This window comes from Actinoplanes sp. NPDC049548 (assembly GCF_040676695.1).
In the GTDB taxonomy this organism is placed as follows: Bacteria; Actinomycetota; Actinomycetes; order Mycobacteriales; family Micromonosporaceae; genus Actinoplanes.
In genome coordinates this window covers 287,656-402,191 of record NZ_JBFAPM010000004.1, presented here as the reverse complement: position 1 = coordinate 402,191, position 114,536 = coordinate 287,656, and the positions used below count along the sequence as shown (strand labels likewise).

The following is a 114,536-nucleotide window of genomic DNA, read 5'->3' as shown; positions in this document are numbered from 1 at the left end:
GACGGTCGCTGCGGCGCTGCTCGGATCGATCACCGGATTCGGCGTCTACCTGCTGCTGCGGGTGTTCCTCGAACGCCGGGACGAGATGAGACTGCTGTGGCTGCCGACCGACGTGCTGCCGTCTCCGGTGTCCGTCGCGGTCATCCTGCTGGCCGTGCCCGTGATCGCCGGGCTGATCGGCACGCTACTGCTGCGCCGGGTCGTGATCAGCCCGCTCGGCGTGGTCCGGCGCCTGCGGACCCGCGGGCCGCGGCCCTGGCCGGGAGTGCTGATCGTCGCCGGCCTGCTGCTCTTCGCGACGCCCCGGTGGCTGGGCCCGATCAGCGGCACCGCCTTCGCGACGTTCCTGTCGGCGGGTGTGGCGCTCACCATGATCGGCGTCGTGCTCGGCACCGGCTGGATCGCCCACACCACCGGCCGCCTGCTGCACCGCTTCGGGAACCGTCCGGCGATGCTGCTCGCCGGGCGGCGGCTCATGGGCGACCCGTGGAGTGGCAGCCGTACCCTCGCCGCCCTGCTGGCCAGTGTGGTCGCCGGTGCGATCGCGCTGGGCTACCGCGCCCAGTTCCAGACCGAGTTCCGGGCCATCGACCTTTACAACACGATGCTCGGCGGCGACTCGGGGCAGGGTCTCGGCGCCGACGAGGACTTCTACGTCGGCGCCGTCGACCTGATCATGCTGGGAGTCGGCATCGGCGTGGCCGTCGCGGCCGCCGGTGTCCTCGTGACCCTCGCCGAGAGCATCGTGGCGCGGCGCCGCGCGTACGCCGCGATGACCGCGGTGGGCGTGCCGCGCCGGACGCTCTCCGAGGCGGTGCTGTGGCAGACGCTCACGCCCCTCGTCCCGGCCCTGCTGCTCGCGCTCACGTCAGGGCTCGGCCTGGCCCGGCTGATGGGCACCAAGGCCTCGGCGGGTGGCGAGAGCGGCTACCTCTGCGACGCCGCGTGCCAGGCGGGCACCGCCGATCCGGTCGAGGTGCTCACGCCGTGGGCGCCCGTGACCGTGGCTGTGCCCGTACCCGTGGACATGCTGGCCCTGCTCGGCGGCGGAGCCTTCCTCGCCATGCTGGTCGCCGCCGGCATCGGCCTGCTCGTCCTGCGGTCCAGCACCGACCTCGAGGAGCTGCGGGCCGGATGATCAGGCCAGGCCGACCGTGCCCAGGATCCAGGCGGTCACGAACGCCTCCTCCTTCCAGGCGTCGTAGCGCCCGCTCGGGCCGCCGTGCCCGGCGCCCATCTCGGTCTTGAGCAGGTAGGTGCCGTCCGGCGCCGTCGCCCGCAGGCGGGCGATCCACTTGGCCGGCTCGTGGTACAGCACGCGGGTGTCATTCAAGCTGGTCACGGCCAGGATCGCGGGATACTTCAGCTTCGCGACATTCTCGTACGGGCTGTAGGCCTTCATGTACGCGTAGACGTCCGCATTCTCGAGCGGATTGCCCCACTCCTCCCACTCCGTGACCGTCAACGGCAGCGACGGGTCCAGGATGGACGTCAGCGGGTCCACGAACGGCACCTGGGCGACGATGCCGGCGAACGCCTCCGGGGCCAGGTTGGCGATCGCGCCCATCAGCAGGCCACCCGCCGAGCCGCCGCGTGCCACGATCCGGTCGTGGCTGGTCCACTGCGCGCGCACCAGGGTCCGGGCGCACGCCACGAAGTCGGTGAAGGTGTTCCGCTTGGACAGCATCTTGCCGTCCTCGTACCAGCGGCGGCCCATCTCGCCGCCGCCGCGGACGTGCGCGATCGCGTAGACCACGCCGCGGTCCAGCAGCGAGAGGCGGGCGATGGAGAAGTACGGGTCCATGCTGATCTCGTACGAGCCGTAGCCGTACAGCAGCAGCGGAGCCGTACCGTTGCGCGGGGTGCCCTTGCGCGCCACGATCGAGACCGGCACCCGCGTGCCGTCGTCCGCCACCGCCCACTCCCGGAACTGCTCGTACGCGTCCGGGTCGAAGTCGCCGAGCACCGCCTTGCGCTTGCGCAGCACCATCGCGCGGCTGATGAGATCCACGTCGTACACCGAGTCCGGGGTGACCATCGACGTGTACGTGATCCGGACGAGGTTCGTGTCGTACTCCGGGTTGCCGGACAGCCCGACGCTGTAGAGCGGCTCGGGAAACTCCATGTCGTACGAGTCGGTGCTGCCGTCGGCGATCACCCGCAGCCCGGTCAGCCCGTTGCGCCGCAACGACACCACCAGGTGCCGCTGGAACGCGTCCACCGACTCCAGCCGCGTCCCCGGCGTGTGCGGAATCAGCTCGACCCAGTCGCCCGGGTTGTCCACCGACGTGTACGCGAGCGCGAAGTCCTCGGCGTTCTCGTTGTGCAGGATCAGGAACCGGTGCCCGTGGTGCTCGACCGAGTACTCGACGCCCTGCACGCGCTCCCGGATCACGGCCGGCTCCGCCGTGGGGTTGTCGGCGGCGATCACCCGTACCTCGGAAGTGACCTTGCTGTTGGCGTCGATGACGATGAACTTCTCGCTGCGGCAGAGGTCCACACCGACCCAGAACCGCTCGTCCGCCTCCTCGTAGACGACGACGTCGTCCGACGCCGGCTGCCCGACGGTGTGCCGCCACACCCGGTGCGGCCGCCAGGCGTCGTCGACCGTGATGTAGAACAGCGTCGACCCGTCCGCCGACCACGCGCTGCCGTAGAACGTGTCCGGCACCTCGTCGGCCAGCGTCTCCCCGGTCCGCAGATCCTTGACCTTGAGCACGAACCGCTCGTCACCGTCGAAGTCCACGGAGTACGCCAGCCGCGAGCCGTCCGGCGTGACGTCGAAGGTGCCCAGCGCGAAGAACTTCTTCCCCTCGGCCAGCTCGTTGCCGTCGAGCAGCACCTCCTCGCCGGGCAGCGGCGCACCGTCACCCGTGGCGGGCGGATCCACCTCGTCCGGCCCGGCCGCGACCCGGCACTGGATGCCGTACTGCTTGCCCTGCACCGTGCGCGTGTAATACCAGTAGCCGCCCTTGCGCTGCGGCACCGACAGGTCCGTCTCCTGGGTGCGGCCCTTGATCTCCTCGAAGATCGTGTCCTGCAGCGCCTCCAGGTGTGCGGTCGCCTTCCGCGTCCAGGCGTTCTCCGCCTCCAGGTACGCGATCGTGTCCGGATTCTCCTTCTCGGCGAGCCAGGAGAACTCGTCCGTCACGGTGTCGCCGTGGAAGGTGCGCTCGGTGGGCACCTGGCGGACCGCCGGCGGGGTCGTGGGCATGTCGGTCGTCACGCCTGACCACGTTACCGGGCAGTTGGGAGGCGTCCAGGACGGACCGCCACTTCGGAAGGGCCGCATCGCCGACCGCGACTGAACTCACCGAGACCGACGCCTCCCGCGTGTTGCCGCAGCCGGTTGATCGATGTTTCGGCAGTCACCTCCTGATCAGCGGCTTGGAGGGCCCGTTCACCCCCTCCGTGGGCCGAAGGGGCCGAGTTCTCGCCTGCGGCGTAGGGTTGTGGGGTATCTGCCGTATCCGGTGGGATGCCAGCAGCTTGTGGCGCTGGGTCCGAATGCGGGCGAAACGCCTCGGGGCAGGGTCGGAGGGTCCCGTCATGGTGGACCGCTGCTCGAGTTTATCCGGGGCCGGCCGTGATCAAGGTGGATGATCCCGACCGTCAGGTTCGGGTACAGCAGTTGATGGCCGCGCATGGCCCGGATATGGAAGCCCTGTGCAATGCCTGCCTGCCCGGTCTCGCGGGGATCGGGGGCGGGGGTGTGACGGTGATGACGCCGGACACGTCTCAGGTCCGTTATGCCAGCGACGCGGTCAGTGCCCGGGTGGAGCAGTTGCAGTTCCTGCTCGGTGAGGGGCCGTGCCGCGACGCCTACGCCCGGACCGGTCCGGTGCTGGCCGAGGATCTGCGGGCGCCGGTGTGGCAGCAGCAGTGGCCGGCGTTCGCCCCGGCGGCGGTGCAGGCGGGAGCCGGGGCGGTGTTCGCGCTGCCGCTGCGCGTGGAGGGGGCGCGGATCGGGGTGTTGGACCTGTATCGCGACACCGCGGGCGCTTTGACCGAGCAGACCCTGGCGGATGCGCTGATCATGGCGGACGCGGTCACCGAACTTCTGCTCGCCGAGACGTTGGCCGACGGCGACGACGGCGATCCGCTGCTCGCCGACGGCCGCGGTGAACATCTGCTGCAACGCGCGGCGGTGCACCAGGCGACCGGGATGATCAGTGTGCAGCTGGCGGTGCCGGTCGAGGACGCGTTGGCGCGGCTGCGTGCCCACGCGTTCGCGGCCGGGCGTGAACTGGATGAGGTGGCTGCTGACGTGCTGGCGCGGCGGGTGCGGTTCAACGACCTGGACGACGATGGGGACAGGGCAGGTGAGTTCCGATGAGCGCAGCTGACGATCCGGCGATGATCGACTTGCTGGTGGAGGTGTCCGACGCGCTGGTCGCCGACCTCGACACCGACGGGTTGCTGCAGTGGGTGAGCGAGCGCGGTGTGCAACTGCTGGCCGGGCAGGCGACGGGGATCATGCTGGCCGACGCCCGGGGGGTGCTGAGGCTGCTGGCGGCGGCACCCGAGTACACGCCGCAGGCCAGGCTGTTCGAGGCCCCGTCCGCACCGCCGCACTGGTGTTTCGCCACCGGGCAGACGCTGGTCGACACCGACCTCGACGATCCGGACCCGCGATGGCTCCGGTTCGCCGAGCAGGCCCGCGCCGACGGGTTCCGGTCGGTCGCGGCCGTGCCGATGCGGATCCGCGACGAGATCATCGGAACGTTCAGCGTGCTGCGCCACCCGGCCGGCCCGTTCTCCAACGAAGAGCTGCGCCTGACGCAGGCGCTGGCCAACCTGGCCACCGTCGGCCTGCTGGTCAAACGCGACACCGGCTACCGCAGGGTGCTGGCCGGCCGGTCCCAGCAGATCCTCGTCGGGCGGGTGGCCGTCGAACGCGCCCGCGGCATCCTGGCCGAACTGCTCGACACCGACACCGACGCTGCCCTGCAGGAGCTGCGCCGCCACGCCGTGCGCACCGACCGGACTCTGCAGGCCACCGCTAGCGAGGTGGTCCGGTACCTGCCTACGGCCGGCGCGCGCACCAGCACCGCACCGGCACTGCTGGTGCGCTCCTTCACCGTGGCGTCGCCGCAGTCCGCACTGCGTGCGTTGGTCCGGCAGCGGCTGAGCGCCGCGGGACTGTCCGGCTCGGCCCTCGACAGCTTCCTGCTCGCCATCCACGAGGCCGCCACCAACGCCCAAGAACACGCCGGGGGTGGCCGGCTGTGGCTGTGGGTGCATCACGGCAGCGTGTGGTGCGAGATCAGCGATGACGGTCCCGGTCTGCCTGCGGGCTTCGATATTCAGACCGAGTTACCAGACATCCGCCGCCGGCATGCGGGTCTGTGGCTGGTCCGGCGTATATGCCCCGACCTGGAGATCACCAGCGGTGCCGGGGGCACGCGGTTGCTGCTGCGTCGGCCGTTGCCCGCTCAGCCCAGCGCGTCGCCGTCCGCCGTCGATTCGGGGGCAGCGGGATAGCTGAACAACGCCGTCGTCTCGGTGAGCAGCATCAGGGTGCGCACGGCGTCCGAGGCCGCGACCATCCGCATCTGCCGGCCGTCCCTGGCGGCCCGTTGCCACAGATCCAGCAGCAGCCGCAATCCTGCGACATCGCAGAACCGCAGCCCGGACAGATCCCACTCGACCACCAGTGCCAGCTCGTGAAGCACCTCGGCCAGCCGCCCGGCGACCGCGGGATCCACCGGCCTGGTCAGCTCGCCGCTGACGGCAACCGACACCACGTCGCCGACGAGTGGACCCACCGTCATCCGCACGCTGGTGCCGGGATCCGGCCCCAACTCGTCGATCACCCGCAGCGCGGTCGTGGACAGCGACTCGCCCGCAGCAGCGGCACGGGCCCGCAACATCCGCTGCGCCTGCGCGGCATCGCACCCGGCATCGGCCATCAGCATCCCGACCGCCCGCTGGATCGTCACCCGAAGCTGCAACGCCAAACCGAGCCCGTTGAGCAACTGCCGCGTACCGGCGCTTTCATCCGCGCCGAAGCCACCCGCCGGTATCCGCTCCGCGGCGAAGACCTCGTGTACCCCGGCGATCAACGCGATCAGGCTTGACGACTCCCGGGTGTACAGATTCAACACCGCCACCGGACTGCCACCACCGGCGAACAACGGCACCGACACCGACGCCCGCAACCCCAGCTCGGCAGCCTGCTCGAAGAACCACGGCCACGACATCGTCGAGGCCGTAAGGTCGGGCACCCCCACCGGCGCAGCCGACTGCTCCGCCTGCACACACGGGCCGGCAGCATCGGCATGCTGAGCATCGTCCACCGCCCGGGCAAGGTCGCTGCTCGCTGCCACTGTCGTGTATCCGCCACCGCGCCACGCGGTGATCGACGCATAGTCCACACCGGCGATCACCTCGGCAGCCGTCGCCGCGATCCTCGTCAGGAACGCGTCCACGACAGGATCTGCGTCATCCGACACCTCCGCCAACGACACCACATCGTCGGCCAACGGCCCCCACGGCGTACGGCGCGACGAACCCGGAACTCCACCAGGCCGGGTCATCCCATCGACCGCCCACCAGCGCCCATACCGCAACCCTACGACGTTCCCTGCAAAGCGCACGACGACCACACCACACCGAAGATCGCACGTCATGCGAGGTGAATGCCCGGCTGATGGTCCGCAGATTCGCCGGCCTGATCGGGTTGCCGGTTACCGGGCGTAGGTCGGTGTGCCGCTGCCGGACAGCCCGCGCCAGCTGGGCGGTGCCGGCACTCACCCGGGGCCGGCCCGCCGATGCGCAGACGCGCCACGCGATGAGGGTTCGCTGAGTCGGGTCGGCGGTCAAGGGTCACCCGCCAGCCTCGGGCGGCCACGGCGAGGCGGCGTACGACATCTCTCATGATCAAACCTTCAACTACGGAATCATTGCTCACCAACGTGCTCAGTCACAGCGCCGATGGGGTGGTCGCCCTTGGGGCCTCCCCGCCCGATTAGAACATGTGTACGATGTGCCAGAGTGGACGATCTCCGGGGTGATCAACGGCGGGGGAGGGCGCGATGGGGACGGGTCTTCCCGCACGTGAGCCGCTGCTCCGGGCACTGATCGACATCTGCGGTCCCGACTTCGCCCGCCCGGCCGGCCCGGCCGACACGGTGGCCGGCCGCCTCGCCAGCTTCGCCGCCGCCCCGGCGACCACCCACGCCGTCGCCGACACGATGAGACTGGCGGCCCAGCGCGGCCTGGCGGTCATCCCGCGCGGCTCCGGGTCCAAACTCGACTGGGGCACGCCACCGCCCGGCGTCGACCTGCTGCTGGACACCCGCCGCCTGGACGGCATCTGGCACCACGACCCCGCCGCGATGACGGCGGAGATCGGCGCCGGCACCCCGGTCAAGGCCATCCAGGCGGCACTGGCCCTGCGCGGCCAACGCCTCGCCGCCGACCCCCCGTCCCCGACGGCCACCCTCGGCGGCATGCTCGCCCTCAACGAGACCGGCCCCCTGCGCCACCGCTTCGGCACGGCGGCCGACCAGGTCAATTACGTTTCGTACGTCACCAGAGACGGCGACGCGGACACCTCGGACGGCGAGAACGGCAGCCCCGGCATAGCGGAGATCGACGGGGTGATCCTGTCGGCCCACGTCCGCCTCGAGCCCCTCCCGGCCGCCCGCCGCTGGGTCACAGCACCCGTCACCACCCCGCGCGACATCAATGACCTCGTCCACGAGACGGTCACCCGCCGACTGACCCCGAGCGCCATCGAGGTGGATCTCTCAGCGGCCCCGCCGATCGGAGTGCTCGCGGTCCTGCTCGAAGGAGACCCGGAAGAGGTGGCGGCCCGAGCAGCCACCCTCCAGCACGCCTTCGGCAACGACGCCACCGTATCCCCGCTCGCACCACCCTGGTGGGGCCGCTACCCCTTCACCCCGGACGACGTGGCGCTGCGGATCGCGGTGCCGACGGCCGACCTGCAGGCGGCGGTGTTCGCGCTGCGGGACGTGGCGGGCATGCCGGTGCCGGTGCGCGGGTCCGCCGGGCGGGGAGTCGTGCACGCGGTCCTTCCGGGGACCCTCGGGCTGGAGCGGGTGGAAGGCATCCTCGACGGGGTCCGGGGCGTCCTGCTGGCGCGAGGCGGAAGATGCGTGGTGATCGCGGCGCCGCGAGCGATCAGCGAGGAGCTGGACATGGCTGACCGCCGCGACTTGTTCTAGCCGGGCGGATGGCGCCCGCCCGCTACGATGCCGCGCGTGGGGCATCCGGGCCAGGCCGCCATCGTCGAGAACGGCGAGCTGACGCTCCACCGCATCTCTAACCTGTACCTGCCGCTCGGGCTGTTCGCCGGCCCTGCCCCCGCAGTACGCGCCATCCGAGCCTGCGAGCCGGCAACCATCTGGCAGTACGCCGAGGGTGGTGTCGTGATCGACTTATCCGCCCGTCACCTGCTGTCGTACGGCGCCGATGGGCCGCCGTACGAGTGGCGTGCCGCGGCGGCCCGGGTGCTGACGCAGAGCTGGCCGGTGGCGTGTCGAGTGGGCCTTCGGCGGGGTGCCGGAGCTGGCCCGGCGGGTCGGGACGGCCGCGCCCCCCGTGTCGTGGGCTTCCCCCTCGGGCCCGCCGCCCGCCGCCGACGGGCCCCCGCTCTGCCTGGTGACGGTCGGCCACTCCGACGACCGGGTCACCGCGCATGCTGTCGACTGGGAACCCCTCGAGGTCTTCTCGTACGGACCGGATCTGGTGCCGGCCCTGCCCGCCGCACTGACCGCGGACGACCTGCCAGCACCGATCCCCCGCGGCGGTGTGCACCTGGAGCTCCCGGCCCGGACGGTCGGGGTCTGGGGCGGTGATGCGCCCGACGGCACCACCGCCCAATGGTCCGGCTGGTCGGTCCGGTTCTGGACTGACGACTGTACGGAGCAGCTGCGCCGGGCGTCCGGCACACCGCTGTTCGTGCCGCAGGTCGACTGGGCGTACGAGGCCATGCGTCAGTCCTTGACCGCCCGGCACGACGACCCGGCGCCCTTCCTGCACGAGTGGTACGGAGCCTATTTCCGAGCACCGGTCTGGGACCTCTCACCGTCGCAGGTCGAGGCGGCGCTGACAGCCGTGGCCACCGCCGCCCGCAGCGGCTAGTTCAACCTCGGGTGGTTCGGGGCTACGGAGCCGGCCGTGGTCATCGCCGCCCGCAGCGTCTAGGTCGACCTCAGGTGGTCCGGGGCGACGGAGCCGGCGCTACGGCGGCGCCGTGCCTGTTCCGCGAGGTGACCAGGGCGGCCATGAGCAGGACCGCGCCGACGGCAGCCCCGGGGCGGGCGAAGATGACACCGAAGCCCAGCCACGGTGGGGCTGCCGAGGCGTCGGTGTCGGCCTGGACCGTGGCGATCACGTTGATGGTGGTGGCGGGCAGCACGGCGAGAATCCCGCCTGTGGCGAGCAGGCGAGCCCGGACCCGGCGAGCGAAGCTCTGGCGGCGCTGACGTGCCACGGCCGCGGCGGCGACCAGCCAGGCACCGACGGCTCCGACGACGATGCCGACTGTTGCGGCGGTGTAGGCGGCCGTGGGCGGGGCCGGATACACCTGCACCACCACGTCGCTCGTACCGAAGTCCCTCCCGGCGGCGAGCAAAGTGAGCCGGACATCGTCTCTCTCGGCGACGAGGCCGCCACGGGCCGAGTGGGTGTGCCAGCCGGCGACGTGAAGCAGCGACGGAGCCGCGGCGACGCCCCGCGCGGCGGCGGACGAGGTGACGTAGTGCAACGTCACGCCGCCCGGATGCCACTCCGGGTCGCCGAGCAGCGGAATGAGCAGCCGGTCGACGCCGTCGGTGGAGCCACCCAAGGCATCGTCGAAACGTGTGACGCTGACCGGCGCGCCTGCCGGCAGAACGGGCGCAGCCATCGCCTGTGCCTGAGCCTGCGTCGGCCACGGCTTGCTTGTGACCTCCCAGGCGGCCCGGCCGGCCAGCCCTGCGGCCAGACCGGCGCCGGCAACGGCACACAGCATCGCGAAGACGAGGGCCGCCCAGCCGCCGACCCGGAACCGGCAGCGGATGCCGTCGGCGATCAGGGTGAGGCCGGCCCGGGGCCCGCCGCGGCCGTCGGCCGCCTCGTCCATCAGCGTCGTCAACATGTCGGCGGCGTGCAGGTCACGGTGCCATCGCGGGTACGCCAGCAGCAGTCGCCGATAGCGTGCGACGAGGCGGCCGCCGGAGGGTGTGGACACGAATGTCTCCTCGAGGTCGTCGGTCGAGGTCACGCGGGATGGGCGGTGGCACCGGTCGCCGGCCCGTTCCGCAGGCGCCGCAACGCAAGCAATGCGAGCTGCCGCCGCTTCTCGGCCTCGATGCGCAGCGCATCGCCCCCGGCCGGGGTCAGGTCGTAATAGCGGCGTAGTTGGCCACCGGGCGAGTGCTCCTCACGCGACACCCGCACGAGTCCTTCGAGGGTCAGGCGGTCGAGAGCGGCATAGAGCGTTCCCGGCCGCAGGGTGACGGCTCCTCGGGAGGTCCCCTCCACGGCGCGCATGATGCCGTAACCGTGCTGCTCACCGTCGGCGAGCACGGTCAGAATGACGAACGTCGGCTCCTGCACCCCCGGAACTATACCGGTGATCTGACTACCTGTGCGACCCGAACCATATCGATGATCTGAATAGCAACCGCTGGTGTGGGTGGATTACGCTGCCCGCGACGAGCTGGGCCGGTCGCGCTGAAATGCCGGAGGTTGCCATGTACGCACGGATCGAAGCGATCGAGTTCCCCGACCTGGACGGCAACTGGCCATCGGACACCCGGCATGTCCGCCAGGCGGTGACCATCGTCGCCGGCGCTTCCGACGACTCCAACCAGGAGACGTTCGAGCTCCAGGTCTGTACGCCCTCCAAGCTCGCCGAGATCCTGGAGGGCGGAGAGTCGTTCCTCGTCGGCCGCCACTGGTTGTTCGTCCAGGAGTTCGACCCTGCTGAGGTGGAGCGGTACCTGCGCCACAGGGTCGGGTCGATCACCGGCTATAGCTGGAACGACGTCGCGGAGCAGATCGGACGCATCGGCCAGTGGGAGTTCGCGTCCCGGTAGCGGACGATCCAACGGCACAGCCCGTCATCTCGACGTCGCCCCGTCTGCCCCCTGGGCAGCAGGCGGCCGGGGTCGTGTCCCTGCGGTCGGTTGTGGCCCTTCAGCCCGGAAGGCCGGCGGGTTCGGAGGGGCTGGGGGAGCGGTGCAGCACGTCGGCGGCCAGGTGGCGGCCGAGGTCGGCCAGCACTCCCACCGCGTAGGTGAGGTAGGCGAACTGGCCCATCTGCGCCACGTTCGTCAGCGCCAGCTGACGCGAGGTCAGGTGCCGGGGCAGGAGCGGAGTGCCGGCGCCGAGGATGGCCGGGGCGACCGCCAGGATGATCTCGTCGAGCAGCCCCGCGTCGGCGAACTCGGCCACGAGGTCACCGCCGCCGGCCAGCCAGACGTTGCGGCCCTGGGCGGCCACGGTCATCGCCTGATGCACCCGGCGGACGTCGCCGCTGACCATGAAGATGTTGGCGTCGGGGACCAGGGGCAGCTCGCGGTGGGTGAAGACCCAGCAGGGCACGTTGCCGTACATCTCGTGCCAGTTCTCGGGCTCCTCCACGACGTTGTCGTTCTGCAGCACCCACTCGTACGTCGTGGCACCCATCGCGAAGGCGCCGACGTTCGAGAAGAACGCGCCGAAGGGGTTGTCCGTGCCCTCGTCGACCTCGAAGAGCCACTCGAGCGATTTGTCCAGATCGGCGGTGAAGCCGTCGATGCTGGTCGCGGTGTAGTACTGAGTCTTCGCCACGACAAACACCATGCCATGACGCAGCCGACAAATAGGTCGGATCGACCAGGACCGACGAACGACTCAGACCGGCCCAAGGCCCGGCCGACGGGCTGCGCCGTCGGAACGGGACGGATGTCGGCTGTTTGGTCCCGCTGAGCACGGAGTGCAGACACGGCGGGGAGTCCGGCGTGGCGGTGGTCCGGGCCTGCGGTGGTCCGGCGTAGCGGGGCCGAGCGCAGTGTTGGCCAGGAGCGATGGAGGCCAGGTCCGCTTTCTGACCCGTCCCGGTGGTGACCGGTCCCGGTGGTGTGGTGGCCGAGTCCGCTGTGGTCTGGCTCGGTCGTGGCCTGGTTGGGCCTGGCCCGTGGCTCCGGCCTGGCTCGACCTGGTCAGGCTCCAGCCTGGCCCGCTCCCGTCATGGCGGCCCGAAGGCGGTCTGGCCTCGCCCGAAGGCGGTCTGGCCTCGGCCCGGCGGTCCCGGCGGTGGCTCGGCCACGGCCCCGACCGGCGGCGCGCCGGCCCCGGTCTGGCGGACCCTGGCGGCGGCCCGGCTCCGGCCAAGCCGTGCCTGGCGGTCAGCGCCGAATCAGGTCGGCTTGCCCACCTCATACGTCAAATAAGCGAACTGCCCCCGCTGCTCCACACCCCCCAACCGCAACCGCGACGACCCCATCCGCCGAGGCAACAACGCCGCGCCGCCGTTCAGCGTGACCGGTGCGACCCCGAGGATGATCTCGTCCAGGAGGCCGGCGTCGGCGAAGGCTCCGGCCAGTTCACCGCCGCCCACCACCCAGATGTTCTTGCCGGCCGCCGCCGTCGTCATGGCCGCGTGGACCGGGCGGACGTCGCCCTGGACGAAGGTCAGGTCGGCGCCGGGGATGCGGGGCAGGTCGCGGTGGGTGAAGACCCAGGCCGGGGTGTCGCCGTAGTAGTCCGCCCATTTGATCGGCTGGTCGAGCAGGGCGTCGTGCTCGAGCACCCATTCGTACGTCGTGGCGCCCATGACGAAGGCGCCGACCTTGTCGAAGAAGGCGCTGAACGGGTTGTCCGCGTCCTCCACCTCGAACAGCCAGTCGAGGGAGTTGTCTTTGTCGGCGATGAAGCCGTCGATGCTGGTCGCCGTGTAGTACTGCGTCTTGGCCACGCGGTCAGCGTGCCATGGGGGTACGACAGGTTCAGGCGTCGTTGCGCAGGACCAGGATGGCGATGTCGTCGCGGGGTTCCTCGACGGAGAAGTTGATCGTCGTGGAGCGGAGCCGGGCCGCCATGACGTCGGCCGGGTAGCCCGCGAGGGGGGTTGCCGCTTCTCGGAGGCGGGTGGTGCCGAAGAGCTCCCGGCCGCGCCGGCGTTCGGTCACGCCGTCGGTGTAGAAGATGAGGGAGTCGCCCGGGTGGAGGGTCACCTCGCAGTCCGGGGAGGTGATGCTTTCGAGGAGGCCGAGGGCTGTGCCGCCTTCGCCCACGAAGGTCGTGGCGCCGTCGGCTCGGACGAGGACCGCGCGGTCGTGGCCGGCCAGGTGGAGGCAGACCGCCAGGTCGTCGCCGCGGCGCTGGACGGATGCCATGGCGAGGGTGCAGTAGCGGCCGCCGCCTCGCTGGACGAGGGTCCGGTTGACGCGGTAGAGGACCTCGGTCATGGGTTTGCCGTCGTCGACGAGGATGCGGATGACGTCGCGGACGAGGCCGGTGACCGTCGCCGCCTGGACGCCTTTGCCGGAGACGTCGCCGACGACCACGATCCAGCCTTCGCTTGCCGGGACCACGTCGTAGAAGTCGCCGCCGACCTCAGAGCCGGTGGGGACGTACTCGGCGGCGAAGCCGACGCCGTCGACGTGGGGGAGGGCCGGGGGGAGCAGGGAGGCCTGCAGGGTGCGGGCGACTTTGCGGCGTTCTTCGTGGATGCGGGCGTTGTCGATGGCCAGTGCGGCGCGGCGGGCCACGTCCTCGAGCACCGCCACCTCGTCGACGTCGTGGCGGTGGCGGAGGTGGCGGCCGATCGCGAGGGTGCCGAGGCGCTGGCCGCGGGCGACGAGCGGCACCGCGAAGCCCTCGGACGGCGAGCCGAACATGACCTGCTGGCCGAGCCGGGACGCCTCTTCGAGCCGGGTCAGGATCGAGTCGGGTCCGGTCTCGGAGAGGGTGCCGTAGAGCTGGGACACCGCCGCCTCGTCGGCGTGGGTGGCGGCGGCGAGCTGCAGGCGGCCCCAGGCGTCGGTGGTGTGGACCGCGCACCACTGTCCGAGCCGGGGCACGACGAGCTGGGGGATCAGGGCCATGGTGAGGTTGACGTCGAGGGACTGGGCCAGCAGCTCGCTCGCCTCGGCCAGGAAGGTCAGCCAGGTCTGCCGGCGCAGGTCGGTGCGGCGCAGCCGGTCGTTCTCCAGGTGCAGGGAGAGGCGTTCGGCGACGATCGTGGCGAGCGGGAACGCGTAGCCGTCCGGGGAGGCGTCCAGCTCGAGCTCACCCGCGTACGGTCGCTGCACCGCCAGCGGCACCCGGATGGTGGCGGCGTTGTCGCGGGGTGCCCGGCCGTGCCGGGCCAGCAGTTGCAGGCCGCCGCTGTCGCCCCGGTCGAGCCGGACCACGCCGCCGGTCGCGCCGGTGAGCCGGGCCAGCCGTACGAGCAGCTCGGTGGCGAAATCCGTGAGCGCCTCGTCGCCGGACCGCTCGGGGTCGGTCTGCAGGAGCGCGGTCAGCTCGCCGACGCTGGGGCCGGCTTCGCCCTCGGCGACCGGGAGTCCCGGGGCCGTCTCGGGGCCGGGCTTGCTCTCGAGACGAAACCACACGCCCTTGCCGGTGCCCTCGTGCACCGTGCCCCAGCGGCTCGCGAAGTGGTCGACGAGCAGGAGTCCTCGACCACGCTCCGCTACCTCGCCGATGTCGGACTTGTCGTTGCGGGGGCCGACGGCGAGCTCCTCGACCGGGCCCGGTGCGAAGTCGGTCACCGTCACGGTGAGGCCGCCCGGGTCGGCGGAGACCTCGATGTCGAGCTCCGTGCCGGCGTGCACGACGGCGTTGGTGGACAGCTCCGTGGTCAGCAGCAGGGCCTCGTTGACCAGCGCTTCGAGCCCTGTCTCCTCGAGCACCGAGCGGACCAGGGCGCGGGCGGCGGCCGGCGTACGGCGGTCGTTGGGCAGCCGGACGCGCCGGACCAGGGCGCCCGTCGTCTGGCCTGCCTCCACCGACACGCATGCATCCTCTCCTGTCGGCGCCCGTCTGCACAAAGCCACATCTCGCAATGACCCGGCCGGGCGAGGGATGATGGGACGCCCCGGGCGTTGGACAGCGAGTGAGGAACAGCATGACTGCGGCGAAAGAGGTCGGCGTCGGCGTGACCGACGAGACCGCCCTGCTCGGCGAGCTGGCCGACGCTCTGCGTCGGGTCCGCCGCGGCGATCTCAAGGTGCGGCTGGCGCGGCGCGGCGGCGCGTTCGGCGAGCTCGTGGAGGCGTTCAACGAGGTCGTGTCGCTGCAGGAGCGGCAGAACCTGGACGTGCGGCGGATCAGCCGGACGGTCGGGCGGGAGGGCCGGCTGACCGATCGCCTCGACGAGGAGGGGCTCGACGGGGCCTGGGCCGACAGTGTGCGCTCGGTCAACTCGTTGATCGACGACCTGGCCCGGCCCACGACGGAGATCTCCCGGGTGATCGTCGCCGTGGCCGAGGGCGACCTGTCGCAGCACATGGCTTTGGAGATGGACGGACGACCCCTGCGGGGTGAATTCCTCCGCATCGGCCGCACGGTCAACACCATGGTCGACCAGTTGTCGTCGTTCGCCAGCGAGGTCACCCGGGTGGCGCGCGAGGTCGGTACGCAGGGCGAGCTCGGCGGCCAGGCCGACGTCCGGGGCGTCGCCGGCACGTGGAAGGACCTGACCGACTCCGTCAACACCATGGCGTCGAACCTCACCCACCAGGTGCGGTCGATCTCGCAGGTGGCGACGGCGATGGCGCGCGGCGACCTGTCGCAGAAGATCACCGTGTCGGCGCGCGGTGAGGTGGCCGAGCTGGCCGACACCATGAACGGCGTGACCGACACGTTGCGGCTCTTCGCCGAGCAGGTCACCCGGGTGGCGCGCGAGGTGGGCACGGAAGGCAAGCTCGGCGGTCAGGCGGACGTGCCGAATGTGGCCGGCACCTGGAAAGACCTCACCGACTCGGTGAACTCGATGGCGTCCAACCTGACGAGCCAGGTGCGCAACATCGCCCAGGTCTCGACGGCGGTGGCGAAGGGCGACCTGTCGCAGAAGATCACGGTGGCGGCCCAGGGCGAGATCCTGGAGCTCAAGGACACGGTCAACACCATGGTGGACCAGTTGTCGTCGTTCGCCGACGAGGTGACCCGGGTGGCGCGCGAGGTCGGCACCGAGGGCCGGCTGGGCGGTCAGGCGCAGGTGCGGGGCGTGTCCGGCACCTGGCGGGATCTCACCGAGAACGTCAACCAGCTCGCCGCCAACCTGACCGACCAGGTCCGCAACATCTCGCAGGTCTCGACGGCGGTGGCGAAGGGCGACCTGTCGCAGAAGATCACGGTGGACGCCCGCGGTGAGATCGCGCAACTGAAGAACACCATGAACACGATGGTGGATCAGCTGTCGTCGTTCGCCGACGAGGTGACCCGGGTGGCGCGCGAGGTCGGTTCCGAGGGCAAGCTGGGCGGGCAGGCCCAGGTCAAGGGCGTTTCCGGTACGTGGCGGGACCTGACCGACAACGTGAACTACATGGCGTCCAACCTGACGAGCCAGGTCCGCAACATCGCCTCCGTCACGACGGCGGTGGCGAAGGGTGACCTGTCGCAGAAGATCACGGTCGACGCCCGCGGCGAGATCCTCGAGCTGAAGTCGACCGTGAACACGATGGTCGACCAGCTGTCGTCGTTCGCCGACGAGGTCACCCGCGTCGCCCGCGAGGTCGGCACCGAGGGCAAGCTCGGCGGCCAGGCGCAGGTGCGCGGGGTGGCAGGCACGTGGCGTGACCTGACCGACAACGTCAACTCGATGGCGTCCAACCTGACGGCCCAGGTGCGCAACATCGCCCAGGTCTCCACCGCCGTGGCCCGGGGCGACCTGTCGCAGAAGATCACGGTCGACGCGCAGGGCGAGATCCTCGAGCTGAAGTCGACCGTGAACACGATGGTCGACCAGCTGTCGTCGTTCGCCGATGAGGTCACCCGCGTCGCCCGCGAGGTCGGTTCCGAGGGCAAGCTCGGCGGCCAGGCGCAGGTGCGGGGCGTGGCAGGCACGTGGCGTGACCTGACCGACAACGTCAACTACATGGCGTCCAACCTGACGGCCCAGGTCCGCAACATCGCGTCGGTCACCACCGCGGTGGCGAAGGGTGACCTGTCGCAGAAGATCACGGTCGACGCCCGCGGCGAGATCCTGGAGCTCAAGGACACCGTCAACACGATGGTCGACCAGCTGTCCTCGTTCGCCAACGAGGTCACCCGGGTCGGCCGGGAGGTCGGCATCGAGGGCAAGCTGGGCGGTCAGGCCCAGGTCAAGGGCGTTTCGGGTACGTGGCGAGACCTGACCGACAACGTCAACCAGCTCGCCTCCACGCTGACCACGCAGCTGCGGGCCATCGCGGAGGTCTCCACGGCGGTGACCCGTGGTGACCTGACGCAGCGGGTCGCGGTCGAGGCGCAGGGCGAGGTCGCGGAGCTCAAGGACAACATCAACCAGATGATCGTGACCCTGCGCGAGACCACGAAGGCGAACGCGGAGCAGGGCTGGCTGGACTCCAACCTCGCCCGGATCGGCGGCCTGCTGCAGGGCCAGCGCGACCTCGGGGAGGTCTGCCGCATGATCATGACCGAGGTGACGCCGCTGGTCGACGCCCAGCTCGGCGCGTTTTTCCTGGTCGACAACGAGGAAGCGGTGATGCGCCTGCGGCTGGCGGCCGCGTACGGCTACGTCGCCCGCAACCACGAGGTCACCTTCGGCCCCGGCGAAGGGCTGGTCGGTCAGGCGGCAGTGTCGCGGCGGACCATCCGCGTACGCGCCACCCACGACGGCGTGCTCACCATGCGGTCGGGCCTGATGTCCATGCCGCCGAGCGACCTCGTCGTGCTGCCGGTGCTCTTCGAGGGCGAGATGCTGGGCGTCATCGAGTTCGCGTCGGTCGCCGCGTTCAGCGGGCTGCACCTGACCTTCCTCGAGCGCCTGGTCGCGACGATCGGCATCGCGCTGAACACCATCCAGGCCAACCGGCGTACGGAGGAACTGCTCGCCCAGTCGCAGCGGCTGGCCCGCGAGATGCAGGACCAGTCGGCGGAGCTGCAGCGCACGAACGCCGAGCTGGAGGACAAGGCGCAGCTGCTGAGCGAGCAGAAGGGCAACATCGAGACGAAGAACCGGGAGATCGAGCTGGCCCGGCTCGGCCTGGAGGAGAAGGCGCAGCAGCTGTCGCGGGCCTCGGCGTACAAGACGGAGTTCCTGGCGAACATGAGCCACGAGCTGCGCACGCCGCTGAACTCGCTGTTGCTGCTGGCCCGCCTGCTCGCCGAGAATTCCGACAAGAACCTGACGGAGAAGCAGATCGAGTTCGCCCGGACGATCCACAGCGCCGGCTCCGACCTGCTGTCGCTGATCGACGACATCCTCGACCTCAGCAAGATCGAGGCGGGCCGGATGGACGTCGAGCCGGACCAGGTCGACTTCGACCACATCCGCAGCTATGTCGAGCAGGCGTTCCGGCCGCAGGCCGACGACAAGGGCCTGGAGTTCCGGGTGGAGGTCTCGCCCGACCTGCCGGACTCGATCGTCACGGATGCCCAGCGCCTCCAGCAGATCCTGCGGAACCTGCTCTCCAACGCGGTCAAGTTCACCGACTCCGGGTCCGTCACCTTGAGCATCTTCCCGGCGCAGCCGGACACCGAGTTCGACATCCCGTCGCTGTCGGCGGCGGAGCAGGTGGTGGCGTTCGCTGTCACCGACACCGGCATCGGCATCTCCGACGAGAAGCTCAGCCTGATCTTCGAGGCGTTCCAGCAGGCGGACGGCACGACGAGCCGCAAGTACGGCGGCACGGGCCTGGGCCTGTCCATCAGCCGCGAGTTCGCCGCGCTGCTCGGCGGCACGATCGTGGTCTCCTCGGCGCCCGGGGCGGGGTCGACCTTCACCCTGTACATGCCGGACGCCCTGGTGCCGGACACGGTGCCGGTGCCCGTACCGCAGCTGCCGCTGGAGGTGGCCGTGCCGGCGCGGGCCGGAAGCCTGTCGTCGCTGGACCTGCCGCTGATCACACCGCAGCCGGAGCCGGAGGCGCACACGGTGAGCCCGGCGAGCCGGCAGCTCGACGGTGCCACGGTGCTGATCGTCGACGACGACGTGCGCAACGTCTTCGCCCTGACCAGCGCCCTCGAGATGCACGGGCTCAACGTCCTGTACTCGGACAACGGTGTCGACGGGGTGCGGCTGCTGGCCGAGCACCCCGAGGTCGACATCGTGCTGATGGACGCGATGATGCCGGATCAGGATGGGTACGAAACGACCCGTGGCATTCGCCGGAACCAGCGCTTCCGCGACCTACCGGTAGTGTTCCTGACGGCGAAGGCGATGCCCGGCGACCGAGAGTCGGCGCTGGCGGCGGGTGCCAGTGACTACATCACGAAGCCCGTCGACCTGGACCAGCTCATCGAGCTCATGGCCCGGTGGGTGAACGCGTCCGACAGTGCCCAGGACGGAGAGTGAGCGTGGCTGACCGCGCGAAAGCCCTGCTGGTCGACGACCGGCGCGACAACCTGCTCGCGCTCGAGGCGATCCTGCAGGGCCTGCCCGTGCAGGCGGTGGCGGTCGAGAGCGGCGAGGCGGCGCTCAAGCAGCTCCTCGTCGACGACTTCGCGGTGATTCTGCTCGACGCCCAGATGCCCAACATGGACGGTTTCGAGACGGCGAGCCACATCAAGCGCCGGGAACGCACCCGGCACGTGCCGATCCTGTTCCTCACCGCCGCCGACCGCGACGCCCAGCTGGCGCTGCGCGGGTATGCGGTCGGCGCGGTGGACTACCTCACCAAGCCGTTCGATCCGTGGGTGCTGCGCGCCAAGGTGTCGATCTTCGTCGAGCTGTGGACCAAGACCCAGCAGCTGAAGGCGCAGGCGGAGGCGGCGCGCGAGCGTGACGCCCAGTGGCAGCGGCTGACCGACCTGGTCGACGAGGCGGCGCAGAAGCTGCGGGCCGGCAGCCCCAGCGCCTCCGCCGAGGCTTTGGAGCTGCTCGAGAAGGCCCGCTGGGGCACCTGAGTCAGCCGAACACCAGCCGCCGCACCGGCGGGACGGCCTGGAAGAACCGCAGCGCCGCCTTGCTCGCCGCGAAGGCGAGCGGGTTGACGATCACGCCCTGCTTCTGTGCCGCGACGGACGCCTTGACCGCTGCGAAGCCGTAGCGGCGCATCTGTCGCTCGTAGTCGGCCACGGCCGCGACGGGCTCCATGCCACTGACGAGGTTGCGGCATAGCAGCTCGGCATCGCGCAGTGCGGTGTTCGCTCCGATGCCCCGTGACGGCGGCATGCTGTGGATGGCGTCGCCGAGCACCGTCACGCGGCTCGCCGGCCAGTCCCGCACCGGCCTCGCCGTGCGGATGGTGAACGAGGAGAAGTCCCGGGTCAGCTCCATGATGTGCCGCAGGTCCGGGTGCCAGCCCTCCGAAAGCTCCAAGGCATCGGTACGCAGAGAGCCGCCGCGAGGGCCCGCCGAGCGCCGGACACTCAGCCCCCACACGAGCATGTCGTCGTGTACGGCGGCGAAGACGTTCCGGCCACCCGGGGCGAGGATGAGCCCCGGGCCGTCGAGGAGCTGCGCGGGCAGGAGGGCGCGAACCTCTGTGTCCAGCGCCAGCCGCCCGGCGATGCAGTCGACCCCGGTGTCGGCGCGCTCGGCGTGCGGCAGGAGCTGCGCCCGGGTCGGTGAGTGCGTGCCCTCCGCGCCGACGAGCAGGTCGCCGGTGGCCCGGGTGCCGTCCGCGAAGTGGGCCGTGACCTCGCCGTTCTGGTCGTAGCGGACGAGCTCGGCGCCGAACTGGACCCGGCCGGCGAGGCCCTCGAGGAGGGTCTGCCGGAGCCGGTAGCGGTTCACCGCGCGGTGCTGCCCGATCGGGTCGGGCTTCTGGCCCGGCGCCACCACGTCGACGGTGAGGAGCTCGCGCAGCCGGTGGTCGAGGAAGGCGAAGGTGCGCGGTGGTGGCCCGCAGGCGGCGACGAACTCGGCGAACCGCGCCGGCGGCAGGCATGAGTGCAGGGCGCGGCTGCCGTCCGGGTCGATGTGGATGCGGTAGCCGGCGGGGAACGCCTCCGGCGAGGGGCACCGCTCGAAGACGTGGACGTCGATGCCGGCGCGGTGCAGTCCTTGGGCGAGGCAGAGGCCGCCGATGCCGGCACCGGCGATGAGAACGCGCATGATGAGATCCTTCCCGTCGAAGTTTCGCTAAAAGATTTAGCTAAACTCTTTAGGAGTGTCAAGGCGTGAGCCGGCAAGACGACCTCGGCCGCCAGCTCGGCGGCCGCTTCAGCACCGCGGTGGTGCAGTTCCACACGGCGGTGGCCGAACGCATCGGCCTGAACGTGTCCGACTACAAGTGCGCCGAGGTCGTGCGCCGGCTCGGCCCCACGTACCCCGGACGGATAGCGGACGCGACCGGGATGTCGACCGCGGCGACCGCCCAGGTGCTCAACCGCCTGGAGAAAGCCGGGCTGATCCGCCGCGAGGCCGACCCCGCCGACGGCCGGCGCACCCTCGTGCACCCCGTCGCCGATGGACCGGCGCAGCAAGTGCTGGGAGAGGTCTTCGCCGGCTTCGCCGAGCGGGTGTCATCGATCGTGGACGGCTACGACGACGCTCAGCTGCGTACCGTGCTGGATTTCGTCACCCGGACCATCGAGGTGCTGGAAGCCGAGGCGATCAGCCTGCGCCGGGGATGACCTGGAACGGTCAGGCGGTCGAGGAGATCATCAGGGCCGAGCGCAGCCCCGTGATGTCGAGGACCCGCATGAGGAAGTCGCCGACGTTCGCCAGCGCCAGCACCGCGCGGGCGTGCTGGGCCTTGCGGCTGAGGACGACCAGCGTGCCGAGCCCCTGGGAGTCGCAGAACGTGACGCCGGCCATGTCGAGCACGATGCGGGCGGGCAGCTCGGGCTCCTGGAGAACCTCGTTCACCATCGCGGACAGCCGCGTCACGGTCAGCACGTCGATCTCCCCGGCGAGGTGGAACACGACCTCGTCGGGGGCGCGCTGAACCGCGATGGACAGCTCCGGTCGCTCCACCCCGTCACCCTATCGCGGGTGACCGGATCCGGCCTGCCGGACGCGGTTGCGGGCGGCCCCCCGGCCGGGTGCAGGGTGATGTGAACAACCCTCGCCCGGGGCTGGGCGGACGCCACCCCGCAAGCGCTGACAGAATGGGAACCGCCGTGACCACCTCATACCGCGCCGCCGGCACTCCGTACCCGGAGGATGCCCCGGCTTCCCAGGCCCTGTTCGACCGCGCCAAGGCCATCGTGCCCGGCGGGGTCAATTCACCCGTGCGTGCGTTCCGGGCCGTCGGCGGTGTGCCGCGGTTCATGGCGCACGGCGAAGGTCCGTGGCTGGTCGACGCCGACGGGCGCCGCTATGTCGACCTGGTCTGCTCCTGGGGTCCGTTGATCCACGGGCAGGCGCATCCGGCGATCATCGCCGCGGTCCAGGCCGCGGCCGCCCACGGCACCAGCTTCGGTACGCCCACCGCGGGCGAGGTCGAGCTGGCCGCCGAGATCGTCCGGCGTACCCCGGTCGAGCAGGTGCGCCTGGTCAACTCGGGCACCGAGGCCACGATGTCGGCGATCCGGCTGGCCCGCGGCTTCACCGGCCGCTCGAAGATCGTGAAGTTCGCCGGCTGCTACCACGGCCACGTGGACGCGCTGCTCGCCGCGGCCGGCTCCGGGGTCGCCACGCTGGGCCTGCCCGACTCGCCCGGGGTCACCGGCGCGGCGGCGAGCGAGACGATCGTCCTGCCGTACAACGACGCGGCGGCGGTCGAGGCCGTCTTCGCCGAGCAGGACGACATCGCCGCGGTCATCACCGAGGCCGCGGCCGGCAACATGGGCGTGATCGCCCCGCGCGACGGCTTCAACCAGCGGCTGGCCGAGATCGCCCACGCCCACGGCGCGCTGCTCATCGTCGACGAGGTGATGACCGGCTTCCGTGTCTCCGCGGGTGGCTGGGCCGGGCTCGAGCCCGTCGACGCCGACCTCTTCACGTACGGGAAGGTCATGGGTGGGGGCCTGCCCGCCGCGGCGTTCGGTGGCCGGGCGGAGATCATGTCGCGGCTCGCGCCCGCCGGCCCGGTCTACCAGGCCGGCACGCTGTCGGGGAACCCGCTGGCCTGTGCGGCGGGGCTGACCAGCCTGCGCCTCGCCGACGACGCCGTCTACAAGCGGCTCGACGAGGTGGCCGGGACCGTGGGCGCGCTCGCCTCCGAGGCGCTCGCCGCCGCCGGCGTCCCGCACCGGCTCTCGTCCGCCGGCAACATGTTCTCGATCTTCTTCACCGACGCCGAGGTGGTCGACTACGACTCGGCCAGGAACCAGGACGTGGCGGCGTTCAAGGCGTTCTTCCACGCGATGCTCAGCCGCGGCGTCTACCTGCCGCCGAGCGCGTACGAGTCATGGTTCGTGTCGACCGCGCTGGACGACGCCGCCCTGGAGACCATCGAAGCGGCGCTGCCGGCGGCGGCACGCGCGGCCGCCGCAGCGGGGAGCAGCACATGAGCGAGCCGACCAGGACCACCGTGCACGTGCTGCGGCACGGCGAGGTGCACAACCCCGCCAAGATCCTGTACGGCCGCCTGCCCGATTTCCACCTCTCCGAGCTGGGCCGGCAGATGGCGAAGACCGCCGCGGAGGCTCTCGCCGACCGCGACGTCACGTACGTCGTGGCGAGCCCGCTGGAACGCGCGCAGGAGACCGCCGAGCCGTTCGCCGAGCAGTTCAAGCTGGAGACGGCGACGGACACCCGGCTCATCGAGAGCGCCAACTTCTTCGAGGGCCAGAAGGTCTCGGTCGGCGACGGCGCGTTCAGCAACCCGCGCAACTGGTGGGTGCTGCGCGACCCGATCACGCCCAGCTGGGGCGAGGCGTACCTGGTGATCGCGCACCGGATGTTCGCCGCGGTCCAGGCCGCCCGGGTCGCCGCCGAGGGGCACGAGGCCGTGTGCGTGTCGCATCAGCTCCCGATCTGGACGCTGCGCCGGTACGTGGAGAAGAAGCGCCTGTGGCACGACCCGCGCCGCCGCCAGTGCGGGCTCGCGAGCCTGACCTCGTTCCGGTTCGAGGGTTCCAAGGTGGTCGGCATCGACTACTCCGAGCCGGCCGCCGCGCTCGTGGCGATGTCGCCGGGCGCCAGGACCGCCAAGGGGGCATGATGCGCCGGCTCGCCGCTGTCGTCCTCACCGCCGCCGTCGCGGCCGGTGTCCTGGCCGGGTGTGGCGAGGAGAGCTGGGAGAAGAAGTGCACGACCAACGCGGACAAGGTCATCGAGTGCACGCCTGAGCAGCGCCCGGAGGCCCGGGAGGTGACCGGGGAGCTGCTCGCCGGCGGCACGTACGACGTGGCGCAGGATCGCGGCAAGGTCGTGGTCGTCAACTTCTGGGGATCGTGGTGCAACCCGTGCCGGGCCGAGGCGGACGACCTCGAGAGGACGTTCCAGGCGACCAAGGCGAAGAACGTCACGTTCGTGGGCGTCAACTCGCGCGACGACCGGGACGCGGCCGAGGCGTTCGAGCGCGGCCGGGTCACGTACCCGAGCATCTACGACCGTGACGGCAGCGTGGCGCTGAAGTTCGACGTCACGCAGGTGTCGACGCCCGCGACGTTGATCCTCGACCGGCAGGGCCGGATCGCCGCCGCCATCCGCGGCGCTACCGTGCAGAGCATCCTCCAGCCGGTGGTGGAGCGCATCGCCGCCGAGGGGAACGGCTGATGGGCAGTTCCTTCGCCGACACGGCCACGAGTGGTCCGCTGCTGCTGGCCATTGCGGCCTCGGCGGTTGCCGGGCTGGTCAGCTTCCTCTCGCCCTGCGTCCTGCCGCTGATCCCGGGCTATCTGTCCTATGTGACGGGTCTGGCCGGGTCCGACCTGAACGCGGAGGAGGCGGATTCCCGGACCCGCGGTCGGATCCTCGCCGGGACCAGCCTGTTCGTGCTCGGCTTCGCCGTGGTGTTCGCGCTGATGGCATCGCTGGTGGCCAACATCGGCAAGACGTTGCTGACCCACCGCGACGTCGTGAACATCGTGCTCGGCATCCTGGTCATCGTGCTGGGCCTCGCCTTCCTCGGCCTGGTCCCCGGCATGCAACGCGAGCTGCGCATCCACAAGCTCCCGAACGCCGGGCTGATCGGCGCGCCGGTCTTCGGGGCGCTGTTCGCGGTCTCCTGGATCCCGTGCGTCGGGCCCACCCTCGGTGCCGTGCTGGGTCTCGCCACCACCGCCGGCCAGACCGACCGGGCGATCACCCTGGCGCTCGCGTACAGCCTGGGCCTCGGCATCCCGTTCGTGCTGTTCGGGCTCTTCTTCCGGCGGCTGCTCGGGGTGTTCCGCGCGGTCCGCCGCAACAGCCGGTGGGTGACCCGCATCGGCGGCGCGCTCCTCATCATCGTCGGCATCACTCTGGTCACCGGCGGCTGGGACAGCTTCCTGATCTGGCTGCAGACCACCTTCACCTTCGACCGGACGCTGCTGTGACCGTCGTCGAGGAACGGCCGGCTCCGGCCGCCGAGCCGCCACCACGCCGGCCTTACCGGCTGTGGGCGCTGCTGCGTAACTCGTGGCGGCAGCTCACGAGCATGCGTACGGCACTGGTCCTGCTGTTCCTGCTCGCCGTCGCCGCGATCCCCGGCTCGGTGCTGCCGCAGCGCGCCCTCAACGCCGAGGAGGTCGCCGCCTACTACCGCACCCACCCCGATCTCGCGCCGGTGCTGAACAGGCTCGGCGGCTTCGAGGTGTACGCGTCGCCCTGGTTCGCCGCCATCTACCTGCTGCTGTTCACCTCGCTGATCGGCTGCGTGGTGCCGCGGCTCCTGGACCACTTCCGGGCGCTGCGCACCGTACCCCCGGATGCTCCTCGCCGGCTGGAGCGCCTGCCGCAGTTCGCGGCGCAGGAAGAGCGACCCGACGATCCGGCGACCGCGGCGAAGGCCGCAGCCGCGGCCCTGCGCAAGCGACGCTTCCGCACGGTGGTCCGCGAAGGCGAGGGTGGCACCTGGACGGTCGCGGCCGAGAAGGGCTACCTCAAAGAGACCGGCAACCTGCTCTTTCACCTGGCGTTGCTCGCGGTGCTGGTCGGGGTCGGCTTCGGACATTGGTACGGGTGGCACGGCAACCGTCTCCTCGTCCAGGGCACCGACCAGGGCTTCTGCAACTCGGTGACCCAGTACGACGAGTCCACGCTCGGTCCCCGCGTCGACGCCGCCGACCTGCCGTTCTTCTGCCTGCGGCTGACCGGCTTCGAGGCCGAGTTCCAGCCCACCGGCCAGCCGAAGACCTTCGAGGCGACCGTCGACGTGCAGGACCGCCAGGACGGACCGTGGCGGCACGACCGCTTCACGGTGAACGACCCGCTGCGCCTGCCCCAGGCCAACGTCCACCTGCTCGGTCACGGCTACGCGGTCGTCCTGCGCTACACCGACCGGTACGGCGACAAGCAGGAGAGGGTCGTGCCGTTCCTGCCGCGCGACGGCATGTTCACCAGCGAGGGCGTCGCCCAGTTCCCGGACGTCAACATCGACCCGAGGACGAACAAGCGCGACGAGGACCTGCAGGTCGGCTTCGAGGGCGTCTACCTGCCGACGGTCGACCCGCAGGGCGGCACCACCTCGGTGTTCCCGGCCGAGAACGACCCGGCGCTGTTCCTCACGGCGTACCGGGGAAACCTCGGCGTCGACGCCGGCCTGCCCGGCTCGGTCTACGCCCTGGACCGCTCGCAGATCATGACCGGCAAGCTCAAGAAGGTCAGCGGCGACCGGCCGGAACGGCTGAAGCCCGGCCAGACGTGGACCCTCGACGACGGCACGAAGCTGGAGTTCGTCGGCACCCGGCCGTTCGCGACGCTGGCGGTCCGCTACGACCCCACGCAGCCGCTGGTGCTCGGCGGCGCCGTCCTCGGCCTGCTCGGTCTCATGCTCTCGCTCGCCGGCCACCGGCGCCGGCTGTGGTTCCGGATCGTCCCCCGCGACGGATCCGGTAGTTTGATGGAGGCCGGTGGCCTGCCCCGCACCGACTACCCGGGCTTCGACGAGGAGTTCGGCCAGGTCGTGGGCGCTGCCCGCGGCACGCAGGAAGGGACGCCGTGATGGCGGAGTTGTCCAACCAGTTGATGGCCGTCACGGTGCTGGCCTACCTCGCCGCGATGATCTGCTACGCGGCCGAGTACGCGTTCGGCGACAAGAGCCACATCGGCCGCGCCGCCACCCGTCAGCTGGTCGGCGCGGGCGCTCCCGCCGTCGAGGTGCCTCCGGCTGACGTGGAACCGTCCGAACGCGACCGCGGTGTCCTGCTGGGACGCATCGGTGTGGGACTCAACTGGCTCGCCTTCGCCCTGCACCTCGGCACGGTGGTCACCCGCGGCATCGCGGCCCACCGCATGCCCTGGGGCAACATGTACGAGTTCATCCTCGCCGTGACCCTGGTCGGCTCCGCGGTGTGGCTGGGCGTGCTGACCCGCAAGCCGGCCGTCCGCCACCTCGGCCTGTTCGTCGCGCTGACCCTCGTCGTCCTGCTCGGCGCGGCGGGGCTGATCGCGTACACACCGGTAGGCCCGCTGGTCCCGGCCCTGCAGTCGTACTGGTTCTTCATCCACGTCTCGACGATCATCCTGTCCAGCGGCATCTTCCTGGTCGGCGCGGTGCCGGCGGCGATGTTCCTCATCCGCAGCGGCCACGACCAGGGCAAGCGCAGCTTCCCGTACACCCTCGGCGCCAAGGTCCCGCCGGCGGCGACGCTGGAGCGGCTGACGTTCCGCATGCACGCGTTCGCCTTCCCGCTCTTCACCTTCGGCGCCCTGATCGCGGGCCCGCTGTGGGCCGAGGCGTCCTGGGGGCGTTACTGGGGCTGGGACCCCAAGGAGGTCTGGGCCTTCATCTCCTGGATCGTGTACGCCTGCTACCTGCACGCCCGCGCGACGCCCAGCGTCAAGCGCACGACGGCGACGTGGATCGCGCTGATCGGGTTCGCGACGATGCTGATGAACCTGTTCGGCGTGAACCTGTTCTTCGAGGGACTGCACTCGTACGCCAACGCCGGCGACAACTGACGCGACGGACCGCGCCCCGGAGGAGTGAGCCGCGGCCTGGATGGCAGATGAGGGCCCGCGCCGTCCCGCAGGACCGTCCTTGTAACAAGTTTCAGAGCCGCGTACGTGTGCTCGCCTTCGATAGGTTCCGGAACCAGGATTCGTTGACATCAATGATTGAAACCTGTTTCCCTCGTGTTACATGTGAGCCCGTCGAAGGAGCTGGTCGTGACCGCACTCGTCCCCGCCCGCCGGACCTTGTCGCGGATGGCGGCCGTCGCGGCCACCGCTCTCCTGAGTGTCGCGGGCGTCATCGTGACCGGCGGTGAGGCTTCGGCCGCCACCTCGGTGCAGGTGTACTGGAGTTCGGAGTCGCGGACTGCGGGCTTCGAGCCGGTGAACGGGAACTGGTACACCGACCCGGCGACAGGTCTGGCCGGTACGCCGTACAAGTTGGCGCAACAAGCCGACGTCCCGGTCGTGGCGGCGAGCGGTACGGCGACGATCACGGCGAACGTCGGTAGCCGCCACCAGAGCGTCTTGGGGTTCGGTTCCTCGCTGGAGGAGTCCACCATCTACAACCTGTCCCGGATGAGTGCCACCGCCCGGGAAAGGACGCTGCGCCTGCTGCTCGACCCGAACACCGGCGCCCGGTTCAACGTCGCCCGCATCGCCTTCGGAACCAGCGACTTCACGAGCCGCACGTTCTACACCTACGACGACGGTCCGGCCGACCCGACGCTGTCGCGGTTCTCGATCCAGAAAGACATCGACTACAACATCGTCAACGTGCTGAAGCAGGCCCGCGCGATCAACCCCGACCTGCTCATCTTCGCCAGTGTGTGGAGCCCGCCCGCCTGGATGAAATCCAACAACAGCCTGATCGGCGGCAACCTGCTCGACCAGCACGTTCCTACGCTGGCCGCCTACTACCGCAAGGCCGTACAGGCCTATACGGCGCAGGGGTTGCCGATCCACGCCGTGACGCTGCAGAACGAGCCGCTGTACGAACCGCCGGACTATCCGGGCACGCTGATCTCCGCCGACCAGGAGCGACGTCTCGCGGCCGCCATGCGCGCCGAATTCACCAGCAACGGCGTGGGCGGCACGAAGATCTGGGCGTTCGACCACAACTTCGCCGAAGGTCCCTCGTACGTCGCCGGCGTTCTGGGCAGCCCCGGCAGTCCCAGCGACGCGTTCAACGCGGTCGACGGGCTCGCGTTCCACGACTACTCCGGCGAGCCGTCGGTGATGGGTCAGATCAAGGCGAACTATCCGAGCAAGGACGTCGCGATGACCGAGCGGGCCGTCTGGGGTACGACCGGCGCCAACCGCATCGTCGACTACCTGCGCAACCACTCGATCATGTACCAGAACTGGGTGACCATGCTGGACAAGAATCGGCAGCCGGAGAAGTGGTCCGGCGCGCCCGATCCCACCATGCTGATCCAGAACCCGTCCGATCCTGACACCGTCTGGGCGTTGCCCGAGTACTACATGACCGCCCAGTTCTCGAAGTTCATCCAGCGTGGCGCCAAGCGGGTCGACACCGACAACGGCTCGGCGAGCACGGTCACCAACGTGGCCTTCCTCAACCCGGACGGCAGCCTCATCACCGTCGTGGTCAATCGCAGCACCACCAACCAGACCTTCACGGTGCGCTCCGGCGCGCAGCAGTTCGCCAGCACCCTGCCCGCCAAGACGGTCGGCACGTACGTGTGGGCCGGCGTGGACACCACGCCGCCGTCGGACAGCACCGGTGCGCTGCGCTCGAACCACAGCGGTCGCTGCATCGACGTGCCCGCGGCCGACCCGGTCGACGGTGCCCGGCTGCAGACGTACGACTGCAACGGCAGCGCCGCTCAGCAGTGGACGCTGGGCGGCGACGGCACCGTGCGGGCGATGGGCAAGTGCATGGACGCGGCCGCCGCCGGCACCGCCAACGGCACGCCGATCCAGCTCTACACCTGCAACGGCACCGGGGCACAGCGGTTCACGCTTACGGCCGCGGGCGACCTGGTCAACGCCTCGGCCAACCGCTGTGTCGACATCGCAGACTGGGGGAGCGCCAACGGGGCGCAGCTGCAGCTGTGGGACTGCACCGGTGGTGCCAATCAGAAGTGGACCCGGGTCTGACCCTGCCTCCCGAATCCGTGAGTGGGTGGCGGTCCGCGGTCAGCCGCGGGGCCGGCGGAGCGGCCTGCCCGTGCCTCCGGCCGCGCCGCCGGGGCAGTCGCCGGCTGTCCACGTGTCGTAGTGCGTGATCCAGTCCAGGCAGAACCCGCCCGTGCGCTGCTGGGCCGGGTCTCCCGTGAGCGTCGCGACGTCCTCGCGCCAGAACTGGCCCGGGCCGCCGCCCGGCGGCCGGAGCTGGACGTTGTCCACGGTCACCGGCGGCACCCGCAGCTGGGCGGGCCGGCCGGCGTCGACGTGCACCTCGACGTACTGCTCGACGTACGCGCTGGAGCCGATCGGCAGCTTCTGGGCGGTCAGCAGGTTCCAGCGGTTGTCCCACCACAGCCAGGCCTGCCAGACGTTGTCGGCGTCGGTGTGCAGGTCGAGCCAGAGGCGGTCGCCCGGCTTCAGGCGGTACTGGTCGTAGAATTGCCAGGCCTGCGTGTTGGTGTTGAACGTGTAGATGTGCTGGCGGCCCTGGCCGGCCCAGCCCGTCTCGGCCCAGCCGGCCTCGAGCCAGGCGATGCTGCCGCCGCCCATGTCGCGCTTGACCATGAACCGGCCGGCGACGAAGTCGTACGTGTTGCGCCGGACCGCGCTGTCCACGACCTCGATCCGGCCGGTGACGCCGCTCCACTCGCCGCCCGTGCCGGCGCCGAGGTGGTGGTAGCCGCTCGGCGTGCTGCGCCCGCGTACCTGGTCCATGCGGACGCCGGACTCGAGCACCCGGGCGGGCGCCTGGCACGCACCGGGTGCCTTGCGGCTCGGCGGGCTCGTCGGCGCCGTCGTCGAGGTGTGACCTGGCTTGCACATCGGCAGCCGGTGGCCGCGGTGGGAGGCCGCCGGACCGGCCGTTGCCAGCCCCGTGACCAGGCCTGCCAGGGCGCACCACCGCGCCACGACCCGGAACTTCACGCCGCCACCGCCCCCCGAGAAGACCCGAACCGATCCGATGAATCAACGCCGGACGAGATCACCGAGTGACGGGTGACAGACTGGGGGCATGGCTGCGAAGGGCTTTCCGTACCACGATCTGCAGAGCTTCGTCTCGGCCCTGGAGGCGGCGGGTGAGCTGCGCCGGGTGCGTGTGCCGGCGGACCCGACCCTGGAGATCAGCGAGATCGTGACCCGCACGGTTCGCTCCGGTGGTCCCGCTCTGCTCTTCGAGCGGCCCACGCGCGGTGAGATGCCGATCGTCGTCAACCTTTTCGGTACGGAGAAGCGCATGGCGATGGCCCTGGGCGTCGACAAGCTGGACGAGGTCGGGGACCGGATCGGCGCGCTGATCAAGCCGGAGCTGCCGGTCGGCTGGTCGGGCATCCGCGAGGGCCTCGGCAAGGTGCTGCAGCTCAAGTCGGTGCCGCCGAAGAAGGTGAAGGCGGCGCCCTGCCAGGAGGTCGTGCTCAAGGGCGACGAGGTGGATCTGGACCGGCTGCCGGGCCTGCAGGTCTGGCCCGGCGACGGCGGCATCTTCCACAACTACGGCCTGACCCACACCAAGCACCCGGAGACGGGCAAGCGGAACCTGGGGCTCTACCGGCTGCAGCAGCACTCGAAGAACACGCTGGGCATGCACTGGCAGATCCACAAGGACTCCACCGCGCACCACGCGGTCGCCGAGCGGCGGGGTGAGCGGCTGCCGGTGGCCGTCGCGATCGGCTGCGACCCGGTGGTGAGCTACGCGGCCAGCGCGCCGCTGCCCGGGGACATCGACGAGTACCTGTTCGCGGGCTTCCTCCGCGGCGAGCGCGTCGAGATGGTCGACTGCCTGACCGTGCCGCTGCAGGTGCCGGCGCAGGCGCAGATCGTTCTGGAGGGCTACCTGGAGCCGGGTGAGCGCGCGCCGGAGGGCCCGTTCGGCGACCACACCGGCTTCTACACCCCGGTCGAGCCGTTCCCCGTGCTGCACATCGAGTGCATGACCATGCGGAAGCAGCCGCTCTACCACTCGATCATCACGTCGAAGCCGCCCCAGGAGGACCACGGCCTGGGCAAGGCCACCGAGCGCATCTTCCTGCCGCTGCTGCGGATGATGATCCCGGACATCGTCGACTACGACATGCCCGCGGCCGGCGTCTTCCACAACTGCGTCATCGTCTCGATCCGCAAGCGCTACCCCAAGCACGCCCAGAAGGTCATGAACGCGATCTGGGGCGCGCACCTGATGTCGCTGTCGAAGCTGATCGTGGTGGTCGACGAGGACTGCGACGTGCACGACTACCACGAGGTCGCGTTCCGGGCGTTCGGCAACGTGGACTACGACCGCGACCTGCTGGTCACCCAGGGGCCGGTGGATCACCTGGACCACTCCTCCTACCAGCAGTTCTGGGGCGGTAAGGCGGGCATCGACGCCACCCGTAAGCTGCCCGCCGAGGGCTACACCCGCGGCTGGCCGGAGGAGATGACCATGTCGCCCGAGGTGGTCGCCCTGGTGGACAAGCGCTGGAAGGAATACGGCATATGACAGCGGTGGCGTCCGCACCGGAACGGCCGGGCCGGATCAAGGCGTTCCTGCGGCTCGTCGCCATCGAGCACTCGGTCTTCGCGCTGCCGTTCGCGTACCTCTCGGCCCTGGTCGCGATGGACCGCGAAGGCACCGGCGTGCACTGGGTGGACCTCCTGCTCGTCACGGTCGCGATGGTGTCCGGCCGCACGTTCGCCATGGCGGCCAACCGCATCCTCGACCGCAAGATCGACGCCCAGAATCCGCGTACCCGTAACAGGGAGCTCGTCACCGGGGCCGTGAGCCTGCGGACGGCCTGGACCGGCGCCGCCATCTCGCTCGTCGTGCTGTTCGCGGCCGCGGCCCTGCTCAACCCGCTGTGCCTGGTGCTCTCGCCGCTCGCGGTGATCCCGCTGATCGTCTACCCGTACGCGAAGCGTTTCACGAACTTCCCCCACTACGTGCTGGCGCTGGCGCAGTCGGTGGCGCCGGTCGGGGCGTGGCTGGCGATCACCGGCACGTTCGCCGGCTCGGGCCCGGCCTGGGTGCTCGGCATCGCCGTCGGCCTCTGGATCGGCGGCTTCGACATCATCTACGCCTGCCAGGACGTCGAGGTCGACCGGCGGATCGGGGTGCACTCCACCCCGGCCCGCTTCGGCGTCCGCACCGCCCTGCACATCTCGACGGTCACGCACGTCGTGACGTTCGTGCTGTTCGTCTGGTTCGGTCAGCTCGTGGGCCTCGGCTGGCTGTGGTGGGTCGGGCTCGCACTGACCGCGGCCGCGTTCGCTTACCAGCATGTCGTGGTGAAGCCCAACGACCTGTCGAAGGTCAACCGGGCGTTCTTCACCGCCAACGGCTTCGTCGGTATTGCGCTGTTTGTCTTCGCCCTGCTCGACCTCGTGCTGCATTCTTAGGCGATGCGCACCCCGTGGATCGTCGGCGTCTCGGGCGCCTCCGGAACCCCCTATGCCCGGGCCGTGATCGGCGCGCTGCTCGACGCCGGCGAGGCCGTGGACCTGGTGGTCTCCCGGGCCGCCCGGCTCACCCTGCTCGACGAGACGGGGGCGAGCATCCGCGACGCGCACTGGAAGGACGACACGGCCGCGTGGCTCGGACGTGACCTCGGCGGCGCGGACCTCGTCTACTGGCCCGCCGGTGACCTGGCCGCCGGGCCGAGCAGCGGCTCGTACCCGGCGAAGGGCATGGCCGTCGTGCCGGCCAGCACGGCGGCCTGCGCCGGCATCGCGATCGGCCTGTCGAAGGACCTGCTGCAGCGGGCCGCGGAGGTCAACCTCAAGGAGCGCCGGCGTACGGTCGTCGTGCCGCGGGAGACCCCGGTGACCCGCAGCCACCTGGAGCATCTGATCGCGTTGCACGACGCGGGTGCCGTGGTCCTGCCGGCCTCACCGGGCTTCTACGGCTCCGGCGCGGACGCCACCGCCCAGCAACTGGTCGACTTCGTGGCGGGCAAGGTGCTCGACGCCCTCGCCGTGCCGCACCAGCTCTTCACGCGCTGGCGCGGCGAGCTGGGCGGCGGTCAGCGCCCGTAAAGTCAGCGCAGCCCGTTGGGTGGGCCGTAGCTCGATCCGGGATTCGACGGTCCGGCGTTCCGCGGCCGGTTGGCGGCGTCGTCCTCGCGCATCTCCTCGACCACGCCGTCGCCCTCGAGCAGCGCCCGCACTTCCGACTCGCGGAATCGGCGGTGTCCACCCGGAGTACGGATGCTGCCGATGCGTCCGGCGGCCGCCCATCGCGTGACCGTCTTGGGGTCGACCCGGAACAGCGCGGCAACCTCCCCGGGCGTCAGCAGTCGGTCTCCTGTGTCCACGGCCCTCTCCCTGCGTCGTTGTGGAGCGCCGGTGGTCACGGTGCGTGTTCGGCGTGCTCGATCGGGACGTACAGCCATTAGAGCATCGGGAAAAACAGCAAGTCGCTGAAATGCGGAAAAAGCCCTGATTGCGACGTTGACCATTATCCTGGCTCGCTCCACGGCCGGTAGCTCGCTACCGGGCGTGAAGTACCCGGAAGGGTCGCACTAACCTCTGAAGCCATGGACGCCATCGACCTGCGCCTGATCGACCTGTTGCGGGACAACGCCCGCTCCTCGTACGCCGAGCTGGCCCGCCAGGTGGGACTCTCCGCGCCCGCCGTGCACGAGCGGGTCGGCAAGCTCGAGGCGGCCGGGACGGTCCGGGCGTACCGCGCCGAGGTCGAGCCGGAAGCCATCGGGCTGGGCGTCACGGCGCTGATCGGCATCATCGAGGACTCCGGCGCCGACACCGACGACGTGCTCGCCGCATTGCGCGTCATGCCGGAGATCGAGTCCTGCTACTTCATGGCGGGCGTGGAGTCGTACCAACTGACCGTCCGCGTCGGGACCATCGCCGAGCTGGAGCAGCTCATCGTGCGGATCAACCGGACACCCGGGGTCGCCTCCACCCGAACCGCCATCGCACTGTCGACGAAGTGGGAGAACCGGCCCCAGCCCGGCCGCGACCCGGCGGTAGGTTGAACCATGCTGCATCTCGACCGCTGTGACCCGGCGAAGCGGGATTGGGTGAGCGACGCGATCGCCAAGGTGGAAGCCGACGCCAACCGCTCGGCCGACACCCACCTCCTGCCGTTCCCGCTGCCCGCATCCTGGGGCATCGACCTCTATCTCAAGGACGAGTCCTCCCACCCCACCGGCTCCCTCAAGCACCGCCTCGCAAGATCCCTTTTCCTGTACGCCCTCTGCAACGGCTGGATAGGTCCCGGCACCCCCGTGGTGGAAGCCTCCTCCGGCTCCACGGCGGTCAGCGAGGCGTACTTCGCCCGCATGCTCGGCCTCGAGTTCATCGCCGTCATGCCCGCGAGCACCTCGCACGAGAAGATCTCCCTGATCGAGTTCCAGGGCGGCAAATGCCACCTCGTCGACGACCCGACCGCGGTGGTGGCCGCCGCCCGCGCACTCGCCACCAGCCTCGGCGGGCACTTCATGGACCAGTTCACCCACGCCGAGCGGGCCACCGACTGGCGCGGCAACAACAACATCGCCGAGTCGATCTACGCGCAGCTGGCGCTGGAACGCCACCCCGTGCCCGCCTGGGTCGTCGTCGGCGCGGGCACCGGCGGCACCAGCGCCACCATCGGCCGGTACGCCCGCTACCGTCGCTTCCCGACCAGGCTGTGCGTGGTGGACCCGGAAGGATCGGCGTTCTGGCCCGCGTACCGGAATCAGGACTGGGAGGTTCGCACCGGCCGCGGCTCCCGCATCGAGGGCATCGGCCGCCCCCGCGTCGAGCCGTCGTTCCAGCCCGCGGTCGTGGACCGGATGATCCCCGTGCCGGACGCGGCGTCACTGGCCGCCATGCGCGCAGGCTCCAAGGTCCTCGGGCGCCGCGTCGGCGGATCCACCGGCACGAACCTGTGGGGCGCCTTCGCCCTGATCGCAGAAATGCTCGAGGCCCGCTGCACAGGCTCGGTGGTGACATTGATCTGCGACGGCGGCGAGCGGTACACGGACACGTACTACTCGGACGCCTGGGTGGAGGACCAGGGGATGTCGCTGGACGCGCCACTGGCGACCATCGATGCGTTCCTCGCCGGCGGGGCCTGGCATCCGCCGGCGGTCCGGGGCAGCGCTGCGGAGGCCGACCTGGGAGGATGAGGGTTCCTGCAAGGGGATTCACGTCCAAGGAGCGCCCGTGCCCGACGGCGACGACGTCACCAATCCGCCGGCCGTCCCGGCCGCTCCGCCTCCGGTCTCGTTCCTTCCCTCCCCGCCTGGGCCTTATGCGCCCGGCCAGGCTGGGCCCCTGCCGGGGTCTGAACCTTTCGTGCCGGGCCAGGATGGTTCCTCTCCTGGGCCGGCCGGGCCGTTCGCGCCCGGTCAGGGTGGGGCTTTTGCGCCCGGCCAGGGTGGGGCTTTTGTGCCGGCTCAGCGGGGGCCGCATTCGTGGGAGTCGGCTCCGGGGCTGCCTTTCGCCGGCCCGCCATTTGCCGGTCCGCCGTTCGCCAACCCGCCGCGGCCCGCCCGAGGCCGCGGACTACTGGTCGGCGGCGCGCTCGCCCTGGTCGCCGCGCTGGTCGTCGGTGCTGGGGCGGTCTACGTCGCCAACCGCGAGCCGCTCGACAGCCGGGCCGAGGCCGCCACCCAGCCCGCCCCCGGCCGTCCGCTCACCCCTTCCGAACTGGTGAGCCAGACCCTCAAGCGGCAGACCGCGGCCCTGCTGCACGGCGACGAGAAGGCCTGGCTCGCCGCCGTCGACCCGGGCCAGCCGAAACTGCGCAGCCAGTACCGCACCATGTACCGGTCACTGCGCGCGCTCGGGGTCACCTACTTCGAGTACAAGACCCACTCGGTGCAGGGCGGCTCTGGGGAGTTCCGGGTCGACGCCGACGTCGCGTACTGCTTCGCCGACCACCAGTGCGTCGTCGACAAGAGCGTCGGCTCGGACGGCCCGCCCACCGTCACTCAGCACCTCAAGCTGCGGTCGATCAAGGGCCAGTGGCTCATCACGTCGCAGACGGCGCGCACGAGTGTGCAGGCCCAGGAGCCCGCCCCCTGGGAGACCAGCGCCCTCGTCACGGCCAACGGCAAGCGCGTCACGCTGGTCGCCATGCGCAGCGAGCAGAAGTACTTCCGCCGCCTGCTGCCGATGGCCGAGCAGGCCGCCACGATCAACGACCGCTTCGCCGTCCTCGTCGGCAATCCGCAGAAGCGCTACCGCATCTACCTGGCCGGCGCCAAGCAGTGGAAATCCTGGTACGGCGGCATGACGGACAAATGGGTCGTCGGCTACGCCCTGCCGCTCAACGAGGCCGGCACCGACGTCGTGCTCAACATGGCCGAGCTGAAGAACGACACGCGGCTCCTCGCCACCACCATCCAGCACGAGCTCGGCCACGTGGTGACGGTCGGCGGCGTACACCGGCGCAGCTACACCGGCCCGGGCGACATGTGGCTCAAGGAGGGCATCGCCGAATACATCGGCTGGTACCCCCAACCGGCCACGGCCAGCTGGCGCCGCCAGTCCGTCCGCGACGCGGTGAACGGCAGCCACCGGCCCACGTCGATCGCCCTCAAGGCCCTGAACGCCGACGCGCGCACCGAGGAGGGCGACGCCTTCTACGGCCTGGGCCACTTCGCCGCGGACTGCATCGCCACGAAGTACGGCCAGCGCGCCCTCTTCACCTTCGTCCGGCTGTACCTGCGCGAGGACCGCGACCTCGACCCGGCATCCCGCGAGGCGTTCGGCCGCCCCTTCAAAACCGTCGACAGCTCCTGCGTCGCCTGGATCCGCGACCGCGCCTGAGACCCGACCACATCCTCGTGCCTTCAAGGCATGGTGCTGGTCCGAGCCCGGCGCGTCAGGGCCGGCGCTGGGCCAGCCCCGGGTAGTCGAGCACGAAGCCGTCGTCGTCCACGCTCAGGTCGGCGCTGAACGTCTCGTTGGCGAAGCGCACCCGGCCGTCGCCCAGCGCCGTGTAGATCTGGTCCGCCTGGATCACCTCGAGGCTGGGCAGCAGCACCCACGCCACGCTGACCCGGTGCGCCACCCCCGGCTCGGCCTTGCTCAGCCCCAGGCGGCGAATCGGCAGGCTGTTGGTCAACGGCGAACCGGTCAGGTCGACGTCGTACGCGCCGACCAGCAGGTCCGGGTCCTCGGTGCCGGGCAGTCCGGCACCGGCATGCCCGCTGGCCGTGAGCGCGGCGTCCAGGTCGCCTTGCTCGCCGGTGGTCGCTCGCCATCGTCCGCCGTCGGCTTCCATCCGAAGGGTACGGCTCCAGCCGGCGCCCTCGGCCGTGACCTCGAGCGACGTGGTGACCCATGACGGATCGGTCCGAAGCTCGTACCGGGCGGTGTAGGCGATCGGGTCCACGGCCAGCGCGACGCCACGCGCATGCAGGCCGGTACGGGGGTCGACCAGCGTGTGTTCGGCACCGGTGGTGTCCCGGCGCTCCCAGAACAGCGAACGAGGCAGGACGGACATGCCACCCCTTTTACCCGCCGGCGGCTCCCGGAACCGCCCGCCGGTCCCGAACCGCCCGCCGCTTTGGGAACGCCCGCCGCATTTTGGGAACCGCCCTCCACCGCATCGTCGTCGCCTGGCCGTCGCGCCTGCAGGAACGGCGCGGGGCAACGACATGGCCCGGACGGCGCGAGGGCTCCCGGCCGAAGCCGGGAGCCCTCGTCAGAAGCTGGTGCCGTCAGTGCGTGTGGGCCGGGCGGCCCTGCTGGTAGCGGCCGGGGCCCGGCTCGCGCCGGTCGTTGCGGCCGCCCTCCCGGCGGAAGCCGCCGGGCCGGTCACCGAAGTTGCGGGCGGAGCGATCGCCGAAGCCCCGCTCACCCCGCGGCCGGTCGCCGTAGCCGCCGCGGTCGCCGAACGCGCGCTCGCCGCGCGGCCGGTCACCGTACGACCGGTCACCGCTGGGCCGGTCACCGTACGTGCGGTCGCCGGCAGGCCGGTCACCATACGTACGATCGCCGGTAGGCCGGTCACCGTAGGTGCGCTCGCCTCGGGGCCGGTCAGCCGCCGGGCGGTCACCGTAGCCGCGCTGCTCACCGCTGGGGCGGTCGCTGCCGTAGGTCCGTTCACCACGGGGGCGGTCGCCGCCGTACGTGCGCTCGCCGCGGGGACGGTCGCCGAACGAGCGGTCGCGGTCGCCCCACGGCCGGTCGCCGCGCGGCCGGTCGCTGTAGCTGCGCTCGCCGCGCGGACGGTCGAAGCCGCCGCGCTGCGGGCGGTCGCCGAAGCGACGGGGACGGTCGCCTCGCTCACGGCGCGGCTCCGGCTCGTCCTTCACCGGTACGCCGCTGGGCTCCCGCGCGCCGGTGATCTCGGCCAGCTTCTCGTCGCCGAGGCGTACCCGGACCTCGGCCGGCGCGACGCCCGCCTTCTGCATCATCGCCTGGGTGCTGCGGCGCTGCTTCGGCAGGACCAGCGTCACGACCGCACCGGACTCGCCCGCCCGGGCCGTACGGCCGGCGCGGTGCAGGTAGTCCTTCGGGTCCTTGGGCGGGTCGACGTGCACGACGAGCGAGATACCGTCGACGTGGATCCCGCGCGCGGCGACGTCCGTGGCGACCAGCACGTTCGTGCGGCCTTCCTTGAACTCGGCCAGCGTGCGGGTGCGTACCCGCTGGGTCTTGCCGCCGTGCAGCGCACCGGCGCGTACGCCGACCGCGGCGAGCTGCTCGACCAGCCGGTCCACACCCATCTGCGTGCGGGCGAAGACGATGGTCTTGCCCGCGCGGTTGGCGATCGACGCGGTGATCGGGAACTTGTCGTGCGGCGGGATCAGCAGCAGGTGGTGGTCCATCGTGGACACGCTCGCCTCGGCCGGGGCCGTCGAGTGCGTCACCGGGTCGGTCATGAACCGCTTGACCAGCGCGTCGACGTCACCGTCGAGGGTCGCCGAGAAGAGCAGGCGCTGGGCGTCCGCCGGGGTCTTGGCGAGCAGCTCGGTGACCTCGGGCAGGAAGCCCATGTCGGCCATCTGGTCGGCCTCGTCCAGAACCGTGATCTCGACGTTGTCGAGCTTGCACGCGCCCCGCTCGATCAGGTCGCCGAGCCGGCCGGGGGTAGCCACGATGACCTCGACGCCGCGGCGCAGCGCGTCCATCTGCCGGTCGTACGGCACACCGCCGACGGCGGTCTTGAGGAAGACGCCGACCGCCCGGCCGAGCGGCATGAGCGCGTCGGCGACCTGCATCGCCAGCTCACGGGTCGGCACCAGGATCAGGGCCTTGGGGTGGTGCGGCAGCGCGCGGCCGCCCTGCGCGACGCGGGCCAGCAGCGGCAGCCCGAACGCCAGGGTCTTGCCGGAGCCGGTCTGCCCCCGGCCGAGCACGTCCCGGCCGCTCAGGGCGTCGGGCATGGTGGCGGCCTGGATCTCGAACGGCGTGGTGATGCCCTCGCGGTTGAGCACGCGGACGAGCTCGGCGGGGAGACCGAGGTCGGCGAAGCTCTTGCGCGCCTCGACGATCTCGACGTCGTCGGCGTTCTCCGTGTCCACCAGCAGGGTCACGCTCTCGGCGGCGGCCTCTGCGGAAAGCGTCGCGCTGCCGGCTGCGGTGTCCGCGAGGAGGATCGCGTTGTCGGCGGGCTCCGCGCCGGCGGCTTCCACGTCGGCGGTGAGGCTCGCCGAGTCAGTGTCGGCGGTGGCGACGATCTCGACGTCTGCGGTCGTCGGGTCGGCCGCCGGCTCCTGGTCGGGGGAGGGGGTTTCGAAAACGGACGGGAACGTGCTGGGATCAGCGAAAGTGGTCAAGAGAACCTCTCTACGGGGGCGCATGCTCGCGAATGGCCCGCCGCGGCTGCCGGAAGCCTGCCGCTGAAATGCCCGCAAGAACGCCCGTGGCGTGCACCATGTGGGCACGCCAGGTCAATTACTGCCATCAGTGTACGGGGCAACGTCGCAGACACCGCCCGCATTCCGCGCCGGTAGTGGGCAGGCTCACCCTTCGGCGCAACCTCGCCAGCTTAGGTGCGGAACCGCGAAGCGACAAGCTAATCCTTGAAGACTCCACCGATCATGTCGCTGAAGGCATCCCCGACGGTGAAGAGGAACAGCAGGCTGACCCCGACCAGAACGAGCAGCACGACAAGCATGGCGACGACCACCTTGACGTTGCTGCGGCGCTGCACCTCGGGGCCGTCGCGCCAGCCCTGGGCCAGGATGTGGCCGGTCAGCGAGCCGGAATTCTCCACTGGGTTCATCATCACGGGCATCGTCATGTCGGCGGGCGCGTAGTCGGCGAGGCCGCCGTAGACGGTGCCCTCACCCCGCTGCTGCGGCACGGCGGCCGACTGTCCGGAACCCGACCCGTACGTCGAGGGTCCCGCGGACGGGTTGACGGCCTGCGCAGAGGCTCCGCCGAACGGTTGCCGCGCCCCACCCGATGCACCGACCCCGAAGGAAGACCCGTGCGGCGAGCCCTGCGCCGCGAACGGCATGGTGGCATCGCTACCGGCCTGGCTCGCGCCGGCTGCGCTGAACGGCATGGTCGCATCGCTCCCGGCCGGCGTCGCGGGATGGCCTGCGCCCGCTGCCGGTGCGACCGGATGCCCGACGGCCGCTGCGGGATGACCGGTGCCCGCGGCGAACGGCATGGTCGCGTCGCTCGGGGCCTGGCCCGCGGCGGCCGCGTGGAACGGCATGGTGGCATCGCTCACAGCTTGGTCTGCGGCGGCCGCATAGAACGGCATCGTCGAGTCGCTGGCAGCGGCCGCGCTGAAGGGCATGGTCGAGTCGCTGGCAGCTTCGCCGGCGGCGGCCGCGCTGAAGGGCATGGTCGAGTCGCTCGGCCCGGAAGGGCTTGCCGCGGCTGACGTGAAGGGCATCGTGGAGTCGCTTCCGGTGGTGCCGCTCGCCCCGGCCCCGCCCGACGAAGACGCGGGCCGGCCGGCGGCGGAGGTGAAGGGCATGGTGGGGTCGGCTGCGGCCGGTGCGGCGGAGGGGCTGATGACCGGCGGGGCGGGGTGGCCCATGACGACCGGTGGAGTGCTCGCAGGGCCGCTGGAGGGTGGAGTGGAGTGGTTCGTAGCGGCCGGTGGGGTGCTGACCGGGCCGCTGGACGGCGGCACGGTGTAGGCGGGCAGGCCGCTCGCCGCCGGGAAGGTCGGCGGTGTCGGGAACGGGCCCGGCGGCGGACCCGGCACGGGAGACGGCCCGGGGCCCGGCGGCACCGGGTTGGGGCCGGGAGCGGGCGGAACCGGGTTGGGCCCGGGGCCCGGCGGGACCGGGTCGGGTCCGGGGCCCGGCGGGATCGGGCTCGGTCCGGGACCCGGCGGCACCGGACCCGGCGGCGTCGGCGACGGGACGGGAGCGGGCTCGGGCGACGGCGTGGGACCGGGCGGCGCCGGCGAAGGAGTCGGGAACGGGGCCGGCTCCGGACGGGTCGGCTTGGGCGGCTCGGGCTTCGCGGGCCGCGGTTCCGGGGTCGACGGCTCGGGCAGGTCCGGCTCCGGAGTGGGCGGCTCGTCCGGCGCGGAACCCGGTGCGGTCTCGGCGGGAGCCTCGGATTCCTCAGCGGCCTTCGCGGGAGTTTCGGCTGCCTCGGCGGTCTTCGCGGGAGCTTCGGGCGCTTCGGCGGTCTCCCGGTTCGGCTTCTCGATCGAGCGGGTTCCGTAGACGCCGCCCGACCGGGAAGCGGGGCTCTTCTCGGCCGGCTTGGTCCCGGCAGAGGAGGGAACTGTGGCGCGAGCGGCGTTCGCGCTCGGCGACGCCGACACGGGACGCGCCGAACTGCCCTTCCGGGAACCGTCGGGGGCGTCGGGGAAGAACGCGGAGCGATCGCCGGCGGGACCAGCCGGACCGCTGGTGGGTGCGGAGCTGGGAACCGCCGCGGATCCGGAGACGGGTGCCGAGCTGGGTACCGAGGCGGATCCCGAGACGGGTGCGGAGCTGGGTACCGAGGCGGATCCCGAGACCGGCGCGGTCGAGGTGCGGACCTTTGCGGAGCCCGAGGCTGATCCCGACACCGGCTTGGCGGACCCGGCCTGGCCCGAGGACGCCCACAGGGCACCGGCCGCCGGCGGGGGCGGGAGCTCGTACCCTTGATCGTTTTGTGGCCCGGAACCGCCGGCGGGCGTCGGGGCAGCGGGCGGCTTCGTGCCGTCGCTGTCCGGTGCCGCCTGCTGCTTGTCCATGGGTCCTCCCGATCGCCGCCAGCCGTGTGCGACGTCACCTGCCGGACGCCGGGCAAGCCGATATGCCGGGCGTTCGTCACTACCGTGCCATATCAGCGCTCATGAGCGCACCCGGCGTCAACCCGTCCCGGCGTAAAGATCGCGTCTCGGCCGACTTCGAGGCGGAGGCCGACGGCTTCGATCGTGTGGCTGAGGCCGACGTGGTCGTCTTCTACGACGTGGGCGCCTTCGTCGAGCCGGACGACGGGGCCTTCGTCGAGCCTGAGGTGGGCGCCTTCGTCGAGCCCGAGGTGGGGGCCTTCGTCGAGGCGGAAGACGGGGCCTTCGTCGAGTCCGAGGTCGGCGCCGAGGTCGAAGGCTGGCTGCTCTCCGACTGGGTCGGCGACGTAGTGCCGGCGGGCGGCGCAGTGGTGGTCGGCGGCGTCGTGGTCGGCGGCGTGCTGGGGCTCGACGTGGTCGGCTTGGGGCTCGGGCTCGACGTGGTCGGCTTGGGGCTCGGGCTCGACGTGGTGGGCTTCGGGCTCGGGCTCGAGGACGACGGCCTGGGGCTTGGTGAGGTCGGCGCGGTCGTCGGCGGCTTGCTCGACGGGCGCGGCGACGGTGAGTGGTTGCTCGGCGTCTCCGGATCCGGGGTGCCCACGTTCGGGCCCTCGACGGTGCCCTCCACCGAGCCGTAGATCCGGGTCGCTGCGAACAACCGGGTCCAGCGTACGGGGACGAGCCGCACGTTCAGGCCGGTGCGCGGGGCCTCGACCATCAGGCCTTTGCCGGCGTACATGGCCACGTGGTGGATGCCGCTCCAGCTGGACGACGAGCTGAAGAAGAGGAGGTCGCCGGGGAGCAGCGAGTAGCGGTCCACCGTCTTCTGGTGGGTCTGGAGATACTGGTCCCTCGACACCCGGGCGAGCGGGAACCTGCCTGCTGCCTCGGAGCGATACGAGTAATACATCAGCCCGGAGCAGTCGAACTCGTCCGGACCCTCTTCGGACCAGACGTACGGGTCGCCGCGCTGCGCGAGAGCGATCTTGAGGGCTTCGATGGCTCGGGGGTCGGCGCCCCGGCCCGCGTTCTCGCCCGCGAGGTAGTCCGCGCCGGCCTGCGCGTCCTGGGCGGCCTCGGCGGCGTCCGCCGCGCTGATCTCGGCCGCGTGCTCCTGCTCGAACTTCTGCTGGGCGGCGACCTTCTTGTCGAGTGCCGCCTTCTTCTTGGTGTGGTCGGCGGTGAGCTGGCCGAGCTTCGTCCGGAGGCTCTGCTGCTCGGCGATGGCGGCCGTGTACGCCGCCTGCACGATGGTCAGCTGCCGGGCGGCGGCCTGCTCGGTCGCGGACTCACCGCGCTGCAGGCGAGCCAGGCTGTCGAGGTCCTGAAGCCCGGACCCGAGGGTGCCCGGAGGGAGCGCGGCGGCGTCGCGTACCGCAGAGGCAGCCGCGGTCTCGACCTCCTGCTGCGCTGCCGTCACGGCGGCCTGGCTCTGGACGACCTTCTGGTCGGCCGTGGTGAGCTGGGTGCGGGTGAGGTTGAGGTCCTCGTCGAGCTTGGCGAGCTCCTCGCCCTTGGCCGCGATCTCGTTGCGGCCGGCCTCGACCTTCTTCAGCAGCGGGCTGGTGGGCGCGCCGGCGATCGGGGTGGTGGTGACGGGCGTGGTCGGGGTGCCGGGCTTCTGGCCCGGCAGCGTGATCGCGCCGACGGCGAGGGGACGGGACCCGGTGTCGGGGACCGCTCCGGACACTCCCGGCGCCGCGGGAGGGGCAGCCGGTGCTCCGGGCGCCGCGGGAGGTGCAGCCGGGGTCGCGGCGGCCGGCAGCGGGTTGAACAGGGCGGCGAGGGCGGCGGCAGCAGCGGCGGAACACCCGACCGGGCGCCACCAGGGACGCACCCGGACGGCGGCGCGGCGCCGATCCTGCCCTGTCTTGGCCATGCGTACCCCGTCCGCGAGCGCTTGCCAGCCGGCGGTTGCCGTCCCCCATAAACGTCATACCCCAACACCTGCACCGGTGTCGATCGATTCGAGTTGAAAGGACCCTGTGAATCGTATGCCGGGGACGTGAGCTGCGCCGCCCCTCGGCCGACGGCCCCGCACTTCTGTCAGAGGCAGGACGTACGCTCGACGCACCGCGAACGTGAGAGGGGCCCAGATGGACGTCGGACTGAAGCGCGAGCTCGAAGCCAAGGTCTACGCCGGTGAGCGGCTGACGCGCGAGGACGGCATCGCCCTCTACGACTCCGACGACCTGGCCTGGCTGGGGCGGCTGGCGCATCACAAGCGCACGGAGATGAACGGCGACCGGGTGATGTTCAACGTCAACCGGCACCTCAACCTGACGAACGTGTGCTCGGCCAGCTGTGCGTACTGCTCCTTCCAGCGCAAGCCGGGGGAGAAGGACGCGTACACGATGCGCATCGACGAGGCGGTCCGCAAGGCCAAGGAGATGGAGGACGAGCAGCTCACCGAGCTGCACATCGTCAACGGCCTGCACCCGACGCTGCCCTGGCGCTACTACCCCAAGGTGCTGCGCGAGCTGAAGGCGGCACTGCCCAACGTCAACCTCAAGTGCTTCACGGCGACCGAGGTGCAGTGGTTCGAGAAGATCAGCGGCCTGCCCGCCGACGAGATCCTCGACGAGCTCATGGACGCCGGCCTCGAGTCGCTGACCGGCGGTGGCGCGGAGATCTTCGACTGGGAGGTCCGCCAGCACATCGTCGATCACAACTGCCACTGGGAGGACTGGTCCCGGATCCACCGGCTGGCACACCAGAAGGGCATGAAGACCCCTTCCACCATGCTGTACGGCCACATCGAGGAACATCGCCACCGGGTCGACCATGTGCTGCGCCTCCGCGAGCTGCAGGACGAGACGGGCGGTTTCGCGGTCTTCATCCCGTTGCGCTACCAGCACGACTTCGTCGACTCGGCAGACGGCAAGATCCGCAACCGCATCCAGGCCCGCACGACGATGGCGGCGCCGGCCGAGTCCCTCAAGACCTTCGCGGTGTCCCGGCTGCTGTTCGACAACGTCCCGCACGTGAAGTGCTTCTGGGTCATGCACGGCCTGTCGGTGGCGCAGCTCTCCCTGAACTTCGGCGTCGACGACCTCGACGGCTCGGTGGTCGAATACAAGATCACCCACGACGCCGACTCGTACGGCACGCCGAACACCATGCACCGCGGCGACCTGCTCGACCTGATCTGGGACGCGGGCTTCCAGCCGGTCGAGCGGAACACCAGGTACGAGGTCGTCCGCGAGTACGACAAGCCCACGTCCCTGGCCGAGCGGCGCAGCGAACCGCAGCAGGTGTGGGCCTGACGGAGTCCCGGACCGGCATGCGCTGACGAGTTCTGCCTCCTGGCGTCCCGCTTCGGGGCGGGGCTGCCTCGTGTTCCTCCTGGCCCTCGGGCCGGACTTCGAGGGGTCGTTCGTGGCGGCGTACCCTCGTGGTTGTCATGGCCGAGACTCAGAGTGCGCGCCCTCCGCGCCGAGATGCGGACGGGCGGTTGGCGACCGTTCAGGACCTGCTCGGTGTGGCGCTGGGTGGACTGGTGGCCGGGCTGGTCATCCTGCTGCTCTTCGAGGGTGTGATGTCGCTCGTGCGCGCCTCCGAGTTCGGGAGGGCCAACGGGTGGATCGCCATTGTGCTGCCGGTGTGGTTGTTCACTGAGGAGTTCCGGGCGGCCGGCTTCGGGGCGTACCGGATCGTGGTCGGGGCTTTGGGAGCGGGTTTCGGGGTCGCTGCCGGAATGACGCTCGCCGGGCTCGCCGCCCCCGTCTTTCCCCCGCTGGTCAGCGGGGCGGTGGGCGCGCTCGGCCTCACCGTCGTCTACTGCCTGGTCTGGTTCTACGGCCTCCGGTGGCTGAGCCACCGGGCGGGCTGACAGGAGTTTTGTGATGAGTCCCGCCCTCAAGTACACGCTCGGCCGCCTAGGGCTGTTCGTCGTGGTGTTCGTGCTGCTGCTGCCGCTGCCGCTGAACCCCCTGGTCACGGCGATGATCGCGTTGGTCGCGTCGGCGGGGTTCTCGTACTTCCTGCTGGCGAAGTGGCGCAACGAGATGGCCGAGCAGCTCGGGACGGTCGCGCAGCGGCGGGCGGCGGAGAAGGAGCGCCTGCGGGCCGCCCTGGCCGGTGACGAGGCCGCGGCCGCCGCCGGCGACCGGGCCGCCGAAGCAGCCCCGGCCGCAGCGGCGCCGGCCGCAGTGTCCGCCGCAGCGCCCGCCGATGCCGCGTCGGCCGCAGCGCCCGCCGATGCTGCGTCGGCCGCAGCGCCCGCCGAGCCGACCCCGGCCGGGGACGCTGCCGAGGGTGGCGCCGGCGCGGCGGCGGAGCTCCCCGGGAAGGGTGACACCAGGACCGCGTGACGGTCATCATGTCGACGTAGGGGGCACTTTGGCATGACCCGGCAGGCGCCGGTTTGATTGCCAAACGTCGATACCGGGTGGTGCAGTGACGGGGCCAGGACCCCTCTGACACCCGGAGGTCGTTCATGAGACGACGTCTCACCGGTCTGGCCGCGGCTGCCGCCGCCGGCCTCGCCCTGATCGCCGCATCCGCCGCCACCGCGCAGCCCGCGACCGCGGAACTGCGTGCCGACAGCTCGGCCCAGTACGAGATCTACGACGTGCGTACCCTCGCGCAGCGCAACACGATCGCCAGCACCGGCGCCGCCATCGACGCGGTCGAGCACGCCGTCGTCGAGGTGACCGCCACCGCGCAGGAGGTGAAGGCGCTGCGGTCGCTCGGCTTCACGGTCAAGAAGATCGAGGCGACCGGCGCGAGCGGCGACGTGTCCACCCGGGACTTCCCGTCGCGTGACGCCGCCTACCACAACTACTCGGAGATGATCGCCGAGGTCAACACGGTCGTCGCCCAGTACCCGGCCATCGCGAGCAAGCGGGTGCTCGGCAAGACGTACCAGGGTCGCGACATCGTCGCGGTCAAGATCTCGGACAACGTCGGTACGGACGAGAGCGAGCCCGAGGTCCTCTACGACGCCAACCACCACGCGCGCGAGCACCTCACCGTGGAGATGGCCGTCTACCTGCTGCACCTCTACACGGACAACTACAACAGCGACACCCGCATCCGGAACATCGTGAACAGCCGCGAGATCTGGATCATCCCGTCGGTCAACCCGGACGGCGCCGAGTACGACATCGCCACCGGCAGCTACCGGTCGTGGCGCAAGAACCGCCAGCCCAACACCGGATCCTCGTACGTGGGAACCGACCTGAACCGCAACTACAGCTACCGCTGGGGCTGCTGCGGTGGCTCGTCCGGCAGCCCGTCCTCGGAGACCTACCGTGGCCCGTCGGCCTTCTCGGCCCCCGAGACCCGGGTCGTCCGCGACTTCGTGCTGAGCCGTGTCGTCGGCGGCGTCCAGCAGATCAAGGCCACGATGGACTTTCACACGTACTCGGAGCTGGTGCTCTGGCCGTTCGGCTACACCACGGCGAACACCACCACCGGCATGACCGCCGACCAGTACAACACGTTCGCGACGCTGGGCCGCCAGATGGCCGCCACCAACGGCTACACCCCCGAGCAGTCCAGCGACCTCTACATCACCGACGGCGACCTGCTCGACTACCTCTGGGGCACGCACAAGATCTTCGCGTACACCTTCGAGATGTACCCGACCAGCTCGGCGGGCGGCGGCTTCTACCCGCCCGGCAGCGTCATCACCCGCGAGACCACTCGTAACCGGGAAGCGGCACTGCTGCTCGCCGAGGTGGCGGACTGCCCGTACAAGGTGATCGGCAAGGAGTCCACGTACTGCTGAGGCCGCCCACGACTACCTGCCATAGCTCCCAGCTATGGCAGGTAGGCGCGCGTCATAGGTGTCGGCGCACCTCTGCGGCGAACTGCGGCAGGCCGGTTCGCTCCAACATCGCCAGTACGCCGGCCACTGACTTCGGCTCCCGTCGGTGTGCTGCAGCCTGAGCGCGAAGGGCATGCAGGGTCACGCCCGGATAAAGATCCAATTGATCCAGGAGGAAGTCGTCGGGGTGGACCGCTGCGATGTCATAGGGCTCGAGTGCTGCCGTCGAGAAATCCTTCAGGTTGAAGGTCACGATCACCTCGGCGTGGGCGCGAACCGCAGCGGCCAAGACGTGCCGGTCCTTGAGATCGTTGGTCATCCCGGCGATCAATGATTCGTACCCGGTGACCATCGCGTCAGGGAAAGACGTCGTCATCTGCACTATGCGACGGTCGACTCTTTCTGCCGGCAGGTCCCGCTTCACGAGATTCCGGTGCAGTTCGGTCATGACATCCCCGGACCACAACGGCCGGAACGCTTGCGCTTCGGCGAGACGGAGCAGGGTGTCGCAAAGGCTGGCGGGAAACAGGACGCAGGTATCGAGGAAGGCGGGGAAGGCCATTGACGACGCTCGCTATCCGAGGTCCCCGGGCGTCTTGGTGATGGTGTACAGATCCATGTCCTCCGCATCGGCCGTCATCTCGTCCAAGGTTCGGCGACGTTCGGCCCGCATCCGGTCCTGGTAATCGATGACGTCGCGAAGCATGACGCGGCGATGCCGTCCACGCATCGTGTGCGGAATCTGTTCCTCGTTCAACAGTCGGATCAGTGTCGGGCGGGAGATGTTGAGCAGGTCGGCGGCCTCTTGGGTGGTGAGCATCGTGTTCCGGGGGGCGATGGAAATCGCTACTCCCTGCGAGAGCGCACGGACCACATCACGGAGGAGGCCGTACAGCTCTTCAGGTAGTTCAAGCTCAGAGCCGTCGGGGCCGATCAGGCGTGCCTTGCCGGGCCCGATGGGCTCGGCGAGCCCGCTCGCGAACCGGCTCAGCGAGGAGAGGTCGTCAGGCGGCATGACGGTGCGCTCGTGCAGTGCGGACGGCATGCCTCAAGCCTACGCCTATTCGAAAAAAACGAAAGCTCAGTGGTCGACGTCTCCCGCGCTTCCGGGGACCGCGTGGGATAGCGTCGGGGGGACCGCGTCGCAGCGAAGCCGGTGGGATTCCGGCGCTGTCCCGCAACTGTGAAGTCCTGTTCTCAGGCAAGCCAGGTCGCCTGCGCGCCGGTCGCGATATCGCGCTCTCGACGGAGGAGCGCCTCGCGGGCCGGGACCCCGGTCGGCGATGTCCGGCAGGAGGACCAGGATGAAACGGGTGTGGAGTGCCGCGGTCGCGGTGACTGCGTTGCTGCTCGCGGGTTGTGGTGGCGGGGGCGCCGGGTCGGATGCGCAGCCGGCCGCGAGTACGGGTGCGAGCGAGGCCGCGTTTCCGGCGTCGGCGGGTGGGGTGACGCTTGACCGTCGGCCCGCGCGGATCGTGTCGCTGGCGCCTACCGCTACCGAGATGCTCTTCGCGATCGGTGCGGGGCCGCAGGTGGTGGCCGTCGATGACCGGTCGACCTATCCGGCGGACGCGCCTCGGACGGACCTGTCCGGGTTCAAGCCGAACGCGGAGGCCATCGCGGCGAAGAATCCCGATCTTGTCGTGATCTCGGACGATCTCAACAAGATCGTGGAGCAGCTCGGGAAGCTGAAGATTCCGGTGCTGCTGGCGCCGGCGGCGCAGAAGCTGGACGACTCGTACGCCGAGATCGGTCAGCTGGGCACGCTCACCGGTCACCCGGCGGAGGCGTCGGCCCTGGTCGAGCGGATGCGGACGGACATCGACAAGATCGTCAAGGGGGTGCCGGCCCGGTCGGCGCCGCTCAGTTACTACTACGAGCTGGATCCGACCTATTACACCGTCACGTCGCAGACCTTCGTCGGGTCGATCTTCGCCCGGTTCGGGCTGACGAACGTCGCGGACGGCGCCAAGACCGCGTATCCGCAGCTGTCCCAGGAGGCGCTGGTCGCGGCCGATCCGGACATGATCTTTCTGGCGGACGGCAAGTGCTGTGCGCAGTCGCCGGCCACGGTCCGGGCACGCAAGGGCTGGTCGGGCGTGACCGCGGTGAAGACCAACCAGATCGTGGCGCTCGACGACGACATCGCCTCGCGCTGGGGACCCCGCGTCGTCGACCTGGTCCGGGCGGTTGCGGACGCGGTGGCCAAGGCCCCGGCGTGACGGACCCCGGCCCAATCGGCGCGGCGGAAAGAGGCCCGCGGGAAGAGTGCGCGCGGGTTGAGGGCGCGCGGGAAGTGGGCGCGCGGGATGAGGGCGCGCCGGATGTGGGCGCGCGGGATGTGGGTGCGCCCAAGGCGAGACCCCATGTCCGACCCGCGCGGCTGCGGGTCGCCTGGCTGGCCGGGGGCGTGCTCGCCGTGGCGGTCGCGCTGGTCGTCGGTGTCGCGGCCGGGCCGGTCACCCTTCCCTTCGCGGGCGTCGCGGCCGAGCTTCTCGATCTCCTTCCGGGGGTACGGCTGCAGAGCGGCCTGACCCCACGGGAAGTAGCCATCATCACCGAGCTGCGCCTGCCCCGCGTCGTCCTGGGCCTGCTGGTCGGCGCCCTTCTCGCCCTGGCCGGCGCCGCATACCAGGGGGTGTTCCGCAACCCGCTCGCCGATCCGCACCTGCTCGGTGTGGCGGCGGGGGCCGGGCTGGGCGTCACTGTCGTGATCGCCGGAAGAGGGGGGCCCGGCGATGTCACCGGGAGCCTGCCGATCGGCGTACCGTTGGCGGCTTTTGTGGGTGCGGTGAGCGCCGTCGTGCTGACGTGGCTGCTCGGTGGGGCCGGTGGCCGCGCGCGTACGCCTGCGACTTTGATCTTGTCTGGGGTGGCGGTTTCCGCGTTCTTGTCGGCGGCTCAGACGTTTCTCATGCAGCGGCATACCGAGTCGATGCGGGAGGTGTACGCCTGGCTGCTCGGCCGCCTCGCCACCGCGGGCTGGCATGACGTGCTGATCGTGCTGCCGTACGCGGTGGTGACCGGCCTCATCGTGCTCGCCCACCGTCGGGAGCTGGACGTGCTGACCGTCGGGGACGAGGAAGCGACCAGTCTGGGGCTGCATCCGCAGCGCAGCCGCTACCTACTGGTGGTGGCCGCTTCGCTGGGCACTGCCGCGGCCGTGTCGGTCTCCGGCCTGATCGGGTTCGTCGGCATCATCGTGCCGCACACGTTGCGGCTGCTCGCCGGGCCGAGCTACCGGTCGATCCTGCCGCTGTCGGTGCTCTTCGGCGGGGCGTTCCTGGCGCTGACCGACCTCGTGGCGCGGACCGTGGCCGACCCGGCGGAGATTCCGATCGGGGTGGTGACGGCGTTCTTCGGTGCCCCGTTCTTCGCCGTGGTGCTGCGGAGGACGCGGGCATGATCTCGGTTTCCGGGCTGCGGGTGCGGCTGGGCGGCGCGCTGGTCGTCGACGGGGTGGATCTCGACGTGGCCGACGGCGAGTGGGTCACGATCATCGGGCCGAACGGTGCCGGCAAGTCGACCGTGCTGCGGGCGGTCGGCGGGCTCGTCGCGTACGAGGGAACGGTTCTGCTGGGTGGGACGGCATTGGACCGGTTGCCGCGGCGGGAGCGGGCCCGGACGCTCGCCACCGTGGCGCAGTCGCCGGTCGTGCCGCCGGCGATGCTCGTCTACGACTACGTGCTGCTCGGACGGACGCCCTACATTCCCGCGCTGGGCCGCGAGTCCGACTCCGACCTGGCGGCGGTCGACGAGGTTCTCGGGGCGCTCGACCTGCACCCCTTTGCGGGGCGGCGGCTGGAGACTCTCTCCGGCGGCGAGCGGCAGCGCGTCTTCCTGGCGCGGGCGCTCGCTCAGGGCGCCGGGATCCTGCTGCTGGACGAGCCGACCAGCGCGCTCGACATCGGCCATCAGCAGGAGGTCCTGGAGCTTGTGGACCGGTTGCGGGCCGAGCGGGGGCTTACCGTGCTCGCCACCATGCACGACCTGTCGACCGCCGGCGAGTACGCCGACCGCATGGTGCTGCTGGCGGCCGGCCGGGTCGTGGCCAGGGGAACGGCGCGGGACGTCCTCACCGAGGAGCTGCTGGCCGAGCACTACCGCGTACGCGTCAAGGTCTTCGACGGCGGGCACGGGCCGGTCGTCGTACCGGTCAGGCGGTGACGCTCTGCAGCAGGGCGAAGAGGCCGCCCTGGGGATCCTCGAGCACGGCGTAGCGGCCGATGGGCACATCCGACGGCGGGCGCGCGACCTGGGCGCCGAGGGACTGCGCGTACGCGGCCGACTCGTCGCAGTCGGCCGTAGCGAAGTAGACCATCCAATGCGGGGGCAGGTCCTGCGGCCAGGTGGCGTCCATCATCCGCATGCCGGCGACGGTCTTGCCGGCCAGCTCCCAGACGAGGTACGGCAGCCCCTGTACCGAGATCTCGCGCGCCACCCAGCCGAAGACCGCGCCGTAGAAGGCGGCCGACCCCTCGACGTCCCGGGTGGCGAGCTCGTTCCAGGCCAGGGCGCCCGGCACGTCGAAGACGTCGGCGCCCTTCATGCTGCCGGGCTGCCACACGCTGAAGGGGGCCCCGGCCTGGTCCAGGAAGGCGGCCATCCGGCCCTGGTACATGACGTCGAAGGGCGCGACGAGCACCTTGCCGCCGGCCGCCTCGACCCGGGCCGCGACCGCGTCGGCGTCGTCGGTGGCGACGTACGTGCTCCACGCCGTCGGCTGCCCCTCGCCGTAGAGCGGCCCGGCGCCCGCCGCGGCGCGTCCGTCGAGGCGGAAAGTGGTGTAGCCGCCGTACTCCTCGCCGGACACGTCGGCCTCCCAGCCGAACAGCTCGGTGTAGAAGCGGGTCGCGTCCTCCAGGTCCGCTGTGCCCAGGTCGACCCAGTTCGGCACACCGGGCGTCGGATGGGTCATGAAGGGCTCCTCGGGCTACGGCAGACGACAGACGAATCGTTGCACCGCGATGCCTGGTACGAGGCCGCTCAGTCGGAAGTTCAACTGAACCGCCGACCCTCGTCGCGGCGATAGGCCCATGCGGCCACCCCAGCGAGGGCGGCCGTCCAGATGAGCAGGGCCGCGATCGATGCCGGTTGCAGCGGGAAGTCGCCGACGGCCGCCCACATGAGGCGTACGGCCGCGCCGGTGGGCAGGTAGGGCGCGATGACCTCGACGAACCCGGGTGCGCCGCCCGGGGCGGTCATCAGGCCGCCGCCGAACGCCAGCGGGAAGAACAGCACCTGGGCCAGCACGATCGCGGCCTTGGCCGGCAGCGAGTAGCCGATCGCCAGCCCCATGAGCGTGAACGGCACGGCGGCGGCCACCACCGCCCCGAGCGCCGCCAGGAAGCCGCCCGCGCTGACGCTCGCCTCGGTCGCCACCGCCGCGATCACGACGACCGGGACCAGCGACAGGACCATGAGGACGAGCCCGGCCAGGATGCGGCCGAGGAAGCGGGGTGCGGCGCCGGCCGGGAGGGTGCGGGCGTACGGGTCCCAGGGCTGCGCGCGGTCCTCGGCGACGCCGATGCCGTACTGGAAGAGGTTGGAGGTCATCACCACGAACGTCACCATCGAGGCGGTGGCGTAGGTCGCGTAGGTGCGGTCGTCGCCGACGAACGGCACCACGAAGAAGATCATCGACGCGGCCGGGAAGAAGGCGCTGCCGATCAGCGCCATCGGGATGCGCAGGGTCTCGAGCAGCTGGAACCGGGCGTGGGTCAGGGCGAGGGACGACACGGCTCTCCTTCAGGCGGCGGTCAGGGTGAGGAAGGCTTCCTCCAGCGACGTGGGTCGGACCTCCAGGTCCTGGAACGGCACGTCGTGCGCGATCAGGTCGCGGACCAGGCGGTCCGCGTCCGGCGTCAGCAGATGAGTGCGGTTCCCGTCACGCTCGGTGCCGATCACCCCGGGAAGATCCGGTACGGGTACGGCCAGAGTCAGGCTCACGCGCCGGATCGCGACCATTCCGCGTACGGCCGCAACGGTGTCGTCGGCGAGCACCCGCCCGCCGCCGATGACGACCACCCGGCTCGCCAGCGCCTCCACCTCCTCGAGGTAGTGGCTGGTCAGCACCACCGTGCCACCGTCGGCGTGGAACTTGCGGATGCCGTCCCACAGCGCGTGCCGCGCCTCGACGTCGAGCCCGGTGGTCGGCTCGTCGAGGAAGACGATGCGCGGGCGGCCGACGAAGGCGAGGGCGACGGCCACCCGCCGCTTCTGCCCGCCGGAGAGCCCGCCGGTCTGGCGCCTGACCAGGTCCTGCAGGCCGAAGCGGGCGAGTAGCTCGGCCTTGCCCAGCGGGTCGGGGAAGTGCGCGCGGACGAAGTCGACCACCTCGCCCACCCGCAGCGCCCCCGGCAGCCCGGTCTCCTGGGGCGTGACGCCGAGCGCCCGCCGGGTGGCCGGGTCCTGCGGGTCCCCGCCGCACAACTCGACGCGGCCCGAGGTCGGCCTCCGTACGCCGGTGAGCAGCGAGACCAGCGTGCTCTTCCCGGCGCCGTTGGGCCCGAGCAGGCCGACGAGCTCTCCCGCGTGGACGTCGAGGTCGAGGTGGTCGAGGGCGAGCACGGTGCCGTACCGCCGGGTGACGTCCATCGCGCGGGCGAGCATCATCGGCCCTCCTCCGGTTCGAGCAGCGCGCGTACGGCCGCGGTGTAGTCCTCGAAGGCCAGCCGCCCGCGGCGGGTGAGGTGCACGAGGGTGGCCGGGGTGCGGCCCTGATGCGTCTTGACGACCTCGACGTATCCGGCGTCCTCGAGCTTGCGCAGGTGGACGGAGAGGTTGCCGGCCGTCATCCGCAGGATGTCCTGCAGCCGGGGGAAGGCGATGCTGTCGCCCTCGCGCAGTGTGGACAGCGACGAGACGACCCGCAGGCGGGCCTGGGCGTGGATGACCGGGTCGAGCTCCGGCACCGCGTCGCTCATCGCGGCATCCGCAGCCACGAGACGAGGCCGACGACCAGCGCGTGCCAGCCCGCGCCGAGGATCACGCCGACGACATTGATGACGCTGATGAAAGCACCGAGGCGGAACAGCGTGCGGTCATCCCAGAGCGCGCCGCCGGCCATGTGCAGGGCGCCGGTCAGGGCGGTCATGGTGCCGGCGTAGACGAGGTTGGCCAGGCCGGTCGGCAGCTGGTCGCCGATGCGGTTGAGGACGGAGATCATGCCGGCGAAGGCCAGGGCCCAGGTGAGCCCGTACATTCCGCCCTGACGGGAGCTCGGGCCGGTGACCTGCCGGGCCGCGCGGGCGCCCACGATGCCGGTGATCGTTCCGGCCGTCGCGATCAGAGCGAGCAGGAAGACCAGCGGCAGCCACGGCGGCATGGCGACCAGGACCCGGTCGTCGGGGCCGTAGCGCAGGAAGAACACCGTGAAGCCGAGGAGCCAGGCGATCCCCCACGGCCAGAGCAGGAGCCGGGGATCGGGAACGATCCTGCGCACCATGGCGGCCTGCTCCTGCTGGATGAGGACGAGAGGGTCACGGGGTGGCTGTTCGTCGTCGACCATGCAAAGCACTTTACCGCGCAAAGTCAAAGAACTTTGTGCCATAAAGTTGATCTCGGTTAGCATCTCGGCCATGGGGGACCTGGTGTTGCGAACCGCCGAGCCGCGCGAGCTCGGCGCCGTCCTGCGTTTCTGGGGCGGCGCCGCCGAGAACGCGAGCCGCCCGGCCGACACGCCGGCCGCCGTCGCGGCGCTGCACCTGCGCGATCCCGACGCGCTCATCCTGGCCGTCGACGGCGACGAGATCGTGGGCACGGTCATCGCGGGCTGGGACGGCTGGCGCTGCCACCTCTACCGCCTCGCCGTCGCCCCGTCCCGCCGCCGGACCGGCATCGGCCGCGCCCTGCTCGCGGCCGCCGAGCAGCGCTGCCGAGCCCTCGGCGGCATCCGCATCGACGCGATGGTCCTCGATGACAACGAGGCCGCCCACGCCATCTGGGCGGCCCACGGCTACCACCGCCAGGACGACTGGTCCCGCTGGGTCAAACCGCTGTAACGATGCACGCCGACCGCCCGGTCTCCGCCGAGCTGCTCGCGGTCCGGCACCTGGCCGACCCTGTCGACCCGCTCGTCCGGGCGGTGGCCGCGGCCCGGCCGGCCCTGGCCGCGGACCCGCATCCGAGGGTACGAGCTCAGGCCCGCAACGCCTCCGGCAGCGGGGCGGCGTGGACCACCGACAGCCGGGACACGGCCCGGGTCAGCACCACGTAGAGCCGGTGCAGTCCGCGGGGCTCGGCGGCGACGATCTCCGCGGGCTCGACGACGATGACGTGGTCGTACTCGAGGCCCTTGACGATCGTGGCCGGCACCACCGTGACGCGCGCCTCGGAGTCGACGTCGTCCGGCGTCGCGGCCTGCAGACCCGCGGCGGCGAGGTGAGCACGCAGCCGGTCCACCGTGGCGTCCGCCGCGATCACCGCCACCGAGCCCTCGTGCTCCAGCGCCGCGGTCACCTCCACGAGCGTCGCGCCGTCGACCTCGGCCGGATCGGTCAGCGCCACCATCGCGAGGTCGCCGTCGCGGCGCAGCGAGACGGCCTCCGGCACGTCCACCCCCAGCGCGGGCAGCAGCCGGTTGGCCAACGCCACGACCGCCGCCGGTACGCGGAAGCCGACCGTCAACGGCACCACGGCCGCGTCCGGCTTGCCGAGATGAGCCAGCGTGTCCTTCCACTGCGCGGCCGCCCACGGCGCGGTGCCCTGCGCCAGGTCGCCGAGCAACGTGATCGACCCGTGCTCACTGCGCCGGGCGATGGCCCGTGCCTGCATGGGCGACAGGTCCTGCGCCTCGTCCACCACCACGTGCCCGAAGCTCGTCTGACGTTCCAGCAGCCCGGCCGCCTCGTCGAGAAGCAGCAGGTCGGCGGCGCTGAACCGGGCCGACTTCGGCGTCTTCGGCGCCTTGGGCCACAGCAGCGCGGCCTGCTCCTCGGCGGTGAGAACGCCGTCCGCCGCCGACGCCAAAAGCTCCGCGTCGGTCAGCACCGCGACGACCAGCGCCTCCGGGGTGAGCGCGGGCCACGCCTTGTCGAGGAAGTCGCGGACCGGCGCCACCTTCGCCATCTTGCGCAGCCAGCCCTCGCTCGGCGAGTTCCCGGTGCGGTACTCCGACTGCCGCTGCAGCAGGCCGACCACGCGGGCGCGGACCCGCTCGCGGCCCACCGCGTACGGCAGGCCCTCGCGGCGGGCCTCGTCCACGGTCCGGCGCAGCGGTTCGACGTCGATGCGCCACCGGTACGAGCCGTCCGACACCATGATGGGCTCAGTGGGCTTGACCAGCCTGCTCCACACCGCACGGCGCAACACCTCGGCCATGCGTACGTCGTGCTTCAGCAGCACGGCCGCCTCGCTGTCCCGGCCCTTCACCGGTACGCGCGCGATCAGGTCGTCCACGGTGGACTGCTGCACGTCGACCTCGCCCAGCGCCGGGAGCACCGCCGCGATGTACGACAGGAACGCGGTGTTCGGGCCGACGATGAGCACTCCGGAGCGCTTCAGCCGTTCGCGGTGCACGTACAGCAGATAGGCGGCCCGGTGCAGCCCGACCGCGGTCTTCCCGGTGCCGGGCGCGCCCTGCACGCAGATCGAGTCCTCGAGCTCGGCCCGAACCAGCTCGTCCTGCTCGGGTTGAATGGTCGCCACGATGTCGCGCATGGGCCCGACGCGCGGCCGCTCGATCTCGGCGGTGAGGATGCGACTCTTGGTGCCCAGTTCCTCGCCGCGGTCCAGATGCTCGTCCTCGAAGCTGGTCAGCTCACCCTTGACGAACCCGAACCGCCGGCGCGTCGACACCCCCTGCGGGTCGCGCACACTGGCCCGGTAGAACGACTGCGACAGCGGCGCCCGCCAGTCGAGCACCATCGGCTCCCCGGCATCATCGGTGACGTGCCGCCGCCCGATGTGGTACGCGGACTCCTCGATGTCGAGCTTGCCGAAGAACAGGGGAGTGGTCGGGTCGTCCGCCAGCTCGGCCACCCGGCGCGAAAGGGCCCGGCCCAGCGTCTCGGCGGCGAAGGCGTCGCCGGCGACGTCGGCGGAGGACGAGAAGAGCGACTCGGCCCGGCCCCGCATCCGGGCCAGGGCGGCGCGGGAGTCGGCCAGATGCCGTCGCTCCGCGGCGAGATCGTCGTCGAGGTCGGTGTGGGCAGGCAGCGTCATCCGAGGAACCTTTCGGCGTCGGTGTCTGTGTTCGGCTGACCTGGGCCGCCCGGCGCTCCGTCAAGGTGCGGTGTCGGCAGTGCCCGGTTGAAAGCGCGCGGTCCCCGCGGGCGAGCCCACCAGGGTACGCGAAGGCCCGTCGCCCCCACGACCGAATTAACGCGGGATCATCTAGGCATGGCTGAGCAGGAGACCCGCGTCAGGATCACCGAACCGCACGTGATGCGGGCGCTGGCGCATCCCGCGCGCATCGCGATCGTCGAGCACCTCACCAGCACCGGTGAGGCGGTGACCGCCACCCAGTGCGCGGGCCTGGTCGGTCTGTCGCCGAGCGCCACCAGCTATCACCTGCGCGAGCTGGCCAAGGTCGGCATGGTCGAGCAGGCGCCGAGCCGGGGCGACGGCCGCGAACGGTTGTGGCGCAGCACCACGTCCGGCTTCAGCGTCGAGGGTGACCTCGGGGAGCCGGAAACGCGGAGAAGTCAGCAGGCGCTTGTCGACGTCTTTCTGTCGCGGGACTTCACGCGGCTGCGCGAATGGGTCGCGCGACAGCACGAGGAGCCCGAGGCCTGGCAGGAGGCCGCGACCCTGTCGAACTCGATGCTGCTGGTCACGGCGGCCGAGCTGACCGAGCTGAACGTGCGGATCCAGGAGCTGATCGAGCCTTACCGGCGACGGGAGCGGATAACCGGCGCGCCGTCGGACGCCCGGCCGGTAGCCGTGCATTACGCGGCCTTCCCCGTCGAGGAGGGGTTGCCACCGCAGATGTGAAGGAATATTTTCGAAGTATGTCCTTCATATCTGCGAGCCGGTGGCGCGACGTCTACGTGGCCGCCGCGGCCCGAGGCGTCTCGGCGTGCGGTGACTTCCTCGCTGCCACGGCGCTCGCCCTGGTCCTGCAGCAAGCCGGGGCGGGTGGGCTCGCCGTGTCCGGGCTGATGCTGGCGGCGAGCGCGCCGCTGGCTCTGCTGGCGCCGATCGCAGGACGGATCGCGGACCGGGCGGACAGCCGCACGGTGTTGGTCGTCGCCGGGATCGCGCAGACCGGAGTCTGCGCGATGCTGGCCTTCACCTCCGCCCCCGCGGTGATCATCGCTCTCGTGGCCGTGCTGGCCTGCGGGCTGGCGGTCACCCAGCCGACCCTCGCCGCGCTGCTGCCCGCAATGGTCCGCCGGGAGGACATGGCCCGGGCGAGCGGCATCAACCAGACCGCCGCCATGATCGGCGTGCTGGCCGCTCCGGCACTCGCCGGCGTGCTGGTCGGGCAGTTCGGCGCCCGGGTGCCGCTGCTCATCGACGCTGGCAGCTATCTCGCGCTGGTGGCGGCCGGACTGCTCATCCGCACCCGCCGGGCGACGACGGCCCGAGCCGCGAAGGTGCGGTGGAGAGTGCGGGATGACAGCGTGATCGCCGTCATGATCGGGGCGCTGGCCGCGACGGTCGCCGGGGTCGGAGCGATCAACGTCATCGAAGTGTTCTTCATCCGCGAGACCCTGCACGCCTCCACCACCATCTTCGGCCTGGTCGCGGCGAGCTGGTCGGCCGGTGCGCTGATCGGCGCGGCGATCCTCGGGCGGAGGGAACGCGGCCGCGCCGGATCGGTACGCCTGGTACGTCTCACGCTCCTGCTCATGGCCGGCTGCTGCACCGCTGTCGTCGCGGCCGCCGGGGTCTCGCACGCGCTGCTCATCGTTCCCCTCTGGCTGGCCGGAGGGTTCTGCAACGGCGGCCTGAACGTGTACACCAGCGTCGTCGTCGCCGAACGGGTTCCCGCCGCCGCGCGGGGACGCGCCTTCGCCACGATGAGCTCGGCGACGCAGGGTGCCGGCATGATCGGTTTTCTCGTGGGCGGACCCCTGGTCGAGGCATTCGCACCCCGGCCGCTGGTCGCCGCCGCGGGAGTGGCCGGCCTGGTCGCGGTCCTGTGCTGCGTGGCCCCCGTACGCCGGGCCGGACGTGAGATAGCTCCCTCCCAGACCTTGGGAAGGCCGCATCCGGTCGCCGCCGGGGATAGCGTCGGAGCATGAGCGACGACGTAGTGCAGCGCCCCCGGGTCGGGCACATTCAGTTCCTCAACTGCCTGCCCATCTACTGGGGTCTGATGCGTTCCGGCGCTCTGCTCGACGTCGACCTGCAGAAGGACACGCCCGACCGGCTGAACGCCGCGCTCGTCGCCGGTGATCTCGACATCGGGCCGATCTCGCTGGTGGAGTATCTGCGGCATGCCGACGAGCTGCTGTTGCTGCCGAATCTCGCGGTGGGCAGCGACGGTCCGGTGCTCTCGGTCAACCTGGTCTCCACGCGGCCCCTCGGGGAGCTGGACGGCCGCCCGGTCGCGCTGGGGTCCACCTCGCGGACCGGGGTGCTGCTCGCCCAGATGATCCTCACCGAGCGGTACGGCGCCGACCCTGAGTACTTCCGGTGCCCGCCCGAGCTCAACCAGATGCTGCTGGAGGCGGACGCCGGCGTGCTGATCGGCGATCCGGCGCTGCGTGCCCTCTACGAGGCGCCGGGGCTCGGGCTCGAGGTGACCGACCTGGCTCAGGCGTGGAAGGAGTGGACCGGGCTGCCGATGGTCTTCGCGGTCTGGGCGGTGCGCAAGGACTTCGCTGCCGCGCAGCCGGGGGTCGTCAAGGAGGTGCACGAGGCGTTCCAGCGGTCCCGGGATCTCTGCCTCGACGAGCTGGACGCGGTCGCCGAGGCGGCCGCCCGGTGGGAGCCGTTCGACGCGGCCACCCTCGCCGCGTACTTCCGGGCGCTCGACTTCTCCCTGGGTGAGCGTCAGATCGCCGGGGTGCGGGAGTTCGCCCGGCGCGCCGCCGCACGGGGTGAGGCGCCGCCGCTGCCGGCCGATGGGCCGGTCTTCGCTCAGGTCTGATTTTCTGGGCGCTCGGGGGTGGTGCTGACGCCGGGGGGTCCCCTAATCTGCCGCGGACCTCTTCCTTGATCACTAAGCGGTGGCCATGCGTCTGCACACCTTCCTGGGCCGGTTCGCCCTGTCCCTGGCCCTTGTCGGCCTCGCCTCGATCGGCTCTGCCCTGCCCGCGCAGGCGGATCCGGAGGAGGAGCGCGCCGAGGTCGAGGTGTTCGTCCCGGACCGGATCGTCACTCTCGACGGCAAGGCGAAGACGGTCGAGTTCCAGGTCTTCAACGTCGGTGGGGTGCCGGCGGAGGGCGTACGGGTCGAGTTCACCGACGACGACGGGTCGCCGATTCCGGCCTCCGTGGGGTTCACCGCGCCGGAGGGCTGTGCGCCCGACGGCTGTGACGTGGGCGAGCTGGCGGTGGGTGCGCGCAAGTCGTACAAGTTCCAGGTGCGGCCGACCGCCGACCTGCCGGAGCTCGGCGAGACCGTGACCGTCAGCGCGCGGGACGGCTCGGGCGAGTCGGTCAGCCTGGCGCACGTGTCGGTGCTGCGTGCCGAGGCCGGCGTCGACCTGGAGGTCGGCACCATCGAGGACATGAAGGTCGCACCGGGCAAGTCGGCCACGGTGCCGGTGGTGGTGCGCAATGCGGGCAACAGGCCCGTGGAGGGTCTCGCCGTCATCCTGGCCGGCGCGCCGTTCCTCAGCTTCGCGAGCACCTACAGCAACTGCGTCAAGGTCGATGAGCTCTTCGGCGTGGCCTGCGTCTTCGAGCAGACCCTCGGCGCGGACGAGGTCTTCACCCTCTCCGCCGCGACGCCGATGCGGGTCAAGGTCGCCGCGAACGCCCCCGGCCCGGGTGAGTACTTCGCCGGCGCGATCGCCACCGGTCTGGACGAGGACTCCGACCTTGCTCTGCTGGCCGCCCGGGAGCGCGCGTCCACCGCGAAAGCGCCGCTCAAGCTCGTGCCGGTGAACCAGCGGCGGTCCTCGGCTGCCGAGGGGGAGCTCAACGACTGGGACAACATCGCCTCGTTCTTCGTCAAGGTGTCCAAGAACCCGGCGGACAACGTGGCGGTCGGTGCGACGTTCACGGGTGCCGTGGGCGATACCCGTACCGTCAAGGTCGGCGTGCGCAACGACGGCCCGGCGGCGATGCTCGGGCCGCTGCAGGGATGGATCTCCTTCAGCAAGGTCCGCATCCCGGCCGGCGTGGAGCTGACCAAGGTCGACCGGGACTGCATGGCGGTGGTCGACGGGAAGCCGGTCGGCGACGACGGCGGCGAGGTGCACGGCCGTGACTACGTCTGCATCGCGATCGAGAACCTCGGCAAGGGTGAGCAGGCGGTCTTCTCCTTCACCGGCACGATCACCGGCGCGTCCTCCGCGGGGTCGGTCACGGTGGACGGCGGCGAGCAGGATTCGAAGAAGTCGAACGACGTCGCGCAGATCGCGGTGCAGCTGACCGCCGGCGGCTCCGGCGGGGGTCTCCCGGTGACCGGCGCGCCGGCGGGACTTCTCGCGGGAGGTGGCGCGCTGCTGCTGGCCGCGGGCGCGGCCGCCTTCGTCATCGCCCGGCGCCGCCGGATCGTCACGGTCGCCGAGTGACCAGCGATCCGTCCACATCGGCCAGGGAGGGCACGCCGGCCTGGGCCATCGTTCGCGCGAGATCGTCCCGATAAAGATCAAGAAGATTCCGTACGCCCTCAGCGCCGCCCGTAGCGAGCGCCCAGAGCACCGGCCGCCCGATGAGCACGGCGCTCGCCCCCAGCGCCAGGGCGGTCAGCACGTCGGCGCCGGTGCGGATCCCGCCGTCCACCAGAACCGGGACCCGCGCCGCCACCGCCGCGACCACCGCATCGAGGGCATCCGCGGATGCCACGGCCCGGTCCAGCTGGCGGCCGCCGTGGTTGGAGACGATCAACCCTGCGGCTCCGGCCTCGACGGCGGCGACGGCGTCCTCCGGCCGCAGGACGCCTTTGACCAGGACGGGCAGACCGGAGAACTCGGCGAGCCAGCCGACGGCGTCCGCGCCCAGCGCCGGGTCCTGCCGCTGCTCGAGGGGCCGGACCGCAGGCGCGGCGTCACCGGCCTCCGGCAGCGCGTTGCGATACACATACGGGGCGTCGGCGGTCAGCACGATCGCGGACGCCCCACGGCCGGCCGCGTCCCGCACCTGCGCCTCGGTGAGTGACCGGTCCCGCAGCACGTACGCCTGGAACCACCACCGGTCCGACTCGATCATCCGCCCGGCCCGCGACGACTGCACGAGCAGCGACCCGGCCGCGGCGACGCCCCGAGCGGTCGCGACCTCGCCCTCGGGATGCGCCAGGGTGTGCAGGGCGGTCGGCCCGGCCAGCACGGGCACGGCAAGCTGCGTGCCGAACAACGTGGTCGACGTGCTCACGGAGGAGACGTCCTGGAACAGCCGCGGCAGGAACCGCCAGGCTCGCCACGCGGCGGCGGCCTCGTCCCGGCTGATGCCCTCGCCGGCTCCGGCGGAGTAGTAGTGGAAGACAGACGCGGGCAGCACGGCCCGCGCCTGCTCCTGCAGGTCCATCGTCAGTCGCCCAGCACCTCGTCCAGGGCCGCGACATCCTCGGCGGTGAGCTGCCAGGCGCCCGCCGCGGCGTTCGCCAGCACCTGCTCCGGCGTCGTCGCGCCGGCGATCACGCTGGTCACCGCCGGTCGCGCGGCCAGGCCCGCGATCGCCACGTCCAGCAGGGAGTGACCGCGTTCCTTCCCGTACGCGGTGAGCGCCTCGATCGTGTCCCAGTCGGCGCCGTCGAGCCACCGCCGGTAGCGCTCGAGGGACAGCCGCGTCCCCTCGGCCGGCTGCTGCCCGCGCTGGTACTTGCCGGTGAGCAGGCCGCTGTCGAGCGGGAAGAAGGGCAGCAGGCCGAGCCCGAACTGCTCGCAGGCGGGCACGACCTCCGCCTCGGCCTCCCGGTGCAGCAGGCTGTACTGGTTCTGCGCGCTGATGAACGGGCTGTACCCGGCGGTCCGCGCGGTCCAGTCGGCGTCGGCGATCTGCCAGCCGGCGAAGTTCGAGTTGCCCAGGTAGCGCACCTTGCCGCTGCGTACCAGGTCGTCGAGGGCCGCGAGGGTCTCGTCGATGGGGGTGGCCTCGTCGGGCTGGTGCAGCTGGTAGAGGTCGATGTAGTCGGTCCCGAGCCGGCGCAGCGACGCCTCGGCGGCCCGGACGATGTACCGACGCGAGCCCCGGGCGCCGAAGTCGTTGCCGTTCAGCCCCTCCATGTCCATGCCGAACTTGGTGGCCAGCACGATCTCGTCGCGACGCCCCTTGAGCGCCGCGCCGAGGCACTCCTCGGAGCTGCCGTGCGGCGTGCCGTAGATGTCGGCGGTGTCGAAGAGGGTGATGCCGGCGTCGAACGCCGCGTCGACGACGGCGCGCGTCCCGTCGAGGTCCAGCTTGCGGCCGAAGTTGTTGCAGCCGATGCCGACGACGGAGACGACCAGCCCGGACGTGCCGAGGCGGCGGTAGCTCATCTGACTCATGGTCCGACCCTATGCCGGAGCCGACCGGCGAAGATCCGTGGTCTTACATTAGCTGTTGTCTATTGACACACGAAGTTAACCATCTAATGCTGTGAGAGCGCTCTCTGGGTCGATCCACCACGGTCCAGGGGGCGCACCCAGCACAGACCGTCGTTCATATTTCGTTTTCGTCCCCTCCACCGTCCCCGTTCCCGCTTCGTCCACCTGGTTCTCCCCCCGCCCTGTCTCCGCTCCGTCCTCGAGGAGTCACTGTGCGTACCAGAAGAAAGCTCCTGCATGCGCTAGCCGCACTCGCGGTGACCGTCCCGATGGTGGTCTCCGCCGCCGCGCCCGCCCAGGCAGTGGGCCCCGCGCTGCTGCCCGTCACCGTCACCAACAACACCGGCCGCGGTGAGGCCGTCTACCTGTACGTCATCGGCATCAACCTGAACACCAACCGGCTCGGCTACGTCAACCAGGGCGGCACGTTCACCCCCTGGCCCGCCGGCAACATCCCGCCGTCGCCGGCCCCGGACGTCGCCATCGGCGGCCCGGGCAACGGCGGCACGACCACGGTCCAGTTCCCGCGCGGATTCTCCGGCCGCGTCTACTTCTCCCTCGGCGAGAAGCTCAAGTTCTTCCTCACCCCCGACGGCCTCGTCCAGCCCGCCCCGTGGGCCAGCGGCGACCCGAACTACAACATCCTGTTCGACTGGAGCGAGTTCACCTACAACAACGACGGGCTGTGGCTCAACAGCTCCCAGGTGGACATGTTCGCGGTCCCGCACGCCGTGACGGTGACCGGCTCGAACGGCGTCACGACCAAGACCGGCGAGCTGCTCAACAACGGCCGCAACAACGTGATCAACGCGATCCGCGGCCAGGGCGGCTGGACCAACACGGCCTACACCCGCTCGGACGGCACGGTGCTGCGCGTGCTCGCACCGGGCAAGGCCGCCGGTGCCGGACTGATGAGCGCGAACTACCTCGACCCGTACATCACGTCGGCGTGGAACGCGTACACGAGCAAGACCCTGACGGTGGTGCCGTTTGCCGACCAGCCGAACACCAAGTACTTCGGCCGTACGTCCGGCAACGTCATGACCTTCACCAACTCGGCCGGCCAGACGGTGGCCTCGTTCAACAAGCCGTCGTCCGCGTCGGTCTGGGGCTGCGACGGCGACCTGCCGGCCCCGAACGACCTGGTGGTGGGCCCGATCTCCCGCACCCTGTGCGCGGCCCTCAACCGCGGCACCCTCGGCACGATCGACACGCAGCCGAGCACGAACGCCGCGCAGTTCTACCAGAACAACCCCACCAACCAGTACGCGAAGATCATCCACCAGAACATGGCGGACGGTAAGGCGTACGCGTTCGCCTTCGACGACGTCGGCAACTTCGAGTCGCTGGTGCACAGCGGCGACCCCCGCTCGGCGGGCCTGATCCTCACCCCGTTCGGCGCGGGCGGCCCGACCACTCCGGAGCCCCCGGCGGGTGGCGCGGTGCCGGTCATCAGCGACTGGAACGGCAAGTGCATCGACGTCCCCGCCGCGAACTTCGTCGACCGGGCGCCGCTGCAGGCCTACACCTGCAACAACAGCAGCGCCCAGAAGTGGACGTTCACCGGCGGAACCGTCCAGGCCGGCGGCAAGTGCATGGACGTCGCCGACGGCTCGACCGCGAACGGCGCCGTGGTGCAGCTCTACACGTGCAACAACACCGGTGCCCAGCAGTTCGTCCTCTCGGGAGCCGGGGACCTGGTGAACGTGCAGGCGAACAAGTGCGTCGACATCAAGGACTGGAACGCGAACGACGGTGCGCGCTTGCAGTTGTGGGACTGCGGCGGTAGTGCCAACCAGAAGTGGCACAAGGGCTGATCGAACAAACCTGACGAGGGGCTCGCGTCCGCGCGGGTCCCTCGTTCATGTCCTCCCTGCTTCTCGTCCGTGAACCAGCGCCGAATGCTGTCCGTTGCTCCCCGCATACCCACCGCCCGCGGTTCGCGGCGTGGTCCCTGCGGAGGAGGAACGCAATGCCGATGACCTGGCAGCGATTGCGGAGGAGCCGTGCGGCGCGCGGCATCGCCATTGTGGGGGCCGTGGGGGCGGTGATCGCGGCCGGCGTGGGAGCCATGCCGGACGCCGGCGCCGAAACCGGACCGGCCGGCAACGACGCCGCCATCGTCGGCGTCGCCGGCAAGTGCGTCGACGTCGCGAAGACGGAGAGCGCCGGCGCCCTGCCAGTCCAGCTCTGGGACTGCAACGGTACGGACCGGCAGCGCTGGGAAGTCGACGAGCAGCAGGGAACGGTCCGCGCCCTGGACAAGTGCCTCGGCGTCGCGGACGGCGCATCGGGAGACGGTACGGCCGTACAGCTGCTCGACTGCACCGACACCGACGCGCGCCGCTGGCGGTTCACCAACGGACAGCTGCTCAACACGGGATCGGGCAAGTGCCTGGACGCCCACGACGGCGACGACAACGGCGTGGCCCTGCAGATCTGGAAATGCGCGACCAGCGCGACACAGACCTGGAAAGCACCGAGCGTAGCCACGGGTCAGGCCAGTGCCAAGAAAGGCGTGAGCACCTGGCCCTTCCCCCGCGCGGCCGACGGCATCCGGGACGTCGGCGCCGGCTGGTACCACGACTGGTCATCGGACAACGAGGACATTCCGGCGCAGGCCGAGTTCGTCGCGACGATCTGGGGCCCCGGCTCGGTCACCGATGCGGAGCTCGCAGCCGCCAAGAAGTCAAGCAAATCCCTGCTCGGCTTCCACGAGCCCGACAGCAAGGACCAGGCCGACCTGACGGTCGAGAAGGCGCTCGAGTTGTGGCCCCGCCTCGAGGAGACCGGCCTGCGCCTGGGCAGCCCGGCGGTCGCCTCCGGCGCGGACGTACCCGACGGCTGGCTCGACCGTTTCATGAGCGGAGCCCGGGAGAAGAAGCTGCGCGTCGACTTCATCGCCCTGCACTGGTTCGGATCCGACTTCAGCGACGCGGCCGCGGACCAGCTCATGGACTACGTCCAGAGGGTGCACGAGCGCTATGACATGCCGATCTGGGTCACCCAGTTCGGCCTGACCAACTTCACCGGCGAGCCGCGGTACCCGGACGCGAAGCAGCTGACCACGTTCCTCACCAAGGCCACCAAGAACCTGGACGCGACGCCGTACGTGGAGCGCTACGCGTACTCGTCGCTACCGGCAACGGCGGATTCGGAGGCGTACGGCCTGTACTGCGAGGACGGCACCCTGACCGAGGCGGGCGTCGCCTACCGGGACGCGGGCACGCCGGGCGCCGTACCGTCGGCTTCCGGAGACCCGCAGCCGTCGCAGGGAGATCCGCAGCCGTCACAGGAGACCGCGCCGCCGTCGCAGGATGCGTCACCACCGTCGCCTTCGACGCAGGAGAACCCGCGGCCCTCGGTCGAACCGTCGCAGCCCAAGGACCAGCCGGAAGCATCTGGCGACGCCGCGTTGGAGGACCGGATGATCGAGCTGATCAACGTCGAGCGTGCCAAGGCCCAGTGCCAGCCCGTCGTCAAGAACGATGTCCTCACCGCGACGGCTCGCGCGCATTCGAAGCTGATGGCCGAACGTAAGGAACGGAGCCACAAGTTCCCGGACGAGCAGGAGGTCGGCGACCGGATCACCGCGGGCGGCTACACGTGGTCGGGCGTCGCCGAGAACATCGTGCCAGGTGCTTTCGTCACGCCGGAAATCGCCATGTACGGCAAGCACGACCCGACGACCGACTTCACGGGCCTGATGGAGGACTCGGCCCACCGGGGAAACATGCTGAACTGCGGGTACAAGGACGTCGGGGTAGGGGTCGTCCGCGATTCGGATGGCGGTCCTTGGTGGACTCAGGATTTCGGCTCCCCGCGCTGACCATGGGATCCGGGGTCTCGGACCTCCATGACGGTGGGTGTGGGATACGTCGGATGGCGCAGCGCCGCCTGCGTCACCGGTGGAGTGGTGTTGTGGGGTTGGCCGGCTGCCGACGGTGAATGGCTGACAGCGGCCGGCGAGGCGGTGCCGGATTCGGTGTTGCCGCGTGGCGTGCCGAAGGCGGTGGCCGGTTGGCGGCGATGGCCGCGACCGAAGCTCAGCAGAGGTGTGGCGTCGTTCGTACATGGCAGCGGTACCGGCGTGCGTCATCGTCATGCGGCGTCGCGCGGGCGCTGTGTCGTCGGGCGGGCGTTGTGGTGTGGCGGCGACAGCGCCGGGCAGGCGTTGCGGTGCAGTCGCGACGGCGGCGGGCGGCCGTTTGGCGGTAACGGCTTCGGCGGGCGTCGTGGCGTTTGGGCGGGCGTCGCGGCCGCGTCGGGGCGAGCGCTGCGACAGCGTCCGGCGGACGTTGCGTCGCAGCGCGGCGTTCGGCCGGCGTCGTGGCCAACGCCGGATGCCATGGTTAGACGTCGTCCATTGTGGTGGCAGGGCGGTAGGCGGCGAGAGGCCGGGGCCGGGGCCGGGGTGGGTGGTAGTCAGGTGGGTGGGCCGGCGAGGTCTCGGTAGGCCGGGCGGAGGATGTCCGCGAGGGGGATGTGGCGGACGCGGATGGGTGGTGGGTCGAGGACGCGGAGGAGGAGTTCCGGGGGTGGGGTGAAGCGGGCTGGGCGTTCGCGGAGGCGGCTCAGGGAGATTGACGGGGTGTAGAAGTCGGTGAGGCGGTTCTCCAGCGGCTGTTCGTCGATCGCCAGGGGATCGACTGTCTCGGTGGGTTCGGGGAGGCCGCGGAGGGCGGTCAGGATTTCGTCGCGGTTGCGGCCGCGCCAGGCGAGGACCAGGAACGGGTCGTCGTCGAAGGCCTCGGCGAGGACGTAGAGGACCGCCGACACGTGTTTGCAGGGGACCCCCCAGTCCGGGCAGGTGCAGCGCATGTCGAGTGTGGACGGAAAGAGCGGCAGGTCCAGTTCGTCGAAGAGTCCGGTGATCTCGTGCGGCATGTCGCCGGCCAGCAGGGCCGCGCGATACAAGGCCTGTGACGCGAGCGCCGACAGGGCAAGCGTCCACTGTGCTTCATCGAACGCGGGGATGGCGACGATGACCTGATACGGATCCGGGCGGGAGCCTTGGACGCGGCCCACCACGTGGCCCGGTGCGAGGGTGAAGTCGACGACCTGGCCCTTGCGTGCGTAAGAGCGTCCGCGCGCGAGCCGGCCGGCAGCGCACGTGCGTTCCAGGATGTCGACGAAGTGGCGCGACCACCACTGCTCGCCGATCTTGCCGCGCTGGGCGCGCACCGCGATGCCGCCGTCGACGCGGATGGGGCCGCTCGTCTCGAACCAGCGTCCCTCGGGATCAACGGGCATCGTGGCTCACCTCCTCGTACGGCACGCAGTCCGATGAGGACAGCTCCATACAGGACTGGACCACGTCAGCTCACCGCCGCGCGAGGGTCGAGGCTGAACAGCTCGCGGAGCTGGGACGTCGTGAGGTCGGTGACCCAGTCCTCGCCCGTGCCCACCACTGTGGACGCGAGCGCCTTCTTGCGCTCGATCATGGCGTCGATCTTCTCTTCGAGGGTGCCGGTGCAGATGAACTTGCGGACCTGCACGTTGCGGCTCTGTCCGATGCGGAATGCGCGGTCCGTCGCCTGGTCCTCGACGGCGGGGTTCCACCAGCGGTCCACGTGGATGACGTGGTTCGCGGCCGTGAGGTTGAGTCCGGTGCCGGCTGCCTTGAGGGACAGCAGGAACAGCATCGGTTCCTGGTCGGTCTGGAAGCGGTCGACCAGCTCGTCCCGCCTCGCTTTGGCCAGTCCACCATGGAGCCAGAGCACCGGGCGGTCGAGGTGGGCGGCCAGGTACGGCTGGAGCATGGCACCGAACTCCGAATACTGCGTGAAGATCAGGGCCTTGTCGCCGTCCTCGACGATCTCCTCGGTGAGCTCCTCGAGGCGGGCGAGCTTGCCGGACCGGCCGGGGAGGCGGGAGCCGTCCTTGAGGAGGTGGGCCGGGTGGTTGCACACCTGCTTGAGCTTGGTCATCGCCGCGATCACGTTGCCGCGGCGCTGGATGCCCTCGCTGCCCTCGATGACCGCCATCATGTCCTCGACCACGGCCTGGTAGAGGGTCGCCTGCTCGGGGGTGAGGGTGCACCAGACCTTCATCTCGTTCTTCTCGGGAAGGTCGGAGATGATCGACTTGTCGGTCTTCAGGCGGCGGAGGACGAACGGGCCGGTCGCCCGCTTCAGGGCGGCGGTGGCGTCGGCGTCGCCGCGTACCTCGATCGGCTCCTGGAACCGCCGGCGGAAGCGCTTGGCCGGGCCGAGCAGGCCCGGGTTGGCGAACTCCATGATGGACCACAGCTCGGCGAGATGGTTCTCGACGGGAGTGCCGGTCAGGGCCAGGCGTGTGCGAGCGGGGATCGCACGGACCGCCTGCGCCTGCCGGGTGCCGCTGTTCTTGATGGCCTGCGCCTCGTCGCACACCACCCGTCCCCATTGGACGGTCCGGAGCACGTCGAGGTCGCGGAGCGCGGTGCCGTAGGTGGTGATGACGACGTCGGACTCCGCAACCGCGCCGAGGAACTCGTCATCCCGTTTGCGCGTGCCGCCGTGATGGACGTGGACCCGCAGATCCGGCGCGAAGCGGGCAGCCTCCTTCTGCCAGTTGCTGACCAGGGACATGGGGCAGACGAGCAGGGTCGGCGCGGGGCGATGGCCCTCGACGCGCTCGGACAGCAGCAGCGACAGCGTCTGCGCCGTCTTCCCCAGGCCCATGTCGTCGGCCAGGATGCCACCCAGCCCGAGCCGAGCCAGGAAGGAGAGCCAGGACAAACCCCTTTCCTGGTACGGCCTGAGAACCCCTTGGAACCCCGCGGGCGTCGGCACCGGTGTCAGCCGCTCGGCGGCGTTGCCGGAGAGCAGGTCGCCTAGGTGCCCGTCGGCGTCCACCTCCACGAGCGGCAGATCCTCATCGCCTCCGTCCACGACCTGCTGCAGCACCTCGCCGGCGGTCACCTCGCCTTCGCGGCGCCGGCTCACGGCCTTCAGGGCCGCCTTGAGCTGCCGCTCGTCGAGCTCGACCCATTGGCCGCGCACCCGCACGAGGGGCACCTTGAGGCGGGCCAGCTCGGCCAGCTCCTCGGCGCTGACCGTGCCGTCCCCGATGACCAGGTCGATGCGGAAGTCGACGAGCTGCTCGAGCCCGAACCCGGAGTCGGCGGCCGCCCGGCCCGAGGGCGATGTCGTCTTGGCCCGGGTGGTCAGTTTGAGCCCGACCGCCTTGCGGCCCGCCCACGCCGGGAGCTGCACCCCGAAGCCGGCCGCCTGAAGCAGTGGCGCCGCCTGACGCAGGAAGTCGTGTGCCTCTCCGGTGGTCAGCGTCATGCCCTCGGGCTGGGCCTGCAGCAGCGCCTCGTGCAGCGCGGGGAAGAGGCGCACCGCGCGCCCGAGCCCGGCGAGCAAGGTCTCGTCGGCGCGGTCGGACAGTCCCGGGAGCCGGCCGCCGGTCCACAGGTCCTCCGCTCGCAGGTAGAGGCTGGGGTCGTCGGCGGACTGCAGCGCGAAGTCGAGCGCCCAGTCGTCCTCGCCCGGCTCCGGTTCGACCAGGCGGAAGCTGACCCGGACCGGCCCGTTCGCGTCGTGCGCCGCCCGCAGCCACGCCTCGAGCGGCGCGGCCAGCTCCGCCACGGCGGCCGGGTCGGCCTCCGGCAGGGTCGGATCGGGTGCGGTGAGGGCGGAGACCCACCGGTCGGCGAGGGCGGCCTTCGAGCCCGGGCGCATCCCGAGCAGGAGGCGCTCGGGCAGCACGCCCCGCGCCGCGGCGTCGAGCAGGGCGTTGAGTGCGTCGTGCAGCGTGCGGGCCGCGCCGGCCTCGGGCAGCGCCGGCGAGTGGCAGACGGGCGGCATCGCCACGGCGAAGTCACGGAACGCGGCGGCGTCGGCGCCGGTCAGCACCGGACGCCAGCGAGCGGCCGGCACACCCGCCTCGCGCACGAGCTGGGGCAGCATCCGGCCGCGCCGCGCCATGTCGCAGGCGTGCCCGGCGAGCAGGGACAGGTAGCGCAGGGACGCCGCCGCGACCCACGGCCCGTCGGGATCGGGATCCGCCAGGGCGCCGAGCGCGCCCAGGGCCTGGTCGCCGGCCAGCACGAGCGCCGGCGTCTCCCACTCCGCCAGCCGCAGACCCCGTGCCGGCGCCTCGCTGCCGGTCTCCGGCGACGGGAGCGGGCCCTTCGCGGTGCCGGGCAGCCGGAGGGTCAGCGTCGTCTCGTCGGCCTTCGCGAGGGACTCCCGGATGTCGTCGGACGAGCCCGTCAGCGCCGCGGCGAGGGCCGAGGCGGTGGCCGCGAAGGGGTGCGGCCGTCGGCGTGCCCGGGCGGCGATCAGGGGGAGGGCGGGATCCTCCGCCCAGAGCGCGAGCCGCCCCGGGGCCGACTCACCGGCGATCCAGACGCCATGTACGACGAGCACTGCGACTCCGATTCCGATCGACCCCTCGAGACTAACGACCGACGTGTGCCGCGGCTCATGGCGTCACCCACTCGACCAGCTCGTACACGATGCCGTTGGGGTCCTCGACCAGCAAGAGACGCTCGCCCCACGGCTCGTCGCGTGGTGGCAGGGTGATGCGGACGCCCTCGGCGCGCAGCCGGTGATGCTCGGCTTCCAGGTCGTCGATCACGAACGCGACGATCGTGCCGGCGGCGTGGCGGTCGCGGAGTTTCTCGGGAAGGACCTCCAGGCCTCGGCGGAGAAAGATGAGATCCATGGCCCCGTCGTCGCGGCTGAGGGATGCGAACCCGTCGGCGGACATGCGCTCGGTGAAGCCGAAGTGCGAGGCGAGAAACTTGCTGGAGGCGGGAACGTCGTCGACGGTGAGTGAGACGGCGGACGAGGTGATCTTCACGGTGCCTCCCCGGTTTTTATGGACGCCGTATAAGATACACCGTACAAGAAAGGGGCGCCAGCGGAGTGGCACGACGCACGATCGACCTGCTGTGGCTGGAGGAGCTGCACAGCAGGCGGGGCCGCAAGAAGGGCCTGTCCCTGACGCAGGTCGTGGATGCCGCGATCGCGCTGGCCGACACCGAGGGGCTCGACGCGGTCAGCATGCGGCGGGTGGCCCAGGAGCTGGGCGTGGTCCCCATGACGCTCTACACGTACGTACCGGATAAGGCCGCTCTTCTCGATCTGATGGTGGATGCGCTCTACCTGCGCATGTCACGGTCGGCGGACGACGGCCCGGAGTGGCGGGAGCGGGTGCGTGCGGTTGCCCGCGACAACCGGGCGCTCTACGAGGACCACCCGTGGGCTGCGGAGATCTCGGCGAGCCGGCCTCCGCTCGGTCCCGGGCTGATGGCGAAGTACGAGCACGAGCTGCGGGCGTTCGAGGGCGCCGGGCTGGACGACGTGGAGACCGACTCGGCCCTGACCTTCCTGCTGGGCTTCGTGCAGCACTCCGCGCGCGCGGCCGCGCAGGCCAGGGCCGTGGCCGAGCGTTCGGCGCAGACCGACGCCGAGTGGTGGGAGGAGAGCGGGCCGCTGCTCGAGAAGGTGTTCGACCGCCATCGTTACCCCCTGGCCGTCCGGGTCGGCGAGGCGGCGGGCGCCGAGCTGGGCGGTCCGTTCAACGCCGACCACGCGTACGCGTTCGGCCTGGAGCGGGTGCTCGACGGCCTGGGCGCGCTGATCGACAGCAAGCAGAGTCAGTGACCCGCGCCGCTGACCCGGGGTGGCGCAGGGACGTAGTCTTCGAGGCGTGACGGTGAACGCGGAGATCGACAGCATTCTGCAGCGGGGTGCCGACGGCGGGCGGATCACGCCCGAGGAGGCCCTGCTGCTCTACACCGACGCGCCCTTCCATGCCCTGGGTGAGGCGGCCGACGCCGTCCGGCGCCGGCGGTATCCCGACGGCATCGTCACCTACCTGATCGACCGCAACATCAACTACACGAACGTCTGCGTCACGGCGTGCAAGTTCTGCGCCTTCTATCGGGCACCGAAGCACAAGGAAGGCTGGTCGCACCCGATGGAGGAGATCCTCCACCGGTGCGGCGAGGCGGTCGACCTCGGCGCAACCCAGGTCATGCTCCAGGGCGGGCACCACCCCGACTACGGCGTCGAGTACTACGAGAATCTCTTCTCGTCGGTCAAGGCCGCCTATCCGCAGCTGGCCATCCACTCGATCGGCCCCAGCGAGATCCTGCACATGGCGAAGGTCTCGGGCGTCTCCATCGAGGAGGCGGTCGTCCGGATCAAGGCCGCCGGGCTGGACTCCATCGCGGGCGCCGGGGCGGAGATGCTGCCCGACCGCCCGCGCACGGCCATCGCGCCGCTCAAGGAGTCGGGGGCGCGCTGGCTGGAGGTCATGGCCGTCGCCCATCGCAACGGCCTGAGCTCCACGGCCACGATGATGATGGGTACGGGCGAGACCAACGCCGAGCGCATCGAGCACATCCGCATGATCCGCGAGGTGCAGGACCTGGCCGTCGCCAACGGGTACGTGGACTCGCCGGTCGAGGCGGACAGCGGCGTGGGCGGCTTCCGGGCGTTCATCCCGTGGACGTACCAGCCGGAGAACAACCACCTCAAGGGCCGCACCCAGGCGACCACCATGGAATACCTGCGGTTCATCGCGGTGTCCCGGCTGTTCTTCGACAACGTCGCCCACCTGCAGGCCTCCTGGCTGACCACCGGCAAGGACGTCGGCCAGCTGGCCCTGCACCTGGGCGTCGACGACCTGGGCTCGATCATGCTGGAGGAGAACGTCATCTCCTCGGCGGGCGCACGCCACCGGTCCAACCTGCACGAGCTGATCTGGATGATCCGGACGGCGGACCGGGTCCCGGCCCAGCGCGACACGCTCTACCGGCATCTGGCCGTGCACCACACGGCGGCGGACGACCCCACCGACGAGCGGGTGGTCTCGCACTACTCGTCGATCGCGATGCCCGAGGGCGGCCGCAGGAACCTGCCGCTGGTCGACGCCCGCTGAGGGGTGTCGATGGGCCGTACGACCCCGCGGGTCGGCCGATCGGTCACGTGCGGGTCGGCGGACCGGAGAGGTGCGGATTGCTCCTCGGTAACGAGCTCAGCGTGTCTCTGGCTCGACGTGTTCTCGCTGGTTACGGTGCCTGCGTGACACCGGGTGACTCCGATGTTGCACCGCACCTGTGAAGCGTCGCCGAGGCATCTGACCGCCGGCGGTGGGTTCGGACCCGACCGATGGCGGTCGTATATATAACGCACAAGGAACGGGCGGGATGGGTGACCATCCCGCCCGCTCTGTTTGCCGGGCCTGGCAAAGTGAGTAGGCGTGACGCGCGCAGACTTGGACAAGCAGCCGCATGAGGTCGCCGAGATGTTCGACGGCGTGGCCGAGCGGTACGACCTCACCAACACCGTCCTCTCCTTCGGGCAGGACCGCGGCTGGCGCCGGGCGACCCGGGCCGCGCTGGGGCTGCGGCCGGGGGAGCGGGTGCTGGATGTGGGCGCGGGCACCGGGGTCTCGACCGCGGAGCTGGGTCGTTCGGGGGCCTTCGCGGTCGGCGCCGACCTCTCGACCGGCATGCTGCGGGCGGGCCGCCGGGTCCGGCGCGACGTGCCGCTGGTCGCCGGCGACGCGCTCAAGCTGCCGTTCGCCGACGAGGCCTTCGACGCCGTCACGATCTCCTTCGCCCTGCGCAACGTCGTCGACACCGGTGCCGCGCTGCGCGAGCTGGCGCGCGTGACCAGGCCGGGCGGGCGCCTGGTGGTGTGCGAGTTCAGCAGCCCGACCAGCCCGGCGTTCCGTACCGTCTACATGTCCTATCTGATGCGGAGTCTGCCGGCGGTGGCCCGCGGCGTCTCCAGCAACCCGGATGCGTACGTGTATCTCGCCGAGTCGATCCGTGCCTGGCCGGACCAGGCGGCCCTCGCCGCTCGCATCGCGCAGGCCGGCCCGTGGAAGCGGGTGGGGTGGCGCAACCTCACGGGCGGCATCGTGGCCCTCCACCGCGCTACAAAGAGCTAAAAAACGCCGTTCGCCCGATTTCGCCCACACCGAGGTGTTAGCTCGGTGTATGACGACAATCGACCTCTTCGTCGACGACTCGGACATCGACGTGCCGATCGACGACCGCGACGAGGGCGAGCGCCGGGCGCTGGAGCTGGCCGACCGCATCCGCATGGTCGCCGCCTACGACCCCGGACACGCGCAACGGCTGGTTGATGAGCTGATCGTGCAACTGGACCGTGCCCTGGGCGGTACGTTTCGGGAATACCTTGACGGAGTTACCCGGGATGTGGCGGATCGGGCGCTTGCCGGGACGGGCAGCGAAAGTTCGGCGGTAATTTCACCGGCGGGAAATAGTTAGGGTTCCCTAACCCTAACCCCTTTCGATGCCGGTCATAGACTCCGGACTGGGCTGGCTTGTGAAGTGTTTCACGAGCCCGCGCGAGACGGAGGTGAGCCGTGGACGGGATCGTCGCCGACGAGGCGGACGTGATCGTGGTCGGTGCCGGGCCGGGCGGATCCGCCGCTGCCTACCACATGGCCAGGCACGGGTTGAGGGTATTGCTGCTCGAGAAGACCGAGTTCCCCCGGGAGAAGGTCTGTGGCGACGGCCTCACTCCGCGGGCAGTGCGCCAGCTCGTCCGGATGGGTGTGGACACCTCCGAGAAGGCCGGCTGGATGCACAATCGCGGCCTGCGGGTGATCGGTGGCGGCGTCCGGCTCGACCTCGACTGGCCCGACCTCGCGAGCTTCCCCAACTACGGTCTCGTGCGGACCCGGATGGACTTCGACGACATGCTCGCGCAGCGGGCCGTCGAGGCCGGGGCGCTGCTGCGTACCGGTGTCACCGTCACCGGGCCGGTGCTGGACGCCGACGGCCGGGCCATCGGCGTGGAGGCCAAGGCCGGTCCCGCGAAGGAACCCGTCCAGTTTCACGCCCCGCTGGTGATCGCGGCGGACGGGGTGTCCGGCAAGCTGCCGCTCGCCATGGGCCTCGCCAAGCGCGACGACCGGCCGATCGGTGTGGCCGTCCGGCGCTACTACCACTCGCCGGCCCGCGCCGACGACGACTACCTCGAGTCCTGGCTGGAGCTGCGCAGCGCCCAGAACCCGGAGCGGCTGCTGCCCGGGTACGGCTGGATCTTCGGTCTGGGCGACGGCCGGGTCAATGTGGGCCTGGGCATCCTGAACTCGTCCGACGCGTTCGGCAAGACCAACTACCGGGCGCTGCTCACCGACTGGCTCGGCTCCACTCCGGAGGACTGGGGCATGCGTGGCGAGGAGAACGCCGACGGGCCGATCCTGGGTGCCGCCCTGCCGATGGGGTTCAACCGCGTGCCGCACTACACGCGCGGCATGATGCTCGTCGGCGACTCCGGCGGCATGGTCAACCCCATGAACGGCGAGGGCATCGCGTACGCGATGGAGTCCGGTGAGTTGGCCGCGGAGGTCGCCGTCCAGGCGCTCGCCCGGGCCGCCGGGCCGGACCGGGAGCGGGCGCTGCGGGCGTACCCGGCGGAGTTGAAGGTCCGTTTCGGTGGGTACTACCGGCTCGGTGGGATCTTCGTGAAGCTCATCGGCAACCCGCAGATCATGCGGATCGCCACCAAGCACGGCATGCCGCACCCGACGCTCATGCGCTTCGTGCTCAAGCTCCTTGCCAATCTGACGGATCCGCGGGACGGAGACGCGATGGACCGAATCATCAACGGTCTGACGAAGGTTGCACCTGCGGTATGAGAATCGCCCAGACCCCGGTCGACGCCGGGCAAATGCGCATTAATAGTGTGAAGCGGCTAACAGTCGAGCAGGAGACGGCATGACGCTCAATCCTTACGTACCGATCGTCGGGCTGCTGGTTCTCGGTGCGCTCTTCGCCCTGTTCTCGGTGTCGGTCGCGCCCATCGTCGGCCCGAAGCGCTACAACCGGGCCAAGCTGGACGCGTACGAGTGCGGCATCGAGCCGGCGCCCCAGCCGATCGGCGGTGGGCGCTTCCCGGTCAAGTTCTACCTGACCGCGATGCTCTTCATCGTCTTCGACATCGAGACCATCTTCCTCTACCCGTGGGCCGTGTCCTTCGAGGCCTTGGGCCTGTTCGGGTTCGTGGAGATGGTCCTCTTCATCGTCACCGTCTTCATCGCCTACACGTACGTGTGGCGGCGTGGCGGCCTGAACTGGGACTGATCAATCATGGGTATCGAAGAGAAACTCCCGAGCGGCATCCTGCTGACCTCGGTCGAGAAGCTTTCGAACTGGGCCCGCAAGTCGTCGTTCTGGGGCGCCACGTTCGGCCTCGCGTGCTGCGCCATCGAGATGATGGCGGCCGGCGGCCCCCACTACGACCTCGGCCGCTGGGGCATGGAGGTCTTCCGGGCCTCGCCCCGGCAGGCCGACCTCATGATCGTCGCGGGCCGGGTCAGCCAGAAGATGGCCCCGGTCGTGCGGCAGATCTACGACCAGATGCCGGAGCCGCGCTCGGTCATCTCGATGGGCGTCTGCGCCTCGTCGGGAGGCATGTTCAACAACTACGCGATCGTGCAGGGCGTCGACCACATCGTCCCGGTCGACATCTACCTGCCGGGCTGCCCGCCGCGGCCGGAGATGCTGATCGACGCCATCCTCAAGATGCGCGAGAAGGTCATGGCCCAGCCGCTCGGCCCGAACGGCCGCAAGATGCTCGAGGCCCGCAAGGAGCGCGGTGACGTGCCGATCGTCGCGCCGGGCGCGATGCCGTCGTCGTACCGGGTGGACAAGGCCCGGCGTGCCGAGTGGACGCAGGCGGTCAAGGAAGGCCGCGAGGAGCAGCTCCGCATCGAGAACTGGATGAAGCTGCAGCCGCATCTGCGGGAGGGTGGGAAGTGAGCACCAGTACGGACTCCGGATCCGACGGCGGTGTGCCGGCGACCCAGCCGGTCGGCGCGAACATCGACGCCCCCGCTCAGGTCCCGCCCAGCCCTCACAAGGGCATGTTCGGGGTCAAGGGCACCGGCGACGTCTCGGGCTTCGGCGGCCTCGCGCGCCGCCGGCCCACCACGGTGGACAGCCCGCGTCCCTTCGGCGGCTACTTCGACGAGGTCTACGACGCGCTCGAGGAGGCCTATCCAGGCTTCGCCGACGCGGTCGAGAAGGTGGTCGTCGACCGCGGTGAGCTGACGCTGCACATCCGGCCGGAGCGGATCGCCGAGGTGTGCCAGATCATGCGCGACGACGACGCGCTGCGCTTCGAGCTGTGCTCCTCGGTCGACGGTGTCGACTACCTGGGCAGCGACGAGCGGCGTCTGCACGTCACGTACCAGCTGACCTCGATGACCTACCGGCGCCGCGTGCGGCTCGAGGCCGCGGTCGCCGTGGGGCAGAGCCTGCCGAGTGTCACCTCCGTCTACCCGACCGCCGACTGGCAGGAGCGGGAGACGTACGACATGTTCGGTGTCGTCTTCGACGGGCACCCCAACCTGACCCGGATCCTCATGCCGGACGACTGGGAGGGTCACCCCCAGCGCAAGGACTATCCGCTCGGCGGCGTGCCCGTCGAGTACAAGGGCGCCGAGATTCCGCCTCCTGACCAGCGGAGGGTCTACCAATGACACAGTCCGGATACGCCACCGAGCGAGAGACCACCGAGGGCCGCGTCTTCACGGTCACGGGCGGCGACTGGAACACCGTCACCGAGGGCATCGATCCGCTCAGCAACGAGAAGATCGTCGTCAACATGGGGCCCCAGCACCCGTCGACCCACGGCGTGCTGCGCCTCGTGCTGGAGCTCGAGGGTGAGACGGTCACCGAGTGCCGGCCGGTCATCGGCTACCTGCACACCGGCATCGAGAAGAACCTCGAGTACCGCAACTGGACCCAGGGCGTCACGTTCGTGACCCGCATGGACTACCTGTCCAACATGTTCAACGAGGCCGGCTACTGCCTCGCCGTGGAGAAGCTGCTCGGCATCACCGATCAGATCACCGAGCGGACGAACACGATCCGGGTCATGTTCATGGAGCTCCAGCGGATCGCGTCACACCTGGTGTGGCTGGCCACCACGGGCATGGAGCTCGGCGCGATCTCGATGATGCTGTACGGCTTCCGCGAGCGCGAGTACATCCTCGACATCTTCGAGGAGACCTCCGGCCTGCGGATGAACAACGGCTACATCCGTCCCGGCGGCCTGTCGCAGGACGTGCCCGAGTCGGCGCTGAAGAAGATCCGCGACTTCCTGGTCTACATGCCCAAGAAGCTCAAGGAGTACGAGGACATGCTCACCGGCCAGGTCATCTGGCAGGAGCGCACCCAGGGCGTGGCCGTTCTCGACGTGACCGGCTGCCTCTCGCTGGGCATCACCGGTCCGGTGCTGCGCTCCGCGGGACTCGCCTGGGACCTGCGCAAGACCATGCCCTACTGCGGCTACGAGAACTACGAGTTCGACGTGCCGACCGCGACGACGGGCGACGTGTGGGGCCGCTACCTGGTCCGGGTCGCCGAGATCCGCGAGTCGCTGAAGATCATCGAGCAGGCGCTCGACCGGCTCCGCCCGGGGCCGATCTACGTCGAGGACAAGAAGATCGCCTGGCCCTCGCAGCTCGCCCTCGGCGTCGACGGCCTGGGCAACTCGCTGGAGCACGTCGCCAAGATCATGGGTCAGTCGATGGAGTCGCTGATCCACCACTTCAAGCTCGTGACCGAGGGCTTCCGCGTTCCGCCGGGCCAGGTGTACGTCGCCATCGAGCACCCGCGCGGCGAGCTCGGCGTGCACGCGGTGTCCGACGGCGGCACGCACCCCTACCGGGTGCACTACCGCGACCCGAGCTTCGTGAACCTCCAGGCCATCCCCGCGATGGCCGAGGGCGCCCTGCTGGCGGACGTGATCGCCGGCGGCGCCTCTCTGGACCCCGTGATGGGTGGGTGTGACCGCTAAATGTCCGAAACCACGGTGGACTTCTCCCCAGCGGCCTCCCCGCTGGCGGAGAGGCTCCTTGAGCCCGCGCTCGAGATCATCGCCCGCTACCCCGCGGGCCGGGAGCGTTCCGCGCTGCTGCCGCTGCTGCACCTCGTGCAGACGGTGGAGGGGCACGTCAGCCCCAACGGCGTCGCGTTCTGCGCCGAGGTCCTGGGCATCAACAAGGCCCAGGTCGGCGCGGTGGCCACGTTCTACACCATGTACAAGCGGCGCCCGACCGGCGAGTACCTGGTCAGCGTCTGCACGAACACCCTGTGCAACGTGCTCGGCGGCCAGGAGATCTACGACGGCCTCACCGAGCACCTCGGCGTCGGCCACGACGAGACCACGGCCGACGGCAAGATCACGCTGGAGCACGCGGAGTGCCTGGCGGCGTGCGACTATGCGCCGGTCGTGACGGTCAACTACGACTTCACGATCGACGAGGCCACCCCCGAGGCGGCGGTCGGCCTGGTCGAGAAGCTGCGCAACGGCGAGCGGCCCACGCCGAGCCGCGGGGCGCGGATCTGCTCCCTCAAGGAGATGCAGCTGCAGCTGGCCGGCTTCGCCGACGAGCGCGAGGGCGCCGTCGCGGACGGTGTGGCCGGTGCCCCCACTCTGCGTGGTGTGGCGCTGGCGCAGGAACACGGTGTGGCGGTGGCGAACTTCAACATCGACACTCCGATCACGACGACCAAGCCCGCTCGCGACGACTCCGCCAAGGCGGTCAAGGACCCGGCTCCGGCCGGCGCCAAGCCGCCCGCGGCGAAGCACGAGGGCAAGATCGCCAGCGTGGCGAAGAAGGCGGCGGACGCGGTCAAGAACGCGGCGGCCGCCGTCGTGGACAAGGCCGAGCACGTCGTCGAGCACCGCAAGGCGGGCGCGCCGGTCAAGGCCGGCGACGTCAAGGACCCGGAGGTACGCGCCGCCGAGGACCGCAACCCCGACGCGTCCACGCCCACCCCGGACGCGTCCAAGGTGGAAGCGGCCCAGGTTCCGGCGAGCCCGGCCGAGGCCGCCGGCGCGGCGAGCAACGCCCCGGCCGGTGACGGCAAGCCCGCCGGCGACACCGAGCGCGGCGAGAGCATCGTCAGCGAGGGCACTGCGGCGCGCAAGCGCGGAGCGAAGCCGCAGAACAAGCGCGGCACCGAGGAGAAGAAGTGACTCAGCCACGGCGCGAGGTGCTCCAGAAGCTCACCCCCGTCCTGACCAAGCGCTGGCTGTCGCCGGACGCCTGGAAGATCGACACGTACGAGCGGCTCGACGGCTACGCCGCGGTCCGCAAGGCGCTGGACGTGCACCCCGACGACCTGATCCAGCTCATCAAGGACTCGGGCCTGCGCGGCCGCGGCGGTGCCGGCTTCCCGACCGGTCTCAAGTGGGGCTTCATCCCGCAGGGCGACGGCAAGCCGCACTACCTCGTCATCAACGCCGACGAGGGCGAGCCGGGCACCTGCAAGGACCTGCCGCTGATGACGTACGACCCGCACTCGCTGATCGAGGGCGCGATCATCGCCTCCTACGCGATCCGCGCCAGCCGGGCGTTCATCTACATCCGCGGTGAGGCCGTGCACGCCGCCCGGCGCCTGCGGCACGCCGTCAAGGAGGCGTACGCCAAGGGCTACCTCGGCGAGAACATCCTGGGCTCCGGGTTCGACCTGGACCTGGTCGTGCACAGCGGCGCGGGCGCGTACATCTGCGGCGAGGAGACGGCGCTGCTCGACTCGCTCGAGGGCTTCCGCGGCCAGCCCCGGCTGCGCCCGCCGTTCCCCGCGATCGCCGGCCTCTACGCCAGCCCGACCGTAGTCAACAACGTCGGCACCATCGCGAGCGTGCCCTACATCGTGCTCGGCGGCGCGGACTGGTGGAAGAGCATGGGTACGGAGAAGTCGTCCGGCCCGATGATCTACTCGCTCTCGGGCCGGATCGCCAACCCGGGCCAGTACGAGTGCGGCCTCGGCATCACCCTGCGCGAGCTGATCGAGCTCGCGGGCGGCATGAAGCCCGGCCACAACCTGAAGTTCTGGACCCCGGGCGGCTCGTCGACGCCGCTGCTGACGGCCGAGCACATCGACACCCCGATGGACTTCGAGGGGGTCTCGGCGGCCGGCTCGATCCTGGGCACCACGGCGATGCAGATCTTCTCCGACCAGGACTGCCCGGTGTACGCGACCTGGCGCTGGCTGGAGTTCTACCACCACGAGTCCTGCGGCAAGTGCACCCCGTGCCGCGAGGGCAACTACTGGATGGTGCGCACGTACCGCCGGATCCTCTCCGGTCAGGGCACCTACCAGGACCTGGACACCCTGCAGGACACGGCGGACAACATCTTCGGGCGGTCCTTCTGCGGGCTCGGCGACGGTGCGGCCACCCCGGTGGTGTCCACGCTGAAGTTCTTCCGGCAGGACTACCTGGACTACATCGAGGGCCGGACCGCTCCGCGGCTGTCCGAGAAGGCCCTGGTAGGAGCGCACTGATGACCGACGTCGCCAAGAAGGCGGACACCGTCACCCTCACCATCGACGGCGTCGAGGTGCAGGCCGAGAAGGGCGAGCTGGTCATCCGGGTCGCCGAGCGGATGGGTACGGCGATCCCGCGGTTCTGCGACCACCCGCTGCTGGCCCCGGCCGGCGCCTGCCGCCAATGCCTGGTCGAGGTGGAGGGCCAGCGCAAGCCGGTCGCCTCCTGCACCCAGACGGTGGCCGAGGGCATGGTGGTCAAGACCCAGCTCACGTCCGAGGTCGCCGCCAAGGCACAGGGCGGCGTGATGGAGCTGCTGCTCGCCAACCACCCGCTCGACTGCCCCACCTGTGACAAGGGCGGCGAGTGCCCGCTGCAGAACCAGGCCATGACCAACGGCCGGGCGGACTCGCGGTTCCACGAGCACAAGCGCGAGTACGAGAAGCCGATCCACATCTCCAGCCAGGTGCTGCTCGACCGCGAGCGGTGCATCCTGTGCCAGCGCTGCACCCGGTTCTCCGAGGAGATCGCCGGCGACAAGTTCATCGATCTGATGGACCGCTCGTCCGGTGAGCAGATCAACGTCTACCGCGACGACTTCTTCGGCGGCACGGGCACCGGTGACGGCCAGGTGGGCGAGGGCGAGGGCGACGTCGCGTTCAACTCGTACTTCTCCGGCAACACCATCCAGATCTGCCCGGTGGGCGCGCTGACCGGCGAGCAGTACAGGTTCCGGGCCCGCCCGTTCGACCTGGTCTCCACGCCGACGACGTGCGAGCACTGCGCGGCCGGGTGCGCCATGCGCGCCGACCACCGCCGCGGCAAGGTGCTGCGCCGGCTGGCCGGCGACGACCCGGCGGTGAACGAGGAGTGGAACTGCGACAAGGGCCGGTGGGGCTTCCGCTACACCACCGGATACGACCGCATCACCACCCCGATGGTCCGCGATGCCGGCACCGGCGAGCTGCGGGAGGCCTCCTGGTCGGAGGCGCTCCTCGTCGCGGCCGAGGGCCTCGCGGCCGCTAAGGGCAAGGGCGTCGGTGTGCTCACCGGTGGCCGGGTCACCGTCGAGGACGCGTACGCGTACGCGAAGTTCGCCCGGGTCGCCCTCGGCACCAACGACATCGACTTCCGGGCCCGCCCGCTGTCGGCGGAGGAGGCGGACTTCCTGGCCGCCTCGGTCGCCGGGGTCACCGACGTGACGTACGAGGACGTGGAGAACGCGTCCTCCGCGCTGATCGTCGGGCTGGAGCCGGAGGAGGAGTGCCCGATCCTCTTCTTGCGTCTGCGCAAGGCCCATGGGAAGAAGAAGCTCAAGGTCACGGCCGTGGCGCCGTTCCTGAGCCGCGGCTTCGAGAAGCTCGGCGCGACGGTCGTGCCGGCGGTGCCCGGCGACGAGGCCCGGCTGCTGGGCACCGACGCCACGGTGGCGGCCGCGCTCAGCGCGCCCGGTTCGCTGCTGATCGTCGGTGAGCGGCTCGCGAGCGTGCCCGGCGGTCTCTCGGCCGCGGCCGCGCTCGCCGCCCGGACCGGTGCCCGGCTCGCCTGGGTGCCGCGGCGCGCGGGCGACCGCGGCGCGGTGGACGCCGGCTGCCTGCCCAACCTGCTGCCCGGTGGCCGCCCGGTCACCGACGTGGCGGCGCGGGCGGAGCTCGCCGCCGCCTGGGACGTCGAGGCGAGCGCCCTGCCCGCCGCCGTCGGCCGCGACACGGACGGGATCCTCGCGGCCGCCGCGGACGGTTCCCTCGGCGGCCTGCTGGTCGCCGGTGTCGACCCGGCGGACCTCGCGGACCCGCGCCTGGCCGAGGAGGCCCTGGACGCGGTGCCGTTCCTGGTCAGTATCGAGCTGCGGCAGAGCGCCGTGACCCGGCGCGCCGACGTGGTCCTTCCGATCGCACCGGCGCCGGAGAAGGCCGGCACGTTCATGGACTGGGAGGGCCGGCTGCGGACCTTCGACGCCGTGCTGCCCACCGGCGCGATGACCGACGGCCGCGTCCTGGAGGCGATCGCCGCCTCTATGGACGTCTCGCTGGGCACCGGTGATGTGGCTGCCATCCGCCGGGAGCTGGGCACCATGCCGGCGAGCCGCTCGGCGCGCCCGGCGCTGCCGGCGGTCACCGCGGGCAGCCTGCCGAAGCTCGGTGAGCACGAGGCGGTCCTGGCCACCTGGCACCACCTGATCGACCTCGGTGCCCTGCTCGACGGCGACGAGGTGCTGGCCGGCACGGCCCGTACCCCGCTCGTGCGCCTCGGCAAGGACCTCGCCGAGGCGCTCGGCGTGGCCGACGGCGACGCCGTCACGGTCGGCACCGACCGAGGTGCGATCACGCTGCCCGCCGCGATCACGGACCTGCCACCGCAGGTGGTGTGGCTGCCCACGAACTCGCCCGGCTCGACCGTCCGTCGCAGCCTCGGCGTCACCTCGGGTGCGGTGGTCCGGCTCAGCGCCGGCAAGCCCGGCCCGGTCCTCGCTGTGCCTACCGAAAGCGGCTCCGCCGCACTGCGAGGGAAAACCCTTGTAGAAGGGGATAACTCATGAACACCACGATTCTCGCGGCCGCCGAGGACCCGACGCTGCAGACGTTCGAGAACGACGTCTGGTGGATCGTCCTCATCAAGCTGCTCGGCGTCTTCGTCGTCCTGCTGCTGCTGACCCTGTTCACGATCAACTACGAGCGCAAGGTCGTGGCCCGGATGGCGGTCCGCCCGGGCCCCAACCAGGTCGGGCCCAAGGGCTGGCTGCAGAGCCTCACGGACGGCATCAAGCTGCCGTTCAAGGAGGAGATCATCCCGAAGACCGCCGACAAGGCGGTGTACTTCATCGCCCCGGTGATCTCGGCGACCTGTGCCTTCACCGCGTTCTCGGTGATCCCGTTCGGGCCGGTCGTGTCGATCTTCGGCCACAAGACGGCCCTGCAGCTCACCGACGTGCCGGCCTCGGTGCTGGTGCTGCTCGCCTGCTCCTCGATGAGCGTCTACGGCGTGGTGCTGGCCGGGTGGGCGTCGGGCTCGACGTACCCGCTGCTCGGCGGCCTGCGGTCGAGCGCCCAGATGATCTCGTACGAGGTCGCCATGGGCCTGTCGATCGTGGCCGTCTTCATGACCGCCGGCACGATGTCGACCTCGCAGATCGTCAAGGCGCAGGCCGGCAACGGCGAGTCGAGCGTCGACATTCTCGGCTGGAACCCGACCGCCCCGAGCTGGTACGCGATCCTGCTGCTGCCGAGCTTCATCATCTACTGCATCGCCGCGGTCGGTGAGACGAACCGGGCGCCCTTCGACCTGCCCGAGGCGGAGTCGGAGCTGGTCGGCGGCTTCCACACCGAGTACTCGTCGTTCAAGTTCGCGCTCTTCTTCCTGGCCGAGTACATCAACATGATCACCGTCTCGGCGTTCGCCACCACGCTGTTCCTCGGCGGCTGGCGGGCCCCGGCCCCGGTCACGAGCTTCTGGGCGGGCGCCAACTCCGGCTGGTGGCCGCTGCTGTGGTGGCTGATCAAGGTGCTGATCCTGCTGTTCGGTTTCATCTGGCTGCGGGCCACGCTGCCCCGGATGCGCTACGACCAGTTCATGCGCTTCGGCTGGAAGGTGCTGATCCCGGTCAACCTGGTCTGGATCCTCTTCCTGGCCGGCGTCCGGGTCACCAACAACCGGGTCGACGGCGGCGCGCGGTACCTCGTGTACATCGTCGCGGCGGTGGTGGTGCTCGGCATCGCGCTGCTCTGGCCGGCGAGCAAGAAGCCGCGCGAGTACTCGATCGAGGAGCAGCTGGCGGCCCGCCCGCCGGGCAGCTTCCCGGTGCCCCCGATGGACCTGCAGGTCCCGCCCAGCCCGCGCGCCCGCCGCGCGGTCGCGGAACGCCAGCCCGCCACGGTCGGCGGCACGAACGCAGCCCCCGACGACACGTCAGACAAGGAGGTGTGACGTGGGAACGTTCACGGGCTCGTTCAAGGGCTTCGGGGTGACCTTCGCGCACATGTTCCGCAAGGTCATCACGACCGACTATCCGTTCTCCCCGCCGAAGCCGGCGCCGCGCTACCACGGGCGGCACATCCTCAACCGGCACCCGGACGGCCTGGAGAAGTGCATCGGCTGCGAGCTGTGCGCCTGGGCCTGCCCGGCGGACGCGATCTACGTCGAGGGTGGCGACAACACCGAGGAGATGCGCTTCTCGCCCGGTGAGCGGTACGCCAGCATCTACCAGATCAACTACGCCCGGTGCATCTTCTGCGGCCTGTGCATCGAGGCCTGCCCGACCCGTTCGCTGACCATGAGCAACGAGTACGAGCTGGCCCGCGACAGCCGCCAGGACCTCATCTTCACGAAGAAGGAGCTCCTGGCGCCGCTGCTGCCCGGCATGGAGCAGCCGCCGCACCCGATGCGCCTCGGCGACACCGACAAGGACTACTACATCGGTGCGCTCACCAACCCGGGCACGTCGGCCGGCGCGGAGCGGGCGCCGTGGTCGCAGAACGGAGCGCAGGACGCCTCCACCGCGGCTGCGCCAGGGAGCCGGCCGGAGACGGCCGGGACCCTGCGCAAGGAGAACGCCGGCGACCAGCCCGCGGAGGTGAAGCGATGATGGCGTACGCGGCCGACGCCGCGGCACAGGTCTCCACCGGTGAGGCATGGGCGTTCTGGATCCTCGGCTCGCTCGCGGTCGTCGGCGCGCTCGGGATGGTGCTGGCCCGCAACGCGGTGCACTCCGCGCTGTGGCTGGTCGTCACGATGCTCTGCCTGGGCTTCCTCTACGTGGTCAACGCGGCGCCGTTCCTCGGCGCGGTGCAGATCATCGTCTACACCGGCGCCATCATGATGCTGTTCCTGTTCGTGCTCATGCTCGTCGGCCGCGACGCCTCCGACTCGCTCATCGAGACCCTGCGGGGTCAGCGGGTGGCGGCGATCCTGCTCGGTGTGGGCTTCGGCGTCCTGGTCGCCACCGGCCTGGCCCGCTCGCTCGGCGGCACCGCGGTGGCCGGCCTGAGCGAGGCCAACGCCGGCGGCAACGTCCAGGGCATCGCCCGGCTGCTGTTCACCAAGTACGTCTTCGCCTTCGAGGTCACGTCCGCGCTGCTGATCACGGCCGCGGTGGGTGCGATGGTGCTTGCGCACGTCGAGCGCGCCAAGGAGGACAAGGTCGACCAGGTGACGCGGATGAAGGAGCGCTTCCGGCCGGGCAACTACCCCGGTGCGAAGGCGGGCCCGGGTGTCTACGCCAACACCATGTCCGTCGCCGTGCCGGGACGTCTGCCCGACGGCAGGGAATCGGAGCGCACGCTCTCGCCGATCCTGCCCCAGCGGGAGCTGACCGAGCGCGAGGCCGCACCCAAGGGGACTGAGAAGTGACTCCTGACTACTACCTCGTACTCGCGGCGATCCTGTTCACCATCGGCGCCGCCGGGGTGCTGGTGCGCCGCAACGCGATCGTGCTGTTCATGTGCATCGAGCTGATGCTCAACGCGGCGAACCTCGCGCTGGTGACCTTCAGCCGGATCAACGGCGGCCTCGACGGCCAGATCATCTCGTTCTTCGTGATGGTCGTCGCGGCGGCCGAGGTCGTGGTGGGGCTCGCGATCATCATGTCGATCTTCCGGACGCGGCGCTCGGCGAGCGTCGACGACGCCAACCTCCTCAAGTACTAAAGGGGCCTTCACGTGGAACAGACAGTGGAGTATGCCCACGCGACGGGGCTCCTGAGCGGAATCTGGCTGCTTGTCGCCATTCCGCTCGCCAGCGCTGCGGTCCTCCTGCTGCTCGGCAGGAAGGCCGACAAGTGGGGCCACTGGCTCGGCGTGCTGGCGGTCGCCGCGACCTTCGTCCTCGGCCTGTCGATGTTCTTCAGCCTGCGGGGTCTGGACGCGGAGGCCCGCTCGGCCGAGGTGAGCCTGTGGGACTTCATCGCCGTGGGCAAGCTGCACGTCGACTTCGGGCTGTTGTTCGACCCGCTGGCCGGCGTCTTCGTCCTGCTGATCACCGGCGTCGGCTCGCTCATCCACCTGTACGCGGTCGGCTACATGGAGCACGACGCGGGGCGGCGGAAGTTCTTCGCGTACTTCAACCTCTTCGTCGCGGCGATGTTGCTGCTGGTGCTCGGCAACAACTACGTGATGCTCTACTTCGGCTGGGAGGGCGTGGGTCTCGCGTCGTACCTGCTGATCTCGTTCTGGTACACCCGGCCGTCCGCGGCCACCGCCGGCAAGAAGGCGTTCCTGATGAACCGGGTCGGCGACGCCGGCCTGGCGATCGGCATCTTCCTGATGTTCGCCACGCTCGGCACCACCCAGTACGACGAGGTCTTCAACGGCGTCTCCGCGCTCTCCGGCGGCACCGTGCTGATCATGGGCATCCTGCTGCTGCTCGGGGCCGCCGGTAAGTCCGGCCAGTTCCCGCTGCAGGCCTGGCTCCCGGACGCCATGGAGGGCCCGACCCCCGTCTCGGCCCTGATCCACGCGGCGACGATGGTCACCGCCGGCGTGTACCTGATCGCCCGCTCGCACGCCATCTTCACGGCGAACGCGACGCTGCAGACCATCGTGGTCAGCGTCGGCGCGATCACCCTGCTGATGGGCTGCATCATCGGCGCGGCCAAGGACGACATCAAGCGCGTCCTCGCGTGGTCGACGGTCAGCCAGATCGGCTACATGTTCCTGGGCGTCGGGCTGGGCGGTGCGGCGTACGCGCTGGCGATCGTCCACCTGCTCGCGCACGGCTTCTTCAAGGCCAACATGTTCCTCGGCGCCGGCTCGGTCATGCACGGCATGCACGACCAGGTCGACATCCGCCGCTTCGGCGCTCTGAGCAAGTACATGAAGTGGACCTGGCTCACCTTCGCCACGGGCTGGCTCGCGATCATCGGCATCCCGCCGCTGTCCGGCTTCTTCTCCAAGGAGCCGATCATCGTGGCGGCGTTCGAGCGCGAGGGCTGGACCGCCTGGCTGTACGGCCTGGCCGCGCTGATCGGCGCCGGCCTCACCGCGTTCTACATGACCCGGCTGTTCGTCCTCACGTTCCACGGGCCGAAGCGCTGGACCGAGGACATCAAGGAGCCGCACGAGTCGCCGTACATCATGACCGTGCCGCTGATGCTGCTGGCGCTCGGCTCGATCGCCGCCGGCTGGCTCATGTCGACCTCCGTGCCGGACTGGCTGGAGCCGGTCTTCGGTCAGGAGGAGGCGGAGGCCACGCCGGTGCTCGCCCACTGGCTGCTCACCACGCTCAGCATCGTTGTCACGCTGATCGGCGCGGGCCTCGGCTGGGCGCTGTTCCGCAACGGCACCGCCCTGCAGGAGCAGCCGGCCGGCGCGGTCGTGCGAGCCGCCCGCCGCAACCTGTACACCGACGCGTTCAACGAGGCGGTGTTCGAGCGGCCCGGCATCTACCTGACCCGCGCCCTGGTCTACCTCGACAACAAGGGCATCGACGGCGTGGTCAACGGCCTCGCGGCCGCCGTCGGCGGGAGCTCGGGGCGCCTGCGCCGGCTCCAGACCGGCTTCGTCCGTTCGTACGCGTTGTCCATGCTCACCGGCGCCGTGCTGGTCGTCGGCGCGTTCCTCGCGATCCAGCTGGGGTGGTTGGCGTAATGAAGGACTTCCCGTTCCTGTCCATCCTGACGCTGCTCCCGCTGGTGGGCGCGGCAGTGGTGGCCTTCATCCCGAAGAGCAAGGGCAGCCTCGCCAAGACGATCGCCCTGGTGTGGTCGCTGGCCGTGCTCGCCCTGAGCATCGGCATGTGGGTGGCGTTCCAGGTCGACGGCGACCGCTTCCAGTTCCGCGAGTCCTACCAGTGGATCCCCACGTGGAACGCGCGGTTCACGTTCGCCACCGACGGCATCGCCCTGGTGATGCTCGTGCTCATCGCGGTGCTCGTCCCGCTGGTCATCCTCGCGTCCTGGAACGACGTCGACGAGACCCAGCGGTCGGTGCCGACGTACTTCGCGCTGCTGCTGGCGCTCGAGTGCACGATGATCGGCGTCTTCGCGGCCGCCGACGTCTTCCTCTTCTACGTGTTCTTCGAGGTCATGCTCGTGCCGATGTACTTCATCATCGGCTCGTACGGCGGCCAGCGCCGCCAGTACGCCGCGGTGAAGTTCTTCCTCTACTCGCTCGTCGGCGGCCTCTTCATGCTGGCCGCCGTCATCGGCCTGTGGGTGGTCGGCGGGCACAACTTCGACTGGGCGCACCTCAAGGAGGCCTCCGCGGCGTTCGAGACGGACACCGCCCGGTGGCTGTTCCTCGGCTTCTTCATCGCGTTCGCGGTCAAGGCGCCGTTCTTCCCGTTCCACACCTGGCTGCCGGACGCCGGTGGTGCCGCTCCGGCGCCCGCGGCCGCGCTGCTCGTCGGCGTGCTGGACAAGGTCGGCACCTTCGGCATCCTGCGGTACTGCCTGCCGCTGTTCCCGGAGGCGGCGCGCTGGTTCGCCCCGGCGGCACTGATCCTCGGCGTCATCGGGATCATCTACGCGGCCCTGCTGGCGGTCGGTCAGAACGACCTCAAGCGGCTGGTGTCGTACACGTCGATCGCCCACTTCGGGTTCATCGGCATCGGCATCTTCGCCTTCACCACCCAGGCCGGCACCGGCTCGGTGCTCTACATGGTCAACCACGGCCTCGCCACCGGGCTGCTGTTCCTCGTGGTGGGCATGTTCGTGGCCCGCCGCGGCTCGGCCCTGGTCAGCGACTTCGGCGGCGCGGGCAAGCTGGTCCCGGTCCTCGCCGGGGTGCTGTTCTTCGCCGGCCTGGCCTCGCTGGCCCTGCCCGGCACGGCGCCGTTCATCAGCGAGTTCCTGGTGCTCATCGGCACCTTCACCACGCACAAGGTCTACGCGGTGATCGCCACGGTCGGCATCATCCTCGCCGCCGCGTACGTGCTCTGGATGTTCCAGCGCACCACGCAGGGCACGCTGAACCCGGCGCTGACCGAGGTGCCGGCGATGCAGAAGGACATCACGCTGCGCGAGAAGGTCGTCGTCGCGCCGCTGGTGCTCCTGCTGCTGCTCCTCGGCTTCTACCCGAAGCCGGTCACCGATGTGATCAACCCGGCGGTCCAGGCGACGATGCAGGACGTCGGCACGACCGATCCGGCGCCGACGGCGGTCGCGAACGGAAAGGTGGCGCCGTAGCCATGGGAGACCTCAAACTGCCCGGGATCGACTACGCGGCCCTCGCGCCGATGTTGATCCTTTTCGGGGCGGCCTGTGTGGGCGTGTTGTTCGAGGCCCTGGTGCCGAAGACCCGCCGGCACGGCGTCCAGCTCGGCCTGGCGCTGGTGTCGCTGGTCGCCGCGCTGGTCGTGGTGATCTGGATCCGCGACAAGCGGCTGGTGACGATCGGCGGCGCGGTCGCCGTCGACGGGCCGACGCTGTTCCTGCAGGGCTCGATCCTGCTGCTGGGCATCGTCTCGCTGCTGCTGATCGGCGAGCGGTCGATCGAGGCCGGCGGCGCGTTCGTCTCGCAGGCCGCGATCACGGTCGGCTCGCAGAAGGACCTGCGGCAGGCCGGAGGTCAGCCCGGTGCCACCGAGGTGTACCCGCTGACGGTCTTCGCGCTCGGCGGCATGCTGCTGTTCGTCGCGGCGAACGACCTGCTGACGATGTTCGTGGCGCTCGAGGTCTTCTCGCTGCCGCTGTACCTGCTCTGCGCGCTGGCCCGGCGGCGTCGCCTGCTGAGCCAGGAGGCGGCACTGAAGTACTTCCTGCTGGGCTCGTACGCGTCGGCCTTCTTCCTCTTCGGCGTGGCGCTCATCTACGGCTTCAGCGGCGCGGTGGACCTCGCGTCCATCCACACCGCGGTCGCCGACCCGGCCCGCAGCGAGGTGCTGCTCTTCGGCGGCCTGGCACTGGTCGCCATCGGCCTGCTCTTCAAGAGCGCGGCGGCGCCGTTCCACGTGTGGACGCCGGACGTCTACCAGGGGGCTCCGACGCCGATCACGGCGCTCATGGCGGCCTGCACCAAGGTCGCGGCTTTCGGTGCCCTGCTGCGGGTGCTCTACGTGGCCTTCGAAGGGGTCCGCTGGGACTACCAGCCGGTGCTCGGCGTCATCGCGGTTCTGACGATGTTCGTGGGCGCGGTGCTGGCGGTCACCCAGACCGACATGAAGCGGCTGCTGGCCTACTCCTCGATCGCCAACGCGGGCTACCTGCTGGTGGGTGTGCTGGCGCTGAACAAGGAGGGCCTGTCCAGCACGATGTTCTACCTGGTCGCGTACGGCTTCTCCGTGCTCGCCGCGTTCGGCATCGTCAGCCTGGTCCGCGACGCGGAGGGCGAGGCCACGCACCTGTCCCGCTGGGCCGGGCTGGGCCGCAAGAGCCCGCTGTTCGCCGGCGTCTTCTCGTTCATCCTGCTGGCCTTCGCGGGCATCCCGCTGACAAGCGGCTTCACGAGCAAGTTCGCGGTCTTCGGGGCGGCGATCGACGGCGGCCAGACCTGGCTGGTCATCTTCGGTGTGATCACCAGCATGCTGCTGGCGTTCCCCTACCTGCGGGTCATCGTGATGATGTGGCTGCAGGAGCCGGGCGAGACCACGCCTGCCGTGTCCATTCCGGGCTTCTACACCTCGGCGGCGCTGGCCATCGGCGTGATCGCGACCTTCGCCCTCGGCGTGGTCCCGGCCCCGCTGCTCGACCTCACCAACGACGCGGCCCAATTCGTCAGATAGTCGTCAATATCAAACAGCCCCGGCGTCTCGCCGGGGCTGTTCGCTTTCCCGGCGCCTGCATCCCGCGGGCTCGGGCGTTATCGCGGCTGTGGGGTGCCGTCGACCGGCCAGATCATCGCGAGGAGACCGAGCGTCGCCACGGCTGCACCGACGGCAGCCGGGCCACGCCGAGGGGGGCTTCCCGACCAGTCCACGGGCGCCTCCGAGCAGCAGTCGTTCCTTCAGTTCAACGGATCAAAGGGGGGAGACCGTCTTCTCCCTGCTGCGCGCGGCCGTTGACTGACCGGCCGCGAGAAGGTTGCGCAGGCCCAGCAGGAGCAGCGGGTAGATGAAGTAGCCGTACCGGGCTGCCGGCGCCAGGCTGAAGATCAACGTCCACAGGACCGCCATCTGCAGTACGGCGGTGCGCACGTCCCGCGCAGGATGCCGCCACAGGTGGACGCACGCGGCCGCCACGAGGATCACCAGGAATGCCGTCATCAGCGTGGCGCCGGTCGACTCGGATGTCGCGATGACGTGTCCGGGCAGCGGGCTGGCCGCCGTGGTCTTCTGCGGTGTGAAACGCAGCGGGAACAGCACCATGTTGCGGAACAGGTCGTACGGGTCGAGAACCATGGCCGGCGCGGTGACCACGAACGACGCCAGTGCCGCCAGGAAGCCGGACGCCGCGAAGGTGAACGCGGATCGCCGCCCGTCACGGATCATGAGCATGGGTACGAGCACGAGAACCGCGGGCAGGGCCGTGACCTTCATCGCGCACGCCAATCCCAGCGCGGCGCCGGCCGTGCGGATGTGCGAGCCGCGGGACAGCAGGACGACCGAGAGCGCTAGGAGGCCGAGTACCGGCAGGTCGGTGCCGCCGAGCACGAAAGGCAATGCCAGTACGGGTGAGGCGAGGACCGCTGTGAGCGTACGTATCGGATGGTCGGCCTTCAGAAGCCGGAGTGCCGCGTAGCCGAGCAGTGCGGCGGCGAGCCCGAACCATGTGCGCGGATTGCCGGCCCAGCCGTGCAGTCCGAGCGCGTGCGGCAGGCCGAAGACCGTCAAGGGCGGACCGTAGGGATTCAGCGACTCGGGATCGGTGAGCTGCTCCAGCGGCAGGTACGGGCTGCCGTGCTCGACCAGCAGCCGCCCGGCGCGCTTCACCACAGTCAGTGCGCCCATCCCCACGGTCGACATGTGACGTCCGCCGGTGACCAACCAGACCAGGGGCGCCACGACGGCGCCGGAGAACGCGGTTGCCGTCGCGGTGGTACGCGCCGCCGGGTGTCGCCACAGCAAGGTGATCAGCGCGGCGAGCGCGTATCCGCCGACGGCCCATCGACCCCAGGATGCCTGCACCTGTTGGCCGGCGAACGCGGCGACTCCCGCCGCGAAGGCGGCGCTGACCGCGAAGCTCATGGCCCGCCAGGTGGTCGGTCGCCGCCGCCGTGTCGCGTCGATCCGCTGGAGGGCGCTCGAATCGCTGAAAATCATGGCGGGTACTATTCACTGAGTGAATAGATGCCGTCAAGGGTGCCCTCTGGTTCGCACCGAGAAGCTCCCCGCCCGGCGGCCGCGGCCCGGGCTGGACCAGGCAATCGGCTCCGCCGTGTGCCACTCCGCGTTCCTGTGCCCGTACCATCAAATGATTTTGATCTCAACCCCCCTGGAGCGGCCGGAGGGACTCTCGTATGGCATCGTGAAACCCGTGACTGCTGACAGCGCGCTGACGTCGCTCGGCCTCGATATCGACCCCGCGGTCGATGCCTCGGTGTCGGCGACGCTTGCCGTGGTGGAGGACGCGCTGCGCAGCAACGTGGCCAGCGCCGACCCCCTGGTCGCTGAGGCCGCACGGCATCTGATGGATGCGGGTGGCAAGCGGTTCCGGCCGCTGATCGTGGCGCTCGGGGCACAGTTCGGTGACCCCACCCGGCCGGAGATCGTGCCGGCGGCGCTGGTCGTCGAGCTGACCCACCTGGCCACGCTCTACCACGACGACGTCATGGACGAGGCCGCCGTGCGCCGCAGTGCGGCCAGCGCCAACGCCCGCTGGGGCAACTCCGTGGCCATCCTCGTGGGTGACTACCTCTTCGCGCGCGCCGCGGACATCGCGGCGACGCTGGGCCCGGAAGCGGTCCGCCTGCAGGCGCAGACCTTCTCCCGGCTGGTGCACGGCCAGATCGCTGAGACGGTCGGGCCGCGCGATAGCGGCGCCATCGAGCACTACCTGCACGTCATCGCCGAGAAGACCGCGTCGCTCATCGCGACGTCGGCGCGTTTCGGCGGCCTCTTCTCCGGTGCGACGCCCGAGCACGTCGAGGCGCTCGCCGGGTACGGGGAGACGATCGGCATCGCGTTCCAGCTCTCCGACGACCTCCTCGACATCGCGTCGGAGTCGGTGCAGTCGGGCAAGACGCCGGGCACCGACCTGCGCGAGGGCGTGCCGACGCTGCCGGTGCTCTACGCGCTGGCGGGCGACGACACGGACGCGTCCGCGGTGCGGCTGCGGGAGCTGCTCGCCTCGGGCCCGCTGGTGGACGACGCGCTGCACGCCGAGGCGCTGGGCCTGCTGCGCGAGTCCGCGGCCATGAAGCGTGCCCGGGAGACCGTCCGCACCTACGCGGAGGAGGCCCGGACCCAGCTGGCGCCCCTGCCGGACGGATCGCCGCGCCGCGCCATGGAGTCGCTCTGCGACTTCATCGCCGACCGGACGAGCTGACCCGGTGCCGGCGGAGCATCCGGCTGCCCACGACCATCAGCGCCGCCGCGGCCAGCATCGCCGCGCCGGCGATCGTCCACATGACCGGGTATCCGGCCGCCTGCGCCACCGTGCCGAGCCCTAGCGGCCCGATGCAGCCGCCCGCGTAGACGCCGGTCTGCGTGATGGACGTGGCCGCCGCGGGCGCCTGCGGATGCAGCCGGACCACCGCGAAGTTCATCAGCCCCGGCCAGGCCCAGCCGAGCCCGAAGCCGGCCACGACGCCCACCACGAGCGTCACGATGCCCGGCACGGCGAGCAGCATCAGCCCGGCCGACCCCGCCGCCAGCATTCCGGCGATCACCATGATCTGGCGTCCGGGAAAGAGATCCGCCTGCCATCCGCCGCCGATCCGCGCGGCGACGCACACCGCGCTGCCCAACGTGAGCGCCAGTCCCGCCGGGCCGGGTGCGATGCCGCGCGCGACCGCGGAGTCGACCAGGAACGAGCCCAGGGCGTTGGCTGAGGCCGCCGCGAGGGTGGCGGCCACCCCGAGCACCACGAGCGCCGCGGTGGCTCGCTCACCGCGTTCCTCGCGCGGCCGTCGTGCCTCGTTCTTCTCCACCGGTACGAGGAAGAGCGCCGCGGCCGCCCCCACGGCCGCTGACACGAACGCCCACCGCCAGCCGACGGTCAGCGCCACCACGGGCACCGCCGCGCCCGCCAGCAACGTGCTCACCGGGATGGCCGCCTGCTTCACCCCGAACGACAGACCCTGCCGGCGTACGGGCACATGCCGCGACAGGCTCACGTTGCTCGCCAGCTGCCCCATGGCGTTGGCGGCGGCACCGAGGGCCAGGATGATGACGAGGCTCCACAGTGAACGCGCCGCGACCGCCACGGTGAGCAGCGAGGCGACGGCGAGGCCGATCCCGGCGCGGGCGACGGCGGTGGCGCCGAAGCGTTCGACGAGGGCGCCGGCGGGCACCGAGGCGAGCGCGGTCACGCCGAAGTACGCCGAGACGGCCAGGCCCAGCCCCGCGGGTGAGAAATCGAGCTCGGCACCGATCTGCACGGCGAGGCCGCCCACGAGGAACACGGGCACCGAACAGGCGATGGTCGTGGTAAGGGCGCCGGCCGCCGCACGGCTCGGTCTGACGCCGTCCGCGCTGGTCACGGTGGTGCGTTGCGGCGAGATGGTGGAGTCAGTCATCGGTGGCGAGCGTATGCCCGCGCGCCGCCCTTTCTAGACCCTGAGTGTCAAGAGCCACACGTCGCGTAGAGATTGGTCATGGTCGACACGCTCCAGGCATTCCGTCGGCGGAAGATTATTCATATGGTGTAAGTCCCCGGCGTCGGAGGTAGCTGTGCGCGACCCCCTGGCGGAGCCGTCAGATCTCATCCGGAGCGTGTCACGCGCCCTGCGTGTGCTCGAGTCGGTAGGTCGGGCCCCGCGCGGACTCACCGTGAAACAGATCGCTCGGCGATGCGAGCTGACCGTTGCCACGACGTATCACCTCGTCCGCACCCTGGCGTACGAGGGATACGTGATCCGGCGAGAAGACGGCACGTACATCGTCGGCCTCGAGATCGCGGACCGATATCGCGAACTGGTGTCCGCGTTCCGTGGCCCGCCATCCGTCGGCGAGGCGCTGCGGCGCGCGGCGGTCGACACGGGCTACAGCCACTACCTCGGCCGGTTCGTCGGCGGCCGGATCGCGGTGACCGCCTGCGCGGAGGGCGCCCGCTCGCCGTTCATGGACGACATGGTCCCCGGCTTCGACGAGGGCAGCCATGCCACGGCGCTCGGCAAGGCGCTGCTGGCCACGCTGACCGCCGACCAACGCGCCCGCTACCTGCGCGACTGGGGCATGCGCGCGTTCACCCCGGCGACTCTGACCACCCCCGAGGCGCTCGAAGCCGACCTTGCCGCCGGTGAGCGGCGCGGCATGCAGCTCGAGATGGGCCAGTTCCGTCAGGGGCTCGCCTGCGCCGCGGTCAACGTCATCACCGACCGGGACATGGAACGCCGTCTCGTCCTCGCGTGCTCGCTGCCCGCCGCGGAGATGCTCACCTCGGCCCGGGTGGTGCGCGCCAAGCTGACCGCGGCGGCCCGCAGCGTCGCCGAGGCGCTGTCCACCGGCGACGCGGCGACGGCGTGAATGAACTTGCTCGTTCAATGACCTGTTGAACCCCCGGACCCCTCGCGCCCGTAAAGCAGGGTGGAACGCGCGAGGGGAGGTCGGCAGCCTTGGAGGATCAGGACGCCGAGCTGCTGCGCGCTCTGCAGGACGAGCACGGGGAAGCCCTGTTCGCGCACGCCGTACGCCTCTCCGGAGGCGACCGTCAGCGGGCCGAGGACCTCGTGCAGGAAACCCTGCTGCGGGCCTGGCGATATCCGGAGGCGCTGGACCCCGAACGGGGCACGGTGCGGTCATGGCTCTTCACCACCGCGCGCAACCTGGCCATCGATGCCTGGCGGCGCCGGTCGGTACGGGTCGGCGAGGTGGTCACGGACATGATTCCCGAGCCTCCGCCCAGCGCGGACGAGGCGGACCGAGCAGTGGAAGCGTGGACGGTTGCCGAGGCCCTGGGGCGGTTGTCCCAGAGCCATCGTGAAGTTCTGGTCGAGTGCTTCTACCAGGGGCGCTCGGTCGCCGAGGCGGCCGCACGGCTGGGTGTACCGCCCGGCACGGTCAAGTCGCGGACGCACTATGCCCTGCGCTCGCTGCGCATGGTCCTGGCTGAGATGGGGGTGACGGGATGAGATGCGACCACGAGCACGACGACGGCGCGTACGTCCTCGGCGCCCTGTCCCCGTCCGAACGGGCCGCCTACGAACGCCACCTCGCCACCTGCTCGTTCTGCCGCGAGGCGGTGGCCGACATCGCGGTGCTGCCGGGACTGCTGGGCCGCCTCGACCCGGCCGACTTCGAACGGCTCCTGGAACCCGACTTCCCGCCGCCACCCGTGCCTCGCCGGCGAACGAGCATGCCGGACCTGGTCTCGGCCGCGCAGACCACCCGGCGCCAGGAACGCAAACGGGTCCGATGGCGGGTGATGGGCGCGGCCCTCGCGGCGGCCTGCCTGGCGTTGGTGGCCGGCATCGGCGCGGTCTTCTGGACGGGCCGCGACGCCCCCGACCCGTCCGCACCGGGCCCGACGGTGGCGATGACGCCCGCCAACGACCAGGTCCCGGTCACCGCGCAGATCAACCTCACGGCTGCGCCGGGCGGCACGAAGGTCCACCTGGTCTGCGCGTACAACCGGGGAGACGCGCAGTCCGAGGCGTACATGATCCGGCTGATGGCGTACGGGCCGGACCAGGAGAGCGAGCAGCTCGGCTCCTGGATCGCGTCGCCGGGCAAGGAGTTCATCATGTCGGGCGTCACGCACTACGCCGGCAGCACGCTGGCCCGGCTGGCACTGGTCCGTAACGACGGCCGGACGCTGCTGGCCTACGACGTCCCCTGACGGTCCGTCTCCTCCGTGGGACCGTCAGCGTGGCGGTAGGGCGGTGGCCGGCTCCGCGGTGGCGGCCGCGGGGTCGGTCACCGTCCTCTTACGCGCCCCGTTGAGCCCGTCGACGGTGAAGATGACCAGGGCGATCCACACCAGCGCGAAGCCGGCGAGACGGGCGGCGGGCATCGGCTCGTGGAACAGCAGAACCCCGAAGCCCAGCTGCAGGATGGGCGCCACGTACTGAAGAATCCCGAGACCGACGAGCGGCACCCGGTTGGCGGCCCCGGCGAAGAGCAGCAACGGTACGGCCGTGGCGACGCCGGACAGCACCATCAGCACGGTGTGCCACGCCGAGACACGCCCGAACGTCGCATCCCCTCCGAGCCACGCAAGGTACGCCAGCGCGGGCACGGCCAGGACGAACGACTCGACGAACAACCCCTCGGCGGGCGGCAGCGACAACCGCTTCTTGACCAGGCTGTACGCCCCGAAGCTCGCGGCCAGCACCAGAGCGATGTACGGCAGGCGCCCGTAGTCGACGGTCAGCACGGCCACGGCGACACCCCCGACCCCGACGGCCACCCACTGCCACACCCGCAGCCGCTCCCGCAGCACGGTGACACCGAGCAGAACGACGACCAGAGGCGTGATGAAGTAGCCCAGCGCGGTCTCGACGACCCGCGAGGAGTTGACGCCGTAGATGTAGGTGGCCCAGTTCACGCCGATGAGCAGGGCGGCAGCCGTCACCCCGCGCAGCAGCCGCCGGTCGCGCACCACCCGGCCCACGAACCGCCAGTTCCGCTGCGCGGCGAGTAGCAGGCTGATGAAGACGACGGACCAGATCACGCGGTGGGCGAGGATCTCGAACGGGGTGGCGGGCTTGAGCATCTTGAAGTACACCGGGAAGAAGCCCCACAGCCCGTACGCAGCCAGCCCGTACAGGTATCCACGCCGTTCCTCAGACATAGCACCACCGTAAGGCCCGGATGGGGGAGCGGTCCTTGCATATGCCGAAGCTCACGAGGCTGTCGGATCACAGATCATCCAGCGAGCGGCGTCGACAGGAGTGAAGCCCAGCGGGGCGTACACGTGCTGAGCCGTCTTCGTGACGAGCAGGAACCGCCACCCACGGCGCCGAAGATCCGGGTCACCCAGGTACGCGAAGACCGCCCCGTCCGTCACGACCCCGGGCGAACGCCGCCTGCCGCTGATCGGACTCCCGGTAGATACCCGCCACCTCGGACCCGGCGATGGCGCGATCCATGGTGTCGCGGTCGCGGCCGGCGGCCCGGTAGGTGTCGGTGGAGATCCAGCGGTGGACGAGATGGTGGTCGACAGCGCGGGATCGTCGGTCAGGAGGAAGCCGTCGCGGCGGTCTCTCAGCATGAAAGTGGAGTCAACGGGCGGCGGGCGCGAGTGATTTCTCACGCGGGTGGTGGGCCCGCCGGGGGGTGGCTCGCCGGGCAAGTGGTCGAGGTCATCGTGGCCGTCGTCGCCCCGCCGGTGAAGACGGCATTGCCTCGGCACCTGCACCCCGCGCAGGGGTGGGCCCGCGTGTCGATCCTGGCTCGGGTGGGCGTGATGCGGCTTCCGGAGGTCTTCCGGTGCCGGGTTGCGTCCGGGGCCTCGTCGCCGCACCGCCCCCTGGCGTCGCCTCGGGGCGGTGCGTTCCTGTGGTGTCGTGTCTCGGGGGCGGTGTGTTCCCGTGGTGTCGTGTCTTGGGGGCGGTGCGTTCCCGGGGTTGTCGCCCTCGGGGGCGGTGTGTCCTCGGGTCAGTCGTCGTCGCCGTCGGGGACGAGCATGTTGAGGAGCCAGCTCACGACGCCGACGAGGAGGGCGCCGAGCACTGCGGCGGGCCAGAAGTCGTCGACGTGGAACGGCAGGTCGAACTGGCCCGCGATCCAGCTGGTGAGCATGAAGAGGAGCCCGTTGATCACCACCGAGATGAGGCCCAGGGTGAGCACGTAGAGCCCACAGCCGATCGTCTTGATGATCGGGCGAAGCACCGCGTTGACGATGCCGAAGATGACCGCGACGGCCAGCAGCGTGCCGGCCTTCCCGGTCACCGAGTCAGTGGTGAGCCGGATGCCCTCGATGACCAAGGTGGCGATCCACAGCGATACGGCGGTGATCACCAGCCGGATGATGATGCCCATGGCTCGCGATGGTGCCACGCCCGAGCCACCAAGAGCAGCAACACTCCGCGATCTTGCCCGGCTACGTCGAGAAAGTCATCGAATCGACGGTTGCGGCGGTCCCGGGGTCGGTGACCACGCGCGCGGGCGATGTAGCGCGGGGTGACGAGGCGCGGCCGCAGCGTGGGCCGCTTGAGGTCCGGGCCGGCTGTTCTGCGGGTCGGCCGTGGTGTGGGCGCGGACAGGTCGCCCCGGTCGGTTTTGCGAGGCGGGTCGGTGCCTGTGGGTCAGCCGCGGGCTGGTCGCCTCGGTCGGGTTTGTGGGCGGGTCGGTGCCTGCTCGGGTGGCGCGGGTCGGTGTCCGCGGGGGGGGGGGGGGTCAGCCGCGGACCGGGGGGCCGATCAGTTGGGCTTCGATCGGGGTCTGGGAGAGGGCGGCCCAGCGGACCGCGCGGCGGTTGATGACGCCGACCATGTCCGGTCGGATCTGGGTCAGCCACTTGGCCGTTTCGCCGAGGCCCAGGGTGGCGCCTACGAGCTGGGCCTCGTCCGCGCGCAGGGGTTGCACGAGGAGCAGGTCCGCCCGGGACGCCACGTCGGCGTCCGCGGGGCTGAAGTCGTCGCGGACGACGAGGGTGGCTTGCCAGCCGGCGCCGGGGCGGTTGTCCGCGCCGACCGGGCCGATGTCCACCACGACGAGGAGGGGGTGCAGGGCCGAACCCGGGGGAATGTCCACTGCCCGGCCCGGCGGGATGACCGCGATGGACTCCCCGGGGACGGCCGCGCCTCGTACGAAGGGCTCCCAGGCCTGCGGGCGTGCCGTTTGGACCACGACGCGGGCGCCCAGGGCCATCGCGCGCAGTGACATGAGTTGGGCGCAGCGCACGCCGCCGACGAGCAGGGCGCGGGTCTGTTCGGGGCGGAAGAGGCGGGCGACGACCGGGTCGCCGCGGCGGTTCGTGCCGATCATCAGGCCCGCGTTGCCGAGCGGCAGGTCCAGGTTGTCGAGCTGGTCCGCCGGATCGCCGTCGTGGCCCGGACGGCCCGGGACGGCCGGTGCCGTCGGGATGCCCAGGGGGAGGGTCGCGGTCAGGCCGTCGAGGTGCTCGCCGTCGAGGCGCCGGGCGGTGGCTCGCTCGGCGGCGAGGAGCTTGCGGAGCGCCTGGGTCGCGAACGACAGCGTGGTGGTGTCCGGCGCGGCGAGCCGGATGGTGAGGTCGGCTGCTGTGTCCGTACCCGTGGAGGAGCGTGGCCCGGCACCCAGCGCGACCGTCGTCGCCGCCGCCGGAAGGGCCAGCATGCGGGCGATGATGCGACGCGAGGTCTCGATCCGCAGGTCCGGCCAGCGCCGCAGGCGGAAGGTGGCCTGGGTCATGCCACCCACCTGCAGGCCCGGCCAGGTCTCCTGGGCGGCGCCGACGCCGTCGTCGTGGGAAAGCTCGGCGATCACCCGCAGCGCCGCCGCCTCGCCGAGGGGCCGGGCCGGGGTCGGCGCCAGCCGGCGCACCAGCTTGCGCACCAGGCCGGACAGCGCACGCCGCAGGTCCTCCTCCGACCAGCCCTCGGCGCGCAGAACGCGCACGGCCAGGTGGGCTCGGCTGTGGCAGAGGAGCCGGCCCTCGGTCAATTGACGGTACGAGTTCGCGGGCGTGCCGCCGCCGGCCCGCAGCGATGGTGCGGGGGCGCCCGTGAGGACGAGCTGGATGCGGCACGGGGGGTGTTCGGAGCCGGCCGGCGGTAGCAGCCCCGCGGGGGACGGCATGGTGCCGGCGTCCTCGGCCAGCAGGGCGGTCGGGTCTCCCAGCTCGAGGACGGAGGTCAGGCCCAGCTCATCGACGATGATCGCGGCGGGGTCTCCGGCGAGTTCCGTCTGCTCGACGCGCGAACCCGGGGCGACGAATGACAGCAAAGCAGTCGGATGGGCATCAACCGACACGAGATGGCGCCGGCCGGTGTAGCGCATCGCCGTGGCGAGCCACTCGAACGCCCACCTGCCGCGAAGCCGGAGCCATGTCGCGGCAAGCAGCACGATTGCTGAGAACACGGCTGCGCCGAGCGCGAAGGGACCGTTGGCGGCGCCCACAAGTAAGGCCACAGCGGCGACTTGGGTGCTGACCAGCTGACCGGTGCGAATACCGAACAATCGTCCATGTCGGACACGTCGGCCCCGGATCTGGGGCAGGCGCTGACCGGCTCCGCTCAGCTCGGGGAAGCCGCGGCCGCTAGCCACCTCTGCCGTCACCTGCGCCGCCCTCCGGTCGTGCCCGTCGTCTTCGTGCGGGACCCATGGTAGGGGGCGGCGGATCGGGGCGGGGGGAGGCTGTGGATAAGTCCGACATCGATATCCACAGGTCAACGATCCGGGCTACCTTGACCACCCAAGTACCGTTACCGTCGGCGATTGGAACGAACAATCGGCTGCTCAGGGGTGCCCCCCGCCGTCTGACGGAACGGGCTAACCTGGTGGCCACGTCGATGCGCCGGACCGTCGTCCACCAGGCACGACCCGTCCATTGAGGACCCGGCGCACGACAGACGACAGAGGAAGCGGGGTGACGTCCGGGGTGGCCCAGACGCAGGCAGAATCCGCGGTGATGGCGCAGACCGCCGCGAAGTTCGAACAGGTCAACAACTCGTTGACGGCGATGCTCAACAAGCTCATGTCGGAGCTCTCGGTGCTGCAGACCGCGTGGGTCGGCGCCGGTGGGCGCGCCTTCAACACGGTCAAGCACCAGTACCAGCGCGACCTGGCCGACCTGAACAAGGCCCTGGCCGACACGGCGGAAGCGATCCGGACCTCGGGCGTCGGATACGAGAACACCGACAGCTCGGCCGCCGGCACGGTGACCAAGGCCGGTGGCGGCGGCTACAGCCTGCCGCTCGAGAACTGACGTCGGGGAGGATCACTCAATGAACGACGGACTGCTCCGCGTGAACTTCGGCGCCCTGGCCCAGGCCGGCGCCGACATCCAGAAGGCTGTGAACGAGCTCGAGACGCAGCTGAGCCAGCTCGAGGCCGACGCGCGCCCGCTGGTCGCGACGTGGGAGGGCAAGGCGCAGGACGCGTACGCCCAGCGTCAGCAGAAGTGGACCGTGGCGTCCAACGACCTCAAGAACATCCTCCGCGACATCAAGATCGCGGTCGACCAGGCGGCGCAGGACTACGCGACGACCGAGGGCAACGCGGAGAAGCGCTTCGCGGGCTGATCTGCACGGTGCGGCCGGGCGTTCCCCTTGGGGAGTGCCCGGCCGCTGCCGTTGCGGGGGAGCTGTCGACGTAGGCGGTCTGGTGACGGGCGTCCGGACGGGCTGGCCGGGCTCCCGGAGCGGCGGACGGGAGTCGCCGGCAGGTTCTTCGGGCCGCCCATCCGGTAGTGGATCGTCGGGAGGACCTTCCGGCCGCGCATCGTGTCGCTGCGCCCGGTGTCCAATCGCCTTCTTCCCGATGCGGCGCTACTGATCGTCATCGCGTCGTGTCGTTGCGCGACTGTTGTGGGAGGGGGAAGCCTGGTTGGCTGTATCCATACAGCCGCCCATTGTGATCGGGGCCTGACCTTGTAGGTTGTACGCGTTGAGGTGGCCCGTTCGCCGCGAAGGGAGAGGTGGACGTGACCGAGTGGGAACCGGCTACGGACGCCGAAGTCGCGATGCGCAACGCCCTGCGCACCGATGACCAGGAGTCCTACTTCCGCATTCTCGCCGGCGTCGACCTGCTTTTGCCCGTCTCTGCGGACGCCCTCGCCGGCCTCACGCCGATGGGGTGGGGCACGTGGAGCACCGGCGGCCGCACGCACGTGCTCGCGTTCACGTCGCCGGCGGCACTTCAGGCGTGTTTGTCCGATTACACGGGCTCGGCGCGGCGGGTGGCGTACTCGGAGCTCGCGGAGACCTGGCCCAACCTCGAATGGTGGCTGGCGGTCAATCCCGGGCTGCCGATCGAGGGCTACCTGCCGGCGTGGTTCGTGGCTCAGCTCAGCCGTGGCGACCTGCGGCTTCCGAAGCGCGGGCCGGCGCGTGACGGCGCCAACGCGACCAGCCGGATCAAGGACCTGCACGCGGCCGCGATGGCCGCCAACGCGGCTGCCGCTCAGACTTACGCCTCGCCCGATTCCGGCGGGCCCGTCTCGGGAGACCCAGTTTCCGGTACGGAGTCCGCGGGCGTCCCCGAAGCCGGTGGCCAGGGCGCAGGCGGTTCCGCGAACGGTGAGTACGGTCCGGGTGGTCCGGGCGCCGGTAAGTACGGCCCGGGTGGTCCGGGCGCCGGGGAGTACGGCTCGGGTGGTCCGGATGCCGGTGCTTATGGCGCGGCTACGTCGGCGGACGGCGAGCAAGACTCGAGCGGCGCGTATGCAGCCGGCGGCGCGTACAGCGCGAGTGGTTCGGCCGGCGGCGTGTATGGGGCCGGCGGCTCGGCGGTCCGTGGACAAGCTTCGGGCGACGGTGACCAGGGCGCGGGCGGCCACGGCGCGGGCCAGTACGGGCGGGGCACCGCTGGGCAGAGCTCGGAAGCGACTCAGTCGGCGCCTTCCAGCGGCGTTCCGGCGAATCCCGGCGCGGTAGCGGCCAGCAGTGCGACAGCCGGCCGGTACGGCTCGAACAGCGACCCGGAGCGCACCGGCCAGCCCGAATCCCCGCCGATCGGCCCGGGTGGGCTTCCGATGCGTACGCCGGGAGCCGTCCTTCCCAGCGGACTGCCTTCCCGCGTGCCGGCGACGCCTCCGGGGCTCGGCGGGCCGGGCAGTTCCTCGTCCTTCAGCGGCTTCACGCGACCCGGGCCGGAGGTGCCCGCCTCCTACACTCCACCGAGCGTTCCTCCTGGTCCGGGTGGTGCCGGCCCCAGTGGATCGCCTCAGCGCGGTCAGCACCCCGGCTCCGCGGTGCCGCCGGGAAGTGCGCTGGACGCGCTCGCAAGCAGGTCCGGCGCGGCCGTCCCGCCGGGCAGCGCGAGCGCCCTCGACGCATTGGGCAGCCGCGCCGGCGCCACCGCCCGACCCGGCGGTGCCGAAGCGCGCCCGGCGAGCGGTGCCGAAGCGCGCCCCGCGGGCGGTGCCGAAGCCCGCCCGGCAGGCGGTGCCGAAGCCCGCCCCGCGAGTGAGAGCAGCGCACGAGAAGGCGACAGCACAGGCGCCAGCCTTCCGCCGCTGCAGCGGCCGGATGGCCCGCTGCCGACCCGCACGCCGATGGCGCAGACTCCACCCCTGCCCAGCCACATCGCACCGCCCGGCAAGTCCGGTGAGCCGTCCCCCGAGGCAACGGACGAAGCGGCCTCGGACATCCCGACGGCTACCCCCCAAGGCGCCGCCACGGATGAAAAGGCGCCGATCGAAGGCCCGACGACCGCCAGCCGAGGCGCCGTCGCGGCCGATCAGGGCGCAACGACAGCCGCCGAAAGTTCAACAAGCGCGGGCAAGGGCGCCATCGCCGCCGACCAGGGAGCCGGCGGGGCGGGCAAGGGCGCCATCGCCGCAGGCCGGCCCGGGAGCGATTCAGGCAAGGACCAGAGCGCCACCACCGGCGAGGACCCCGCCCAGAGCCCGGCGCCGAGCGAGCAACCCACCCCCGGAGGTCTCCCGCGCCGCCAGGTGACCCCTGCTTCCGAGCGTCCCGCGAGCATGGCGGCGGCCGCGCAAGCTCTGGCCGCGCGTGGCGAGGCAGGTGCACGGGCCGACCAGTCGCCGGAGGGAACCACGTCGGCCGAGGCGACCGCGTCGGCGGGGAGCCCGCCGGCCGCCGGAGCCCGTCCGCGGTCGAGCATCGCTCCGCCCGTGATTCCCGGTGCCGGTGGTGCCAACCGCACGGTCGTGCCGGAGCCGGCGACGCGCCCGGGGATTCCGGGTGTTTCGTCGGGGGGGAGTGGGCTTCCCACGCGGCCGGTCGGGGGGAGCGGGCTCGGTGGCGGGCAACCGGCCTCGGGCGGGGGTGCGGGCGAGTCCTCCGCCGCGGACACGCAGCGCTTCGAGCCTCCGGTGTCGCCGTCGCAGGCGCAGACCGAGCGGATCGCCCTACCTCAGGGCGGGGTGGATGAGGATGACTTCATCCCCGCCAACGAGGTGGAGCGCGACCTCTATCACGCGACGCTCGATCACAGCACCGATGCGTTCCTCTCCACGCTGCTTCTTGCCACGGTTCTCGTGCCTGTGGCGGACAACTCGCGGCCGGGGAGTTCGCCCGGGGAGGCCGGGTTCGCTTTCCGGACCGAGGAGATCGACGGAGAACGGTTCCTCATAGTCTTCACCAGCCGGGACCGGTTGAGTGACCATTACGCCGAGCCAGCGCGTACCGTTGCGGTCCGGTTCGTGGAGCTGATCCGGAACTGGCCCGATCCGGCCTGGTCGTTCGCCGTCAATCCGGGGACCGCGGTCGGGGCGAAATACCCGGGGCCACAGGTCATCGCGCTGGCGAACTGGGCGATCGAGGCCGGGCTCGGTGGGGACCCGGTCGAGGACGTCGGCTCCGGGGCGGTGGCGTTGCCGCAGCGGGGTGAGCCTGAGGCGAAGCCCACGACCATGCAGAAGGCGGTTCCGGCGGAGCAGGTCGACTACTACCTCGAGCGGGGTTACGACCGGGTGGCCGGGTTCGTGCACCGGGCCGCCGAGGTCGAACATCTGCGCAGTCCCGGTGAGCTGTTCGCGGCGCTCGGGCTGGTCTATGAGGGGTCGCCCTACGAGGCTGACGCCAAGGAGGCCTTCGTGCTCCGGTGGCCGGCTTTCCGGCCCAGTCTCTACCGCATTCCGTACGGCGGGCAGAGCGAGCAGGCGTTGCGGGCCATGGACGGGTGGGTGATCGAGCGCCCGCCGTTCCGGGGGAACGGGTTCGCGCCGGGTGAGGGCAAGGACGTCATCGCCGAGTTCAAGGTGGACAGTGTGCGGCTGCCGCACGGTGCTCAGCTGTGGCGTCTCGGCGAGGACGGGCATGAGAGCCTGGTCGCCGTCTTCGACTGCGACGCCCCGGTCTGGCGTCGGGTCGGCGAGTGAGAGGGAACGGCGATGCGTGACGGGTACGTCGTGACCTGGCACGGGCGCGAGTACGACGCCGCGCCCGACGGGGAGAACGTGCGGATCTACGCGCCCGAGCCGGCCGACGGCTTCGAGGAGGTGCGGGCCGGGCGCTACGTGCGGGTGCTGCGGCCCGGGGAGTTCAGCGACCTCGTGTACGTCCGCACCACCTGCTCGTGGCGCGGTCAGCCGTTCATCGTGCTCGCCGAGGCCGACAACTGGCTGCGGGTGGAGTACACGGGCGGCCGGGCTCCGGTGGCGCAGTCGCTCGGGCTGGAGGAGTTCGACTTCGGGGTGTACCAGGGCTGGGCGCCGGCCAACGAGGTGACCGAACTGTACGAGCACCGGGTCTGAGCCGGCGTCAGGCCTTCAGCCAGCGGAGGATCTCGCCGGTCACGACGTCCGGTGCCTCCTGGTGCAGGAAGTGGCCCGCGTCCTCGATGAGGCGCCACTCGTACGGCGCGGTCACATAGCGTCCCGAGCCCTGGGCCGTGCGGGCCAGGACCGCGGTGTCCAGGGCTCCGTGCATCTGCAGGGTCGGGGTGGTGAGCGGGTGCTGCATGAGCTTCACGAAGCGGTACCCCTGCAGGCGTAGCGCGGAACGGAACACCCAGCGGTATGCCTCCAGCGCACAGAATGCAGCCTGCGGGATCTGGAGCGCTTCCCGGCAGCGGGCGGCGTACTCGGGGTATTCCGGGGTCTGCTGCCACGCCGGGCCGCTCCACCGCTCGATGAGCTCGCCGACCACCGCGGCGTCGTCCTTGGTGAGCACGTGCTCGTAGCGGGGAACCTGGAACTTGAGGGTCGGGGCCGTCGCCGCGATCTGGCCCCGGGGGTCGGCGAAGAGCGCCGCCCGCAGGCGCAGCGGATGGGCCGCGCCCAGCACCACGAGGCGGCTGACCATCTTGGGGTGGAACGCCGCGGCGGTCCAGCCGATCATGCCGCCCGCGCCGGTCCCGACGATCATCGCGGAGCGTTCGCCGAGGGCACGGATCAGGCCGGTGACGTCGGCCGCCATGGTGTAGCCGTCGTAGCCCCGCGGCGGCTTGTCGCTGGCACCGTAGCCACGCAGGTCGATCGCGACGGCACGGAACCCCGCGTCCGCGATCCGGGGCAGCATGTCGTGCCACGCCCACCAGAACTCCGGGAAGCCGTGCAGCAGCAGCACGAGCGGCCCGGTGCCCGCCTCGACCACGTGGAACCGGCTGCCGTTGGCGCCGACGAAACGGTGGGACCAGGGGCCCTCCGTCAGGACGCACGCCTCGTCCACCTGCGAACTCATGCGGACCAGGGTACGGGCACCCGGCCAGGCCGGGATATTCCGGTCAACAGGGCCGCACCCGAGGGCCACGGCCCTGCCCGACAGGTCAACCTCGCCCAGTACGCGGCCGGGTAGAAAGGCACGACCGGTCAGCGGACCTTCTCGAAGGCCTCCATGACGACCTGGGCGCCGTCGCCGCAGTTGATGCGCAGCTTGTTGGGGACGAAGCGGGCCCGGATGTGGTCGCCCTTCCTCAGCTGGGTGCCCACCGGGGAGTAGACCGCGTACGGCTTGCCGTCCCAGTCGGCGAAGCCGTAGCAGGGGCCGCTTCCGCCGCGGGTGATGAAGCCGTCGGTCCAGCCGGGGCTCGCCACCACGTCGGTCGGGGTCTTCGGGATGCCGCTCGGCTTCTTCGCGCCGGGGGGCGCTCCGGTGCCCACCGAGTTGGGGGGAGTGGCCGCGGCGGACGTGGGGGTGGCGACGATGGTGGGGGCGGTTGCCGAGGGGGCGACGCTGGGCGAGGGGGGCACGGAGTTGCCGTCGTCCGCGGCCGGGGTGGAACAGGCGGTCAGAAACCCGAGGACCAGGGACGTGACTGCGGCCGTACGGTAAAGGGACATGGTGTTGCACCTCCGGTGAGTGAGACCCGGGCCGAGCGTGATTGGTTCCCCAAAGGGCGACGCCCGGGGACCGCGGGTCCCCGGGCGTCTGGTGATGCGAGGGTCAGGAAATCTTGATCTTCATCGAGGTGCCGTTCTGCGACACAACCTTGATCTTGACCCCGACGGCCGGCAGCTTGACGCCGTTCCACGGGATCTCGTCGTAGAAGTACTTCTTGGTGTCGTCGAACGTGGACTGCGCGGCCTGGCCACGGACGTAGCTGGCCTTGCCGTCGATGTGCAGCGTGAACGAGTCGGCCTTGTTCAGGCTGAACGGGGCGTCGTACAGCTGGACGCGGGCCCGCCAGGGGGCGCCTTCCAGGTTGTAGATCGGCGCCGGGTGGCTGTCGATGATCAGGTTACGGCCGGAGCCGGGGTGCACGTTGACGTTGTTGTCCGCCACCGACTGGTCGTTGTACGAGATCAGCAGGCCCTGCTGGTACGAGAAGTGCTCGGCCCAGTCCGGCTTGGTGCTCGCCCAGCCGATGTTGTACGGGCCGGTCTTCAGGTACTTGTCGTAGGACACGTAGCTGCGGTTGCCGGCGATGTAGAAGTTGTCGAAGTCGGCGGTCGTGGTCTGGCCGATGGTGACGAAGCCCGCGGCCGTCCACTCCGGGGTGCCCTCGGCGCCGTCGGTGGAGACGACGGTGTTGCCGACCTTGACGGTCAGGTCGTCGCCGAAGAAGCCGCCCGCGGAGACGCCGCCGTCGGTCAGGTAGTGCAGGCGGACCTGCACCTTCTTGCCCGCGTACGCGTCGAGCGGGATGTGGATGTCCTTCCACGCGCCGCCGCTGGTGCCGGTGATGGCCGGACGGCCGGGCTCGCCGCCGTCCTTGCCGAGCGGGGCGCCGTCGATGGTGCCGTCGACCGCGGTCCAGTTCTTGCCCTCATCCGTCGAGACCTCGAAGTAGAGGTAGTCGTAACCCTCTTCGATCGAGTAGCGGCCCTTCAGGTCCAGGGAGCCGGCGGTGGCGCCCGTCAGGTCGACCGTCTTGGTCAGGCTGTTGTTGAGGCCGTCCGCGTTGCCGGAGAAGTACTGCTTGGTGCCGGCGAACGCCGCGCCCAGGTCGGTGGTGACCTTCTTGTCCGGGAGCACCACGACGACGCCCTGCGCCTTGGCCGTGTTGTACTCCTGCGGGCCGAGCTCGAGGGTCTTCTTCTGACCCGCGACGACGGTCTCGTAGTCGAGCCAGCCGAGCTGCAGCTTGTTCCAGGCGCCGAGGTCACCGGGGCGCGTGCCGAGGGGCTCGCCCGCGCCGGAGAGACGGCTCTGGGCCATCAGCGTCCAGTACTCGCTGTTGTTGTTCGTGCCGCCGCTGGTGTCGTAGTCGTCGGGCAGGCCGAGGTCGTGGCCGTACTCGTGCGCGAACACGCTCAGGCCGCCGTTCTCCGGCTGCATCGTGTAGTCGGAGATCCAGACGCCGGTGTTGCCGATCTGGGTGCCGCCGTACTTGTTGTACGAGGGGCCGTCGACGCCGACCGTGTTCAGGAAGGCGTTCCAGCGGTGCGCCCAGATGGCGTCCTCACCCTGCTGCGGGTCACCGTCGGACTGGTCGCCGCCGGCGTGGACGATCTGGAAGTGGTCGATGTAGCCGTCCGGCTCGTTGAAGTCGCCGTCACCGTCGTAGTCGTTGCGGTCCCACTGGTCGAACTCCTTGACCTCCGCGGCGATCTGCGCGTCGGTGCGGCCGGCGGCCTTGCGCTCCGCCACCCACTGGTTGACGGCGTCGCGGACCA

General features: G+C 70.7%; 101 protein-coding genes, 2 pseudogenes and 1 riboswitch (2 of these 104 only partly in view). Of the genes and pseudogenes, 66 read left to right on the top strand and 37 right to left on the bottom strand.

Annotated features, from left to right (window positions below):
• A protein-coding gene (locus tag AB0J80_RS11665) for an FtsX-like permease family protein (RefSeq protein WP_364703546.1) crosses the window boundary here: on the top strand, positions 1-1,138 show its 3' portion. Its footprint begins 344 nt before the window's first position; 1,138 of the gene's 1,482 nt are visible here — the last part of the coding sequence; its start codon lies off the left edge, out of view; the stop codon is at positions 1,136-1,138.
• On the opposite strand, the gene AB0J80_RS11660 is transcribed toward AB0J80_RS11665, so the two are convergent.
• On the bottom strand, positions 1,139-3,226 hold the full coding sequence (locus AB0J80_RS11660; RefSeq protein WP_364703543.1) for a S9 family peptidase: 2,088 nt from the start codon (positions 3,224-3,226) through the stop codon (positions 1,139-1,141).
• 360 nt (positions 3,227-3,586) lie between these two features.
• Here AB0J80_RS11660 and AB0J80_RS11655 point away from each other — a divergent pair, with 360 nt between their 5' ends.
• On the top strand, positions 3,587-4,336 hold the full coding sequence (locus AB0J80_RS11655; RefSeq protein ID WP_364703540.1) for a GAF and ANTAR domain-containing protein: 750 nt from the start codon (positions 3,587-3,589) through the stop codon (positions 4,334-4,336).
• A gap of 20 nt (positions 4,337-4,356) precedes the next feature.
• Positions 4,357-5,484, top strand: a complete 1,128-nt coding sequence (locus tag AB0J80_RS11650; protein ID WP_364703537.1) for a GAF domain-containing protein — start codon at positions 4,357-4,359, stop codon at positions 5,482-5,484.
• On the opposite strand, the gene AB0J80_RS11645 is transcribed toward AB0J80_RS11650, so the two are convergent.
• Positions 5,436-6,485, bottom strand: a complete 1,050-nt coding sequence (locus AB0J80_RS11645) for an STAS domain-containing protein (protein WP_364703535.1) — start codon at positions 6,483-6,485, stop codon at positions 5,436-5,438. The two genes, AB0J80_RS11650 and AB0J80_RS11645, sit on opposite strands and share 49 nt — an antisense overlap.
• 552 nt (positions 6,486-7,037) lie before the next feature.
• Between AB0J80_RS11645 and AB0J80_RS11640 the strand changes: the two genes are divergently transcribed.
• Positions 7,038-8,192, top strand: coding sequence for an FAD-binding oxidoreductase (locus AB0J80_RS11640; RefSeq protein ID WP_364703533.1), 1,155 nt, complete (start codon positions 7,038-7,040; stop codon positions 8,190-8,192).
• 376 nt (positions 8,193-8,568) lie between these two features.
• On the top strand, positions 8,569-9,111 hold the full coding sequence (locus AB0J80_RS11635; protein WP_364703531.1) for a hypothetical protein: 543 nt from the start codon (positions 8,569-8,571) through the stop codon (positions 9,109-9,111).
• Between the two features lie 70 nt (positions 9,112-9,181).
• On the opposite strand, the gene AB0J80_RS11630 is transcribed toward AB0J80_RS11635, so the two are convergent.
• Positions 9,182-10,201 carry a hypothetical protein gene (locus AB0J80_RS11630; RefSeq protein ID WP_364703529.1) on the bottom strand — a complete coding sequence of 340 codons (1,020 nt, stop codon included), beginning with the start codon at positions 10,199-10,201 and terminating at the stop codon, positions 9,182-9,184.
• Positions 10,202-10,230: 29 nt separating this feature from the next.
• On the bottom strand, positions 10,231-10,569 hold the full coding sequence (locus AB0J80_RS11625; RefSeq protein ID WP_364703526.1) for a helix-turn-helix transcriptional regulator: 339 nt from the start codon (positions 10,567-10,569) through the stop codon (positions 10,231-10,233).
• 137 nt (positions 10,570-10,706) lie between these two features.
• On the opposite strand from AB0J80_RS11625, the gene AB0J80_RS11620 reads away from it, so the two are divergent.
• Complete coding sequence (locus tag AB0J80_RS11620; protein WP_364703523.1) at positions 10,707-11,051, top strand: Imm8 family immunity protein; 345 nt, start codon at positions 10,707-10,709, stop codon at positions 11,049-11,051.
• Between the two features lie 100 nt (positions 11,052-11,151).
• Here the strand turns inward: AB0J80_RS11620 and AB0J80_RS11615 are convergent, their stop codons facing one another.
• The 3 genes from AB0J80_RS11615 to AB0J80_RS11605 all read right to left on the bottom strand — a co-directional run bounded on the left by AB0J80_RS11615 (position 11,152) and on the right by AB0J80_RS11605 (position 14,957).
• Positions 11,152-11,787, bottom strand: coding sequence for a dihydrofolate reductase family protein (locus AB0J80_RS11615; protein WP_364703520.1), 636 nt, complete (start codon positions 11,785-11,787; stop codon positions 11,152-11,154).
• 568 nt (positions 11,788-12,355) lie between these two features.
• Positions 12,356-12,913: a dihydrofolate reductase family protein gene (locus AB0J80_RS11610; RefSeq protein WP_364703517.1), complete on the bottom strand. Its 558-nt coding sequence runs from the start codon at positions 12,911-12,913 to the stop codon at positions 12,356-12,358.
• Between the two features lie 31 nt (positions 12,914-12,944).
• Positions 12,945-14,957: a SpoIIE family protein phosphatase gene (locus tag AB0J80_RS11605; protein WP_364703515.1), complete on the bottom strand. Its 2,013-nt coding sequence runs from the start codon at positions 14,955-14,957 to the stop codon at positions 12,945-12,947.
• A 113-nt stretch (positions 14,958-15,070) separates the two neighbouring features.
• Between AB0J80_RS11605 and AB0J80_RS11600 the strand changes: the two genes are divergently transcribed.
• Together AB0J80_RS11600 and AB0J80_RS11595 are read left to right on the top strand one after the other, a co-directional pair.
• Complete coding sequence (locus tag AB0J80_RS11600) at positions 15,071-19,462, top strand: HAMP domain-containing protein (protein WP_364703512.1); 4,392 nt, start codon at positions 15,071-15,073, stop codon at positions 19,460-19,462.
• A 2-nt stretch (positions 19,463-19,464) separates the two neighbouring features.
• Entirely contained in the window at positions 19,465-20,013 is a 549-nt protein-coding gene (locus tag AB0J80_RS11595) for a response regulator (protein ID WP_364703509.1), read from the top strand.
• Position 20,014: 1 nt separating this feature from the next.
• Here the strand turns inward: AB0J80_RS11595 and AB0J80_RS11590 are convergent, their stop codons facing one another.
• A complete protein-coding gene (locus AB0J80_RS11590; protein ID WP_364703506.1) occupies positions 20,015-21,166 on the bottom strand; it encodes an NAD(P)/FAD-dependent oxidoreductase in 1,152 nt (383 codons plus the stop codon).
• A 65-nt stretch (positions 21,167-21,231) separates the two neighbouring features.
• Here AB0J80_RS11590 and AB0J80_RS11585 point away from each other — a divergent pair, with 65 nt between their 5' ends.
• Positions 21,232-21,687, top strand: a complete 456-nt coding sequence (locus tag AB0J80_RS11585) for a MarR family transcriptional regulator (protein ID WP_364703503.1) — start codon at positions 21,232-21,234, stop codon at positions 21,685-21,687.
• 10 nt (positions 21,688-21,697) lie between these two features.
• Here the strand turns inward: AB0J80_RS11585 and AB0J80_RS11580 are convergent, their stop codons facing one another.
• Positions 21,698-22,030, bottom strand: coding sequence for an STAS domain-containing protein (locus tag AB0J80_RS11580; RefSeq protein ID WP_364703500.1), 333 nt, complete (start codon positions 22,028-22,030; stop codon positions 21,698-21,700).
• Between the two features lie 134 nt (positions 22,031-22,164).
• On the opposite strand from AB0J80_RS11580, the gene hemL reads away from it, so the two are divergent.
• The 7 genes from hemL (at position 22,165) to AB0J80_RS11545 (ending at position 30,163) form a co-directional block, all read left to right on the top strand.
• Positions 22,165-23,511, top strand: coding sequence for a glutamate-1-semialdehyde 2,1-aminomutase (hemL, locus tag AB0J80_RS11575; protein ID WP_364703497.1), 1,347 nt, complete (start codon positions 22,165-22,167; stop codon positions 23,509-23,511).
• The gene (locus tag AB0J80_RS11570) at positions 23,508-24,164 is read left to right on the top strand and encodes a histidine phosphatase family protein (protein WP_364703494.1); all 657 of its coding nucleotides are present in this window, start codon (positions 23,508-23,510) and stop codon (positions 24,162-24,164) included. The genes hemL and AB0J80_RS11570 overlap by 4 nt, the downstream gene beginning before the upstream one ends.
• The gene (locus AB0J80_RS11565; RefSeq protein WP_364703491.1) at positions 24,164-24,721 is read left to right on the top strand and encodes a TlpA disulfide reductase family protein; all 558 of its coding nucleotides are present in this window, start codon (positions 24,164-24,166) and stop codon (positions 24,719-24,721) included. Before AB0J80_RS11570 ends, AB0J80_RS11565 begins: the two co-directional genes overlap by 1 nt.
• Entirely contained in the window at positions 24,721-25,482 is a 762-nt protein-coding gene (locus tag AB0J80_RS11560) for a cytochrome c biogenesis protein CcdA (protein WP_364703488.1), read from the top strand. The genes AB0J80_RS11565 and AB0J80_RS11560 overlap by 1 nt, the downstream gene beginning before the upstream one ends.
• The gene (locus tag AB0J80_RS11555) at positions 25,479-27,089 is read left to right on the top strand and encodes a cytochrome c biogenesis protein ResB (RefSeq protein ID WP_364703485.1); all 1,611 of its coding nucleotides are present in this window, start codon (positions 25,479-25,481) and stop codon (positions 27,087-27,089) included. The genes AB0J80_RS11560 and AB0J80_RS11555 overlap by 4 nt, the downstream gene beginning before the upstream one ends.
• A complete protein-coding gene (gene ccsB, locus AB0J80_RS11550; protein WP_364703483.1) occupies positions 27,089-28,048 on the top strand; it encodes a c-type cytochrome biogenesis protein CcsB in 960 nt (319 codons plus the stop codon). The genes AB0J80_RS11555 and ccsB overlap by 1 nt, the downstream gene beginning before the upstream one ends.
• A 207-nt stretch (positions 28,049-28,255) precedes the next feature.
• Positions 28,256-30,163, top strand: coding sequence for a ricin-type beta-trefoil lectin domain protein (locus AB0J80_RS11545; RefSeq protein ID WP_364703480.1), 1,908 nt, complete (start codon positions 28,256-28,258; stop codon positions 30,161-30,163).
• 39 nt (positions 30,164-30,202) lie between these two features.
• On the opposite strand, the gene AB0J80_RS11540 is transcribed toward AB0J80_RS11545, so the two are convergent.
• A complete protein-coding gene (locus AB0J80_RS11540; RefSeq protein WP_364703477.1) occupies positions 30,203-31,117 on the bottom strand; it encodes a hypothetical protein in 915 nt (304 codons plus the stop codon).
• Between the two features lie 88 nt (positions 31,118-31,205).
• Here AB0J80_RS11540 and AB0J80_RS11535 point away from each other — a divergent pair, with 88 nt between their 5' ends.
• Genes AB0J80_RS11535 through AB0J80_RS11525 form a run of 3 tightly spaced genes read left to right on the top strand, consistent with a single transcriptional unit; the run spans position 31,206 to position 34,198 of the window.
• Positions 31,206-32,666, top strand: a complete 1,461-nt coding sequence (locus AB0J80_RS11535; protein WP_364703474.1) for a menaquinone biosynthesis decarboxylase — start codon at positions 31,206-31,208, stop codon at positions 32,664-32,666.
• Complete coding sequence (gene mqnP / locus AB0J80_RS11530; RefSeq protein ID WP_364703471.1) at positions 32,663-33,562, top strand: menaquinone biosynthesis prenyltransferase MqnP; 900 nt, start codon at positions 32,663-32,665, stop codon at positions 33,560-33,562. Before AB0J80_RS11535 ends, mqnP begins: the two co-directional genes overlap by 4 nt.
• Before the next feature lie 3 nt (positions 33,563-33,565).
• Positions 33,566-34,198: a UbiX family flavin prenyltransferase gene (locus AB0J80_RS11525; RefSeq protein ID WP_364703468.1), complete on the top strand. Its 633-nt coding sequence runs from the start codon at positions 33,566-33,568 to the stop codon at positions 34,196-34,198.
• A gap of 2 nt (positions 34,199-34,200) precedes the next feature.
• On the opposite strand, the gene AB0J80_RS11520 is transcribed toward AB0J80_RS11525, so the two are convergent.
• Positions 34,201-34,476 carry a BldC family transcriptional regulator gene (locus AB0J80_RS11520; RefSeq protein ID WP_364703465.1) on the bottom strand — a complete coding sequence of 92 codons (276 nt, stop codon included), beginning with the start codon at positions 34,474-34,476 and terminating at the stop codon, positions 34,201-34,203.
• 222 nt (positions 34,477-34,698) lie between these two features.
• On the opposite strand from AB0J80_RS11520, the gene AB0J80_RS11515 reads away from it, so the two are divergent.
• The 3 genes from AB0J80_RS11515 to AB0J80_RS11505 all read left to right on the top strand — a co-directional run bounded on the left by AB0J80_RS11515 (position 34,699) and on the right by AB0J80_RS11505 (position 37,945).
• The gene (locus tag AB0J80_RS11515) at positions 34,699-35,160 is read left to right on the top strand and encodes an Lrp/AsnC family transcriptional regulator (RefSeq protein WP_364703463.1); all 462 of its coding nucleotides are present in this window, start codon (positions 34,699-34,701) and stop codon (positions 35,158-35,160) included.
• A gap of 3 nt (positions 35,161-35,163) precedes the next feature.
• The gene (locus AB0J80_RS11510) at positions 35,164-36,297 is read left to right on the top strand and encodes a PLP-dependent cysteine synthase family protein (RefSeq protein ID WP_364703460.1); all 1,134 of its coding nucleotides are present in this window, start codon (positions 35,164-35,166) and stop codon (positions 36,295-36,297) included.
• 262 nt (positions 36,298-36,559) lie between these two features.
• Positions 36,560-37,945, top strand: coding sequence for a hypothetical protein (locus AB0J80_RS11505; protein WP_364703457.1), 1,386 nt, complete (start codon positions 36,560-36,562; stop codon positions 37,943-37,945).
• A 55-nt stretch (positions 37,946-38,000) separates the two neighbouring features.
• Here AB0J80_RS11505 and AB0J80_RS11500 read toward each other — a convergent pair whose 3' ends face one another.
• The 3 genes from AB0J80_RS11500 to AB0J80_RS11490 all read right to left on the bottom strand — a co-directional run bounded on the left by AB0J80_RS11500 (position 38,001) and on the right by AB0J80_RS11490 (position 41,879).
• Entirely contained in the window at positions 38,001-38,624 is a 624-nt protein-coding gene (locus tag AB0J80_RS11500) for a putative glycolipid-binding domain-containing protein (protein ID WP_364703454.1), read from the bottom strand.
• 217 nt (positions 38,625-38,841) lie between these two features.
• Entirely contained in the window at positions 38,842-40,905 is a 2,064-nt protein-coding gene (locus tag AB0J80_RS11495; protein ID WP_364703451.1) for a DEAD/DEAH box helicase, read from the bottom strand.
• Between the two features lie 239 nt (positions 40,906-41,144).
• Positions 41,145-41,879, bottom strand: a complete 735-nt coding sequence (locus tag AB0J80_RS11490; protein ID WP_364703448.1) for a hypothetical protein — start codon at positions 41,877-41,879, stop codon at positions 41,145-41,147.
• Here AB0J80_RS11490 and AB0J80_RS11485 point away from each other — a divergent pair.
• Both AB0J80_RS11485 and AB0J80_RS11480 read left to right on the top strand, forming a co-directional pair.
• Positions 41,878-42,228: a hypothetical protein gene (locus AB0J80_RS11485; RefSeq protein WP_364703445.1), complete on the top strand. Its 351-nt coding sequence runs from the start codon at positions 41,878-41,880 to the stop codon at positions 42,226-42,228. The genes AB0J80_RS11490 and AB0J80_RS11485 overlap by 2 nt on opposite strands.
• 603 nt (positions 42,229-42,831) lie before the next feature.
• The gene (locus AB0J80_RS11480; RefSeq protein WP_364703442.1) at positions 42,832-43,197 is read left to right on the top strand and encodes a hypothetical protein; all 366 of its coding nucleotides are present in this window, start codon (positions 42,832-42,834) and stop codon (positions 43,195-43,197) included.
• A gap of 300 nt (positions 43,198-43,497) precedes the next feature.
• Here AB0J80_RS11480 and AB0J80_RS11475 read toward each other — a convergent pair whose 3' ends face one another.
• Positions 43,498-45,204 carry an NlpC/P60 family protein gene (locus AB0J80_RS11475; RefSeq protein ID WP_364703440.1) on the bottom strand — a complete coding sequence of 569 codons (1,707 nt, stop codon included), beginning with the start codon at positions 45,202-45,204 and terminating at the stop codon, positions 43,498-43,500.
• A 217-nt stretch (positions 45,205-45,421) separates the two neighbouring features.
• Here AB0J80_RS11475 and mqnE point away from each other — a divergent pair, with 217 nt between their 5' ends.
• The 4 genes and pseudogenes from mqnE to AB0J80_RS11455 form a co-directional block, all read left to right on the top strand.
• On the top strand, positions 45,422-46,591 hold the full coding sequence (gene mqnE, locus AB0J80_RS11470) for an aminofutalosine synthase MqnE (RefSeq protein ID WP_364703437.1): 1,170 nt from the start codon (positions 45,422-45,424) through the stop codon (positions 46,589-46,591).
• Between the two features lie 137 nt (positions 46,592-46,728).
• Positions 46,729-47,157, top strand: coding sequence for a hypothetical protein (locus AB0J80_RS11465; protein WP_364703435.1), 429 nt, complete (start codon positions 46,729-46,731; stop codon positions 47,155-47,157).
• 13 nt (positions 47,158-47,170) lie between these two features.
• Positions 47,171-47,638, top strand: coding sequence for a DUF4229 domain-containing protein (locus AB0J80_RS11460; RefSeq protein WP_364703432.1), 468 nt, complete (start codon positions 47,171-47,173; stop codon positions 47,636-47,638).
• Between the two features lie 125 nt (positions 47,639-47,763).
• Positions 47,764-49,056 (top strand): annotated as a pseudogene (locus AB0J80_RS11455) (M14 family metallopeptidase); the annotation flags it as partial.
• Positions 49,057-49,111: 55 nt separating this feature from the next.
• Here AB0J80_RS11455 and AB0J80_RS11450 read toward each other — a convergent pair.
• Both AB0J80_RS11450 and AB0J80_RS11445 read right to left on the bottom strand, forming a co-directional pair.
• The gene (locus AB0J80_RS11450; RefSeq protein ID WP_364703429.1) at positions 49,112-49,660 is read right to left on the bottom strand and encodes a PIN domain-containing protein; all 549 of its coding nucleotides are present in this window, start codon (positions 49,658-49,660) and stop codon (positions 49,112-49,114) included.
• Between the two features lie 12 nt (positions 49,661-49,672).
• Positions 49,673-50,143: a helix-turn-helix domain-containing protein gene (locus AB0J80_RS11445; protein ID WP_364703426.1), complete on the bottom strand. Its 471-nt coding sequence runs from the start codon at positions 50,141-50,143 to the stop codon at positions 49,673-49,675.
• Between the two features lie 102 nt (positions 50,144-50,245).
• A riboswitch (cobalamin riboswitch) is annotated at positions 50,246-50,305 on the top strand.
• Positions 50,306-50,402: 97 nt separating this feature from the next.
• Here AB0J80_RS11445 and AB0J80_RS11440 point away from each other — a divergent pair.
• The 3 genes from AB0J80_RS11440 (at position 50,403) to AB0J80_RS11430 (ending at position 53,265) form a co-directional block, all read left to right on the top strand.
• Complete coding sequence (locus tag AB0J80_RS11440; RefSeq protein ID WP_364703423.1) at positions 50,403-51,320, top strand: ABC transporter substrate-binding protein; 918 nt, start codon at positions 50,403-50,405, stop codon at positions 51,318-51,320.
• Positions 51,321-51,424: 104 nt separating this feature from the next.
• Positions 51,425-52,504, top strand: a complete 1,080-nt coding sequence (locus tag AB0J80_RS11435; protein ID WP_364703723.1) for an iron ABC transporter permease — start codon at positions 51,425-51,427, stop codon at positions 52,502-52,504.
• Positions 52,501-53,265, top strand: coding sequence for an ABC transporter ATP-binding protein (locus tag AB0J80_RS11430; RefSeq protein ID WP_364703421.1), 765 nt, complete (start codon positions 52,501-52,503; stop codon positions 53,263-53,265). The genes AB0J80_RS11435 and AB0J80_RS11430 overlap by 4 nt, the downstream gene beginning before the upstream one ends.
• On the opposite strand, the gene AB0J80_RS11425 is transcribed toward AB0J80_RS11430, so the two are convergent.
• From AB0J80_RS11425 to AB0J80_RS11405, 5 genes are all read right to left on the bottom strand, one after another.
• The gene (locus tag AB0J80_RS11425; RefSeq protein WP_364703418.1) at positions 53,255-54,016 is read right to left on the bottom strand and encodes a VOC family protein; all 762 of its coding nucleotides are present in this window, start codon (positions 54,014-54,016) and stop codon (positions 53,255-53,257) included. The two genes, AB0J80_RS11430 and AB0J80_RS11425, sit on opposite strands and share 11 nt — an antisense overlap.
• An 80-nt stretch (positions 54,017-54,096) precedes the next feature.
• Positions 54,097-54,837: an ABC transporter permease gene (locus AB0J80_RS11420; protein ID WP_364703415.1), complete on the bottom strand. Its 741-nt coding sequence runs from the start codon at positions 54,835-54,837 to the stop codon at positions 54,097-54,099.
• 9 nt (positions 54,838-54,846) lie between these two features.
• Complete coding sequence (locus AB0J80_RS11415) at positions 54,847-55,713, bottom strand: ABC transporter ATP-binding protein (protein WP_364703413.1); 867 nt, start codon at positions 55,711-55,713, stop codon at positions 54,847-54,849.
• A complete protein-coding gene (locus tag AB0J80_RS11410; RefSeq protein ID WP_364703410.1) occupies positions 55,710-56,024 on the bottom strand; it encodes a transcriptional regulator in 315 nt (104 codons plus the stop codon). The genes AB0J80_RS11415 and AB0J80_RS11410 overlap by 4 nt, the downstream gene beginning before the upstream one ends.
• Positions 56,021-56,608 (bottom strand): transporter, encoded by a 588-nt coding sequence (locus AB0J80_RS11405; protein WP_364703408.1) that lies wholly within the window; start codon positions 56,606-56,608, stop codon positions 56,021-56,023. The genes AB0J80_RS11410 and AB0J80_RS11405 overlap by 4 nt, the downstream gene beginning before the upstream one ends.
• Positions 56,609-56,678: 70 nt before the next feature.
• Here AB0J80_RS11405 and AB0J80_RS11400 point away from each other — a divergent pair, with 70 nt between their 5' ends.
• On the top strand, positions 56,679-57,101 hold the full coding sequence (locus AB0J80_RS11400; RefSeq protein WP_364703405.1) for a GNAT family N-acetyltransferase: 423 nt from the start codon (positions 56,679-56,681) through the stop codon (positions 57,099-57,101).
• A gap of 136 nt (positions 57,102-57,237) precedes the next feature.
• On the opposite strand, the gene AB0J80_RS11395 is transcribed toward AB0J80_RS11400, so the two are convergent.
• Positions 57,238-59,262, bottom strand: a complete 2,025-nt coding sequence (locus AB0J80_RS11395; protein ID WP_364703402.1) for an AAA family ATPase — start codon at positions 59,260-59,262, stop codon at positions 57,238-57,240.
• A gap of 177 nt (positions 59,263-59,439) precedes the next feature.
• On the opposite strand from AB0J80_RS11395, the gene AB0J80_RS11390 reads away from it, so the two are divergent.
• The 4 genes from AB0J80_RS11390 to AB0J80_RS11375 all read left to right on the top strand — a co-directional run bounded on the left by AB0J80_RS11390 (position 59,440) and on the right by AB0J80_RS11375 (position 63,734).
• Complete coding sequence (locus AB0J80_RS11390) at positions 59,440-60,033, top strand: helix-turn-helix domain-containing protein (protein ID WP_364703399.1); 594 nt, start codon at positions 59,440-59,442, stop codon at positions 60,031-60,033.
• A gap of 17 nt (positions 60,034-60,050) precedes the next feature.
• Positions 60,051-61,289: an MFS transporter gene (locus tag AB0J80_RS11385; protein WP_364703397.1), complete on the top strand. Its 1,239-nt coding sequence runs from the start codon at positions 60,051-60,053 to the stop codon at positions 61,287-61,289.
• Entirely contained in the window at positions 61,286-62,140 is an 855-nt protein-coding gene (locus tag AB0J80_RS11380; protein WP_364703394.1) for a menaquinone biosynthesis protein, read from the top strand. Before AB0J80_RS11385 ends, AB0J80_RS11380 begins: the two co-directional genes overlap by 4 nt.
• An 85-nt stretch (positions 62,141-62,225) precedes the next feature.
• Entirely contained in the window at positions 62,226-63,734 is a 1,509-nt protein-coding gene (locus AB0J80_RS11375) for a hypothetical protein (protein WP_364703392.1), read from the top strand.
• On the opposite strand, the gene AB0J80_RS11370 is transcribed toward AB0J80_RS11375, so the two are convergent.
• On the bottom strand, positions 63,718-64,686 hold the full coding sequence (locus tag AB0J80_RS11370; protein WP_364703389.1) for an alpha-hydroxy-acid oxidizing protein: 969 nt from the start codon (positions 64,684-64,686) through the stop codon (positions 63,718-63,720). The genes AB0J80_RS11375 and AB0J80_RS11370 overlap by 17 nt on opposite strands.
• A gap of 2 nt (positions 64,687-64,688) precedes the next feature.
• Complete coding sequence (locus AB0J80_RS11365; protein ID WP_364703720.1) at positions 64,689-65,636, bottom strand: aldo/keto reductase; 948 nt, start codon at positions 65,634-65,636, stop codon at positions 64,689-64,691.
• A 260-nt stretch (positions 65,637-65,896) separates the two neighbouring features.
• On the opposite strand from AB0J80_RS11365, the gene AB0J80_RS11360 reads away from it, so the two are divergent.
• Complete coding sequence (locus AB0J80_RS11360) at positions 65,897-67,501, top strand: beta-1,3-glucanase family protein (protein ID WP_364703386.1); 1,605 nt, start codon at positions 65,897-65,899, stop codon at positions 67,499-67,501.
• 221 nt (positions 67,502-67,722) lie between these two features.
• Positions 67,723-69,513, top strand: coding sequence for a glycosyl hydrolase (locus AB0J80_RS11355; RefSeq protein WP_364703383.1), 1,791 nt, complete (start codon positions 67,723-67,725; stop codon positions 69,511-69,513).
• Positions 69,514-70,109: 596 nt separating this feature from the next.
• Here AB0J80_RS11355 and AB0J80_RS11350 read toward each other — a convergent pair.
• The 3 genes from AB0J80_RS11350 to AB0J80_RS11340 form a co-directional block, all read right to left on the bottom strand.
• On the bottom strand, positions 70,110-70,937 hold the full coding sequence (locus AB0J80_RS11350; RefSeq protein ID WP_364703381.1) for an SWIM zinc finger family protein: 828 nt from the start codon (positions 70,935-70,937) through the stop codon (positions 70,110-70,112).
• A 65-nt stretch (positions 70,938-71,002) separates the two neighbouring features.
• The gene (locus AB0J80_RS11345; RefSeq protein ID WP_364703378.1) at positions 71,003-74,044 is read right to left on the bottom strand and encodes an SNF2-related protein; all 3,042 of its coding nucleotides are present in this window, start codon (positions 74,042-74,044) and stop codon (positions 71,003-71,005) included.
• 55 nt (positions 74,045-74,099) lie between these two features.
• Positions 74,100-74,480 (bottom strand): VOC family protein, encoded by a 381-nt coding sequence (locus AB0J80_RS11340; RefSeq protein WP_364703375.1) that lies wholly within the window; start codon positions 74,478-74,480, stop codon positions 74,100-74,102.
• 65 nt (positions 74,481-74,545) lie between these two features.
• Between AB0J80_RS11340 and AB0J80_RS11335 the strand changes: the two genes are divergently transcribed.
• From AB0J80_RS11335 to nuoN, 19 genes are all read left to right on the top strand, one after another.
• Positions 74,546-75,286, top strand: coding sequence for a TetR/AcrR family transcriptional regulator (locus AB0J80_RS11335; protein WP_364703372.1), 741 nt, complete (start codon positions 74,546-74,548; stop codon positions 75,284-75,286).
• Between the two features lie 46 nt (positions 75,287-75,332).
• Positions 75,333-76,568, top strand: coding sequence for a cyclic dehypoxanthinyl futalosine synthase (mqnC, locus tag AB0J80_RS11330; RefSeq protein WP_364703369.1), 1,236 nt, complete (start codon positions 75,333-75,335; stop codon positions 76,566-76,568).
• A 321-nt stretch (positions 76,569-76,889) separates the two neighbouring features.
• On the top strand, positions 76,890-77,585 hold the full coding sequence (locus AB0J80_RS11325; RefSeq protein ID WP_364703367.1) for a demethylmenaquinone methyltransferase: 696 nt from the start codon (positions 76,890-76,892) through the stop codon (positions 77,583-77,585).
• 49 nt (positions 77,586-77,634) lie between these two features.
• Positions 77,635-77,928, top strand: a complete 294-nt coding sequence (locus tag AB0J80_RS11320; protein WP_364703364.1) for a hypothetical protein — start codon at positions 77,635-77,637, stop codon at positions 77,926-77,928.
• A gap of 98 nt (positions 77,929-78,026) precedes the next feature.
• The gene (locus AB0J80_RS11315; protein ID WP_364703361.1) at positions 78,027-79,307 is read left to right on the top strand and encodes a geranylgeranyl reductase family protein; all 1,281 of its coding nucleotides are present in this window, start codon (positions 78,027-78,029) and stop codon (positions 79,305-79,307) included.
• A gap of 79 nt (positions 79,308-79,386) precedes the next feature.
• A complete protein-coding gene (locus AB0J80_RS11310) occupies positions 79,387-79,752 on the top strand; it encodes an NADH-quinone oxidoreductase subunit A (protein WP_364703358.1) in 366 nt (121 codons plus the stop codon).
• A gap of 6 nt (positions 79,753-79,758) precedes the next feature.
• A complete protein-coding gene (locus tag AB0J80_RS11305; RefSeq protein WP_071806979.1) occupies positions 79,759-80,430 on the top strand; it encodes an NADH-quinone oxidoreductase subunit B in 672 nt (223 codons plus the stop codon).
• The gene (locus tag AB0J80_RS11300; RefSeq protein WP_364703356.1) at positions 80,427-81,152 is read left to right on the top strand and encodes an NADH-quinone oxidoreductase subunit C; all 726 of its coding nucleotides are present in this window, start codon (positions 80,427-80,429) and stop codon (positions 81,150-81,152) included. Before AB0J80_RS11305 ends, AB0J80_RS11300 begins: the two co-directional genes overlap by 4 nt.
• Positions 81,149-82,474, top strand: coding sequence for an NADH-quinone oxidoreductase subunit D (locus AB0J80_RS11295; protein ID WP_364703353.1), 1,326 nt, complete (start codon positions 81,149-81,151; stop codon positions 82,472-82,474). The genes AB0J80_RS11300 and AB0J80_RS11295 overlap by 4 nt, the downstream gene beginning before the upstream one ends.
• Entirely contained in the window at positions 82,475-83,659 is a 1,185-nt protein-coding gene (nuoE, locus tag AB0J80_RS11290) for an NADH-quinone oxidoreductase subunit NuoE (RefSeq protein ID WP_364703350.1), read from the top strand. It abuts the gene before it with no gap.
• Positions 83,656-84,972, top strand: a complete 1,317-nt coding sequence (gene nuoF / locus AB0J80_RS11285; protein WP_364703347.1) for an NADH-quinone oxidoreductase subunit NuoF — start codon at positions 83,656-83,658, stop codon at positions 84,970-84,972. Before nuoE ends, nuoF begins: the two co-directional genes overlap by 4 nt.
• Positions 84,972-87,494, top strand: a complete 2,523-nt coding sequence (locus AB0J80_RS11280) for an NADH-quinone oxidoreductase subunit G (protein WP_364703344.1) — start codon at positions 84,972-84,974, stop codon at positions 87,492-87,494. The genes nuoF and AB0J80_RS11280 overlap by 1 nt, the downstream gene beginning before the upstream one ends.
• On the top strand, positions 87,491-88,879 hold the full coding sequence (nuoH, locus tag AB0J80_RS11275) for an NADH-quinone oxidoreductase subunit NuoH (RefSeq protein ID WP_364703341.1): 1,389 nt from the start codon (positions 87,491-87,493) through the stop codon (positions 88,877-88,879). Before AB0J80_RS11280 ends, nuoH begins: the two co-directional genes overlap by 4 nt.
• A 1-nt stretch (position 88,880) precedes the next feature.
• On the top strand, positions 88,881-89,537 hold the full coding sequence (gene nuoI, locus AB0J80_RS11270; RefSeq protein ID WP_364703338.1) for an NADH-quinone oxidoreductase subunit NuoI: 657 nt from the start codon (positions 88,881-88,883) through the stop codon (positions 89,535-89,537).
• On the top strand, positions 89,534-90,301 hold the full coding sequence (locus AB0J80_RS11265; protein WP_364703335.1) for an NADH-quinone oxidoreductase subunit J: 768 nt from the start codon (positions 89,534-89,536) through the stop codon (positions 90,299-90,301). Before nuoI ends, AB0J80_RS11265 begins: the two co-directional genes overlap by 4 nt.
• Positions 90,298-90,597, top strand: a complete 300-nt coding sequence (nuoK, locus tag AB0J80_RS11260; RefSeq protein ID WP_364703333.1) for an NADH-quinone oxidoreductase subunit NuoK — start codon at positions 90,298-90,300, stop codon at positions 90,595-90,597. The genes AB0J80_RS11265 and nuoK overlap by 4 nt, the downstream gene beginning before the upstream one ends.
• A gap of 12 nt (positions 90,598-90,609) precedes the next feature.
• Positions 90,610-92,535 (top strand): NADH-quinone oxidoreductase subunit L, encoded by a 1,926-nt coding sequence (gene nuoL, locus AB0J80_RS11255; protein ID WP_364703331.1) that lies wholly within the window; start codon positions 90,610-90,612, stop codon positions 92,533-92,535.
• Positions 92,535-94,073: an NADH-quinone oxidoreductase subunit M gene (locus AB0J80_RS11250; RefSeq protein ID WP_364703328.1), complete on the top strand. Its 1,539-nt coding sequence runs from the start codon at positions 92,535-92,537 to the stop codon at positions 94,071-94,073. The genes nuoL and AB0J80_RS11250 overlap by 1 nt, the downstream gene beginning before the upstream one ends.
• A gap of 2 nt (positions 94,074-94,075) precedes the next feature.
• On the top strand, positions 94,076-95,608 hold the full coding sequence (nuoN, locus tag AB0J80_RS11245; protein WP_364703325.1) for an NADH-quinone oxidoreductase subunit NuoN: 1,533 nt from the start codon (positions 94,076-94,078) through the stop codon (positions 95,606-95,608).
• Positions 95,609-95,842: 234 nt separating this feature from the next.
• Here the strand turns inward: nuoN and AB0J80_RS11240 are convergent, their stop codons facing one another.
• The gene (locus tag AB0J80_RS11240) at positions 95,843-97,084 is read right to left on the bottom strand and encodes a glycosyltransferase 87 family protein (protein ID WP_364703323.1); all 1,242 of its coding nucleotides are present in this window, start codon (positions 97,082-97,084) and stop codon (positions 95,843-95,845) included.
• Between the two features lie 253 nt (positions 97,085-97,337).
• Here AB0J80_RS11240 and AB0J80_RS11235 point away from each other — a divergent pair, with 253 nt between their 5' ends.
• On the top strand, positions 97,338-98,309 hold the full coding sequence (locus tag AB0J80_RS11235) for a polyprenyl synthetase family protein (protein WP_364703717.1): 972 nt from the start codon (positions 97,338-97,340) through the stop codon (positions 98,307-98,309).
• On the opposite strand, the gene AB0J80_RS11230 is transcribed toward AB0J80_RS11235, so the two are convergent.
• Positions 98,287-99,501, bottom strand: coding sequence for an MFS transporter (locus tag AB0J80_RS11230; protein ID WP_364703320.1), 1,215 nt, complete (start codon positions 99,499-99,501; stop codon positions 98,287-98,289). The genes AB0J80_RS11235 and AB0J80_RS11230 overlap by 23 nt on opposite strands.
• 154 nt (positions 99,502-99,655) lie before the next feature.
• Here AB0J80_RS11230 and AB0J80_RS11225 point away from each other — a divergent pair, with 154 nt between their 5' ends.
• The 3 genes from AB0J80_RS11225 to AB0J80_RS11215 all read left to right on the top strand — a co-directional run bounded on the left by AB0J80_RS11225 (position 99,656) and on the right by AB0J80_RS11215 (position 101,762).
• Positions 99,656-100,450, top strand: a complete 795-nt coding sequence (locus AB0J80_RS11225; protein ID WP_364703318.1) for an IclR family transcriptional regulator C-terminal domain-containing protein — start codon at positions 99,656-99,658, stop codon at positions 100,448-100,450.
• 89 nt (positions 100,451-100,539) lie between these two features.
• Positions 100,540-101,055, top strand: coding sequence for a sigma-70 family RNA polymerase sigma factor (locus AB0J80_RS11220; RefSeq protein ID WP_364703315.1), 516 nt, complete (start codon positions 100,540-100,542; stop codon positions 101,053-101,055).
• Entirely contained in the window at positions 101,052-101,762 is a 711-nt protein-coding gene (locus AB0J80_RS11215; protein WP_364703313.1) for a zf-HC2 domain-containing protein, read from the top strand. Before AB0J80_RS11220 ends, AB0J80_RS11215 begins: the two co-directional genes overlap by 4 nt.
• 24 nt (positions 101,763-101,786) lie before the next feature.
• Here the strand turns inward: AB0J80_RS11215 and rarD are convergent, their stop codons facing one another.
• The 4 genes from rarD to AB0J80_RS11195 all read right to left on the bottom strand — a co-directional run bounded on the left by rarD (position 101,787) and on the right by AB0J80_RS11195 (position 105,928).
• Complete coding sequence (rarD, locus tag AB0J80_RS11210; RefSeq protein WP_364703310.1) at positions 101,787-102,716, bottom strand: EamA family transporter RarD; 930 nt, start codon at positions 102,714-102,716, stop codon at positions 101,787-101,789.
• Positions 102,717-102,767: 51 nt separating this feature from the next.
• Positions 102,768-102,932, bottom strand: coding sequence for a hypothetical protein (locus AB0J80_RS11205; protein WP_364703307.1), 165 nt, complete (start codon positions 102,930-102,932; stop codon positions 102,768-102,770).
• 590 nt (positions 102,933-103,522) lie between these two features.
• Positions 103,523-103,906, bottom strand: coding sequence for a phage holin family protein (locus tag AB0J80_RS11200; RefSeq protein ID WP_364703304.1), 384 nt, complete (start codon positions 103,904-103,906; stop codon positions 103,523-103,525).
• A gap of 357 nt (positions 103,907-104,263) precedes the next feature.
• Entirely contained in the window at positions 104,264-105,928 is a 1,665-nt protein-coding gene (locus tag AB0J80_RS11195; RefSeq protein ID WP_364703302.1) for a type VII secretion protein EccE, read from the bottom strand.
• A 105-nt stretch (positions 105,929-106,033) separates the two neighbouring features.
• Here AB0J80_RS11195 and AB0J80_RS11190 point away from each other — a divergent pair, with 105 nt between their 5' ends.
• From AB0J80_RS11190 to AB0J80_RS11170, 5 genes and pseudogenes are all read left to right on the top strand, one after another.
• Entirely contained in the window at positions 106,034-106,177 is a 144-nt protein-coding gene (locus tag AB0J80_RS11190; RefSeq protein WP_364703300.1) for a hypothetical protein, read from the top strand.
• 271 nt (positions 106,178-106,448) lie between these two features.
• Positions 106,449-106,775, top strand: coding sequence for a WXG100 family type VII secretion target (locus AB0J80_RS11185; RefSeq protein WP_364703715.1), 327 nt, complete (start codon positions 106,449-106,451; stop codon positions 106,773-106,775).
• A 19-nt stretch (positions 106,776-106,794) separates the two neighbouring features.
• A complete protein-coding gene (locus AB0J80_RS11180) occupies positions 106,795-107,091 on the top strand; it encodes a WXG100 family type VII secretion target (protein WP_364703297.1) in 297 nt (98 codons plus the stop codon).
• A gap of 401 nt (positions 107,092-107,492) precedes the next feature.
• Positions 107,493-110,243, top strand: a pseudogene (locus AB0J80_RS11175) (SseB family protein); the annotation flags it as partial.
• Between the two features lie 627 nt (positions 110,244-110,870).
• A complete protein-coding gene (locus tag AB0J80_RS11170) occupies positions 110,871-111,233 on the top strand; it encodes a hypothetical protein (RefSeq protein WP_364703295.1) in 363 nt (120 codons plus the stop codon).
• A gap of 7 nt (positions 111,234-111,240) precedes the next feature.
• Here the strand turns inward: AB0J80_RS11170 and AB0J80_RS11165 are convergent, their stop codons facing one another.
• The 3 genes from AB0J80_RS11165 to AB0J80_RS11155 all read right to left on the bottom strand — a co-directional run.
• Entirely contained in the window at positions 111,241-112,161 is a 921-nt protein-coding gene (locus AB0J80_RS11165; RefSeq protein ID WP_364703293.1) for an alpha/beta hydrolase, read from the bottom strand.
• 128 nt (positions 112,162-112,289) lie between these two features.
• Positions 112,290-112,760, bottom strand: coding sequence for a hypothetical protein (locus AB0J80_RS11160; protein ID WP_364703291.1), 471 nt, complete (start codon positions 112,758-112,760; stop codon positions 112,290-112,292).
• A 103-nt stretch (positions 112,761-112,863) separates the two neighbouring features.
• Positions 112,864-114,536: the 3' portion of an immune inhibitor A domain-containing protein gene (locus AB0J80_RS11155; protein WP_364703288.1), read on the bottom strand. The gene runs 709 nt beyond the window's last position; only the last 1,673 of its 2,382 coding nucleotides appear in the window; its start codon lies beyond the right edge, outside the window; its stop codon occupies positions 112,864-112,866.

What these genes read in the sequence shown, in the direction of transcription:
- AB0J80_RS11650 (WP_364703537.1), top strand. Translation starts at nt 4,357, where the DNA reads ATGATCGACTTGCTGGTGGAGGTGTCCGACGCGCTGGTCGCCGACCTC.
- AB0J80_RS11640 (WP_364703533.1), top strand. Translation starts at nt 7,038, where the DNA reads ATGGGGACGGGTCTTCCCGCACGTGAGCCGCTGCTCCGGGCACTGATC.
- AB0J80_RS11620 (WP_364703523.1), top strand. Translation starts at nt 10,707, where the DNA reads ATGTACGCACGGATCGAAGCGATCGAGTTCCCCGACCTGGACGGCAAC.
- AB0J80_RS11600 (WP_364703512.1), top strand. Translation starts at nt 15,071, where the DNA reads ATGACTGCGGCGAAAGAGGTCGGCGTCGGCGTGACCGACGAGACCGCC.
- AB0J80_RS11590 (WP_364703506.1), bottom strand. Translation starts at nt 21,166, where the DNA reads ATGCGCGTTCTCATCGCCGGTGCCGGCATCGGCGGCCTCTGCCTCGCC.
- hemL (WP_364703497.1), top strand. Translation starts at nt 22,165, where the DNA reads ATGGGAACCGCCGTGACCACCTCATACCGCGCCGCCGGCACTCCGTAC.
- AB0J80_RS11570 (WP_364703494.1), top strand. Translation starts at nt 23,508, where the DNA reads ATGAGCGAGCCGACCAGGACCACCGTGCACGTGCTGCGGCACGGCGAG.
- AB0J80_RS11565 (WP_364703491.1), top strand. Translation starts at nt 24,164, where the DNA reads ATGCGCCGGCTCGCCGCTGTCGTCCTCACCGCCGCCGTCGCGGCCGGT.
- AB0J80_RS11560 (WP_364703488.1), top strand. Translation starts at nt 24,721, where the DNA reads ATGGGCAGTTCCTTCGCCGACACGGCCACGAGTGGTCCGCTGCTGCTG.
- ccsB (WP_364703483.1), top strand. Translation starts at nt 27,089, where the DNA reads ATGGCGGAGTTGTCCAACCAGTTGATGGCCGTCACGGTGCTGGCCTAC.
- AB0J80_RS11535 (WP_364703474.1), top strand. Translation starts at nt 31,206, where the DNA reads ATGGCTGCGAAGGGCTTTCCGTACCACGATCTGCAGAGCTTCGTCTCG.
- mqnP (WP_364703471.1), top strand. Translation starts at nt 32,663, where the DNA reads ATGACAGCGGTGGCGTCCGCACCGGAACGGCCGGGCCGGATCAAGGCG.
- AB0J80_RS11525 (WP_364703468.1), top strand. Translation starts at nt 33,566, where the DNA reads ATGCGCACCCCGTGGATCGTCGGCGTCTCGGGCGCCTCCGGAACCCCC.
- AB0J80_RS11515 (WP_364703463.1), top strand. Translation starts at nt 34,699, where the DNA reads ATGGACGCCATCGACCTGCGCCTGATCGACCTGTTGCGGGACAACGCC.
- AB0J80_RS11510 (WP_364703460.1), top strand. Translation starts at nt 35,164, where the DNA reads ATGCTGCATCTCGACCGCTGTGACCCGGCGAAGCGGGATTGGGTGAGC.
- AB0J80_RS11500 (WP_364703454.1), bottom strand. Translation starts at nt 38,624, where the DNA reads ATGTCCGTCCTGCCTCGTTCGCTGTTCTGGGAGCGCCGGGACACCACC.
- AB0J80_RS11485 (WP_364703445.1), top strand. Translation starts at nt 41,878, where the DNA reads ATGGTCGAGTCGCTGGCAGCTTCGCCGGCGGCGGCCGCGCTGAAGGGC.
- AB0J80_RS11490 (WP_364703448.1), bottom strand. Translation starts at nt 41,879, where the DNA reads ATGCCCTTCAGCGCGGCCGCTGCCAGCGACTCGACGATGCCGTTCTAT.
- AB0J80_RS11475 (WP_364703440.1), bottom strand. Translation starts at nt 45,204, where the DNA reads ATGGCCAAGACAGGGCAGGATCGGCGCCGCGCCGCCGTCCGGGTGCGT.
- mqnE (WP_364703437.1), top strand. Translation starts at nt 45,422, where the DNA reads ATGGACGTCGGACTGAAGCGCGAGCTCGAAGCCAAGGTCTACGCCGGT.
- AB0J80_RS11465 (WP_364703435.1), top strand. Translation starts at nt 46,729, where the DNA reads ATGGCCGAGACTCAGAGTGCGCGCCCTCCGCGCCGAGATGCGGACGGG.
- AB0J80_RS11460 (WP_364703432.1), top strand. Translation starts at nt 47,171, where the DNA reads ATGAGTCCCGCCCTCAAGTACACGCTCGGCCGCCTAGGGCTGTTCGTC.
- AB0J80_RS11450 (WP_364703429.1), bottom strand. Translation starts at nt 49,660, where the DNA reads ATGGCCTTCCCCGCCTTCCTCGATACCTGCGTCCTGTTTCCCGCCAGC.
- AB0J80_RS11445 (WP_364703426.1), bottom strand. Translation starts at nt 50,143, where the DNA reads ATGCCGTCCGCACTGCACGAGCGCACCGTCATGCCGCCTGACGACCTC.
- AB0J80_RS11440 (WP_364703423.1), top strand. Translation starts at nt 50,403, where the DNA reads ATGAAACGGGTGTGGAGTGCCGCGGTCGCGGTGACTGCGTTGCTGCTC.
- AB0J80_RS11430 (WP_364703421.1), top strand. Translation starts at nt 52,501, where the DNA reads ATGATCTCGGTTTCCGGGCTGCGGGTGCGGCTGGGCGGCGCGCTGGTC.
- AB0J80_RS11425 (WP_364703418.1), bottom strand. Translation starts at nt 54,016, where the DNA reads ATGACCCATCCGACGCCCGGTGTGCCGAACTGGGTCGACCTGGGCACA.
- AB0J80_RS11415 (WP_364703413.1), bottom strand. Translation starts at nt 55,713, where the DNA reads ATGATGCTCGCCCGCGCGATGGACGTCACCCGGCGGTACGGCACCGTG.
- AB0J80_RS11410 (WP_364703410.1), bottom strand. Translation starts at nt 56,024, where the DNA reads ATGAGCGACGCGGTGCCGGAGCTCGACCCGGTCATCCACGCCCAGGCC.
- AB0J80_RS11405 (WP_364703408.1), bottom strand. Translation starts at nt 56,608, where the DNA reads ATGGTCGACGACGAACAGCCACCCCGTGACCCTCTCGTCCTCATCCAG.
- AB0J80_RS11400 (WP_364703405.1), top strand. Translation starts at nt 56,679, where the DNA reads ATGGGGGACCTGGTGTTGCGAACCGCCGAGCCGCGCGAGCTCGGCGCC.
- AB0J80_RS11395 (WP_364703402.1), bottom strand. Translation starts at nt 59,262, where the DNA reads ATGACGCTGCCTGCCCACACCGACCTCGACGACGATCTCGCCGCGGAG.
- AB0J80_RS11390 (WP_364703399.1), top strand. Translation starts at nt 59,440, where the DNA reads ATGGCTGAGCAGGAGACCCGCGTCAGGATCACCGAACCGCACGTGATG.
- AB0J80_RS11385 (WP_364703397.1), top strand. Translation starts at nt 60,051, where the DNA reads ATGTCCTTCATATCTGCGAGCCGGTGGCGCGACGTCTACGTGGCCGCC.
- AB0J80_RS11380 (WP_364703394.1), top strand. Translation starts at nt 61,286, where the DNA reads ATGAGCGACGACGTAGTGCAGCGCCCCCGGGTCGGGCACATTCAGTTC.
- AB0J80_RS11375 (WP_364703392.1), top strand. Translation starts at nt 62,226, where the DNA reads ATGCGTCTGCACACCTTCCTGGGCCGGTTCGCCCTGTCCCTGGCCCTT.
- AB0J80_RS11370 (WP_364703389.1), bottom strand. Translation starts at nt 64,686, where the DNA reads ATGGACCTGCAGGAGCAGGCGCGGGCCGTGCTGCCCGCGTCTGTCTTC.
- AB0J80_RS11365 (WP_364703720.1), bottom strand. Translation starts at nt 65,636, where the DNA reads ATGAGCTACCGCCGCCTCGGCACGTCCGGGCTGGTCGTCTCCGTCGTC.
- AB0J80_RS11350 (WP_364703381.1), bottom strand. Translation starts at nt 70,937, where the DNA reads ATGCCCGTTGATCCCGAGGGACGCTGGTTCGAGACGAGCGGCCCCATC.
- AB0J80_RS11320 (WP_364703364.1), top strand. Translation starts at nt 77,635, where the DNA reads ATGACGACAATCGACCTCTTCGTCGACGACTCGGACATCGACGTGCCG.
- AB0J80_RS11310 (WP_364703358.1), top strand. Translation starts at nt 79,387, where the DNA reads ATGACGCTCAATCCTTACGTACCGATCGTCGGGCTGCTGGTTCTCGGT.
- AB0J80_RS11305 (WP_071806979.1), top strand. Translation starts at nt 79,759, where the DNA reads ATGGGTATCGAAGAGAAACTCCCGAGCGGCATCCTGCTGACCTCGGTC.
- AB0J80_RS11295 (WP_364703353.1), top strand. Translation starts at nt 81,149, where the DNA reads ATGACACAGTCCGGATACGCCACCGAGCGAGAGACCACCGAGGGCCGC.
- nuoE (WP_364703350.1), top strand. Translation starts at nt 82,475, where the DNA reads ATGTCCGAAACCACGGTGGACTTCTCCCCAGCGGCCTCCCCGCTGGCG.
- AB0J80_RS11280 (WP_364703344.1), top strand. Translation starts at nt 84,972, where the DNA reads ATGACCGACGTCGCCAAGAAGGCGGACACCGTCACCCTCACCATCGAC.
- nuoH (WP_364703341.1), top strand. Translation starts at nt 87,491, where the DNA reads ATGAACACCACGATTCTCGCGGCCGCCGAGGACCCGACGCTGCAGACG.
- AB0J80_RS11265 (WP_364703335.1), top strand. Translation starts at nt 89,534, where the DNA reads ATGATGGCGTACGCGGCCGACGCCGCGGCACAGGTCTCCACCGGTGAG.
- AB0J80_RS11250 (WP_364703328.1), top strand. Translation starts at nt 92,535, where the DNA reads ATGAAGGACTTCCCGTTCCTGTCCATCCTGACGCTGCTCCCGCTGGTG.
- nuoN (WP_364703325.1), top strand. Translation starts at nt 94,076, where the DNA reads ATGGGAGACCTCAAACTGCCCGGGATCGACTACGCGGCCCTCGCGCCG.
- AB0J80_RS11240 (WP_364703323.1), bottom strand. Translation starts at nt 97,084, where the DNA reads ATGATTTTCAGCGATTCGAGCGCCCTCCAGCGGATCGACGCGACACGG.
- AB0J80_RS11230 (WP_364703320.1), bottom strand. Translation starts at nt 99,501, where the DNA reads ATGACTGACTCCACCATCTCGCCGCAACGCACCACCGTGACCAGCGCG.
- AB0J80_RS11215 (WP_364703313.1), top strand. Translation starts at nt 101,052, where the DNA reads ATGAGATGCGACCACGAGCACGACGACGGCGCGTACGTCCTCGGCGCC.
- rarD (WP_364703310.1), bottom strand. Translation starts at nt 102,716, where the DNA reads ATGTCTGAGGAACGGCGTGGATACCTGTACGGGCTGGCTGCGTACGGG.
- AB0J80_RS11200 (WP_364703304.1), bottom strand. Translation starts at nt 103,906, where the DNA reads ATGGGCATCATCATCCGGCTGGTGATCACCGCCGTATCGCTGTGGATC.
- AB0J80_RS11190 (WP_364703300.1), top strand. Translation starts at nt 106,034, where the DNA reads ATGTCGGACACGTCGGCCCCGGATCTGGGGCAGGCGCTGACCGGCTCC.
- AB0J80_RS11180 (WP_364703297.1), top strand. Translation starts at nt 106,795, where the DNA reads ATGAACGACGGACTGCTCCGCGTGAACTTCGGCGCCCTGGCCCAGGCC.
- AB0J80_RS11170 (WP_364703295.1), top strand. Translation starts at nt 110,871, where the DNA reads ATGCGTGACGGGTACGTCGTGACCTGGCACGGGCGCGAGTACGACGCC.
- AB0J80_RS11165 (WP_364703293.1), bottom strand. Translation starts at nt 112,161, where the DNA reads ATGAGTTCGCAGGTGGACGAGGCGTGCGTCCTGACGGAGGGCCCCTGG.
- AB0J80_RS11160 (WP_364703291.1), bottom strand. Translation starts at nt 112,760, where the DNA reads ATGTCCCTTTACCGTACGGCCGCAGTCACGTCCCTGGTCCTCGGGTTT.